101 protein-coding genes, 3 tRNA genes, 3 pseudogenes and 1 riboswitch (2 of these 108 only partly in view) are annotated in these 112,298 nt (G+C 70.6%); of the genes and pseudogenes, 57 read left to right on the top strand and 50 right to left on the bottom strand.

What is annotated here, in order from left to right:
- Together ACWZEH_RS12545 and ACWZEH_RS12540 are read left to right on the top strand one after the other, a co-directional pair.
- A protein-coding gene (locus tag ACWZEH_RS12545; RefSeq protein WP_384009743.1) for an IclR family transcriptional regulator crosses the window boundary here: on the top strand, positions 1–200 show its 3' end. Its footprint begins 442 nt before the window's first position; the window shows 200 of its 642 coding nt (coding positions 443–642); its start codon lies beyond the left edge, outside the window; its stop codon occupies positions 198–200.
- A 275-nt stretch (positions 201–475) separates the two neighbouring features.
- The gene (locus ACWZEH_RS12540) at positions 476–1,267 is read left to right on the top strand and encodes a S16 family serine protease (RefSeq protein WP_456198151.1); all 792 of its coding nucleotides are present in this window, start codon (positions 476–478) and stop codon (positions 1,265–1,267) included.
- A 25-nt stretch (positions 1,268–1,292) separates the two neighbouring features.
- Here the strand turns inward: ACWZEH_RS12540 and ACWZEH_RS12535 are convergent, their stop codons facing one another.
- The 5 genes from ACWZEH_RS12535 to ACWZEH_RS12515 are packed head-to-tail and all read right to left on the bottom strand — an operon-like array spanning position 1,293 to position 5,660.
- Positions 1,293–2,261: a glycine betaine ABC transporter substrate-binding protein gene (locus ACWZEH_RS12535; RefSeq protein WP_456198150.1), complete on the bottom strand. Its 969-nt coding sequence runs from the start codon at positions 2,259–2,261 to the stop codon at positions 1,293–1,295.
- Entirely contained in the window at positions 2,258–3,190 is a 933-nt protein-coding gene (locus tag ACWZEH_RS12530; protein ID WP_456198149.1) for an ABC transporter permease, read from the bottom strand. Before ACWZEH_RS12530 ends, ACWZEH_RS12535 begins: the two co-directional genes overlap by 4 nt.
- Entirely contained in the window at positions 3,187–4,485 is a 1,299-nt protein-coding gene (locus ACWZEH_RS12525; protein WP_456198148.1) for an ABC transporter ATP-binding protein, read from the bottom strand. Before ACWZEH_RS12525 ends, ACWZEH_RS12530 begins: the two co-directional genes overlap by 4 nt.
- Positions 4,478–5,125: an ABC transporter permease gene (locus ACWZEH_RS12520; protein ID WP_456198147.1), complete on the bottom strand. Its 648-nt coding sequence runs from the start codon at positions 5,123–5,125 to the stop codon at positions 4,478–4,480. Before ACWZEH_RS12520 ends, ACWZEH_RS12525 begins: the two co-directional genes overlap by 8 nt.
- Positions 5,126–5,159: 34 nt before the next feature.
- Positions 5,160–5,660 carry an Lrp/AsnC family transcriptional regulator gene (locus ACWZEH_RS12515; RefSeq protein WP_383811095.1) on the bottom strand — a complete coding sequence of 167 codons (501 nt, stop codon included), beginning with the start codon at positions 5,658–5,660 and terminating at the stop codon, positions 5,160–5,162.
- Positions 5,661–5,831: 171 nt separating this feature from the next.
- Between ACWZEH_RS12515 and hppD the strand changes: the two genes are divergently transcribed.
- The gene (gene hppD / locus ACWZEH_RS12510; RefSeq protein WP_456198146.1) at positions 5,832–6,980 is read left to right on the top strand and encodes a 4-hydroxyphenylpyruvate dioxygenase; all 1,149 of its coding nucleotides are present in this window, start codon (positions 5,832–5,834) and stop codon (positions 6,978–6,980) included.
- A 166-nt stretch (positions 6,981–7,146) separates the two neighbouring features.
- On the opposite strand, the gene ACWZEH_RS12505 is transcribed toward hppD, so the two are convergent.
- A complete protein-coding gene (locus tag ACWZEH_RS12505) occupies positions 7,147–8,610 on the bottom strand; it encodes a tetratricopeptide repeat protein (protein ID WP_456198145.1) in 1,464 nt (487 codons plus the stop codon).
- Positions 8,611–8,726: 116 nt separating this feature from the next.
- Here ACWZEH_RS12505 and ACWZEH_RS12500 point away from each other — a divergent pair, with 116 nt between their 5' ends.
- Entirely contained in the window at positions 8,727–10,142 is a 1,416-nt protein-coding gene (locus tag ACWZEH_RS12500) for an FAD-binding oxidoreductase (RefSeq protein WP_456198144.1), read from the top strand.
- Positions 10,143–10,263: 121 nt separating this feature from the next.
- Here the strand turns inward: ACWZEH_RS12500 and ACWZEH_RS12495 are convergent, their stop codons facing one another.
- Complete coding sequence (locus ACWZEH_RS12495; RefSeq protein WP_456198143.1) at positions 10,264–10,674, bottom strand: SsgA family sporulation/cell division regulator; 411 nt, start codon at positions 10,672–10,674, stop codon at positions 10,264–10,266.
- Positions 10,675–10,902: 228 nt separating this feature from the next.
- Between ACWZEH_RS12495 and ACWZEH_RS12490 the strand changes: the two genes are divergently transcribed.
- Positions 10,903–12,459, top strand: coding sequence for an RDD family protein (locus ACWZEH_RS12490; protein WP_456198142.1), 1,557 nt, complete (start codon positions 10,903–10,905; stop codon positions 12,457–12,459).
- 133 nt (positions 12,460–12,592) lie between these two features.
- Positions 12,593–13,312, top strand: a complete 720-nt coding sequence (locus ACWZEH_RS12485; RefSeq protein WP_456198141.1) for an RDD family protein — start codon at positions 12,593–12,595, stop codon at positions 13,310–13,312.
- A 31-nt stretch (positions 13,313–13,343) separates the two neighbouring features.
- On the opposite strand, the gene ACWZEH_RS12480 is transcribed toward ACWZEH_RS12485, so the two are convergent.
- Complete coding sequence (locus tag ACWZEH_RS12480; RefSeq protein WP_456198140.1) at positions 13,344–13,634, bottom strand: hypothetical protein; 291 nt, start codon at positions 13,632–13,634, stop codon at positions 13,344–13,346.
- Between the two features lie 379 nt (positions 13,635–14,013).
- Between ACWZEH_RS12480 and ACWZEH_RS12475 the strand changes: the two genes are divergently transcribed.
- Both ACWZEH_RS12475 and ACWZEH_RS12470 read left to right on the top strand, forming a co-directional pair.
- Entirely contained in the window at positions 14,014–16,386 is a 2,373-nt protein-coding gene (locus tag ACWZEH_RS12475; protein WP_456198139.1) for an immune inhibitor A domain-containing protein, read from the top strand.
- 124 nt (positions 16,387–16,510) lie between these two features.
- Positions 16,511–16,906 carry a hypothetical protein gene (locus ACWZEH_RS12470; RefSeq protein WP_456198138.1) on the top strand — a complete coding sequence of 132 codons (396 nt, stop codon included), beginning with the start codon at positions 16,511–16,513 and terminating at the stop codon, positions 16,904–16,906.
- A gap of 119 nt (positions 16,907–17,025) precedes the next feature.
- On the opposite strand, the gene ACWZEH_RS12465 is transcribed toward ACWZEH_RS12470, so the two are convergent.
- Together ACWZEH_RS12465 and ACWZEH_RS12460 are read right to left on the bottom strand one after the other, a co-directional pair.
- Complete coding sequence (locus tag ACWZEH_RS12465) at positions 17,026–17,613, bottom strand: nicotinamidase (protein ID WP_456198137.1); 588 nt, start codon at positions 17,611–17,613, stop codon at positions 17,026–17,028.
- Positions 17,614–17,693: 80 nt separating this feature from the next.
- A complete protein-coding gene (locus ACWZEH_RS12460) occupies positions 17,694–19,046 on the bottom strand; it encodes a nicotinate phosphoribosyltransferase (protein WP_456198136.1) in 1,353 nt (450 codons plus the stop codon).
- A 120-nt stretch (positions 19,047–19,166) separates the two neighbouring features.
- On the opposite strand from ACWZEH_RS12460, the gene clpS reads away from it, so the two are divergent.
- From clpS to ACWZEH_RS12425, 7 genes are all read left to right on the top strand, one after another.
- Positions 19,167–19,484 carry an ATP-dependent Clp protease adapter ClpS gene (clpS, locus tag ACWZEH_RS12455; protein ID WP_456198135.1) on the top strand — a complete coding sequence of 106 codons (318 nt, stop codon included), beginning with the start codon at positions 19,167–19,169 and terminating at the stop codon, positions 19,482–19,484.
- A gap of 98 nt (positions 19,485–19,582) precedes the next feature.
- The gene (locus ACWZEH_RS12450; RefSeq protein ID WP_456198134.1) at positions 19,583–20,185 is read left to right on the top strand and encodes a DUF2017 domain-containing protein; all 603 of its coding nucleotides are present in this window, start codon (positions 19,583–19,585) and stop codon (positions 20,183–20,185) included.
- Positions 20,186–20,549: 364 nt separating this feature from the next.
- On the top strand, positions 20,550–22,091 hold the full coding sequence (locus ACWZEH_RS12445; RefSeq protein WP_456198133.1) for an alanine/glycine:cation symporter family protein: 1,542 nt from the start codon (positions 20,550–20,552) through the stop codon (positions 22,089–22,091).
- A gap of 122 nt (positions 22,092–22,213) precedes the next feature.
- Positions 22,214–22,636 (top strand): M67 family metallopeptidase, encoded by a 423-nt coding sequence (locus ACWZEH_RS12440; protein WP_456198132.1) that lies wholly within the window; start codon positions 22,214–22,216, stop codon positions 22,634–22,636.
- 131 nt (positions 22,637–22,767) lie between these two features.
- Positions 22,768–22,863 carry a putative leader peptide gene (locus ACWZEH_RS12435; RefSeq protein WP_323056066.1) on the top strand — a complete coding sequence of 32 codons (96 nt, stop codon included), beginning with the start codon at positions 22,768–22,770 and terminating at the stop codon, positions 22,861–22,863.
- A gap of 130 nt (positions 22,864–22,993) precedes the next feature.
- On the top strand, positions 22,994–23,281 hold the full coding sequence (locus ACWZEH_RS12430) for a MoaD/ThiS family protein (protein ID WP_456198131.1): 288 nt from the start codon (positions 22,994–22,996) through the stop codon (positions 23,279–23,281).
- Between the two features lie 5 nt (positions 23,282–23,286).
- Complete coding sequence (locus tag ACWZEH_RS12425) at positions 23,287–24,237, top strand: PLP-dependent cysteine synthase family protein (RefSeq protein ID WP_456198130.1); 951 nt, start codon at positions 23,287–23,289, stop codon at positions 24,235–24,237.
- 100 nt (positions 24,238–24,337) lie between these two features.
- Here the strand turns inward: ACWZEH_RS12425 and ACWZEH_RS12420 are convergent, their stop codons facing one another.
- The gene (locus ACWZEH_RS12420) at positions 24,338–24,826 is read right to left on the bottom strand and encodes a type II toxin-antitoxin system PemK/MazF family toxin (RefSeq protein WP_456198129.1); all 489 of its coding nucleotides are present in this window, start codon (positions 24,824–24,826) and stop codon (positions 24,338–24,340) included.
- A 203-nt stretch (positions 24,827–25,029) separates the two neighbouring features.
- Here ACWZEH_RS12420 and ACWZEH_RS12415 point away from each other — a divergent pair, with 203 nt between their 5' ends.
- On the top strand, positions 25,030–25,782 hold the full coding sequence (locus tag ACWZEH_RS12415; RefSeq protein ID WP_456198128.1) for an MBL fold metallo-hydrolase: 753 nt from the start codon (positions 25,030–25,032) through the stop codon (positions 25,780–25,782).
- A 126-nt stretch (positions 25,783–25,908) separates the two neighbouring features.
- On the opposite strand, the gene ACWZEH_RS12410 is transcribed toward ACWZEH_RS12415, so the two are convergent.
- On the bottom strand, positions 25,909–27,159 hold the full coding sequence (locus ACWZEH_RS12410) for a PTS transporter subunit EIIC (protein ID WP_456198127.1): 1,251 nt from the start codon (positions 27,157–27,159) through the stop codon (positions 25,909–25,911).
- A gap of 222 nt (positions 27,160–27,381) precedes the next feature.
- Positions 27,382–28,689 carry a PTS transporter subunit EIIC gene (locus tag ACWZEH_RS12405; RefSeq protein WP_456198126.1) on the bottom strand — a complete coding sequence of 436 codons (1,308 nt, stop codon included), beginning with the start codon at positions 28,687–28,689 and terminating at the stop codon, positions 27,382–27,384.
- A gap of 143 nt (positions 28,690–28,832) precedes the next feature.
- Between ACWZEH_RS12405 and ACWZEH_RS12400 the strand changes: the two genes are divergently transcribed.
- The 4 genes from ACWZEH_RS12400 (at position 28,833) to rdgB (ending at position 31,198) form a co-directional block, all read left to right on the top strand.
- Positions 28,833–29,111, top strand: a complete 279-nt coding sequence (locus ACWZEH_RS12400; protein ID WP_456199572.1) for a PTS sugar transporter subunit IIB — start codon at positions 28,833–28,835, stop codon at positions 29,109–29,111.
- A 111-nt stretch (positions 29,112–29,222) separates the two neighbouring features.
- On the top strand, positions 29,223–29,960 hold the full coding sequence (gene rph / locus ACWZEH_RS12395; RefSeq protein ID WP_456198125.1) for a ribonuclease PH: 738 nt from the start codon (positions 29,223–29,225) through the stop codon (positions 29,958–29,960).
- A gap of 158 nt (positions 29,961–30,118) precedes the next feature.
- Positions 30,119–30,517: a hypothetical protein gene (locus tag ACWZEH_RS12390; protein ID WP_456198124.1), complete on the top strand. Its 399-nt coding sequence runs from the start codon at positions 30,119–30,121 to the stop codon at positions 30,515–30,517.
- Positions 30,518–30,595: 78 nt separating this feature from the next.
- A complete protein-coding gene (rdgB, locus tag ACWZEH_RS12385; protein WP_456198123.1) occupies positions 30,596–31,198 on the top strand; it encodes an RdgB/HAM1 family non-canonical purine NTP pyrophosphatase in 603 nt (200 codons plus the stop codon).
- 48 nt (positions 31,199–31,246) lie between these two features.
- On the opposite strand, the gene ACWZEH_RS12380 is transcribed toward rdgB, so the two are convergent.
- The 4 genes from ACWZEH_RS12380 to bcp all read right to left on the bottom strand — a co-directional run bounded on the left by ACWZEH_RS12380 (position 31,247) and on the right by bcp (position 33,242).
- A tRNA-Leu gene (locus ACWZEH_RS12380) sits at positions 31,247–31,319 on the bottom strand.
- Positions 31,320–31,334: 15 nt separating this feature from the next.
- Positions 31,335–32,000, bottom strand: a complete 666-nt coding sequence (locus ACWZEH_RS12375; RefSeq protein ID WP_456198122.1) for an HNH endonuclease — start codon at positions 31,998–32,000, stop codon at positions 31,335–31,337.
- The gene (locus tag ACWZEH_RS12370) at positions 31,997–32,641 is read right to left on the bottom strand and encodes an HNH endonuclease signature motif containing protein (protein WP_456198121.1); all 645 of its coding nucleotides are present in this window, start codon (positions 32,639–32,641) and stop codon (positions 31,997–31,999) included. The genes ACWZEH_RS12375 and ACWZEH_RS12370 overlap by 4 nt, the downstream gene beginning before the upstream one ends.
- A 133-nt stretch (positions 32,642–32,774) precedes the next feature.
- Positions 32,775–33,242, bottom strand: a complete 468-nt coding sequence (gene bcp / locus ACWZEH_RS12365; RefSeq protein ID WP_456198120.1) for a thioredoxin-dependent thiol peroxidase — start codon at positions 33,240–33,242, stop codon at positions 32,775–32,777.
- 153 nt (positions 33,243–33,395) lie between these two features.
- Here bcp and ACWZEH_RS12360 point away from each other — a divergent pair, with 153 nt between their 5' ends.
- From ACWZEH_RS12360 to ACWZEH_RS12350, 3 genes are all read left to right on the top strand, one after another.
- Entirely contained in the window at positions 33,396–33,725 is a 330-nt protein-coding gene (locus ACWZEH_RS12360) for a DUF3618 domain-containing protein (protein ID WP_456198119.1), read from the top strand.
- Positions 33,726–33,831: 106 nt separating this feature from the next.
- A complete protein-coding gene (locus ACWZEH_RS12355) occupies positions 33,832–34,134 on the top strand; it encodes a GroES family chaperonin (RefSeq protein ID WP_456199570.1) in 303 nt (100 codons plus the stop codon).
- A gap of 86 nt (positions 34,135–34,220) precedes the next feature.
- Positions 34,221–34,280: riboswitch (guanidine-III (ykkC-III) riboswitch) on the top strand.
- A 41-nt stretch (positions 34,281–34,321) separates the two neighbouring features.
- Positions 34,322–34,642, top strand: coding sequence for a DMT family transporter (locus ACWZEH_RS12350; protein WP_456198118.1), 321 nt, complete (start codon positions 34,322–34,324; stop codon positions 34,640–34,642).
- 100 nt (positions 34,643–34,742) lie between these two features.
- On the opposite strand, the gene ACWZEH_RS12345 is transcribed toward ACWZEH_RS12350, so the two are convergent.
- On the bottom strand, positions 34,743–37,109 hold the full coding sequence (locus ACWZEH_RS12345) for a transglycosylase domain-containing protein (protein ID WP_456198117.1): 2,367 nt from the start codon (positions 37,107–37,109) through the stop codon (positions 34,743–34,745).
- A 333-nt stretch (positions 37,110–37,442) separates the two neighbouring features.
- Here ACWZEH_RS12345 and ACWZEH_RS12340 point away from each other — a divergent pair, with 333 nt between their 5' ends.
- From ACWZEH_RS12340 to ACWZEH_RS12325, 4 genes are all read left to right on the top strand, one after another.
- Positions 37,443–38,249, top strand: a complete 807-nt coding sequence (locus tag ACWZEH_RS12340) for an ABC transporter permease (protein WP_456198116.1) — start codon at positions 37,443–37,445, stop codon at positions 38,247–38,249.
- 118 nt (positions 38,250–38,367) lie between these two features.
- Positions 38,368–39,132, top strand: a complete 765-nt coding sequence (locus ACWZEH_RS12335; protein ID WP_456199568.1) for an ABC transporter permease — start codon at positions 38,368–38,370, stop codon at positions 39,130–39,132.
- 132 nt (positions 39,133–39,264) lie between these two features.
- Complete coding sequence (locus ACWZEH_RS12330; protein ID WP_456199566.1) at positions 39,265–40,320, top strand: ABC transporter ATP-binding protein; 1,056 nt, start codon at positions 39,265–39,267, stop codon at positions 40,318–40,320.
- Positions 40,321–40,353: 33 nt separating this feature from the next.
- Positions 40,354–41,211 carry a DUF1707 SHOCT-like domain-containing protein gene (locus tag ACWZEH_RS12325; protein ID WP_456198115.1) on the top strand — a complete coding sequence of 286 codons (858 nt, stop codon included), beginning with the start codon at positions 40,354–40,356 and terminating at the stop codon, positions 41,209–41,211.
- A 61-nt stretch (positions 41,212–41,272) separates the two neighbouring features.
- Here ACWZEH_RS12325 and ACWZEH_RS12320 read toward each other — a convergent pair whose 3' ends face one another.
- Positions 41,273–42,658, bottom strand: a complete 1,386-nt coding sequence (locus ACWZEH_RS12320; RefSeq protein ID WP_456198114.1) for an SGNH/GDSL hydrolase family protein — start codon at positions 42,656–42,658, stop codon at positions 41,273–41,275.
- 291 nt (positions 42,659–42,949) lie between these two features.
- On the opposite strand from ACWZEH_RS12320, the gene ACWZEH_RS12315 reads away from it, so the two are divergent.
- Together ACWZEH_RS12315 and ACWZEH_RS12310 are read left to right on the top strand one after the other, a co-directional pair.
- Positions 42,950–44,464, top strand: a complete 1,515-nt coding sequence (locus ACWZEH_RS12315) for a DUF445 domain-containing protein (RefSeq protein ID WP_456198113.1) — start codon at positions 42,950–42,952, stop codon at positions 44,462–44,464.
- A gap of 193 nt (positions 44,465–44,657) precedes the next feature.
- On the top strand, positions 44,658–44,846 hold the full coding sequence (locus ACWZEH_RS12310; protein ID WP_456200048.1) for a hypothetical protein: 189 nt from the start codon (positions 44,658–44,660) through the stop codon (positions 44,844–44,846).
- Between the two features lie 137 nt (positions 44,847–44,983).
- Here the strand turns inward: ACWZEH_RS12310 and ACWZEH_RS12305 are convergent.
- From ACWZEH_RS12305 to ACWZEH_RS12295, 3 genes and pseudogenes are all read right to left on the bottom strand, one after another.
- Positions 44,984–45,433: pseudogene (locus ACWZEH_RS12305) on the bottom strand (ATP-dependent endonuclease); the annotation flags it as partial.
- A gap of 211 nt (positions 45,434–45,644) precedes the next feature.
- Positions 45,645–47,285, bottom strand: a complete 1,641-nt coding sequence (locus ACWZEH_RS12300) for a multicopper oxidase family protein (protein WP_456198112.1) — start codon at positions 47,283–47,285, stop codon at positions 45,645–45,647.
- A gap of 24 nt (positions 47,286–47,309) precedes the next feature.
- Positions 47,310–47,804 carry a transposase gene (locus tag ACWZEH_RS12295; protein WP_456199564.1) on the bottom strand — a complete coding sequence of 165 codons (495 nt, stop codon included), beginning with the start codon at positions 47,802–47,804 and terminating at the stop codon, positions 47,310–47,312.
- Positions 47,805–48,012: 208 nt separating this feature from the next.
- On the opposite strand from ACWZEH_RS12295, the gene ACWZEH_RS12290 reads away from it, so the two are divergent.
- Genes ACWZEH_RS12290 through uppS form a run of 3 tightly spaced genes read left to right on the top strand, consistent with a single transcriptional unit; the run spans position 48,013 to position 51,365 of the window.
- A complete protein-coding gene (locus tag ACWZEH_RS12290; RefSeq protein ID WP_456198111.1) occupies positions 48,013–48,618 on the top strand; it encodes an ABC transporter ATP-binding protein in 606 nt (201 codons plus the stop codon).
- A complete protein-coding gene (locus ACWZEH_RS12285) occupies positions 48,615–49,484 on the top strand; it encodes an ABC transporter permease (protein ID WP_456198110.1) in 870 nt (289 codons plus the stop codon). Before ACWZEH_RS12290 ends, ACWZEH_RS12285 begins: the two co-directional genes overlap by 4 nt.
- Positions 49,485–49,499: 15 nt before the next feature.
- Positions 49,500–51,365 carry a polyprenyl diphosphate synthase gene (gene uppS, locus ACWZEH_RS12280; RefSeq protein ID WP_456198109.1) on the top strand — a complete coding sequence of 622 codons (1,866 nt, stop codon included), beginning with the start codon at positions 49,500–49,502 and terminating at the stop codon, positions 51,363–51,365.
- Positions 51,366–51,404: 39 nt separating this feature from the next.
- Here the strand turns inward: uppS and ACWZEH_RS12275 are convergent, their stop codons facing one another.
- A complete protein-coding gene (locus ACWZEH_RS12275; protein ID WP_456198108.1) occupies positions 51,405–51,950 on the bottom strand; it encodes a DUF1761 domain-containing protein in 546 nt (181 codons plus the stop codon).
- Between the two features lie 397 nt (positions 51,951–52,347).
- Here ACWZEH_RS12275 and ACWZEH_RS12270 point away from each other — a divergent pair, with 397 nt between their 5' ends.
- Complete coding sequence (locus ACWZEH_RS12270; protein WP_456198107.1) at positions 52,348–53,238, top strand: TIGR03620 family F420-dependent LLM class oxidoreductase; 891 nt, start codon at positions 52,348–52,350, stop codon at positions 53,236–53,238.
- A 406-nt stretch (positions 53,239–53,644) separates the two neighbouring features.
- Here ACWZEH_RS12270 and ACWZEH_RS12265 read toward each other — a convergent pair whose 3' ends face one another.
- Both ACWZEH_RS12265 and ACWZEH_RS12260 read right to left on the bottom strand, forming a co-directional pair.
- Positions 53,645–53,875 (bottom strand): DUF397 domain-containing protein, encoded by a 231-nt coding sequence (locus ACWZEH_RS12265; protein ID WP_456198106.1) that lies wholly within the window; start codon positions 53,873–53,875, stop codon positions 53,645–53,647.
- Positions 53,872–54,720, bottom strand: a complete 849-nt coding sequence (locus ACWZEH_RS12260) for a helix-turn-helix domain-containing protein (RefSeq protein WP_456198105.1) — start codon at positions 54,718–54,720, stop codon at positions 53,872–53,874. Before ACWZEH_RS12260 ends, ACWZEH_RS12265 begins: the two co-directional genes overlap by 4 nt.
- A 203-nt stretch (positions 54,721–54,923) precedes the next feature.
- On the opposite strand from ACWZEH_RS12260, the gene ACWZEH_RS12255 reads away from it, so the two are divergent.
- Positions 54,924–55,628 (top strand): ATP-binding protein, encoded by a 705-nt coding sequence (locus ACWZEH_RS12255; RefSeq protein ID WP_456198104.1) that lies wholly within the window; start codon positions 54,924–54,926, stop codon positions 55,626–55,628.
- A gap of 309 nt (positions 55,629–55,937) precedes the next feature.
- Here the strand turns inward: ACWZEH_RS12255 and drmB are convergent, their stop codons facing one another.
- The 5 genes from drmB to ACWZEH_RS12230 all read right to left on the bottom strand — a co-directional run bounded on the left by drmB (position 55,938) and on the right by ACWZEH_RS12230 (position 68,084).
- Positions 55,938–57,800 carry a DrmB family protein gene (gene drmB, locus ACWZEH_RS12250; protein ID WP_456198103.1) on the bottom strand — a complete coding sequence of 621 codons (1,863 nt, stop codon included), beginning with the start codon at positions 57,798–57,800 and terminating at the stop codon, positions 55,938–55,940.
- Positions 57,797–61,048 (bottom strand): helicase-related protein, encoded by a 3,252-nt coding sequence (locus ACWZEH_RS12245; RefSeq protein ID WP_456198102.1) that lies wholly within the window; start codon positions 61,046–61,048, stop codon positions 57,797–57,799. The genes drmB and ACWZEH_RS12245 overlap by 4 nt, the downstream gene beginning before the upstream one ends.
- Positions 61,045–62,949 (bottom strand): UvrD-helicase domain-containing protein, encoded by a 1,905-nt coding sequence (locus ACWZEH_RS12240; protein WP_456198101.1) that lies wholly within the window; start codon positions 62,947–62,949, stop codon positions 61,045–61,047. The genes ACWZEH_RS12245 and ACWZEH_RS12240 overlap by 4 nt, the downstream gene beginning before the upstream one ends.
- Positions 62,946–67,694: a DEAD/DEAH box helicase gene (locus ACWZEH_RS12235; protein ID WP_456198100.1), complete on the bottom strand. Its 4,749-nt coding sequence runs from the start codon at positions 67,692–67,694 to the stop codon at positions 62,946–62,948. The genes ACWZEH_RS12240 and ACWZEH_RS12235 overlap by 4 nt, the downstream gene beginning before the upstream one ends.
- A gap of 222 nt (positions 67,695–67,916) precedes the next feature.
- Positions 67,917–68,084 (bottom strand): hypothetical protein, encoded by a 168-nt coding sequence (locus ACWZEH_RS12230; RefSeq protein WP_456198099.1) that lies wholly within the window; start codon positions 68,082–68,084, stop codon positions 67,917–67,919.
- Positions 68,085–68,485: 401 nt separating this feature from the next.
- Between ACWZEH_RS12230 and ACWZEH_RS12225 the strand changes: the two genes are divergently transcribed.
- Genes ACWZEH_RS12225 through ACWZEH_RS12215 form a run of 3 tightly spaced genes read left to right on the top strand, consistent with a single transcriptional unit; the run spans position 68,486 to position 72,501 of the window.
- Positions 68,486–70,627, top strand: coding sequence for a helix-turn-helix domain-containing protein (locus tag ACWZEH_RS12225; RefSeq protein WP_456198098.1), 2,142 nt, complete (start codon positions 68,486–68,488; stop codon positions 70,625–70,627).
- A 3-nt stretch (positions 70,628–70,630) separates the two neighbouring features.
- Positions 70,631–71,626: a hypothetical protein gene (locus ACWZEH_RS12220; protein ID WP_456198097.1), complete on the top strand. Its 996-nt coding sequence runs from the start codon at positions 70,631–70,633 to the stop codon at positions 71,624–71,626.
- The gene (locus ACWZEH_RS12215; RefSeq protein WP_456198096.1) at positions 71,623–72,501 is read left to right on the top strand and encodes a DUF6339 family protein; all 879 of its coding nucleotides are present in this window, start codon (positions 71,623–71,625) and stop codon (positions 72,499–72,501) included. Before ACWZEH_RS12220 ends, ACWZEH_RS12215 begins: the two co-directional genes overlap by 4 nt.
- A gap of 10 nt (positions 72,502–72,511) precedes the next feature.
- On the opposite strand, the gene ACWZEH_RS12210 is transcribed toward ACWZEH_RS12215, so the two are convergent.
- Genes ACWZEH_RS12210 through ACWZEH_RS12200 form a run of 3 tightly spaced genes read right to left on the bottom strand, consistent with a single transcriptional unit; the run spans position 72,512 to position 75,515 of the window.
- Positions 72,512–74,074 (bottom strand): DNA cytosine methyltransferase, encoded by a 1,563-nt coding sequence (locus ACWZEH_RS12210; protein WP_456198095.1) that lies wholly within the window; start codon positions 74,072–74,074, stop codon positions 72,512–72,514.
- Between the two features lie 48 nt (positions 74,075–74,122).
- Positions 74,123–75,109, bottom strand: coding sequence for a DNA cytosine methyltransferase (locus tag ACWZEH_RS12205; protein WP_456198094.1), 987 nt, complete (start codon positions 75,107–75,109; stop codon positions 74,123–74,125).
- Entirely contained in the window at positions 75,102–75,515 is a 414-nt protein-coding gene (locus tag ACWZEH_RS12200) for a very short patch repair endonuclease (protein WP_456198093.1), read from the bottom strand. Before ACWZEH_RS12200 ends, ACWZEH_RS12205 begins: the two co-directional genes overlap by 8 nt.
- 278 nt (positions 75,516–75,793) lie before the next feature.
- Between ACWZEH_RS12200 and ACWZEH_RS12195 the strand changes: the two genes are divergently transcribed.
- The 3 genes from ACWZEH_RS12195 to ACWZEH_RS12185 all read left to right on the top strand — a co-directional run bounded on the left by ACWZEH_RS12195 (position 75,794) and on the right by ACWZEH_RS12185 (position 78,476).
- Positions 75,794–76,240 (top strand): hypothetical protein, encoded by a 447-nt coding sequence (locus ACWZEH_RS12195; protein WP_456198092.1) that lies wholly within the window; start codon positions 75,794–75,796, stop codon positions 76,238–76,240.
- Positions 76,241–76,264: 24 nt separating this feature from the next.
- Complete coding sequence (locus ACWZEH_RS12190) at positions 76,265–77,104, top strand: HNH endonuclease signature motif containing protein (protein WP_456198091.1); 840 nt, start codon at positions 76,265–76,267, stop codon at positions 77,102–77,104.
- A gap of 538 nt (positions 77,105–77,642) precedes the next feature.
- Positions 77,643–78,476, top strand: a complete 834-nt coding sequence (locus ACWZEH_RS12185) for an alpha/beta fold hydrolase (RefSeq protein WP_456194931.1) — start codon at positions 77,643–77,645, stop codon at positions 78,474–78,476.
- Positions 78,477–78,581: 105 nt separating this feature from the next.
- Here the strand turns inward: ACWZEH_RS12185 and ACWZEH_RS12180 are convergent.
- The 3 genes and pseudogenes from ACWZEH_RS12180 to ACWZEH_RS12170 form a co-directional block, all read right to left on the bottom strand.
- Positions 78,582–79,070 (bottom strand): annotated as a pseudogene (locus tag ACWZEH_RS12180) (DUF4158 domain-containing protein); the annotation flags it as partial.
- Between the two features lie 168 nt (positions 79,071–79,238).
- Positions 79,239–81,158, bottom strand: a complete 1,920-nt coding sequence (htpG, locus tag ACWZEH_RS12175; protein ID WP_456198090.1) for a molecular chaperone HtpG — start codon at positions 81,156–81,158, stop codon at positions 79,239–79,241.
- Between the two features lie 129 nt (positions 81,159–81,287).
- Entirely contained in the window at positions 81,288–81,938 is a 651-nt protein-coding gene (locus tag ACWZEH_RS12170) for a type III effector protein (RefSeq protein WP_456198089.1), read from the bottom strand.
- Between the two features lie 127 nt (positions 81,939–82,065).
- Here ACWZEH_RS12170 and ACWZEH_RS12165 point away from each other — a divergent pair, with 127 nt between their 5' ends.
- The 6 genes and pseudogenes from ACWZEH_RS12165 (at position 82,066) to ACWZEH_RS12140 (ending at position 87,366) form a co-directional block, all read left to right on the top strand.
- A complete protein-coding gene (locus tag ACWZEH_RS12165) occupies positions 82,066–82,497 on the top strand; it encodes an Hsp20/alpha crystallin family protein (protein ID WP_456198088.1) in 432 nt (143 codons plus the stop codon).
- 248 nt (positions 82,498–82,745) lie between these two features.
- Entirely contained in the window at positions 82,746–83,279 is a 534-nt protein-coding gene (locus ACWZEH_RS12160; protein WP_456200046.1) for a hypothetical protein, read from the top strand.
- A 29-nt stretch (positions 83,280–83,308) separates the two neighbouring features.
- Positions 83,309–84,706 (top strand): annotated as a pseudogene (locus ACWZEH_RS12155) (RHS repeat-associated core domain-containing protein); the annotation flags it as partial.
- 790 nt (positions 84,707–85,496) lie between these two features.
- Positions 85,497–86,351, top strand: coding sequence for an IS5 family transposase (locus ACWZEH_RS12150; protein ID WP_456198087.1), 855 nt, complete (start codon positions 85,497–85,499; stop codon positions 86,349–86,351).
- A complete protein-coding gene (locus ACWZEH_RS12145; RefSeq protein ID WP_456198086.1) occupies positions 86,348–86,752 on the top strand; it encodes a hypothetical protein in 405 nt (134 codons plus the stop codon). Before ACWZEH_RS12150 ends, ACWZEH_RS12145 begins: the two co-directional genes overlap by 4 nt.
- Before the next feature lie 218 nt (positions 86,753–86,970).
- Entirely contained in the window at positions 86,971–87,366 is a 396-nt protein-coding gene (locus tag ACWZEH_RS12140) for a hypothetical protein (RefSeq protein ID WP_456198085.1), read from the top strand.
- Between the two features lie 431 nt (positions 87,367–87,797).
- Here the strand turns inward: ACWZEH_RS12140 and ACWZEH_RS12135 are convergent, their stop codons facing one another.
- Complete coding sequence (locus ACWZEH_RS12135; protein WP_456199562.1) at positions 87,798–88,442, bottom strand: CatB-related O-acetyltransferase; 645 nt, start codon at positions 88,440–88,442, stop codon at positions 87,798–87,800.
- Between the two features lie 626 nt (positions 88,443–89,068).
- Here ACWZEH_RS12135 and ACWZEH_RS12130 point away from each other — a divergent pair.
- On the top strand, positions 89,069–89,374 hold the full coding sequence (locus ACWZEH_RS12130) for a hypothetical protein (protein WP_456198084.1): 306 nt from the start codon (positions 89,069–89,071) through the stop codon (positions 89,372–89,374).
- A 135-nt stretch (positions 89,375–89,509) separates the two neighbouring features.
- Here the strand turns inward: ACWZEH_RS12130 and ACWZEH_RS12125 are convergent, their stop codons facing one another.
- From ACWZEH_RS12125 to ACWZEH_RS12110, 4 genes are all read right to left on the bottom strand, one after another.
- On the bottom strand, positions 89,510–90,043 hold the full coding sequence (locus ACWZEH_RS12125; RefSeq protein WP_456199560.1) for a TetR/AcrR family transcriptional regulator: 534 nt from the start codon (positions 90,041–90,043) through the stop codon (positions 89,510–89,512).
- Between the two features lie 22 nt (positions 90,044–90,065).
- Positions 90,066–90,902 (bottom strand): alpha/beta fold hydrolase, encoded by an 837-nt coding sequence (locus tag ACWZEH_RS12120; RefSeq protein WP_456198083.1) that lies wholly within the window; start codon positions 90,900–90,902, stop codon positions 90,066–90,068.
- Between the two features lie 119 nt (positions 90,903–91,021).
- Positions 91,022–92,041: an SEC-C domain-containing protein gene (locus ACWZEH_RS12115; protein ID WP_456198082.1), complete on the bottom strand. Its 1,020-nt coding sequence runs from the start codon at positions 92,039–92,041 to the stop codon at positions 91,022–91,024.
- A gap of 130 nt (positions 92,042–92,171) precedes the next feature.
- Positions 92,172–93,647, bottom strand: coding sequence for a glycoside hydrolase (locus ACWZEH_RS12110; protein WP_456199558.1), 1,476 nt, complete (start codon positions 93,645–93,647; stop codon positions 92,172–92,174).
- Between the two features lie 387 nt (positions 93,648–94,034).
- Between ACWZEH_RS12110 and ACWZEH_RS12105 the strand changes: the two genes are divergently transcribed.
- From ACWZEH_RS12105 to ACWZEH_RS12095, 3 genes are all read left to right on the top strand, one after another.
- Positions 94,035–94,430, top strand: coding sequence for a DUF6412 domain-containing protein (locus ACWZEH_RS12105; protein WP_456199557.1), 396 nt, complete (start codon positions 94,035–94,037; stop codon positions 94,428–94,430).
- A 127-nt stretch (positions 94,431–94,557) separates the two neighbouring features.
- Positions 94,558–95,304 (top strand): YidC/Oxa1 family membrane protein insertase, encoded by a 747-nt coding sequence (locus ACWZEH_RS12100; protein ID WP_456198081.1) that lies wholly within the window; start codon positions 94,558–94,560, stop codon positions 95,302–95,304.
- A 160-nt stretch (positions 95,305–95,464) separates the two neighbouring features.
- Positions 95,465–96,322, top strand: coding sequence for a fumarylacetoacetate hydrolase family protein (locus tag ACWZEH_RS12095; protein ID WP_456198080.1), 858 nt, complete (start codon positions 95,465–95,467; stop codon positions 96,320–96,322).
- A gap of 62 nt (positions 96,323–96,384) precedes the next feature.
- Here ACWZEH_RS12095 and ACWZEH_RS12090 read toward each other — a convergent pair whose 3' ends face one another.
- Together ACWZEH_RS12090 and ACWZEH_RS12085 are read right to left on the bottom strand one after the other, a co-directional pair.
- Positions 96,385–96,870, bottom strand: a complete 486-nt coding sequence (locus ACWZEH_RS12090) for a heme-degrading domain-containing protein (protein ID WP_456198079.1) — start codon at positions 96,868–96,870, stop codon at positions 96,385–96,387.
- Positions 96,867–97,946, bottom strand: a complete 1,080-nt coding sequence (locus tag ACWZEH_RS12085) for a Gfo/Idh/MocA family protein (RefSeq protein ID WP_456198078.1) — start codon at positions 97,944–97,946, stop codon at positions 96,867–96,869. Before ACWZEH_RS12085 ends, ACWZEH_RS12090 begins: the two co-directional genes overlap by 4 nt.
- A 55-nt stretch (positions 97,947–98,001) precedes the next feature.
- On the opposite strand from ACWZEH_RS12085, the gene ACWZEH_RS12080 reads away from it, so the two are divergent.
- Both ACWZEH_RS12080 and ACWZEH_RS12075 read left to right on the top strand, forming a co-directional pair.
- Positions 98,002–99,183 (top strand): ROK family transcriptional regulator, encoded by a 1,182-nt coding sequence (locus ACWZEH_RS12080; protein WP_456198077.1) that lies wholly within the window; start codon positions 98,002–98,004, stop codon positions 99,181–99,183.
- 155 nt (positions 99,184–99,338) lie between these two features.
- The gene (locus ACWZEH_RS12075; RefSeq protein WP_456198076.1) at positions 99,339–100,121 is read left to right on the top strand and encodes a hypothetical protein; all 783 of its coding nucleotides are present in this window, start codon (positions 99,339–99,341) and stop codon (positions 100,119–100,121) included.
- Positions 100,122–100,128: 7 nt separating this feature from the next.
- Here the strand turns inward: ACWZEH_RS12075 and ACWZEH_RS12070 are convergent, their stop codons facing one another.
- Entirely contained in the window at positions 100,129–100,908 is a 780-nt protein-coding gene (locus tag ACWZEH_RS12070) for an HAD-IIA family hydrolase (protein WP_456198075.1), read from the bottom strand.
- A gap of 174 nt (positions 100,909–101,082) precedes the next feature.
- Here ACWZEH_RS12070 and ACWZEH_RS12065 point away from each other — a divergent pair, with 174 nt between their 5' ends.
- From ACWZEH_RS12065 to ACWZEH_RS12055, 3 genes are all read left to right on the top strand, one after another.
- Positions 101,083–101,691 (top strand): hypothetical protein, encoded by a 609-nt coding sequence (locus ACWZEH_RS12065; protein ID WP_456198074.1) that lies wholly within the window; start codon positions 101,083–101,085, stop codon positions 101,689–101,691.
- Between the two features lie 11 nt (positions 101,692–101,702).
- Positions 101,703–102,383 carry a class F sortase gene (locus tag ACWZEH_RS12060; protein ID WP_456198073.1) on the top strand — a complete coding sequence of 227 codons (681 nt, stop codon included), beginning with the start codon at positions 101,703–101,705 and terminating at the stop codon, positions 102,381–102,383.
- A gap of 413 nt (positions 102,384–102,796) precedes the next feature.
- Positions 102,797–103,837 (top strand): glycoside hydrolase family 6 protein, encoded by a 1,041-nt coding sequence (locus ACWZEH_RS12055; protein WP_456198072.1) that lies wholly within the window; start codon positions 102,797–102,799, stop codon positions 103,835–103,837.
- Between the two features lie 96 nt (positions 103,838–103,933).
- Here ACWZEH_RS12055 and glxA read toward each other — a convergent pair whose 3' ends face one another.
- The 3 genes from glxA to ACWZEH_RS12040 form a co-directional block, all read right to left on the bottom strand.
- On the bottom strand, positions 103,934–105,874 hold the full coding sequence (gene glxA, locus ACWZEH_RS12050; RefSeq protein WP_456198071.1) for a radical copper oxidase GlxA: 1,941 nt from the start codon (positions 105,872–105,874) through the stop codon (positions 103,934–103,936).
- Positions 105,871–108,051: a glycosyltransferase family 2 protein gene (locus tag ACWZEH_RS12045; protein WP_456198070.1), complete on the bottom strand. Its 2,181-nt coding sequence runs from the start codon at positions 108,049–108,051 to the stop codon at positions 105,871–105,873. Before ACWZEH_RS12045 ends, glxA begins: the two co-directional genes overlap by 4 nt.
- Positions 108,052–108,518: 467 nt before the next feature.
- Positions 108,519–108,592, bottom strand: a tRNA-Lys gene (locus ACWZEH_RS12040).
- A 327-nt stretch (positions 108,593–108,919) separates the two neighbouring features.
- Between ACWZEH_RS12040 and ACWZEH_RS12035 the strand changes: the two genes are divergently transcribed.
- Complete coding sequence (locus ACWZEH_RS12035; RefSeq protein ID WP_456198069.1) at positions 108,920–110,149, top strand: SPFH domain-containing protein; 1,230 nt, start codon at positions 108,920–108,922, stop codon at positions 110,147–110,149.
- Positions 110,150–110,330: 181 nt separating this feature from the next.
- Positions 110,331–110,936: a lytic polysaccharide monooxygenase auxiliary activity family 9 protein gene (locus ACWZEH_RS12030; protein WP_456198068.1), complete on the top strand. Its 606-nt coding sequence runs from the start codon at positions 110,331–110,333 to the stop codon at positions 110,934–110,936.
- 55 nt (positions 110,937–110,991) lie between these two features.
- Here the strand turns inward: ACWZEH_RS12030 and ACWZEH_RS12025 are convergent.
- The 3 genes from ACWZEH_RS12025 to ehuA form a co-directional block, all read right to left on the bottom strand.
- A tRNA-Lys gene (locus ACWZEH_RS12025) sits at positions 110,992–111,065 on the bottom strand.
- Between the two features lie 109 nt (positions 111,066–111,174).
- Complete coding sequence (locus ACWZEH_RS12020) at positions 111,175–111,927, bottom strand: IclR family transcriptional regulator (RefSeq protein WP_456198067.1); 753 nt, start codon at positions 111,925–111,927, stop codon at positions 111,175–111,177.
- 330 nt (positions 111,928–112,257) lie between these two features.
- Positions 112,258–112,298: the final stretch of an ectoine/hydroxyectoine ABC transporter ATP-binding protein EhuA gene (gene ehuA / locus ACWZEH_RS12015; protein ID WP_456199555.1), read on the bottom strand. The gene runs 688 nt beyond the window's last position; the window shows 41 of its 729 coding nt (coding positions 689–729); the start codon falls outside the window, past its right edge; the stop codon is at positions 112,258–112,260.

The following is a 112,298-nucleotide window of genomic DNA, read 5'->3' as shown; positions in this document are numbered from 1 at the left end:
TGCAACGGCCCCACGACCCCGGATACACCCTCACCCACGGCGAGCTGGAGGCCGGCGCGTGCGGAGCGGCGGCGCCACTGCTCGGGGTCACCGGCGTCGAGGGCAGCGTCGGCGTGGTGATGCTGGCCGACGTGGTCCCCGAACGGGTCGGCCCGCGGGTCATGGACGCGGCCCGCGAGGTCGCGGAGGCCCTGCGCTGACGGCCGGAAGGCGCCGGGGCGGCGCTCGCCCCGGCAGCGAAGGCCACCCGCGCGGGCGTGCGGGCCCCGATGCCGTGCGTGGCGGGAACCGGGCACGGCCGCCGTGCCGGCCGGGAAGCGGGACGGCGCGCCCGGTCGCCGCCCGGCGCACCGGAAGAGGCCCGTGCCGGCCGGTGCGGAGGAGGCCGGGCCTCGCAGGCCGCCGGCCCGGGAGGCTCTTCGAGCGGGGAATCCCCCGGATCCGGCCGGGGGAGGACCCGCGTTAGATTGAACCCGTGCTCTCTCGCCTCACGCGCCCCCGGGCCCTCGCCGTCTGCGCCGTTCCCGTCGTCGCCCTGCTGGCCACGGCGGTGTTCGCGCCGCTGCCGTTCTCGTTGGCACAGCCGGGGCTGACGGCCGACGTGCTCGGCGAGAACCGGGGCACGCCGGTCATCACCGTCTCCGGCGCGCCGACCCGCGAGACCACCGGCCAGCTGCGGATGACGACGATCGAGGCCACCTCCCCCGACACCCGGGTGAGCCTCCCGGACGTCCTCGACGCCTGGTTCGGCACCGACCGGGCCGTCATGCCCCGCGACTCGGTCTACCCCAGCGGGGACGACGTCGAGGAGATCGAGCAGTACAACGAGGAGCAGATGCGCAAGTCCCAGGACGAGGCGACCCTGGCCGCGCTGGGTTACCTGGATCTGGACGGCAAGGACGTCGAGGTCGACCTGGAGCTCGCCGACGTCGGCGGCCCCAGCGCCGGCCTGCTCTTCTCCCTCGGCATCGTCGACAAGCTGAACGGTGACGACAGCGGAGGCGACCTCACCGGCGGCCGGACCATCGCCGGTACGGGGACGATCGACGCCGAGGGCAGGGTCGGCGCCGTGGGCGGCGTGCCGCTGAAGACGCAGGCCGCCCGGCGGGACGGCGCCACCGTCTTCCTGGTGCCCGAGGCCGAGTGCGCCGACGCGCAGGCCGAACTCCCCGACGGTCTGCGCCTGATCCCGGTCACCACCCTCGAGGCCACCGTCGACGCCCTCGTCGACCTGGAGAAGGACGCGGGCAAGGTCCCGAGCTGCTGACGCGGTCCGCCCGTCCGGCCGGCGTCTACCCCTCCTCGACGAACCCCTCGTCCACCATCCAGTCCAGCGCCACCTGGTGGGGGTCCTCGCCGTCCACGTCCACCCTGGCGTTCAGGGTCCGCGCCACCTCGTTGTCCAGCTTCGCCGTGACCGGGTCGAGGACCTCGGGGATCGCCGGCCACTCCTCGAGGGTGTCGGTGTTGACCGTCGGCGCCGCGTTGTAGTTGGGGAAGAACTTCCTGTCGTCCTCCATCACCTCCAGGTCCATGGACTTGATCCGTCCGTCGGTGGTGAAGACCTCGCCGTACGTACAGGTGCCCTCGGCCGTCTGGGTGTAGATGATCCCGGTGTCCATCTGGGTGACGTTCCCCGCGGCGATGTTCATGCCGTACGCCTTCTCCATGCCCGGCAGCCCGTCCGCCCGGTTGGCGAACTCGCCCTCCACGCACAGGGTCACCGCCGCCGGATCGGACTTCGCCAGCGCGGCCACGTCCGACAGCGTCCGCGTGCCGTACTTCCTGAAGTTGGCCTGGTTCATGGCCAGGGCGTAGGTGTTGTTCAGCTCCGACGGCTCCAGCCAGGTCACCCCGTTCCTCCGGTCGGCCTCGCGCACCGCCTCCCACTGCTCGCGCGGGTCGGGCAGGGGCCTGCTGTTGCCCTGGTACGTGATCCACGCCGTGCCGGTGTACTCGTACCCGGCGTCCGCGTCCCCGTTCACGACCGCCTCCCGGGAGCCGACCGAGCCCTGGATACCGGTGCGGTCGATGACCTCGGCGCCGGCCGCCTGGAAGGCGATGCCCATGATCGCGCCCAGGATCAGCTGCTCGGTGAACTCCTTGGACGTGACGGTGAGGGTCGCGCCCTCGAGCGGCTTCCCCCGCCCGATCGACCCCGGCTCCACGTCGTCGACCATGGGGGAACCGCTGGTCAGCCCGCAGGAGGAGACCCCCGCCAGCAGCACTGCGGCGAGCAGCAGGCACCCGCGCCGCCTCATCCGCCCGCCTCCAGCCCCCGTGGCCGCAGAAGCAGTTCGGCCAGTGAGGCCAGCCAGTCCACCAGCAGGGCCAGGGAGATGGTGAGGATCGAGCCCAGCATCAGCACCGGCATCCGCTGGCTGGTGATCCCGGTGGTGATCAGGACGCCCAGACCGCCGCCTCCGCCGAAGGTCGCCAGGGTGGCGGTGCCGACGTTCAGGACGAGGGCCGTACGCACCCCGGCGAGGATGAGCGGGACGGCCAGGGGAAGTTCCACGCGGCTCAGCACGCCCAGCGGGGACATGCCGATGCCGCGCGCCGCCTCCAGCAGCGTCGGATCGTTGGCCCGCAGACCCGCGATGGTGTTGGAGAGCACCGGCAGCACGGCGTAGGCGATGATGCCGATGAGGGCGGCCCGGCGGCCGATGCCCAGCCAGATCACCAGCAGCGCGAGCAGACCGATCGCGGGCGTCGCCTGGCCCGTGTTGGCGAACGCCATCGCGGCCGGGGCCGCCCTGCGCAGCGTCGGCCGGGTCAGCAGGATGCCCAGCGGAATCGCGATGACCAGCACGAAGAACGTCGAGATCACGGTCAGTCCGATGTGCTGCCGGAGCGCCTTGGTCACCTGCCCGCCGGACAGCGCGTTTTGGGACAGCGTGTCCAGGTCGGCCTGCGTGAACCACAGCCAGGTCGCGAACAGGACGACGACCAGCACCACGGGCAGGACCGTCAGCTTCTGCCACGTCACCGGGGAGGCGTCCGCCGCCGCGGGCCCGGCCGGCCGCCTCGTCGTCCCGCCTCCGTGCCCGCCGTCGTCCTCGTCCCGGCCTTCGTCGTCGACGTCTTCGTCGTTCCCGTTCCCCTTCCCGTCCCGGAGGGCGGGCCCTGCGGCCTCGTGCTCGTCCGGGGGCCGGCGCCCGCCGGGCGGCCGCCGCGATGAGGCGCTCACCCGTCCGCCTCCCCGCCGGCGCCCTCCTGCTCGGCGTGCGTCCTCACGGCCCGCTGCCCCTCCAGTTCGTGCTGGGCCTCCATCGCCTCCAGCCGGTCGGCCTCCAGCAGTTCGTGGACGGAGTTCATCAGCGTCTCCACGTCGACGACGCCCTCGTAGGCGCCGCGCCCACCGGTGACCGCCACCCGGCCGGAGCTGTCGGTCAGCACCGCCTCCAGCGCGTCCCGCAGGGTCGCGTCCCGGGTCACCGTGTCGTGCACCAGGGTGCCCGCGCGGGCCAGCGAGCCCTTGGCCCGCATCAGGTCGCCGCGCCGGAGCCACTTGTAGGGGCGCCGCCGCCGGTCGAGCAGCAGGATCTCGTTGGAGCCGCTGGAGCGGAGCAGGTTGAAGATCTCCTGGAGCGGGTCGTCGACGGTCACCGTCGGATAGTCGGTGATCTCCACGTCCCCCACACGGGTGAGGTTCAGCCGCTTCAGCGCGGCCCCGGCGCCGACGAAGCCGGACACGAAGTCGTCCGCCGGGTTGGTGAGGATCGCCTCCGGGGTGTCGAACTGGGCGATGTGCGAACGCTCCCGCAGCACCGCGATCCGGTCGCCCAGCTTGATCGCCTCGTCGAAGTCGTGGGTGACGAAGACGATCGTCTTGTGCAGCTCGTGCTGCAGCCGGATCAGCTCGTCCTGGAGGTGGTCGCGGGTGATGGGGTCCACCGCCCCGAACGGCTCGTCCATCAGCAGCACCGGCGGATCCGCCGCCAGTGCCCGCGCCACGCCCACCCGCTGCTGCTGCCCGCCGGAGAGGCTGCGCGGATAGCGGCCGTGGAACTCGCCGGGGTCCAGGCCGACCAGGTCCAGCATCTCCTCCACCCGCGCCCGTACCCGGGCCGCCGGCCAGCGCAGCATCTTCGGCACCAGTGCGATGTTCTGGGCCACCGTCATGTGCGGGAACAGCCCGCTGGACTGGATCGCGTATCCGACCTTGCGGCGCAGTCTCACCGGGTCCATGTCGGTGACGTCCTCGCCGCCGATGCGGATGCGGCCGCCGCTCGGCTCGATCAGCCGGTTGATCATCTTCAGCGCGGTCGACTTCCCGCAGCCGGACGGGCCGACGAGGATGACGGTCTCGCCCGCCCGGATCTCCATGCTGACGTTGTCGACGGCCGGCTGCGGGCTGCCCGGGTACCTCTTGGTGAGGGACTCCAGCTCGATGGTCGCGCCGGTGGTCCCGGTGGGTTCGCCGGCCCCGTCGCCGGATGCGTCGGGTGCGCCGGGCGCCTTCGGAGCCGGTGACTCAGGCACGGATCCCCCTGGAGATGGTCAGCCGCCCGATCAGGACGTACACGGCGTCGAACAGCAGCGCGAGAATGATGATCAGGAGGGTGCCCGCGAGCACCTGGTTGAGCGCGTTGCTGCTGCCCAGCGAGGCGATCCCGCGGAAGATCAGGTTGCCCAGGCCGGGACCGGAGGCGTACGCGGCGATGGCGGCGATGCCCATCAGCATCTGCGTGGAGACCCGGATGCCGGTGAGGATCGGCGGCCAGGCCAGCGGCAGCTCCACCCGCGCCAGCCGGGCCACGCGCGACATGCCGATGCCGGTGGCCGCGTCCACCAGCGCGGGGTCGACCCCGCGCAGCCCGACGATCGCGTTCCGCACGATCGGCAGCAGCCCGTACAGCGTCAGCGCGATCACCGTCGGCGGCACCCCGAGCCCCACGACCGGGATCAGCAGACCGATCATGGCCAGCGACGGGATGGTCAGCAGGGTCGAGGTGGCGGTCGTGGCCAGGTTCCCCGCCCAGTCGCTGCGGTACGTCGCCACCCCGATCAGCACCCCGATCACGGTCGCCGCCACCATGCACTGGAAGACCACGCTCGCGTGCTGGTACGTGTCGACGAGCAGCTGCTGGTGGCGGTTGCCCAGGTACTCCCAGAAGTCCACGTCCCCTCACTCCAGCTCGGCCATGCCCGTCCGGTCAGTCCGGTCCGTCCGGGTCCCCGCCCGGCGGTTCGAGGAGCGCGGCCTGCTCCACCAGCGGGATGATCCGCAGCGGAACGGGGTTCTCCATCACGATCGCCGTGGCGGCCCGGACGATGCCATCAAAACCGACCACACGGTCGATCACCCGTTGGAGATCGGCGTTGGAGCGGGCCACGAGCCGGCACAGCATGTCCCCGCTGCCGGTCGTGGTGTGCAGCTCCAGGACCTCCGGCACGGTCGCCAAGTGCGCCCGGACATCAGCCCCTTGGCCCTGGCGGATCTCCAGCGTCGCGAACGCCGTGACCGGGTAGCCGAGGGCCGCCGGATCCACCTGGGGACCGAATCCGCGGATGACTCCGTTCGACTGAAGCCGGTCCAGCCGCGCCTGCACCGTCCCCCGCGCCACCCCGAGCCGCCGGGACATCTCCAGCACTCCGATCCGCGGCTCCCGCGCGAGGAGCAGGATGATCCGGCCGTCCAGCCGATCGATCGCCACACCGGCCTCCCCTCCTGGTCACCAGGACGCCCGGCCGCCCGGTCGCCCGGCAGCTCGGTCACCTGGTCATCCTGTACAGACAGTCCGCCGATCGCGGCATCCCACTGGACAGAGTGCCCAGTGAAAACGCGAACTATTGCGCACCTTGCAGAGCTGGCCCACCCTGCACCTATGACGCAGACCACACACCACACTCCCGACACGACCGCCCGGCAGGCCGATCCCTTCCCGGTCAAGGGAATGGACGCGGTCGTCTTCGCCGTGGGCAACGCCAAGCAGGCGGCGCACTACTACTCCACCGCCTTCGGCATGACGCTGGTCGCCTACTCCGGACCGGAGAACGGCAGCCGCGAGACCGCGAGCTACGTCCTGGAGAGCGGCTCCGCCCGCTTCGTGTTCACCTCGGTGATCAAGCCGTCCACCGAGTGGGGCACCTTCCTCGCCGACCATGTGGCCGCGCACGGCGACGGCGTCGTCGACCTCGCCATCGAGGTCCCGGACGCGCGCGCCGCGTTCGCCTACGCCGTCGAGCACGGCGCCCGCCCGCTCGCCGAGCCGTACGAGCTGAAGGACGAGCACGGCACCGTCGTCCTCGCCGCGATCGCCACCTACGGCAGCACCCGGCACACCCTCGTCGAGCGCACCGGCTACGACGGGCCCTACCAGCCCGGCTTCGTCGCCGCCGGGCCGATCGTCGAACCGCCCGCCCGGCGCTCCTTCCAGGCCGTCGACCACTGTGTCGGCAACGTCGAACTCGGCCGGATGAACGAGTGGGTCGCCTTCTACAACAAGGTCATGGGCTTCACGAACATGAAGGAGTTCGTGGGCGACGACATCGCCACCGAGTACAGCGCGCTCATGTCGAAGGTGGTCGCCGACGGCACGCTCAAGGTCAAGTTCCCGATCAACGAGCCGGCCGTCGCCAAGAAGAAGTCCCAGATCGACGAGTACCTGGAGTTCTACGGCGGCGCCGGCGTCCAGCACATCGCGCTCAACACCAACGACATCGTGCACACGGTCCGCCAGATGCGCGCGGCCGGTGTGCGGTTCCTGGACACCCCGGACTCGTACTACGACACCCTCGGCGAGTGGGTCGGCGACACCCGGGTGCCGCTCGACACCCTGCGCGAGCTGAAGATCCTCGCCGACCGGGACGAGGACGGCTACCTGCTGCAGATCTTCACCAAGCCGGTCCAGGACCGGCCGACCGTGTTCTTCGAGATCATCGAGCGGCACGGCTCCATGGGCTTCGGCAAGGGCAACTTCAAGGCCCTCTTCGAGGCCATCGAGCGGGAGCAGGAACGCCGCGGCAACCTGTGACCGGGTGCCGGATGCCGGGTGCCGGGTGCCGGATGCTGGATGCCGGGTGCCGGGTGAGGGGTGCCGGCGGGACCGGCAACGGCGAGGGCCGGACACGGGCGGGCACCACCCCGTGTCCGGCCCTCGTCGGCCCTCGTCGGCCCTCGCCGGTCCTCGCCGGTTCTCCTCACGACCAGTCCGGCGGCCCGTCCCCGACCGGTGGCTCGCCCAGCCGTTCCAGTGCCGCCTTCGCCTCGGGCACCCGAAGCGGGGAGAAGTACGGGTTGATGGCCAGGGCTTCCCGCAGATGCCGCCGCGCGGCCCCGTACCGCTCCAGCTCGCGCTCGATCATGCCCCGGTGGAAGGCGTGCGGCGCGCTGCGCACCCCGCCGCCGTGCGTCCCCTCCGTCGCCCGCACCGCGAACTCCAGCGCCTCCTCGGACCGCCCCGACCGGTGCAGCGCCCAGCCCAGGGCGTCGGCCACCGCCGTCGACGGCTGCCGCTCCCACTCCGTGCGCAGCAGCCGCACCGCGGTCCGGGGGTCCCCGTGGTCCGCCTCGAACCGGCCGAGGACCAGATTCCCGTCGGCCCCGTGCGCGGCGGCCTGCCGTACCCGCGAGCGCAGCAGGTCGTAGTGGACCCGGGCGGCCTGCCGCAGCCCCAGGGACTCGTACAGCTCGCCCAGTTCCAGCGCGTACTCCGGCAGCGGCTGCCGGGCCAGCGCCGCCCGGTAGGCGCTCAGCGCCTGAGTGGTCCGGCCGAGCGCGGCCAGCGCCCTGCCCTGTCCCGCCTGCGCCGCCCGCTGGTCCGGGTCGATGCGCACCGCCTCCCGGAAGTGCCGCAGGGCGTCCTCCCGGTCGCCGCGCTCCCAGGCCAGCTGCCCGGCCCGCTCCAGGTACGACGCCCGCTCGGCCGGTTCCCCGGCCGCCGCGGCGGCGTCGGCGAGCTGGGCCGCCGCGTCCTCCCGCCAGCCCTTGTCCCGGTACACGGCCGCCGCCCGAGCCATCACGGCCGGACCCGACCGCAACGCCTTCAGCCGGTCCAGCATCCTGTCCGCCGCCCCGCCGTCGCCGAGCCCCGCGTACGCCTCGATCAGCGGGGGATACGTCGTCCACCGCTCCGGCTCCAGCTTCAGCGCCCGCCTGCCCCACTCGAGCGCGGCGGGATGGTCGCCGCGCGCGTTCGCCAGCACCGCCAGCCCGCGCAGCGCCTCGGCGTTGCCCCGCGGCCGCACCTTCAGCGAGGTGCGCAACGCCCGCTCGGCCCGCGAGTACCGCGCGGGGTCCGCCAGCCGCCGCCCCTGCTCCACCCGGGCCGCCCCGAGCAGCGCCCAGGACCGCGCGTCCTTCGGACGCTCCCTCAGCAGCCGCTCCCGCTCCTCGACCAGCACCTCCAGATCGGACAGCGACGCCGGCACCCCGCCGGCCACCGCCGCCCGCGCCCGCGCCCCGGGGGCCGGCTCCGGCGGCCCCTCCGCCCTCTGCCCCCACGGCAGCAGCACCAGCACCCCGCCGAGCACGGCGCACCCGGCGGCCGCCGAACCGAACCGCGCCCGGCGCCCGCGCCCCACCCGCCCGCGGGCCTCGCCCCCGCCCCCGCCCCCGGTCTCCTGCGGTCTTCCGCCCTCGGTCTTCTGTGGCTTGTCGTCCATGGCGCACACTGTGCGTCACATCATCCGCCGATACGACGAACCACACCCCGGCTCACCACGCCGTACGTCCGGGTGACGTACGCGGGGTTCACGCCGATGGCCCCGGCTGCCACGCTGTGAACGTGAGCCGTATCGAAGCGCGACGCGATGAAGACACGGTGGCGGCCGGCCCTCTCGTCGACCGGCTGCTCGACGGACTGCCTCCCGGGGCGGTCCTCACCGACCCCGGCGTCACGGCCTCCTACGCCAACGACATGGCGAGCTTCTGCCCGGCGGGCGCCCCGGCGGTGGTCGTCCTGCCCCGCACGGTCGAACAGGTGCAGCACGTCATGCGCACCGCCACCGCCCTGCGCGTCCCCGTGGTCCCGCAGGGTGCCCGCACCGGCCTGTCCGGCGCCGCCAACGCGACCGACGGATGCATCGTGCTCTCCCTGACCGGGATGGACGCCATCCTGGAGATCAACCCCGTCGACCGGGTCGCCGTCGTCGAACCCGGCGTCGTCAACGCCACCCTCTCCCGCGCCGTCGGCGAACACGGCCTCTGCTACCCGCCCGACCCCTCCAGCTGGGAGACGTGCACCATCGGGGGCAACATCGGCACCGCCTCCGGCGGACTGTGCTGCGTGAAGTACGGCGTCACCGCCGAGTACGTACTCGGCCTCGACGTGGTCCTCGCCGACGGCCGCCTGATGTCCACCGGCCGCCGCACCGCCAAGGGCGTCGCCGGATACGACCTGACCCGCCTGTTCGTCGGCTCCGAGGGCTCCCTCGGCGTCGTCGTGCGCGCGACCCTCGCCCTGCGGCCCAAACCGCCCGAGCAGCTGGTGCTGGCCGCCGAGTTCGCCTCCGGCGCCGCCGCCTGCGACGCCGTGTGCCGCATCATGGCCGGCGGGCACGTCCCCTCACTCCTCGAGCTCATGGACCGTACGACGGTCAGGGCCGTCAACGACATGACCCGGATGGGACTGCCGGAGAGCACCGAGGCCCTGCTGCTCGCCGCGTTCGACACCACCGACCCCGCCGCCGACCTCGCCGCCCTCGGCGCGCTGTGCGAGGCGGCCGGCGCCACCGAGGTCGTACCGGCCGAGGACGCCGCCGAGTCCGAACTGCTGCTCCACGCCCGGCGCCTGTCCCTGGTCGCCCTGGAGGCGGTCAAGGGCACCACGATGATCGACGACGTGTGCGTGCCCCGCTCCCGGCTCGGCGAACTCGTCGAGGGCGTCGAGCGGATCTCCGAGAAGTACCGGCTCACCATCGGCGTCGTCGCCCACGCGGGGGACGGCAACACCCACCCGACCGTCTGCTTCGACGCCCAGGACCCCGACGAGTCGCGCCGCGCCCGCGAGTCCTTCGACGAGATCATGGCCCTCGGCCTGGAACTCGGCGGCACGATCACCGGCGAACACGGCGTCGGCCTCCTGAAGAAGGAATGGCTGGCCCGCGAGATCGGCCCGGTGGGCGTGGAGATGCAGCGGGCCGTCAAACAGGTCTTCGACCCGCTGAACCTCCTGAACCCGGGCAAGCTCTTCTGACCGGCTGACCGGCTGACCGGCTGACCGGCTGACCGGCTGACCGGCTGACCGGCTGACCGGCTGACCGGCTGACCGGCTGACCGGCTGACCGGCTGACCGGCATCCCCCGCACCCCACACCGTCAAGGGGCGAGCAGCGCGGCCAGCTCGTCGTCGAGACCGGGCTGCTCGCCCTCGCTGCCCGGCGGCACCACCCGCAGCGTCCGCTCCAGCCACGACGACACCTGCGCCGCCGGTGCCTCCAGCAGGGCGTCCCCCTCGGGCGAGCTCAGCGCCACCAGGACGACGCCGCGCCCCTCCGCCCTCGACGGCCACACCCGCACGTCGCCGTGCCCGCACGGCCGGAACACGCCCTCGATCAGCAGTTCGCGGGCGAACATCCAGTGCACCGGCCGCCCGGAGCCGATGTGGAAGGTGATGTGCACGGCATAGGGGTCGTCGGTGCGGTAGCCGAGCCGGGCCGGCACCGGGACGTCCCGCTCCGGCGACAGGACGAGCCGCAGTTCCACTTCGCGCTCCACCACGATGTTCATGGCGCAGGTCCTCTCTCTCGTGAACTCCCGTACGTGTGCCCGCGAGGGGCCGACAGGAGAGAGAGGGGGAGGGGCCGGGAGCATTACGCGGGTGCGCGAAAGTTTTTTCGCGGTAGCACATCGGTGCCCGAAAGGGGTGGGTCCGGCCGGACGGGCCCTGATGCTCGCACCCGTCTGATAAATGTGGTTCCCCCCGACCCACCCGCGAGCAGATACGGGACGACGGACATGAGCGCCCCAACCCCGGCCCCCGGCGACGACACGCCGCGCGAAGGCTTCTACCCGGACCCGTCCGTTCCCGGATATGTCCGGTACTGGAACGGTGCCTCCTGGGTACCGGGCACCAGCCGTCCGGCCCCGGAGGGCGGCGGCGCACCGCTCGCACCGTCGGCGTCCGCCGGTGGCGCCCCCTCCGGTGGCGCCCCGGCGGTGCCCACCGTCGAGGAGACCGGCCCGCACTTCTTCGACGAGGACCCGGTCGACGAACCGTCGCCGTCATCACCAGCAGCGTCTTCCTCGCCTTCGGCTTCACTCTCCCCGTCTCCGTCCTCTCCCTTCTCCCCGTCCCCCTCGTCGGCCGACTCGCAGCACGGCAGCCGGCCCGAGCCCGCCTCGGCGTGGGGCGCCGACCGCTCCCGCCAGTCCGGCTTCGGCGGCGACCAGGGCCGCCGGATCTCCTGGGGCGCGGACCCGAGAGCGGCGCACATGTCCGGCCCGGCGGGCGGCGAGTCCACGGCCGCGGGCACGGGCGGTGCGGACGCCGGTGCGGCGCCCGCGGGCAACACGTTCGTGTTCCGCCCGCCGACGGCCGCGTCGCAGGGCGCGGACAGCGGTTCCGACGGAGCCTTTGCCCCGGCCGCGCCTTCCGACGACGCGGTCGCGGACGAGGGAACCATGACCTTCCGTGCCGTCGGCCCGCGCCGGGGCTCCGGCGCGGGCTCCTCCGGGCGCCCCGGGTTCGGGGCGGGGAAGGCCGCCGCCCGTGCCGCGCGCACCGCCTCCGGACCGGCGGAGAGCGGGAGCCCGGCCGCGGTACCGGCGTCCGGGCCGCAGCAGGCCTCCCCGGTCCCGGCCGTTCCGTCACAGGCCACCGCACCGGCACCGGCACCGGGACCCGTGACCGGGCCCGCCCCCACCACGACCCCCGCTGCCGTCTCCGGGCCCCTGTCGAGCGGTCACGGCGGCGGTCAGTCGTCCTGGGCGCAGCAGGCGCACCGGCTCGGGGGCGGGGAGGAGCCGCCGGTCGCGCCGTGGAAGCCGCCGGTCGAGGACGTCTTCCAGGCCGCCGCCAGACGTCAGGCCTCGGCCCGCCCCGCGGCGCTCGGCAAGCGGCTGATCGCGCGGCTGCTGGACACCGTGGTCCTCGGCGGCGTCACCGCCCTGGCCGCCGTACCGCTGGGCATCGCGGCGGCGGACCACATCGACGAGAAGATCGACGCGGCCAAGCTGTCCGGCGAGACCGTCACGGTGTGGCTGCTCGACGGCACCACATCGGTCTACCTGGGTGTCGTCCTCGCCGTCCTCCTCCTCGGCGGGGTCCTCTACGAGGTGCTGCCCACCGCCAAGTGGGGCCGCACCCTGGGGAAGAGGCTGCTGGGCCTGGAGGTGCGGGACATCGAGGGGCACGACGTGCCCGGGTTCGGGGCGGCCCTGCGCCGCTGGCTGGTCTACAGCGTCCCCGGACTGCTCGTCGTCGGTGTGGTGGGCGTCCTGTGGTGCCTGTTCGACAAGCCGTGGCGGCAGTGCTGGCACGACAAGGCCGCGCACACGTTCGTGGCGGGCTGACCGGGCCGAAACCTCCGGGGAAGCGCAAGGGAGCCCACACGGGGTGTCACCTCTGCGGACCGGCCGCGGCGCCGGTACTCCGGACGGCGGCTCGCCGGATGCGCGGCCGGGGGGTTCGCGGTCGACTCGGGCCATGAGTACCGAACCGCCCCCCGGCTCCGGTCAGCAGCCGCCGGACGACGATCCGTTCAAGAAGCACCCGCCACCCGGCAGCGGGCCCTCGCCGCAGCAAGGCGGCGGCCCGTACGGGAGCGGGGGTGGCGACCCCTACGGCGGTGGTGGCGGCCCGTACGGCGGTGGCGGCGGCGATCCCTACGGCGGCGGCCCCTACGGCGGTGGTGGCGGCCCCTACGGCGGTGGCGGTGGCGGCCCGTACGGCCCCGGCCCCGGCGACCCCCTCGCCGGGATGCCGCCGCTCGCCGACAGCGGCAGACGCACCCTCGCCCGCATCATCGACATGATCCTGGTGGGTCTCGTCGTCTGGCTGCTCACCTGGCCGTTCGGCGTGAGCGAGTACACCATGTCCGGCGACGAGGTCAACGTGGGCAAGTCCTTCACTCAGTCCCTCGTCGCCGCGGTCCTCTACATCGCCTACGACACCTTCATGACGTCCCGCTCCGGGCAGACCCTCGGCAAGAAGTGGCTGAAACTGCGGGTGGCCGACCTGTCCGACGGCTCGACGCCCTCCGTGCAGACGTCGCTGATCCGCGCCCTCGTGCTGTGGGTGCCGTTCGCGTTCTGCTGCGCCTGCGTGTGGACCGTGATCGCGGGCGGCTGGAGCTTCTTCGACAGGCCCTACAAGCAGGGCCTGCACGACAAGGCCGCCAAGACGGTCGTGGTCGGCGCCGGGTGACGCGGACCGGCCGGTGCCGGGAAACCACCCGCTAGCGGACGGACTGCCTCACGGCCTCCCGGGCCGCCGGCACGGTCGCCGGTGACGGCAGGGTCGCCCGGACCGGCTCCTGCGGCACCGGCCGCCGCGCCGGGACGGGGCGGGACCTCGGCTGAGGCGCCGTCATGGCCACCAGCAGTCCGAGGGTGAGCGCCGTGACGACGACGAGCGCGATGCCCACGCCCGAACTCGCCTGCGACAACAGCAGCAGGGCGAAGGTGGAGAAGACCACGGTGCACGAACCGTAGGCGAACTGAGCGACAGTCGGACGGGGCATGGCCATCGTGTCCTCGTGAGTCGGGGGCTGTCGTCCTGGCGTGCCACCGGCTCAACGGTGGGCCGCCAAGCGACTCTCACCGCGAGGGTGCCCGAGCGGAACGCACAGTAAGCGCGACCTGACCCACAGGGCCGGTGCACAGGGGGCGCACGGAGTCATCCCGACGGCGAAACGGGCCTCCCGTGTCCGGCGGCGGACCCTCCGTGTCCGAAAAGCGAACCCCGTCTCCGCATAATGCAGTTGAACTGTTCAAGTCAAGGTCTGTTTTTTCTGCTGAACCTTTAGTCAAATGTGGTCACTTGACTACACGCGTTGATCACGTGTGCGCGGCCATCCGTCACCCGGATTCCGCCTTCGCGCGCACGCACGCCAGAGGAGATCTCAAGTGACCAGTAGATCCTGGACGTTCAGAGCGGCCGCGACAGGCGTGGCACTCGCGGCGGTCACCGCCACCTGCTCTGCGTTCACCGTGGCCCAGGCCGACACGGCCGACGGGGCCGACCGGCCGGCCGGTGTGGACCGGCAGGACCCGGCGGAGCACCACCACGTCGAGCACGACCTCGAGGGCCCGCTCTCCAAGACGCAGGACGCCCAGCGCCAGGAGGCGCTGAAGCAGGTCATATCCGGCGACTCCTCGGTCAAGGACCGGGACGGTTCGAAGGTCGTCGAGCTCAAGGGCAAGGGCAAGGGCAAGAAGGGCACCGGCAAGTACGTCGAGCTCGGCCGCGAGAAGACCGACAAGATCTTCACGATCCTGGTCGAGTTCGGCGACGAGATCGACAGCCGCTACGGCGGCACCCCCGGCCCGCTGCACAACCGGATAGCCGAGCCGGACCGCAGCGTGGACAACTCCACCGCGTGGCAGGCGGACTACGACCAGAAGCACTTCGAGGACATGTACTTCGGCACCGGCAAGGGTGTCGAATCGGTCAAGACGTACTTCGAGAAGCAGTCCTCGGGCCGCTACTCGGTCGAGGGCCAGGTCTCCGACTGGGTCAAGGTTCCCTACAACGAGGCCCGTTACGGCAACAACGCCTGCGGCGCCAGCACCTGCTCGAGCGTGTGGAACGTCGTCAGCGACGGTCTGAACGCATGGGTCGCCGACCAGAGGGCGGCCGGCGCCACCGACGCCGAGATCAAGACCGAGGTCGCCGAGTTCGACGAGTGGGACCGCTACGACTTCGACGGCGACGGCGACTTCAACGAGCCCGACGGCTACATCGACCACTTCCAGGTCGTGCACGCCGGTGAGGACGAGTCCGCCGGCGGCGGCGCCCAGGGCGAGGACGCGATCTGGGCGCACCGCTGGTACGCCTTCGGCACCGACGCCGGCGCCACCGGCCCCGACCGGAACAAGCTCGGCGGCGCCCCCGTCGGCGACACCGGTATCTGGGTCGGCGACTACACCATCCAGCCGGAGAACGGCGGACTCGGCGTCTACGCCCACGAGTACGGCCACGACCTCGGCCTGCCGGACCACTACGACACCGCCGGCGGCGAGAACTCCACCGGCTTCTGGACCCTGATGTCCTCCGGTTCCTGGCTCGGCCGGGGCGAGGGCGAGATCGGCGACCTGCCCGGCGACATGACCGCCTGGGACAAGCTCCAGCTGGGCTGGCTGGACTACGACACGGCCAAGGCCGCGACGAAGTCCAAGCACAAGCTGGGCTACGCCGAGTACAACACCAAGGACAAGCAGGCCCTCGTGGTCGAACTGCCCGAGAAGGCGGTCACCACCGAGGTCGTCGTCCCCGCCGAGGGCGAGACGCAGTGGTGGAGCGGCAGCGGTGACGACCTGCGGAACACGCTGACCCGTTCCGTGGACCTCACCGGCGCCTCGAGCGCCGAGCTGACCCTCGACGGCTGGTACGAGATCGAGGCCAACTACGACTACCTGTACGCCGAGGTCTCCACCGACGGCGGCGCCAACTGGACCGTCCTGGACGGCACGGTGGACGGGCAGCCGATCCCGCGCGACGGCAGCGACAAGCCGGCCCTGCACGGCACGGTCGACGGCTACAAGCCGCTCGCGTACCCGCTGGACGCCTACGCCGGCCGGCAGATCGACCTGCGCTTCCGCTACCAGACCGACGGCGGTCTGGCGATGAAGGGCTTCGCGGCCGACCGGATCTCGGTCACCGCGGACGGCACCCCGCTGTTCACGGACAACGCCGAGACCGCGGACGACGCGTGGACGGCGAACGGCTTCTCCCGCATCGGCGCCTCGTTCACCAACGACTACGCGCAGTACTACATCGCCGAGAACCGTCAGTACGTGTCGTACGACACGACCCTCAAGACCGGCCCGTACAACTTCGGCTTCGCGAGCAGCCGTCCGGACTGGGTGGAGCACTTCCCGTACCAGAACGGCCTGTTGATCTGGAAGTGGGACACCTCCCAGGCGGACAACAACACCAGCGAGCACCCGGGCACCGGCCTGGTCCTGCCGGTCGACTCGCACCCGACCGCGCTGAAGTGGGACGACGGCACGCTGATGCGCAACCGCATCCAGACGTACGACTCGACCTTCAGCAAGTACCGCACCGACGGCCTCACGCTCCACAAGAACGACGTCACGACCAGGATCCGCTCGTCGAAGGGCGTGTCGGTCTTCAACGACCGCGCCCACACCTACTACGACGAGACGAACCCGGCCGGCGGCGTCAAGATCACTGACACCAACACGAAGATCAAGATCGTCAAGGAGGCCAGGGACGGCTCCACGATCCACCTCGAGGTAAGCCCCGCAAGGCGGTAAACCGCCTCTTACCAGGTCAAACCGTGATCGGCGGCAACCCCACTGGCGGGTTGCCGCCGATCCGTGTTTAGGTGCGTCCTGTGACGTCCTTATTGACACCTGGTCCGACGGGGGTATGAATTCCATGGCCGCAGGAGGCTTCAGCAAGCTGCCGAACGGCACCGTGGTGGTGGCACTGAACCTGCCCAGCCCCGCCGCCGGATCCGCCGGATCCGCCGGATCCGCCGGCTCCGTGCGCGTCCTCGTGCACGCGGGCAACAGGGCGCGCGCCCTGACCAGGCTGCGCAACCTGGGCCTGCGGGCCGTCTACCTGCGAGGCAACGCGGCCCCGCCGAGCCCCGACGAGATCACCGCGGTGCTGCACCACCCCGACGGCCTCATATGGCGCACGGCCCCCGACGGCCCGGCCCCCGGCGGCACGGTCCTGCCCGGTCCCGGCCTGTCCGGTCGCGACGACCTGGTGGTCGAGCTGTGGCACCCGATCCGCGCCCTGCTCAGGCGCCCCGCAGCCCCCGCCTGACAGTCCCCCGCCTGACAGCCCCCCGCCCGGCCGTCCCCCGCCCGGCCGCCGCGAGCCTGACCGTCCCCCGCCCGTCGTGCGCACGCCGGACCGCCGTGCGCACGACGGGCGGGGCTCGCTCACTGCACGACCGGCTTCCCCGCGAGCTCCACGCCCGCCCCGCGCAGCTCCTCGAGCGCCCGCTCGGTGGTCCGGGCCGCCACGCCCGCGGTGAGGTCCAGCAGGACCTGGGTGCGGAAGCCCTCGCGGGCCGCGTCCAGGGCGGTCGCCCGGACACAGTGGTCGGTGGCGATGCCCACCACGTCCACCTCGTCGATCTCCCGGGCGCGCAGCCAGTCGGCCAGCGGCACCCCGTTCTCCTCGGCCCCCTCGAAGCCGCTGTACGCCGCCGAGTAGGCCCCCTTGTCGAAGACGGCGTCGACCGCGCCGGAGGCGACCGCGGGGGCGAAGTTCGGGTGGAAGCCGACGCCCTCCGTCCCGGCGACGCAGTGCGCGGGCCAGGAGCGGACGAAGTCGGGGTTGTCGGCGAAGTGGCCGCCGGGGGCGATGTGGTGGTCGCGGGTGGCCACCACGTGCTGGTACCCGGCCGGCACCCGGGCGATCAGCTCGGTGATGGCGGCGGCCACATCCGCACCGCCGGACACGGCGAGGCTGCCCCCCTCGCAGAAGTCGTTCTGCACGTCGACGACGATCAGGGCGCGGCGCATGGTCGGATTCCTTCGGCTGGGGGTCGGACGGGGGAGCGGACGGGGGGCGGGGGGACAGGGGGCGGGTTCCCGGACAGCTGTCAGCTACCCGAGTCCAGGTGCAGGTACTCCGTCGGAATGACGGGTTCCCCGCGGGACAGCTGGGTCGCGGACAGCGGCAGGCCGGCGCGGGCCGCCGCGTGCCGTGCGCGGAGCCGGTCCAGCGGCTCGCGCGCGGTCGCGGTCACCTCGCCGCCCTTGACCAGCTCCACCAGCAGCTGCCGGTCGGCCAGCTCCTGGGGTATCCGCCCGGTACCGACCACCTCGGCCTCGGCGACGCCGTGCTCGTCCAGCCGGCGCGCGGCCCACTTGCGGCCGCCGATGGACGTCTTGCCGCCGGAGGACCGTTTCGCCACGGGGGCCAGAGGCGCCCCGGCGTCGGCGGACCGGGCGCGGGCGACCAGCTTGTAGACCATGGAGGCCGTCGGGTGCCCGGAGCCGGTCACCAGCTGGGTGCCGACGCCGTACGCGTCCACCGGCGCGGCGGCCAGCGAGGCGATGGCGTACTCGTCGAGGTCCGAGGTCACGGTGATCTTCGTACCGGTGGCGCCCAGCTCGTCCAGCTGCTGGCGCACCCGGTGCGCGACCAGCAGCAGGTCGCCGGAGTCGATCCGGACCGAGCCCAGGGACGGGCCGGCGACCTCGACGGCCATGCGGACGGCCTCGGTCACGTCGTAGGTGTCCACCAGGAGCGTCGTACCGGCGCCCAGGGAGTCCACCTGCGCGCGGAAGGCGTCCCGCTCGCTGTCGTGCACCAGGGTGAAGGCGTGGGCGGAGGTGCCCACGGTCGGGATGTTGTAGCGGAACCCGGCCGCCAGGTCGGAGGTGGAGGTGAAGCCGCCCACGTAGGCGGCCCGGGAGGCGGCCACCGCGGCCAGCTCGTGGGTGCGCCGGGCGCCCATCTCGATCAGCGGCCGGTCCCCGGCGGCCGACGACATCCGGGAGGCCGCCGCGGCGATCGCCGAGTCGTGGTTGAGGATCGACAGGATCACCGTCTCCAGCAGCACGCACTCCGCGAAGCTGCCCTCGACCCGCATGATCGGCGAGCCCGGGAAGTACACCTCGCCCTCCGGGTAACCCCAGACGTCCCCGGAGAAGCGGTAGTCCGCCAGCCAGTCGAGGGTCGGCCCGTCGACGACGTTCTTCTCGCGCAGGAAGTCGAGGACGGGGCCCTCGAAACGGAAGTTCTCCACCGCGTCCAGGACCCGCCCGGTGCCGGCCACGACGCCGTAGCGGCGGCCCTCCGGCAGGCGCCGGGTGAAGACCTCGAAGACGCTGCGCCGTTCGGCGGTGCCACCGCTCAGGGCGGCCTGCAGCATCGTCAGCTCGTAGTGGTCGGTGAAGAGCGCCGTCGACGGCACCGTCACCGGCAGCCCAAGGTCCACTGTGTTCATACGACGGATGCTACCCCCTTTTCGTCGTTCTGACGATTTCAGTTCCGGTCTCCGGTCCGCGGGGCTCCGCAGGGGGCCCGCGCGGGCCGGTTTGTACTCCCGACCCCTTCCGGTGGCAGCATGGGCAGTGTGACGTCACCCGCACCCCTGGAGATCGAACGCACCGAGCCGGCGGAGGAGACCTTCGCCGTGCCCGAGCCCGACGTCCCCTGGATCACCCTCGTCCACAACGACCCGGTCAACCTCATGAGCTACGTGACGTACGTCTTCCAGACGTACTTCGGCTACTCCAAGGAGAAGGCCACCAAGCTCATGCTCGATGTCCACCACAAGGGCCGGGCCGTCGTCTCCAGCGGCTCCCGCGAGGAAATGGAACGCGACGTCCAGGCCATGCACGGCTACGGCCTGTGGGCCACGCTCCAGCAGGACCGGAAGTAGCCCGCCGCCCGGGCCGGGAGCGACCCGCCGCCCGGACCGCAAGCAGCCCGCCCGTGACCCGACCCCGCCCGCAGGACCGGAAGTAGCGAATCGCCTCCATGCCAGGACACTTCGAACCGCTCCCCGGCGGCGGCGCGGCCGTCGCCCTCGACGACGTCGAGATCTCCATCATCCGGTCCCTCGCCGTGCAGCTCATGGAGCTGATCGGCCCCGGCCCGGCCGCACAGGCCCCCGACGACCCGCTCGCCGAACTCTTCGCCGAGGGCCCGAGCGAACCGCCCGCCGACCCCGTGCTGCGCCGCCTCCTCCCGGACGCCTACGGCGACCCCGACGAGTCCGCCCCGGCCGGGGACGCCGAGGAACGGCGGGCGCACTCCGCGGAGTTCCGCCGCTTCACCGAGAACGACCTGCGGGCCGGCAAGCGTGAGAACGCCCTCGCGGTGATCCGCTCCCTGGACGGGCTCGCCGCGGCCGGCGGGGGAGGAGCGGTGCTCGAGCTCTCCGCCGAGGAGTCCCGGCAGTGGCTCGGCACGCTGAACGACCTGCGTCTGGCGATCGGTTCCCGGCTGCAGATCGACGACGAGGACGACACCGACCTCCTCTTCCACCTCCCGGACGAGGACCCGCGCAAGCCCATGGTGATGGCCTACCTGTGGCTCGGCGGACTCCAGGAAACCCTGGTATCGACCCTCATGCCGTAAACCCGCGGTCATGCCGTAGTGCCACGCCGAATGTCCGGACAAGTCCGCTGACGCGTTCGCTCAGAGGATCCTCAAATCCGGATAACGATCCTGTCACCAACCCTTCTGTTTACTGCGTTCGGGCGACTTCGTGTGACGTGCGTCACCCAACCATGTGTAAACGGCGTGGTAAAACCTGGCAACTCGCTTGCGGCGCCGAGCTCGCCGTGACCGGGGGAAGCCGCTGTGATCGGGAAAGCCGGTTGCTGCCGGTGCTCCGTCGCCGAACGGACGACGACGTCCGTCCATGTCGCAGGTCATGTGCCGGACGTCGTACCGCTCTGCTGCGCCACGTCAGCACGTCCCCACCCCTTGAGGTAGTTCGATGTCACTCGACTCCATCACCACATCAATCGACGACGCAGTCAGCGATTTCTTCGATCCCGTCGCGACCGCGGTCGGCGACATCGTCTTCTACACCGTCCCCGTCGGCGGCACCGACCTTCCGCTCATCGTCGCCTGGCTGGTGATCGCGGGCCTGGTCTTCACCTCCTGGTTCGGTCTGCTCCAGGTGCGCAAGTTCAAGCTCGCCATCGACGTCGTGCGCGGCAAGTACGACGAGGACGGCTCACCCGGTGAGGTCAACCACTTCCAGGCGCTGACCGCCGCCGTCTCCGGCACCGTCGGCCTCGGCAACATCGCCGGTGTCGCCGTCGCCGTCTCCATCGGCGGCCCCGGAGCCACCTTCTGGATGATCCTCTGCGGTCTGCTCGGCATGGCGACCAAGTTCGTCGAGGTCACCCTCGGAGTGAAGTACCGCGAGCAGCACGCGGACGGCACCGTCTCCGGCGGGCCCATGCACTACCTGCCCAAGGGCCTCGCCGAGCGCTTCGGCAGCGGCGGCGCCAAGCTCGGCAAGGTCCTCGCCGTGCTGGCCTCGATCATGATCCTCTTCTTCGGCCTCTTCGGTGGCAACCTGTTCCAGACCAACCAGAGCTACGTCCAGATCTCCTCGACCTTCGGCGGCGAGGACGGCTTCCTGGCCTCCTCCGCGGGCGCCGTGCTGTTCGGCCTGGTCGTCGCCGCCCTGGTGGGCCTCGTGCTGCTCGGCGGCATCCGCTCCATCGCCTCGGTCACCAGCCGGCTGGTCCCGGCGATGGCCATCATGTACATCGTCGCCTGCCTGGTCGTCATCCTGACGAACGTCACCGCCGTGCCCGACGCGATCGGGACCATCTTCCAGGGCGCCTTCGAGGCCGACGGCGTCGCGGGCGGTGTGATCGGCGCCCTGATCGTCGGCTTCCAGCGGGCCGCCTTCTCCAACGAGGCCGGTCTCGGCTCCGCCCCGATCGCCCACTCCGCGGTCAAGACCAGGCACCCCGCGAGCGAGGGCCTGGTCGCCCTCCTCGAGCCGTTCATCGACACGGTCGTCGTCTGCACCATGACCGCGCTCACCATCGTCATCGCCAACCCCGCCAGCTGGGGCGAGGCCCGCGAGGGCGAGAGCATCGGCGGCGTCACCATCACCTCCGACGCCTTCGAGACCGTCCTGCCCTGGTTCCCGAACCTGCTGACGGTCGCGGTGCTGCTGTTCGCCTTCTCCACGATCCTGACCTGGGGCTACTACGGCCTCAAGGCCTGGTCGTACCTCTTCGGCCGGAGCAAGGTCAGCGAGATCACCTTCAAGGCCGTGTGGAGCGTGTTCGTGGTCGCGGGCTCCCTGCTCTCCCTCGACTCCCTGATCAGCCTCGCCGACTCGGCGCTCTTCCTGCTCGCCGTGTTCAACATCATCGGCCTCTACCTGCTGGCCCCCGTGGTCAAGCGGGAGCTGAACTCCTTCCTGGAGTACGTCCGGGCCCGCAAGGCCGGCGAGGCCGCCGGCTCCGCGCCCGACGCGGACGAGACGGAGACCGCGAAGGCCCTCTGACCTCCAGGGCCACCGGCCGAAAACCTCCGGCCGTCCGGCCGGTGACCCACAGGTGTCCGGCATCCGGGCCGCTCCGTACCACCCCTCGGTACGGAGCGGCCCGTCTGCTTATCCTGAGCCCCATGCTGACCATCACCCAGGAGCTGTACGACCGGATCGTCGCCCACGCGCGCGAGGACCACCCCGACGAGGCGTGCGGCGTGGTGGCGGGCCCGGCGGGCTCCGGCCGCCCCGAGCGTTTCGTGCCCATGCTGAACGCGGCCCGCTCGCCCACGTTCTACGAGTTCGACTCGAAGGACCTGCTCAAGCTGTACCGCGAGATGGACGACAACGACGAGGAGCCGGTGATCGTCTACCACTCGCACACCGCGACCGAGGCCCACCCCTCCCGCACCGACGTCTCCCTCGCGAGCGAGCCCGGCGCCCACTACGTCCTGGTCTCCACCGCCGACACCGACGGCCTCGGCGACTTCCAGTTCCGCTCCTTTCGGATCGTGGACGGCGAGGTCACGGAGGAGGAGGTCGAGGTCGTCGAGGCGTACTGACCCGTGCCGGACCTCCGCGCGAGCGGCGCGAACCGGGCCCCGAACAGCCTCTTCCCACATGCCGGTCGCCCGTCTTCCGGAGTGTGAGACGGCACTCGGATCCGGTCGTCGGGAATCGATACGATGACCCCATGGTTCTCCATGACGTGAGCGACAAGACGCCGGGCAAGCTGCTCGTGGCGCGGCTGCACGTCGACCTGTGCCGACTCGCCAGCGCCATCTGTTGACATCGAGCCTCCCGCCGCAGGGCCCGTGAGCCCCGGCGGCACCACCGCGCACGCACGCACGCACACCCACGCACCGCCCGTGCCGCCGCGCGCCCACCGACAGACGACATCACCGAAGGAGCCCTCCGCCATGGCCATCGAGGTCCGGATCCCGACCATCCTCCGCCAGTACACCGACGGCCAGAAGGCGGTGGAGGGCACCGGGAACACCCTCACCGAGCTCTTCGCCGACCTCGAGACCCGGCACGCCGGCATCCGGGCCCGTCTCGTCGACGACGCCAACGGCGACCAGCTGCGCCGCTTCGTCAACGTGTACCTCAACGACGAGGACGTCCGCTTCCTCGACGGCATCAACACCAAGCTGACCGACGGCGACAGCGTCACGATCCTGCCGGCCGTGGCCGGCGGCACGGCCTGATCCGGATGCGTTACGACTCGCCGCTGGCCGCGGTCGGCAACACCCCGCTGGTGCGCCTGCCGCGGCTCTCGCCGTCGGCCGACGTCCGTGTCTGGGCGAAGCTCGAGGACCGCAACCCGACCGGTTCGATCAAGGACCGCCCGGCCATGTTCATGATCGAGCAGGCGGAGAAGGACGGCCGGCTCACCCCGGGCTGCACCATCCTGGAGCCGACGTCCGGCAACACCGGCATCTCCCTGGCCATGGCGGCCAAGCTCAAGGGCTACCGCATGGTGTGCGTGATGCCCGAGAACACCTCGCAGGAACGCCGGGACCTCCTGTCCATGTGGGGCGCGGAGATCATCTCCTCCCCGGCCGCCGGCGGCTCCAACACCGCCGTACGGGTCGCCAAGGAGATCGGCGCCGAGCACCCGGACTGGGTGATGCTCTACCAGTACGGCAACCCGGACAACGCGGGCGCCCACTACACGACCACCGGCCCGGAGATCCTCGCCGACCTGCCCTCGATCACGCACTTCGTGGCCGGTCTCGGCACCACCGGCACCCTCATGGGCGTCGGCCGCTACCTGCGCGAGCACAAGCCCGACGTGCGGATCGTCGCCGCCGAACCCCGCTACGACGACCTGGTCTACGGGCTGCGCAACCTCGACGAGGGCTTCGTCCCCGAGCTGTACGACGCCTCCGTCCTCACCACCCGCTTCTCCGTCGGCTCCGCCGACGCCGTCACCCGGACCCGTGAACTCCTCCAGCAGGAAGGCATCTTCGCCGGTGTCTCCACCGGGGCCGCCCTGCACGCCGCGCTCGGCGTCGCGAACAAGGCGCTCAAGGCGGGGGAGAGCGCCGACGTCGTCTTCGTCGTCGCCGACGGCGGCTGGAAGTACCTGTCGACCGGCGTCTACACCGCCGCCACGACGGAGGAAGCCATCGAAACGCTCCAGGGCCAGCTCTGGGCGTGACACGAGAGCGGTAGGCGCACCGGACGCGGTACGAAGGGGCCGGAGATCCACTCCGGCCCCTTCGCCGTTCCTCCGGCGCCTCCCGCGTTCGCCGCCGCGCTCACTTCGCCAGATGCCGGACCCGGTCCCACACCGCCGGGTCCACGGCCCCCACCCGGCGCCGGAACTCCCGTACCGGGACCTCGCGCAGCTCGTCCGTCTCCAGGAAACTCGCCCGCCCCCGGGCGTCCCCGACGGACCCCTCGGGCAGCGGGATCACTCCGGCACGGCCCTCCCGGAAGCGGGTCGTGATCTTCGCGACGGTCGCCCGTTCCCCGCGCACCGCCAGCACCAGACACGGCCGGTCCTTCGACGTCCCGTCCCCCGAGGGCGTCCCGTTCCCCGCCCGCGGCACGTCCTCGTAGGGCACGTCGGCCCACCAGATCTCGGCGGGCCGCGGCCGGCCGCCCCCCTCGTCCGTCACCGTCCCCGGCCCGGCCGGCGCGCTGTGGACGCGGGGCCGGTGACCCCGGCCCCATCCGTCCACGAGCGCGGCGACCAGTGCGAGCAGTACCACCGCGACCAGTGCGAGCCACCACGACGTGTTCATGGCCCGACGGTACCGGCGCGGGCCGCACCCGTGCGCCCTCCCGCACGCCCCACGTGACCCGCTTCCAGCCGAACCGGTGACAGCGCAGGTGAGTTCCCCCACAACCGCCCCTGGCGGAGGAGCGATCAAAGGTTTTGCGTCTTACGCTCGACGAACCGCACGACCCCCGTTTTCACTACCCCGCCAGCGGAGGTTTCTGCTTCATGAAGCTCACCGTCGTCGGCTGCTCGGGGTCGTTCCCGTCCGCGGAATCGGCCTGCTCGAGCTACCTCGTAGAGGCCGACGGCTTCCGGCTGCTCCTCGACATGGGCAACGGCGCCCTGGGCGAGTTGCAGCGCCACTGCGGTCTCTACGACCTGGACGCGATCTTCCTCAGCCATCTGCACGCCGACCACTGCATCGACATGTGCGCGTACTTCGTGGCGCGCTACTACCGGCACGACGGAGGCCGCTGCGACCCGATCCCGGTCCACGGACCCGAGGGCACCGAGCACCGGCTGACCACCGCCTACGCCGACACCCCCTCGGCCTCCTCCATGAGCGAGGTCTTCGACTTCCACACGGTCAAGCCGTCCACCTTCGAGCTCGGCCCGTTCGTCGTGCACACCGAACGCGTCGCGCACCCGGTGGAGGCGTACGCCATCCGTCTCGAGCACGGAGGGAAGTCGCTGACGTACTCCGGCGACACCGGAGTGAGCACGGCGCTCGACGAACTCGCCCACGACACCGACCTGTTCCTGTGCGAGGCCGCGTTCACCGACGGCAAGGAGAACATCCCCGACCTGCACCTCAACGGCCGCGAGGCGGGCGAGTCGGCGGCCCGCGCCCGTGCCCGTCGGCTGGTCCTCACCCACATCGCCCCGTGGACCGACCCGCAGGTCAACCTCGCCGACGCCCGCACGGCCTACGACGGTCCGGTGGAACTAGCGGCGCCCGGCGCGACGTACGTGATCTGAACCTCCGTACCCCGCCCGCCCGCGCCCGCGCCCGCACAGCGAACGCACCGGGGCCCCGCAGCCGTCGTCCTCGACGGCTGCGGGGCCCCGGTCATGCCGCTGTCGCCGCGGGGCGACGAGGACCGCTCACGCCTTGGTGGTGTCCTCGACCTCCTCCTCGGGCTCGCGGCCCGGGGTCGGCAGGTCGAACTTGACGATGGCGAAGCGGAAGACCGCGTAGTAGACCGCCGCGAACACCAGACCGATCGGGATGATCAGCCACGGCCTGGTCGCCAGGTTCCAGTTGAGCCCGTAGTCGATGGCGCCCGCCGAGAAGGTGAAGCCCGCGTGCACCCCGAGCGCCCAGGTGATCGCCATGGACAGGGCGGTGAGCACCGCGTGGATCACGTACAGCGCCGGGGCGATGAACATGAACGCGAACTCGATCGGCTCGGTCACACCGGTCACGAAGGAGGTCAGCGCGAGGGAGACCATCATGCCCATCACGGCCTTGCGGCGCTCCGGGCGGGCGGCGTGCGCGATGGCGATCGCGGCGGCCGGCAGACCGAACATCATGATCGGGAAGAAGCCCGACATGAACATACCGGCGTCCGGGTCACCCGCGAAGAAGCGGTTCAGGTCACCGTGCACGACCTCGCCCGCCGCGTTGGTGAAGTCACCGATCTGGAACCAGGAGACGGTGTTCACGAACTGGTGCATGCCGATCGGGATCAGCGCGCGGTTGATCAGGCCGAACAGACCCGCGCCGACCGCGCCGAGGCTGGTGATCCACTCACCGACCGCCGAGATGCCGTCACCGATCGGCTCCCAGACCAGACCGAAGAAGACACCCATCGCGGTGCCGACGAACGCCATGATGATCGGCACGAGCCGGCGGCCGTTGAAGAAGCCGAGCCAGTCCACGAGCTTCTTGCGGTGGTAGCGCTGCCACAGCACCGCCGCCAGCAGACCCATCAGGATGCCGCCGAGGACACCGGGGTTGTTGTAGGTCGCGGCTATGTCCTCGCCGGCCTGGACCTTCGCCTCGGTGACGGGGAACGCCTTCAGGACGTTGCTGTAGACGAGGAAGCCGACCAGGGCGGCGAGCGCCGTGGAACCGTCCGCCTTCTTGGCGAAGCCGATGGCCACACCGATGCAGAACAGCATCGGCAGGTTGTCGAAGATGGCGCCACCCGCTGTGGCGAACACAGCCGCGACCCTGTCCCAGCCGAGGCCGTCGGCGCCGAACACGTCGGGCTGGCCGAGCCGCAGCAGGATGCCCGCCGCCGGCAGTACGGCGATCGGGAGCTGCAGGCTGCGACCGACCTTTTGCAGGCCCTGGAACAGGCCGGATCCCCGCTTCTTCGCGGGAGCCGCCGAGGCGGTGGCGGAACTCATACTTCCTCCATCGTGGTGGTCTACACCACCCAGTGGTGTAGACCTGTTGTAGCACGATGAAGGCCGGATGAGGAACCCGCGAATCCCGCAACCGGAACGCTACGCCCCGTACCCGTTCCGAGGCCCTCCCCCTCCCCTCCGCCCCTCTCCCGCCGGGCACACGGAAAACCCCCGGACCCGTGATCCGAGGGTGTGCCCGAGGGCTCCGGCGACCGCTCCCCGTCAGGCCTTGGTGGTGTCCTCCACCTCCTCCTCCGGCTCCCGGCCCGGAGTCCTCAGGTCGAACCTCGTGATCGCGAACCGGAAGACCACGTAGTACACCACCGCGAAGCACAGCCCGATCGGAACGATCAGCCACGGCCTCGTCGCCAGGTTCCAGTTGATGACGTAGTCGATCAGCCCCGCCGAGAAGCTGAACCCGTCGCGCACCCCCAACCCCCACGTCACCGCCATCGACACCCCCGTCAACACCGCGTGCACCGCGTACAGCGCCGGCGCGATGAACAGGAACGAGTACTCGATCGGCTCCGTGATGCCCGTGACGAACGACGTCAACGCCACCGACAGCATCAGACCGCCGACCTCCTTGCGCCGGGCCGGCCTCGCACAGTGCGTGATCGCCAGCGCCGCCGCCGGCAACGCGAACATCATGATCGGGAAGAAACCGGAGAGGAACTGCCCGGCGTCCGGGTCACCCGCCAGGAACATGTTGATGTCACCGTGCACCACCGAACCGTCCGGCCTGGTGTAACTGCCGAACTGGAACCACACCGGCACGTTCAGGAACTGGTGCAGCCCCACCACCAGCAGCGCCCGGTTCGCCACACCGAACACACCCGCACCCCACGCACCCAGCCCCACCATCCAGTCACTGAAACCCTCCAGCGCGCCACCGACCGGCGGCCACACCCACAGACACAGCGCGGCGAACACGATCGCCGCGAACGCCATGATGATCGGCACGAGCCGCCGGCCGTTGAAGAAGCCCAGCCAGTCCACCAGCCTCGTCCGGTGGAACCGCTGCCAGAAGTACGCCGCCATCAGCCCGATGACGATGCCGCCGAACACCCCGGGATTCTGGTACTCGAACGCCGTCACCGTCCCGTCCGTCACCCGACACCCGACATTCACGACCGCCTCGGAGCCCCCCGGGCAGTCCTGCGGGAACTGGCGCAACACGTTGTAGTAGACGAGGAACCCCGCCACCGCCGCCAGCGCCGTCGACCCGTCCGCCTTCTTCGCCATGCCGATGGCCACACCCACGCAGAACAACAGCGGCAGCCCCAGCGAACCGTCGAGGAGCGCGCCGCCCGCCCCCACCATCACCCTGGAAACGTCCGTCCAGCCGAGCCCGTCCTCCCCGAACACGTCCGGCTGACCCAGCCGGTTGAGGATGCCCGCCGCCGGCAGCACCGCGATCGGCAGCTGCAGACTGCGGCCCATCTTCTGCAGACCTTGAAAGAAGCGCTGCCGACGCTCCCGCAGGAGACCGACCGAAGGCCCGGCACCGGCGGAACTCCGCGCACTCATCCGGCCCCCCTCCACTGGCAGACGTCCGCGACGGGGTTTGGCGACGGTCCCCCCGGTGGTGTAGACCAGTTGGAGGCGGTCCCGCCGTCGTGACGCCATCCTCCGGCACCGACGGCACGACCGCTCGCGAAGATGGGCCAACTGTGGGTTACTGCGACCAAAGCGGTTCGGATCAGGGAGAAGCGAACATGGCCACCAAGGCTGAGAAGATCGTCGCCGGACTCGGCGGCATCGACAACATCGAAGAAATCGAAGGCTGCATCACCCGCCTCCGCACCGAAGTCATCGACCCCGCCAAAGTCGACGACGCCGCACTGAAGTCCGCCGGCGCCCACGGCGTCGTCAAAATGGGCACCGCCATCCAGGTCGTCATCGGCACCGACGCCGACCCCATCGCAGGCGAAATCGAAGACATGATGTGACAACCACAGACCTGGAGAACCGGGAACTCCCGGACCCCCGGAGCCCCTTCCCGACGGCGGACCCACCGCACGGGGAAGGGGCCCCACCCCCGTGCGACTAGGCTCGACACCATGTCTCGAAACGACGGCCGCACCCCCGAACAACTCCGCCCGGTCACCATCGAACGCGGCTGGAGCAAGCACGCCGAAGGCTCCGTCCTCGTCTCCTTCGGCGACACCAAGGTCCTCTGCACCGCCTCCGTCACCGAAGGCGTCCCCCGCTGGCGCAAAGGCACCGGCGAGGGCTGGGTGACCGCCGAGTACTCAATGCTCCCCCGCGCCACCCACACACGCGGCGACCGGGAAGCCGTCCGCGGCCGCATCGGCGGACGCACCCACGAGATCAGCCGCCTCATCGGCCGGTCCCTGCGCGCCGTCATCGACTACAAACAACTCGGCGAGAACACCGTCGTCCTCGACTGCGACGTCCTCCAAGCCGACGGCGGCACCCGCACCGCGGCCATCACCGGCGCCTACGTCGCCCTCGCCGACGCCATCAACTGGTCCAGGGACAACAAACTCATCCGCGCCAGCCGCCAGCCCCTCACCGGCACCGTCAGCGCCGTCTCCGTCGGCATCGTCGACGGCACCCCCCTCCTCGACCTCTGCTACGAGGAGGACGTCCGCGCCGACACCGACATGAACGTCGTCTGCACCGGCGACGGCCGCTTCGTCGAAGTCCAGGGCACCGCCGAGGCCCAGCCCTTCGACCGCACCGAACTGAACGCACTCCTCGACCTCGCCGTCACCGGCTGCGCCGAACTGACCACCGCACAGCGCACCGCACTCGACAGCGTCCTCGAAAGGTAAAAGACGCACCAAGAGAGTGGCCGACACGGGCAACCGCGCCGGCCACCCCCGCGTCTACAGGAGCACGGACACACGGATCGACTCGGCCCCGCCCGACTCGACCCCGGACGCCCGGTCAGCGAGGAGGGCCGTCCCGGCCCACAAGGGAAGGACCGTCCATGGCCGCGAGCCGACGCCGCCGCACCACCACCGTCGCCACCACACTGGCGGCCGTCGCACTCACCGCCGGACTCACCACCGGCTGCAGCGCCGTCGACAAAGCACTCGACTGCGTCCGCACCGCCGACGCCATCGCCGACAGCGTCACCGAACTCCAGCAAGCCGTCGACAACGCCTCCAACGACGCCACCCAGCTCGAGGAGTCCCTCGACTCCATCGACCAGAACCTCGGCGAAATAGGCGACCAGACCGACAACGCCGACGTCGGCAAAGCCGTCGACGACCTCGACAAGGCAGTCGGCAACGTCCGCACCTCCATCGAGAACGGCGACCCCACCCCCGACATCAGCCCAATCACCGACGCGGCCGGCGAACTGACCAAGGTCTGCACACCGTAGAACCCGGCGGGAAACAGCCGACAGGAACGAGACGGGAACGAGACGAGAACGGTCACGGGGCCCGGAATACTGGACCCCATGACCCGCCTGATCCTCGCCACCCGCAACACCGGAAAGATCACCGAACTCCGGTCGATCCTCGCCGAAGCCGGACTGCCCCACGAACTCGTCGGCGCCGACACCTACCCCGACATCCCCGACGTCAAGGAAACCGGCACCACCTTCGCCGAAAACGCCCTCCTCAAGGCCCACGCCCTCGCCCGCGCCACCGGCCACCCCGCCGTCGCCGACGACTCCGGCCTCTGCGTCGACGTCCTCGGCGGCACCCCCGGCATCTTCTCCGCCCGCTGGGCCGGCCGCCACGGCGACGACCGGGCCAACCTCGACCTGCTCCTGGCCCAGCTCTCCGACATCACCGACACCCACCGCGGCGCCCACTTCGCCTGCGCCGCCGCCCTCGCCCTCCCCGACGGCACGCAACGCGTCGTCGAAGGCCAACTGAGGGGCACCCTGCGCCACACCCCGGCCGGCACGAACGGCTTCGGCTACGACCCGATCCTCCAGCCGGACGGCGAGACCAGGACGTGCGCGGAACTCTCCCCCGCCGAGAAGAACGCCATCAGCCACCGGGGCAAGGCCTTCCGGGCGTTGGTACCGGTGGTGCGGGAGCTGTTGGGCTGATTCGGGGTGGCCCTGCGCCTCTGGCGAGGTTCAGGGCCACTCCGTCTGTACGCCCGGTCGGATTCGAACCGACAGACACGACCACCTAAAGATCGCCGCTCAGCCGTTGGCGTACGGGCGCCAGTTCCGCTCCACCTTACTGGGCGGAAGTATGCCGTCGCTGGCCACCTCGACACCAGGTACTGGTGATCGCATGACAGTTCGGGCACAACAACCGCAGATTCTCGCGCCGGTCGTCCCGCCAGTCACCGTTGATGTGATCGACCTCCAAGGTCATGGGCTTGCCCAGCCACTCGGAGCCCGTACCGCACTCGGCGCACTCATTGGGCACGCCGACTTCGCAGAGCGCCCGACGCAGGAGAGCGGTCTTCGTCCGACGTTTGCCATCGTGCTTGACCAGGATGTCGTCAGACCGCCTGAGCGGGGTCGCCGCGCTGGGTTTGCCGCGCCGATGGGCCTGTCCCAGGAAGTGCGTCATCGAGACGTTTTCCTCAGCGACCCACTGATGCAGGAGGGTGCGCTGCGTACCACTGTCAGGACGCCCCAGCCGACGAAGTACCGCAGCGATCGAAATGGATTCGGCGACTGCCGTACGCAGCTCCTCGGTGGCGGGCCGGGGAAACCCGCCGGAAGGACTGAAATGCGAGGTATCGATCCCGAAGTGAGCAAACCGCTTCGTGAGGTATTTGTGGAGATGGCCGTACGGCTGAGTCCCGAAGAAGACGATTACTTCGTCGAGGTCGGTGCACTGTGCGGCAGCCTCTGTCAGTCGATCGCGGGTGTACCGCACGCCACTGCTCATCGGTTCACACGTCCCTTGGCGCGGCCCCGGTAATTGTCTGTTGTCGAATGGCAGTTGGGGCAGAGGAACCGCAGGTTCTCGATGCGGTTGTTCCGCCAGATGCCGTCCACGTGATCGATTTCCAAGGTGAGGGGGCGTCCCCGCCAGACGGTTCCGGTACTGCAGAGGGCGCACTGTTCCGGTACGCCCAGCGTGGTCATCGCCCACTTGAGCCGGTCACTCGGGATGCGTCGGGCATGGGCGGGTGGCTGCTCGATGAGCAGGCTCTCCGGCGTCCGTGGGCGCCAGGGTTTGCCCCTCCGGGTCGGGATCCGGAAGTGCGAGATGTCGAGGTCGTACGACTTGATCCGACGGCTGATGTGCGTGTGGTGTCCACCAACCACCTCCAATCCGAGATGCCGCAGCACCTCGCACATGTTCGTCGAGGCCGAGACCGCCTCCTGGAGGACGTCCCGGGTCCACTTCACCCCCTCACGCTGGAAGTGCGATGTGTCGACCCCGAACTTCTTCATGCGCCCCAGCACGTACCGCCGCGTCGAACTCCTCGGATCCACCCCCAACCGCACCAACGCCTCCGACAACGTCCGTGCCCCCCGAGCCGCCTCATCCAGGCGCTCCTTGGTGTACGCGCTTGCCCCCATCGGGCCCCTCCGTTCCCGGCCACCCGTTCGTGGTCTCGTACGGAGTAACGAACCGTTTATCGGACGGTCACGCACGACATACGGAACGGCCCGTGCCGGGGTGTCGGTACGGGCCGTTCGTGAGGGCTGCGTCTCAGACGCCCAGGTCTCTGATGATCTTGGCCACGTGGCCCGTCGCCTTGACGTTGTAGAGGGCGCGTTCGACCTTGCCCTCCTCGTCGACGACGACCGTGGAGCGGATCACGCCGACGACCGTCTTGCCGTACAGCTTCTTCTCGCCGAAGGCGCCGTACGCCTCCAGGACCCGCTTGTCGGGGTCGGCGAGGAGGGTGACCTTCAGGGACTCCTGCTCGCGGAACCTGGCGAGCTTCTCGGGCTTGTCGGGGGAGATGCCGACGACGTCGTAGCCCGCGCCGGTCAGCAGGTCCAGGTTGTCGGTGAAGTCGCAGGCCTGCTTGGTGCAGCCGGGGGTGAGCGCCGCCGGGTAGAAGTAGACGATGACCTTGCGGCCCTTGTGGTCGGCCAGGGACACCTCGGTGCCGTCCGCGTCGGGCAGGGTGAAGGCGGGGGCCACGTCTCCGGGCTCGAGGCGTTCGCTCATCGGTCGGGTCTCCTCTTACGTGCACGCTGGGTGGATCGGATGCCGGGATCGAGGGTATCCGGGTGCCCTGACCGTGCGGTGCGGCGCGAAGCTGACAGACTGTCCGGCACAGGTACGGCTTTTATGGTTTCAGCGGATTTCGGAGGCGACACGGTGGCGGACACGGCGGACACCAGGACCCCGGCGCAGATCGAGGCGGACATCAGTCGCCGCCGCGCGGTGCTGGCCGAGACCCTGGACGAGATCGGTGCGCGGGTGCATCCGAAGACGATCGTCGGGGACGCGAAGGCGAGGGTCGCGTCCAACGTCGATCACACGCTCGGCAGGGCGTACGTCGGTGTCAATCGTGTGGTGAGCGACGTCAAGGCGCAGTTCGTGGACGTGGACGGGTCGCCGCGGCTCGAGCGGGTCGTGCCGGCCGCGGTGCTGGTGGTGGGCGTGGTGGGGCTGCTGGTCCTGGGGTCGCGTCGGCGCGGGCGCTGACCCGGACCCGATCGCGTACGTCCGTGGTGAAGGCGGGTAGGTTTCAGGTGTGAGCGCCAAGAAGAACGAGCACGATTCCCGGCACGACGACAAGCTGCCCATCCGGATGCTGCACGACCGCGTACTCGTGCGGCAGGACGCGAGCGAGGGCGAGCGGCGGTCCGGGGGTGGCATCCTGATTCCCGCGACGGCGGCGGTCGGCCGTCGGCTGGCCTGGGCCGAGGTCGTCGCGGTGGGCCAGAACGTCCGGACGGTGGAGCCGGGTGACCGGGTGCTGTACGACCCGGAGGACCGCGCGGAGGTCGAGGTGCGGGGTACCGCGTACGTGCTCATGCGCGAGCGTGATCTGCACGCCGTGGCCGCGGACCGGTTCGAGGGGTCGGAGGACTCGACGGGCCTGTACCTGTAGGCCGGTGGGCCGGTGGGGCTGTGCGGAGGGGCTGGTGACCATGGTCACCAGCCCCTCCGGCTGTCCCGGCCGGGGTTCTAGGGTGGGGGGACCCACTGGGCCCCGACGAGACGCGCCGTACCGGGGTGAGGCAAAGACGACGCACTCCCGTTTCGACGTGTCGAGTGGTGTTCTGGAGGTGCCTGTCGTGGCGTGGGTCCTGTTGGTCGTGGCCGGTCTGCTCGAGGTGGGCTGGGCGGTCGGGATGAAGTACACCGAGGGGTTCACCCGGCCGGTGCCCAGTCTGCTCACCGGCGCCGGCATCGTGGCGAGCATGGTGCTGCTGTCGTACGCGGCGAAGACGCTGCCGATCGGTACGGCGTACGGCGTGTGGGTGGGGATCGGTGCCGCCGGGGCGGCGGTGCTGGGCATGGCGGTGCTGGGGGAGCCGGTGACCGCCGCCCGGATCTTCTTCGTGTGTCTGCTGGTGGTCGCGGTGGTGGGGTTGAAGGCGACGTCGGGGCACTGAGGGGTCCTTGCGCCATGAGCGCCCGATGAGGTCGCGTGGTCCGGGTGGGCGTGGTGCGAGGACCTCTGAGTCCCCTCGGCGCGGGAGCCGCGCGGTGTGGTCAGTCGTCGCGGTGGCGTGGGATGAATCCGGTGAGGCCGCCGCGGCCGCCCGTGCCGGTGTCCTCGCCGGTTCCGCCCGTCCCGCCGGTTTCCCCGGGGCCGCCGCCGGCCGCGTCGCCCGTGGTGCCGCCGGTCGGCCCGTCCGTGGTCCCGCCGGTCTCCCCGGTGCCGGCGTCCGTGCCGCCGCCGGCCGTGGTGTCGCCGTTGGTGCCGTCGTTCGTCCCGTCTCCGGTGCCCTCGTTCTCGCCGGTGCTGTCGCCCGGGCGCGGGCTGCGGTTCGTGCTTGCGTCCTGTCCGGGGGTCCTGGACGTGTCGTCGCCCGGGGCGGTGGCGGACGGGCCGGAGTCGGCGGTGGGCGGTGCGGTCCGTTCGGCGCCGGGCTGCAGGTCGAGGTCGAAGTCGCTGACGGGTTCGCCCTCCAGCGCGTCCCGGGTGAACTGGGCCCAGATCTCGGCGGGTGCCCCGCCGCCGTTGACGCGGGGCATGCCCATCGCGCCGTAGAGCTTCTCCTGGGCGGCGGTGTCCGGGTTCTGGCCCATGACCGCCACGACGGTGGCGAGTTCGGGGGTGTAGCCGGCGAACCAGGCGGCCTTGTCCTCCTCCGCGGTGCCGGTCTTGCCGGCGGCGGGGCGGCCCGCGCCGAGGGCGGCGGCCGCGGTGCCGTTCTGGACGACGCCGCGCAGGACGGCGGTGGTGGTGTCGGCGGCTTCGCGGCTGACGGCCCGGCGGGTCTTCCGTTCGGGCAGCGGCACCGTCTCCTCCCCGTCCTTGGTGATCTTCTCGATCAGGACGGGGTCGCCGTGCACGCCGTGGTTGGCGAGGGTCGCGTACGCCTCGGCCATGTCCAGGGTGCTGGCGGTGGCGACGCCGAGGGCGATGGACGGGGAGGGGGTCAGTTCGGGTGTGGTGGAGGGGATGCCGAGGCCGATGGCGGTCTGCTGGACCTTGTCGGGGCCGACGTCGACCGCCATCTGGGCGTAGACGGTGTTGACGGACTTGTCGGTGGCTTCGCGGACGGTGATGTCGCCGTACGACCGGTCGTCCTCGTTGGCCGGGTCGTAGCGGTCGCCGGGCCAGCCCTCGACGGGCCGCTTGTTGGTGCCGTCGTAGACGGTGTTCGGGGTGATGGGGCGGCCGTCCTGGGTGCGGGAGCCGTTCTCGACGGCCGAGGCGAACACGAACGGTTTGAAGATGGAGCCGACCTGGTAGTCCCTGCGGGTGGCGTTGGGGGTGTACTGCTTGACGTAGTCGATGCCGTTGTACATCGCGCGGACCTTGCCGGTCTTCGGTTCGACGGCGGTGCCGCCGGCGCGGACGTACGTGTCGACCTCGCGTTCCTCCTGGTCGAGCCGGTCCGTCAGGTTGTCGTTGACGGAGTCGACGAAGGCGTCCTGCTTGTCCTTGTGCAGGGTCGTGGTGATGCGGTAGCCGCCCGCGTCGAGTTCCTCCTCGTCCACGATCCTGTTCTCGGTCAGGTGGTCCTTCATGATCTGCACGATGTAGCCGCGCTGGCCGGACATGCCGGTGGAGTTGGTGTTCCCCTTGGGGGTGGGGAACGTCAGTCCGGCCCGCTCGGCGGCGCTCAGCCAGCCCTTCTCGACCATGCCGTCCAGGACGTAGTTCCAGCGGGACTCGGCGGCCGGGCGGTTCTCCGGGTGGGTGACGACGTCGTACTGGCTGGGGGCGTTGACCAGGGCGGCGAGGTAGGCGGCGCGGCCGGCGTCGAGGTCCTTGGCGTCCACGCCGTAGTAGGCGTGGGCGGCGGCCTGGATGCCGTAGGCGTTGCGGCCGAAGTAGCTGGTGTTGAGGTAGCCCTCGAGGATCTTTTCCTTGCTCTGCTCGCGGTCCAGTTTGATGGAGATGAAGAACTCCTTCACCTTGCGGGTGACGGTCTGCTCCTGCCGCAGGTAGTAGTTCTTCACGTACTGCTGGGTGATGGTGGAGCCGGACTGCTTGCCCTTGCCGGTGGCGGTGTTCCAGGCGGCGCGGATCATGGCCTGGGGGTCGATGGCGGACTCGGTGTAGAAGTTGCGGTCCTCGGCGGCGAGGATGGCGTGCTGCGCGTCCTTCGAGATCCGGCCGAGGCCGACGTTCTCCCGGTTGATCTCGCCGTCCCGGGCGATGACGGAGCCGTCGGCGTAGAGGTAGACGTTGGCCTGCTTGATCGCGAGGGCGTTGGCGGGCGGGATCTGCACGAGGGTGTAGCCGAGGAGGAAGACGCCGAGGAGCAGGAGTGCGGTGAGGAGGAAGGCGCTGAGCGTCGTCCGCCAGGTGGGGACGATCCGGCGCCATCCGGTGCGCCCGCGCCTCGGCTCTCGGGGGCCCCAGCCCTGGCCGGGCTGCTGTGGCTGCGGCTCGTCGCTCATGTCGTGCACGGACTCCTGTTTCGCCTTGTTCCTGCGGGTGTGGCCGGTACGGCCGTTACGGCTGCTACGGCGGTGACGGGCGGTACGCGTGATGTGTGCGTGTACGCGTTGTGCGTCCCCTTATAGAAGACTGTCGCATCCGGTGAACCGTTCCTGTCGGCGGCGCGTGTCGGTCCGCCGTCCGGCATCTCACACGTATGGCCCCGGAGGGCCGGAAAATGCCTGGCAGGGCGTGGGTCGTCGGTACTAGGTTCGTGCGCTTGGGCGTCTTCGGGGACGTCGGACGAATACGCCGGGCGGGTGCGCGGGGCGGGGCGGGGACCGGAGGCGGTTGTGGGGTCAGGCACGGCCCGGTTGTACGCGGCGGTCGCGGTGGGCGGCTTCCGGCGGTACGCGACCTACCGGGCGGCGACGGCGGCCGGGGTGTTCACCAACACCGTCTTCGGTCTGATCCTCGTGTACACGTACCTGGCGTTGTGGAGCGAGCGGCCGGACCTGGGGGGATACGGGCAGGCGCAGGCGGTCACGTACGTGTGGCTGGGGCAGGCGCTCTACGCGACGCTGGCCATTCAGGGCGGCGGCTTCGAGATCGAGCTGATGGAGCGGATCCGTACGGGTGCCGTCGCGATCGACCTGTACCGGCCGGCCGACCTGCAGGGGTGGTGGCTGGCGCAGGACCTGGGCCGCTCGGTGTTCCAGCTCCTGGGACGGGGCGTGGTCCCCTTCCTGTTCGGGGTGGCGGTCTTCCCCGTGGCGCTGCCGGACGATGCGCTGACCTGGTCCGCCTTCCTGACGACGGTGGTGCTGGCGATGGTGGTCAGTTTCGCGATCCGCTATCTGGTGGCACTGAGCGCGTTCTGGCTGCTGGACGGCACGGGGATGATGCAGATGCTGATGATCGTGGGGATGTTCTGCTCGGGCCTGGTGCTGCCGCTGAACGTCTTCCCGGGCGTGTTCGGCGAGGTCGTGCGGATGCTGCCCTGGGCGGCGCTGCTCCAGGGCCCGGCCGACGTCCTGATGGGGGAGACGGGCGCGCTGCGGGTCTTCGCGCTGCAGGGCGCGTGGGCGGTGGCGCTGCTGGCGGTGGGGCGGCTGCTGCAGACGGCGGCGACCCGGCGGGTGGTGGTCCAGGGTGGCTGAGGGCGGCGGACGGATCGGAGGGTTCGATTCCGGTTCTGGTTCTGGTTCTGGTTCCGGGCGGCTCGGCAGGTGGTCCGGGGTGGTGCGGGGGGTGCGCGCGTACGGGCTGATCGCGGGGATGTGGATCCGCTCGACCCTGGTGTACCGGACGTCGTTCGTACTGACGACCATCGGCGGTGTCGCGGTGACCGGCCTTGACTTCGTCGGTATCGCGCTGATGTTCTCGCACGTCGACGTGCTGGCCGGCCATGTCCTGGCCGAGGTGGCCTTCCTGTACGGCCTGTCCATGGTGTCGTTCGGCATCGCGGATCTGGCGCTGGGCTCGATGGACCGGCTGGGGCGCCGGGTGCGGGACGGCACGCTCGACACGCTGCTGGTGCGGCCGGTGCCGGTGCTCGCGCAGGTCGCCGCGGACCGCTTCGCCCCGCGCCGCGTGGGGCGCCTGGTACAGGGGCTGGTGGTCCTCGGCTGGGCCGTCGCCGCGCTCGACGTCGACTGGACGGTCGTGAAGCTGGTGCTGGTGCCGGTGACGGTGGTCAGCGGCGCGGCGATCTTCTGCGCGGTGTTCGTGGGGGGCGCGGCCTTCCAGTTCGTGGCGCAGGACGCGTCCGAGGTGCAGAACGCGTTCACCTACGGCGGTCAGACGATGCTGCAGTATCCGCCGGTGCTGTTCGCGCAGGAACTGGTGCGCGGGGTGACGTTCGTGCTGCCGCTCGCCTTCGTCAACTGGGTTCCCGCGTCCTACGTGCTGGGGCGGCCGTATCCGCTGGACCTGCCCGGGTGGGCGGCGTTCGCGGCGCCGGCCGTGGCCGCGGTGTGCTGCGCGGCGGCCGGGTGGGCGTGGCGGGCGGGACTGCGTTCGTATCGGAGTACAGGGAGTTAGTGGGCCGTGGGCAACGACAGCGCGTACGAGGAGTGCGAAGGCGGCGACGACAGGGGCCGCGGCAGCGGTGGCGGAGGCCGCGGGGACGGAGGCCGCGGTGACGGTGACGGGAGCCGCGAGGACCGGGAGTTCATCCTTCTCGACCGGGTGGAGAAGGTCTTCGACGTGCGGAGGAGGACCGGGTTCATGAAGCGGGAGCGGCGGCGGGTGCGGGCCGTGGACTCGCTCTCGTTCTCCGTGGCCCGTGGTGAGATGGTCGGCTACATCGGGCCGAACGGCGCGGGCAAGTCGACCACGATCAAGATGCTGACCGGGATCCTCACCCCGAGCGGCGGCCGGCTGCGGGTGGCCGGCATCGACCCCACCCGGGAACGGATGCGGCTGGCGCACCGCATAGGGGTGGTGTTCGGGCAGCGGACGACGCTGTGGTGGGATCTGCCGCTGCTCGACTCGTACCGGCTGATGCACCGCATGTACCGGATTCCCGACGCCCGTTATCGCGCGAACCTGGACCGGCTCGTCGAACTCCTCGACCTGGGCGACCTGTTGGACACCCCGGTACGGCAGCTCTCCCTGGGGCAGCGGATGCGCGGTGACATCGCGGCGGCGCTGCTGCACGACCCGGAGGTGCTGTACCTGGACGAGCCGACGATCGGTCTGGACGTCATCTCCAAGAGCAGGGTGCGGGACTTCCTGCGGGAGCTGAACGCCGAACGGGCCACGACGGTGCTGCTGACCACGCACGACCTCCAGGACATCGAGCAGTTGTGCTCGCGGGTGATGGTCATCGACCACGGCCGCCTGATGTACGACGGTGCGCTCGCCGGCCTGCACCGGGCGGGGGAGAGCGAACGGACGCTGGTGGTGGACCTGGAACGGGAGGTGCCGCCGATCGACGTGCCGGCCCCCGCGCGGGTGGTGCGGGTGGAGGGGCCGAGGCAGTGGCTGGCGTTCCCGGCGGCGCAGTCGGCGGCCCCGCTGGTGGCGCGGATCGCGGCGGAGTACCCGCTGGTGGACCTTTCGGTGCGGGAGCCGGACATCGAGGCCGTGATCGCGAAGATGTACGCGGAGCGGGCGGAGCAGGGGGGCCGGGCGGGCCAGGGGGATCGGGCGGATCGGGTGGAGGAGGCCGCCGAAGGCACCTCGCCCGACGCCCGGGGCGAGGGCGCCGGACGGGTGGTCTCGTAGCCCTCGGCCGGGGGACCTCGTAGGCTGCTGTGTATGACCGACGACGCAGTCCCGGACCTCCGCGCCTCCGATGCCGACCGCGAGCGGGTCGCCGCCGTCCTGCGGGACGCCGTCGCCGAGGGGCGTCTGGACATGGAGGAGTTCGAGGAGCGGCTGGACGCGACGTACAAGGCGCGGACCTACCGGGAACTCGAGCCGATCACCCGCGACCTGCCCGCCCCCGGGGTGTCCGCCCCCGTCGTCGACCTGACCAAGTCCCCCGAGCCGGGCGGCGACTGGGCGAGCCGGGTGGGCGTCGGCGGTGACACACCGTCGACGTGGGCCGTCGCCGTGATGTCGGGGTTCCAGCGCAAGGGCCGGTGGACGGCGCCGCGGAGGTTCAACTGCTTCGCCTTCTGGGGCGGCGGCGAGATCGATCTGCGCGAGGCGGACTTCGCCGGCCGCGAGATCGTGATCAACGCGGTCGCGATCATGGGCGGGGTCGACATCATCGTCCCGCCGGGCGTCGAGGTCGTCGTCCGCGGCGTCGGCATCATGGGCGGTTTCGACCACCCCGAGGAGAACGTGCGGAGCGACCCGGGCGCCCCGCGTGTGATCGTCTCGGGTCTGGCCTTCTGGGGTGGTGTCGGCGTCAGGCGCAAGCTGCCCCGGGCGCAGAAGCAGCAACTCCGCGAGGAGCGCCGCCGCGAGAAGCTGGAGCGCAGGGCGAACCGTCGCAACGGAGTGCGGGGCGGTGACGCGGACCGCCGCGAACCGGACGCCTCCTCGTCCGGCCGGGCCTCCCTGGGCTTCGGCCACGGCGGCCTGGGCCACGGTTCCCTCGGCTTCGACTCCCTGCACGGCCGCCGCGCCGAGGAGCAGGGCGAGCGCCGCCGCGACCGGGACCGCTGACCCGACCGGGCGGGGCGGAGCCGGGGCCCGGAGGTGGTGGCCCGGGTCGGCCGGCCGCCCCCTACAGCTTCGCCGGCGCCCCGCCCGACAGGTCGTCCAGGTCGAAGGCCTCGGCCATCCGGGTGTATCCCCGGTCGCTCGGGTGCAGATGGTCGCCCGAGTCGTAGACGGAGCGCAGCCGGCGCGGGTCGTACGGGTCGCGCAGGGCCCGGTCGAAGTCGACGACGGCGTCGAAGACGTGTCCCGCGCGGATCTCCGCGTTGATCTCCTGCCGTACGCCCTCGCGCGCGTCGGTGTAGCCGCGGTGGCCGCCGAACGGCATCAGGGTCGAGCCGACGACCTTCAGCCCGCGGGCGTGGGCGCGGTCGACGAGCGTGCCGAGCCCGCCGACGATCGCGTCCGGGTCGGCGAGGTCCGGGTCGCGCAGGATGTCGTTGACGCCGAGGAGGACGACGACGACCCTGACGTTCGGACGGCCGAGGACGTCGCGGTCGAAGCGGTTCAGGGCGCTGGTGTTCTCCGCGGGGCGGCCGAGGCCGTCGGAGAGGACCCGGTTGCCGCTGATGCCCCCGTTGACGACGCTGTAGCGCGGTACGTCCCGGCCGGCCGCGGCCGCTTCGCGCAGCCGGTCGGACAGGATGTCCGGCCAGCGGTTGTTGGCTCCGGTGGTGGAGGTGCTGCCGTCGGTGAGCGAGTCGCCCAGGGCGACGACGGTGCCCTGCGCGTCCTTGCTCAGCACGTCCAGCGCGGTCAGGTAGCGCCAGTAGGCGCTCTCCTGCGTGTACACGGCGCCGGCCGTGTCCCGGGTGTGCTCGCCGACGGCGGCGTACGAGGTCTGGCGCGAGTACGTGTGGCGGGTGACCGGCCCGGAGCCGGTGGGGGAGTACGTGGTGACCAGCACGTCCCCGTCGTGCGGGACGGCGATGCGTACGGCGTCGCTCACCACCCGGCCGCCGGGCGGGACGACGACGGCGGTGTGGCCGCGGAAGGTGACCTGCCGCATGGTGTCGGCGAGTGCCGCCGCGCCGCCCCGGCCCGCGGAGAGGGCGATCGAGGCGTGGCTGATGGTGAGCGGGGACTGTCCGTAGAGGTTGGACAGGGTGATCCGGGCGGCGGTGCCGCCGACGCCGGTGTGCACGACGTTGCGCAGCGAGCGGTTTGCGAGGCCGGTCGTCTCGGTGCCGGGCTCGCCGCCGACCGGGGAGGCCGCCCAGGAGGAGACCCAGGTGCCGGCAAAGGCCGGTGCGGCCGGGTTCTGGCGCCCGTCGCGGCCGCCGGCGAGGGTCTCACGGTCCCTCGTGCCGTCGCCGTACAGGCCGGACGGCAGCCCGGACACCCCGACGTATATGGCGGCGGACACTGCCACGATCGCGGCGATCACCGCGGCGAGCAGGGCGCGGTACTTCGTGGAAGGCGCTTCCGCGCCCCCGTCACGTCCCCCGGTCATGCTGTTTCTGTTCTCCTCGGACGATCGGAGCACGAGGCTCCGTACGGATGAGCCCATGATGCGTCATGGGCGGGTGGCGGTCCGACAGGACTCCACCAGGACCCCCGTCAGGGCGTCGCCGGGACTCCACCGGCACCCCGCCGGAGTGCTCTCGGCGTGCTCCCGGGTGACGGTCGGGCCGCCCGTGGAACAGACGCCGGGAACTCCTGTTCCGTTCCGGGAGTCGGTCGGGAAGGGACAATGTGTGAGGGATCACCGGACAGGTGCAACGGACGGAGCGGGGCGGAGCAGATGGAACCGATCGAGCGGACCGGGCGGACCGGGCGGACGGGAGAGGCGGGCACGGCCGGCACCCCGGGCAGCACGGACGACCCGGGTGCCACGGACACCCCGCGCGCCGGGGACGCCCGGGCCGGCGAGGGCGGACGGGCCGGCGAGGGCGGACGGGCCGGCGGGGACGGACGGGCCGGCGAGGACCCCCGGGCCGGCGAGGGCGGACGGACGCAGGCCCGCTCCCGCCCCGGGGCCGTCCCGCACCGCGCGATGACGACGTTCAGTCCGGCGGACGAGGAGAAGCGGCGCGGAGTGCGCCGGATGAAGCTCATCGCCACCGGGCTGCTGCTGTTCGTCGCCGTGGTGTACGTCCTGGCCGAGTGGGCGTCCCACGCGGGCGCCGGCGCCTGGGCGGGCTACGTCGCCGCGGCGGCGGAGGCGGGCATGGTCGGCGCGCTCGCCGACTGGTTCGCCGTGACCGCCCTGTTCCGCCACCCCCTGGGCCTGCGCATCCCGCACACCGCGATCATCCCCACCAAGAAGGACCAGCTCGGCGTCTCCCTGGGCGACTTCGTCGGCGAGAACTTCCTCTCCGAGGACGTCGTCCGCGGACGGCTGCGCTCCGTCGGCATCGGCAGCCGGCTCGGCGCCTGGCTGGCGGTGCCCGAACACGCCGACCGGGTCACCGCCGAGCTGTCGGCCGCCCTGCGCGGCGCGCTGACCGTCCTGCGCGACTCCGACGTCCAGGCGGTGGTCGGAGAGGCGATCACGCGCCGCGCGGACGCCCAGGAGATCGCGCCCGGCATGGGCAAGATGCTGGAGAAGGTCGTCGCCGACGGCGGCCACAAGAAGGCCGTCGACGTCGTCGTCGCCCGCGCCCACGACTGGCTCGTGCTGCACGGCGACTCCGTGATGAACGCCGTGCAGGGCGGCGCTCCCGGCTGGACCCCGAAATTCGTGGACCGCAAGGTCGGCGACCGCGTCTACAAGGAACTGCTGCGCTTCATCACCGAGATGCGCGACATGCCCGCCCACCCCGCGCGCGGCGCCCTCGACCGCTTCCTCACCGACTTCGCCTCCGACCTCCAGTCCGACACCGAGACCCGCGCCCGGATCGAACGGCTCAAGGGCGAGATCCTCGACCGCGACGAGGTCCAGGACCTGATCGCCTCCACGTGGACCGCCGTACGATCCATGATCGTCTCCGCGGCGGAGGACGAGCGCAGCGAACTGCGGCTGCGCGTCCGCGCCTCGCTGCTGTCGCTGGGCGCGCGCATGTCGGCCGACACCAGGCTGCAGGGCAAGGTCGACGGCTGGCTGGAGAGCGCCGCGGTGTACGTCGTCACCACCTACCGGGGGGAGATCACCTCCCTGATCACGGACACCGTGGCGGGCTGGGACGCCGAGCACACGACGAAGAAGATCGAGGCCAACATCGGCCGCGACCTCCAGTTCATCCGCATCAACGGCACGGTCGTCGGCTCCCTGGCCGGCCTGACGATCTACACGGTGTCGCAGGCGATCGGGGGGTAGGGCGGCCGGCGGCGGCGGGCGCGGGGCGTGGAAACGAGGCCCGGGGGAAACCGGTGTCGGTTCGCCCCGCCGAGGAATGAGTCCGTGGCCGCAGCACAGCCCGGGTCCCTGAGCACGATCACCACCGCCATCCCCGCCCGCCCGCCTCCCCCGGTCGCGTCGGCACTGGTCGATCGTCATCGGCCTCGGCACCGTGTGGATCCTTGACGGCCTTGACGGCCTTGACGGCCTTGACGGCCTTGACGGCCTTGACGGCCTTGACGGCCTTGACGCCGTCCTCGCCTTCCGGATCGGCGCCGGACCGATGTGCGCAGCGGGCCCGGTCGCCGTCTTCCTCGCGGTCGACGCGGAACGCCGCGCCTTGGAGGACATCGCCCCCTGACGGCGACCGACCCGAAGGCGGCGGCCCCGGGGGAGGGGACGGCACGGGACAAGAGTCGGGCCGGCGGTGAGAGTGCCTCACCCGTGCCCGTGGTCCACCCGTGCCCGTCGGCATTACGGGCAGGGGCGGAGGCGGTCTCAGAGGCCGGCGAACAGACCGTCGAGCGGGGCGGGTACGCGGTCGGGTTCGAGGGCCTCGACGAGGACGCGCCCGTAGCGGATCTTGCGCCCCTTCTTCGTGCCGAGGAAGCGCCGCAACTGCTGTTGCGGGGTGCGGCCCTGCTGTGCGGGCTGGCGCAGGAACGTCTGCAGGGCGCGCAGGTCCCCCTCGGCCCGGACGAGTTCCTCCACCCGGGCCACACCCAGCGCGCGGATCAACTCGTCCTCCAGATCCGCCGCGCAGACGAAGAACCGCTGCGGCCGTGCCGTACCGGCCACTTCGGCCGCCCCGTCCAGAGCGCGGGCGTAGAAAGGCCGTTCCCTCTCGTCGCACAGCCCCGTCAGGCGCAGGCCCAGGCCGGGCGGTGGCCCGAGGAGCCGGGCGAAGCGCCCGACGCTCATCGCCCCGCCCATCGGCAGGACGCACACCGTTCGCTCTGGCTGCGGTCAGGCAGACCGCGACGGGCCCCGCGTCATGGCGGCGGGCACCGGCGAGTCCGCGCACCGGACCGTGCCTCGAAAGCCGTTCACCGGAGCGCTCCGACGAGGGGAACGGCCCGGTGAGCCCGGGATCGCGCCGGCAGACCGCGCCGGCCCCGAGTACCCGCGGCCGGCGGGGAAGCCGATGCCGCCGCCGTCCTCACCTCTGGTAACCGAGGATGGTCATCATGCCGGATTCGGAGTGGTACTGGTTGTGGCAGTGCAGCATCCACAGGCCCGGGTTGTCGGCGTTGAAGTCGACGACGAGTCTGCGGTGCGGCAGTACCAGGGCGGTGTCCTTGCGGGCCCCGCCCGCGTTGGCGCCGGTGAAGGCGAAGGTGTGGCCGTGCAGATGCATGGGGTGCCACATGTCGGTGGCGTTGGTGAAGGTCAGGCGGACCCGTTCTCCTTCCCGGACGGGGTGGCGTTGTTCGATGGAGTAGGGCCGGCCGTCGAGGCTCCAGTCGAACTGCCTCATGCTGCCGGTCAGTCTGAAGTGCAGCTCGCGGTCCGGGGCGCGGTCGCAGAGGGCCACGGATTCGTCCGGCACCAGCCGTGCGGCCGGCACGAGCCGGCCGTCGAGCTCGTCCGGATGCGCGGAGCATCCGGGGAAGCTGCCGCTGCCGGTACGCAGGACCGCCAGGGCCCTCGCGTTCTTGCCTTCGGCGAGCGCGACCAGCGGGAACACCCCGTCCTTGGCGGTGACGAGCACGTCGTAGCGTTCGGCCATGCCCAGCAGCAGTGCGTCCGTCCGCGTGTGCTCGACCGGGTAGCCGTCCGTGTGCGTCACGGTCATCTCGTGGCCGCCGAGTGCGACCCGGAAGGCCGTGTCGCCCCCGGCGTTGATGATCCGCAACCGGATCCGGTCCCCGGGGCAGGCCCGGAAAACCGAAGCGGCTTTCGGGAGACGGCCGTTGATCAGGTAGTGGGGGTAGTCGACATGACCGCCCGCGCTGTCCAGCACGCGGCTGTGCCCCTTGTGCAGGACGCGGGAGGGGCCGGCGGGCTTGTCGGGGGCGGGCATCGAGTCATGTGCGGCCTCCTCGCCCATGTCCATCGGGACACTCCTGCCGTTGTGCAACTGCGTGAGCACGCCGTCCGGAGTGGAGCCGTCCACGCCGTCCACCCAGTCGTCCAGGACGACGACCCACTCCTTGTCGTAGCACAGCGGTTCCCTGGGGTCCTCGACGATCAGCGGGGCGTACAGGCCGCGGTCGAGCTGCATTCCCGAGTGCGAGTGCAGCCAGTGCGTGCCCGGATGCGAGACGGCGAAGCGGTAGGTGAAGTCCTTGCCGGGCTCGATGGAGCGCTGGGTCAGGCCCGGTACGCCGTCCATGTCGCAGCGCAGACGGATACCGTGCGAGTGCAGCGTCGTAGCCACGGGCAGGTAGTTGACGAGCGTGAGATTGAGGATGTCACCCGCGGTGGCCCGGATCTCCCTGCCGGGCAGCACGTCACCGTACGCCCATGACCTGACGACCTGCCCGCCCAGGTCGAGGGACGTCTCGGTGGCGGTCAGCACGACCGTGCGCAGGGGGCCGGACCCGCGTTCCCTCTCGGCGGCGAGGACCTCGGGATCGGACGGGTTCACGTACCCCTGGGGCCCCCTGGGTACGAAACCACCGACGTGGCGGCCGGGGGCCCCGGCCACCGGGCGGGCGCCGGTCCCGGAGGGCGGACCGGACGCAGGGCGGGGGCCGGGCCCGGAGTGCGAGCCGGGTCCGGAGCAGGCGGCCAGGGCTCCCGCGCCGATGGCCGTGATCGAGGCACCCAGCAAGGTGCGCCGCGTAGGTGAGTGCATAACTGAATAACACATGTCTTATAGTCATATTTGCGGCAATTGGATCGGCGCGTCCCACGATTCGCCTGTACCGCCCAACGGGACCCCCCCGGGACTCCGTGAGAAGGCGACCGGCAGGGGGGCGGGCGGTGTGCTCCACCGCCGGTGCCGGTGGCCGCGCACACCGACCGCGCCCCGGCCGGTGGCCCGCTCGCCCGGCACACCGCGGCACTGCCGGACCACCCCGGCCGACGTGGTGCCGCACCGGGGAAACGGCCCGTCGTCGACCACCCGCACCTCGGGCCGGCCCGCCTCGCCCGCCTCGCCCGACCGCCGGGCGATCCGCTGCCGCGCCGGCGTCCACTCCCGCGGCGACTGGTTCACGAACTGCCGCAGGGCCTGCGTGGTGCCGCCCGGCAGACGCCCGGCAGACGCCCGGCCATCGGCTGGATCCACCTGCGCCGGCCGTCCGGCATCAGGCACTGCGGGCAACGCTCGCCCCGCCGTCGCCGACCCCGCCGGGCAGCCACCCGGGCGCATCGGCCGCGAACCGCGAACTTTGACCACTCGCCCCGGAGCCGTTCCGCTTCCCCCGGCCTCACGCCAGGAGGATGCCCACCAGCAGGGATAATCACCTGACGTGACATAACATCAACAGTACGTAGTCACGGTGTGTCCGTGTCGTTCCGGCCCCGCGATCGTTGTGGCTGGCATACGGGGTCGGTTCCGGTGCGGGGGGAATGCGGGCATGAAGGTCGAGGGTGTACACCACGCCTACGGTCGGCGTGTGGTCCTGCGTGGCGTTGACATGCGGCTCGGGGCAGGGACGCTGTGTGGGATCGTCGGGGAGAACGGCGCCGGCAAATCAACTCTGCTGAAGATCCTTTCCGGCGAGTTGCGGCCCTCGCGCGGCACGGTCCGTCATGGCGGCCGGTTCGGCTACTGCCCGCAGCACGTGGTCCTCAACGACGCGCTGACCGTCCGGCAGCACTTGCGGTTCTTCCAGAGGGCCTACCGCCTGACCGATCTGCGGTATGCCGAGCAGGTCATGGACGTGCTGGGGTTCGCCGGATACGCCGATGAGCGGGCGGGGATCCTCAGCGGCGGGACGAGGCAGAAGCTGAACGTGACGCTGGCGCTGATGCACGATCCCCAGGTGCTGTTGCTGGACGAGCCCTACCAGGGGTTCGACTGGGACACCTACCAGCGGTTCTGGGATCTCGCGGTGCGGCTGCGTGATGCGGGACGTTCGGTCCTGGTCGTCTCCCACCTGGCGTACGACACCGAGCGCCTGGACGAGTTGTGGCGTCTGGACGGCGGGGTCCTCCGCCCGGACCAGGCGGTGGCCGCGTGAGGTTTCACCTGACCCGGTTCGCACTCGCCACCGGATTCGCACTGACCGAGCACGGCCGCAACCGGTTCGCCATGGTCCTGGTGACCCTGTTCGTCCCCCTCTGGACGACCCTCGCCTACCTGGCGATGCCCGACACCCCGGCACCCATGCGGCTGCGCGCCACCGGGGAGACGCTGGCGCCCCGAGGCAACGAACTGACCGAGATCAGCGGCGCGCTCAACGCGGTCACCCTGATCACCGGCTTCATGATGTTCGCCGCCACCTTCTCCGGCAACCGCTTCGACCGCCGACTCGCGACGGCCGGCTACCCCCGTACCCACCTCGTCCTGGCCAAGGTCACCGCGCTGGCTCTCATCTCGGCGGCGGTCGCCGCCTACGCCACCGCGGTCACCTGCCTGGCGTGGACGCCCCGGCAGCCTCTGCTGCTCGCCGCCGCGCTGTTCAGCGCCGGCCTCACCTACGGCGCCCTCGGCGTCGGCTTCGGCTCCGTGCTGCGCCGGGAGGTCGAGGGCATGTTCGCCATCGTGATGACCAGCATCATCGACCTCGCACTGCAGAACCCGGTCACGAGTTCCGGGGCCGACACCCCGCTCATGCGCTACCTGCCCTCCTACGGAGCCATGCAGGCCGGCACGGCGGCGGGATTCTCCACCAACCCGGTGCCGCGCCATCTGGCCATCCAGTTCACCTGGTTCGCGGGAGCGGCCCTGATCGCCCTGACGGGATTCTGCCGCAGCACCCGCAGCACCCTGCCCGTCAACGCACAGCCCCCTGAGCCCGCGCCGGGAAACGGCGGCTTCTCCCTTCCCACGCCGCACCGAGCCGCCACGCCATCGGCTTCGGCATCCGACACGGAAGCACCCTGAGGTCCACGTCCCGAGATGCGTACGAAACCGCAGCCCACCCCCACACCCCTCGACACGGCCGCACACGCGTGGCGCGGCCGGGCCACCGCCCGTGCACTGATGGGCCAGGACCCCGCTCTGCGGGCGGCGTACCGGCTGTGCCGCCGCACCACACGGCAGCACGATCCCGGAATCCACGCCCTCATCCAGCTGATGCCGGCCGTTCTGCGCCCGGCATGCTGGGCACTCTGGGCGGCCGCCAGCATCCTTGACGACCTGGCGGACCGACCGGACGTGGAGCCGGCCCGGCGCGCGGCCCGCGTCGAGGCGTGGACCAGGGCACTGAAGCACGACACGAGGGCGGGCACGAGCACCGATCCGATCCGGTACGCCTTGGTGGACACGGCAGGACGGTGGCATCTGGACCTGACCGGCCTGCAGGGCGCGATGGCCAGGACACGGGACGACGCCCACGGTCCGCGCTTCCCCGACTGGGCCGCGTGGCGGGCCGGGTGCACCGAGGGAGTCGTGCCCTGGGTCGACCAGGTACGGCACCTGTTCGAGCAGGCCGGCGCGCCGATGACGCTACGGCTGGACCGGCAGGCCGACTACGAGGAATTCGTCGACGGCGCCCAGCTCACCGACATCCTCACCGACCTGAGCACCGACCTCGCCCAGGGCCACCTGCTCCTGCCACAGGAGGCACTGGAACCCTTCCCCGGCGCAGAGGCGGATCTGGTCGAGGGACGCTGGAGTCCAGCCGTGGCGGCCCTGATCGCCGAACTGACAGCCCTGGCGCGCCGACGGGTGACCAAGCCCGCCGTGACGAGGGGAATGCACCCGGGCCCCGCCACCGTGCTCGACACGGCGGCCGACCTGATGCGCGCCCAACTCGACGCCATCGACGCGGCCGGCCCCACCCTGCTGAAGCGCCCCCCACGCCCCTCCGCCGTGGCGCGCGCCCGCGTACTGGCCCCCGCCCGCCTCCGCTCGGCCCTGGCCTGGAGCCTGACCCCCCTGACCGTGCCGGGCCCCCGGCCTCCCGTGACGGACGCGGGCAATCCGGGCCCGGCAGCCGTCGACAGCGGGCTCCGGCCCCCGCCACCGCACCCCGACGGCATCCGGCCCCCGCGGATCGCCGCCCACCACATGCCCTCCCACGTGGCGGTCATCATGGACGGCAACGGCCGCTGGGCCGAACAGCGCGGCCTGCCCCGCCACGAAGGCCACCTCGCGGGCACCGCCGCCGTCCGCGAGGTCGTCTACGGCGCCCTGGAGATCGGCCTGCGCCACCTGACCCTCTACGCGTTCTCCACCGAGAACTGGAAACGCGACGTGCAGGAGATCACCACGATCCTGGAGACGGTCCGCCGCGAGATCGACGAAGGCCCCCTCCGTGACCTGGACGTGCGCCAGCGCTGGTCCGGCCGTCCCGACAGACTGCCCGAGGACCTCGTCCGCGCCCTCAGGCGCGAACAGCACCACACCCGCACCCGCACCGGACTGACCCTCACCATGTGCATCGACTACGGCGGCCGCGACGAGATCACCCGGACCGCCGCAGCGCTCGCCCGGGCAGCCCGGGAAGGGGAAGTGGACCCCCACCTCCTCGACGAGGACGACTTCGCCCGCCATCTGCCCCACCCCGACATGCCGGACGTCGACCTGCTGTGGCGCACCGGCAACGAGCAGCGCGTATCCAACTTCCTTCCCTGGCACGCCACCTACGCGGAGCTGTACTTCACCCCCGGCTACTGGCCCGACACCGACCGACGCGACCTGTGGCAGGCCATCACCGAGTACAGCCGGCGCCAACGCCGCCACGGCGCCGTCCCCGCCCCCCTCACCTCCCCCGAGAACCACCGTCCGTCCCCTCACGCCCCACCCGACCCCCGCCACTGACGCGTTCCAGATCAGAGGCCCCGTTGTTCCGTCCCGGAATCAGCGGCTGGTGTGTCTCTGCCGGATCGCGCCAGGGCATGGCGCTCTCGCGGGCGAGGGGGGACCTTCCCGGGCAGCCGTCACACCCACAACGCTCCCGGTGCGGGTGTGACACGTCGGCGGCGGCTCCCAGCGCATCGCGACCAGGACGACGCTGTTGAGCACACTCGTGATCACGAAGAACGGCGCGTTGAGGACGCCGTAGTAGAGCGGGCGCGGAAAGTTCGGGTTGATGGCGATCTGGAAGGTCATCGCGCCGAGATAACCGACGCCGACGAGGAGCCCGAACAGCACGGCGTCACCGATGCCCGTGATGCCGAGCGCCTCGACGAGTACGGCGCTGGTCAGGACGGTGGCGAGGAGGCACACCAGTGGACCCGCCGTGGTGACCGCCGACGGTGCGGGCGCCGGCGCGCCCTCGCGGCCGAGGGCGACGGCGTACGGCTTGGCGATCACGGCCGCGCACCACACGCCGGCGAGCAGGAACGATGCCACGGCCGCGATGGCGACGGCCGGCCGGTTGACGTCGGCGAGAACGGAGAACACGCACAGACCCCTTGCGAACGAGCGGCCCCTGTGACCGCCGAGGGCAAGAGTCTCTGTGGCGCACAGGACAGGTGGTGTCCGCTTCTCCGGGGGCGGAGGCGGGTCGTGCCCACGGTGCGTCGGCAGGGCCGATTCAACGTCGTGGTGATCGCGCCGCGACGCTGGTCGGCCGATGCCCGGGAGCTCGAGCGGGCGGGTGGAACTCGGCACGGCCCCGGCACTCGGAACAGGGGCAAGGAAGGGACGAGGCCCTGGGCCGAGGTCCGTTCTCATCCAGCACCCCGGTGCGGGGTGCGGGGTGCGGCGGTGCGGCGGCAGGCCCGCCACCGGATTGCGGTGAACGGGTGAACGCCCGCCCAGCCGGGAATAGAGGTCACGGGCCGCTGTTGACCACACCATGACTTCTGGGACGCGCGAGGCATTCGGACGGGTCGGCATCTGGAGCAGTGCCCTGCACGGTTCGCGGGCGGACGACGCGGGCAAAGAGGCAATCGCGGATGCGGTCGCCGAGCTCGAAGAGCTGGGGTACGGCACTCTCTGGATCGGGGGCAGCCCCTCACCCGACGACGCCGCGGCCGTCGTCGCCGCCACCCGCACGGTCACCGTGGCCACCGGCATCCTCAGCATCTGGGACCACACCGCCGAGGAGGCGGCGGCCCGAATCGCAGCAATCGACGCGAGCGCGCGCGGGCGATTCGTCCTCGGCCTGGGTGTCAGCCATGGCCCGATGGTGCCGCAGTACGCGAAGCCGTACAGCGCGATGGTGGCCTACCTCGACGCACTCGACGCCGCCACCCCGCCTGTGGACTCCGGACATCGGGTCCTCGCGGCGCTCGGCCCGAAGATGCTGAAGCTCGCGACCGACCGGACGCTGGGCGCACACCCCTATCTCGTCACCATCGAGCACACGGCGGAGGCACGCGAGACGCTCGGCCCCGACGCGCTGCTCGCCCCGGAGCTGTCGGTAGTGCTCGACACCGACCTCGACCGGGCCCGCACCACTGCGCGGGACATGCTGAGGATGTACCTTCAGCTGCCCAACTACACCGACAACCTGCTGCGCCTGGGGTTCGCGGAGAGCGACTTCGAGGGCGGCGGCAGCGTCCGTCTCCTCGACGCCCTCTTCGCCCTGGGCGACGCCGAGCGCGTGAGGGCCCGGACCCGTGAGTACCTCGACGCCGGCGCCGACCACGTCGCGCTCCAGGTGCTCACCGCCGACGAGGGCGGCGCCGGCCTGCCGCGGGCCGAATGGCGTCAGCTGGCCGAGGCGTTCGCCGACGAGCTGTAAACGACTCCTCGGCCTCTCGAAGCTCTCGCCGGCGTGGATGTCGACCTGGGAAACGATGAACGCGCCGCGTACCCGGCCCAGGGACAGGCTGATGAATTCCAAGGCCCCTTCGGGCGCCTCGGTGACATCGCCCGAGTGCTCGCGGACCGACAGCACGACCCGGCCGCAGACCTCGGGAGCGACCCGCACCGCGGCGGCCACCACCGCGTCCCGTTCTTCCTGGCCGGCGGCGATGCGCAGCAGGAAGTCCAGGGCGCGGAACAGCTTGCCGGGAGCGGACCGCAGCAACCGCACCGCACCGAGGACGGCGAACATGTCGGCGGTGTGCGGCCGGCGCGGGTACTCGTGCGGGTGAAGGCGCTCGGCGCTCAGAGATTCCTGTGGGGCTCCAAGCCCCGTCGTGGGCTCACGACCCGAGTGGGTTGTCGAAGCGCTGCCCGCTCCGGACCGCCCGTACGAACGGCTGCCAGGCCTCGTTCCGCACCGAGACGGATCGGCCTCCCGCACTCTCCTTGGAGTCGCGAACGTGCGTCAGGTCGTCGGTGATCGCGCACTCCACACACTCCCCGCCCGCGCCGTTGCTGTAGGAGGACCTGAACCATGCCAGGGCGTGTCCGGTGCGGTCTGTGATGCTCATTTCGAGTACTCCTTCACTACTGACTTGATGAGCTGGACGGAACGCTGTGGGCTCAGAGCCGCAGCGCGCAGGCCGTCGAACGCTTTCGTGTACTCCCGGACATGAGGTTCGCCCTCCAGGTAGACAGCGTCGGTGATGCCGTCCCGGTACACCAGGTCCGGGTCCTCCGGGGCGGGGAAACCGAGCATGGTGAAGGAACCCGTGGCCGGGTATGTGCCCGAGTCGAAGGGGAGCACCTGCACCGTCACGTTCGGCAACGCGGTCGCGTCGAGGATCCGTTCCAGTTGTTCCCGCATCACGGCACGATCGCCGATGACGTTGCGTACGGCACCCTCGTTCACCACGAACCACGCGTCGGGGGCGTCGGGGCGTGTCAACATCTCCTGGCGTTCCAGTCGCACCCGAACGGCCCGATCGATGTCCTCGGGCGAGAGATACGCACCGGTGGTGTGCAGTTCGCGGGCGTACGCGGCGATCTGCAGCAGGCCGGGCAACAACTCGCACTGGTACTGCCGGAACGTGGTGGCGTCCTGTTCCAGGCCGATGTAGATGTTGAACCACTCGGGCACCCCGGCGCCGTGCACCTGCCACCAGCCGCGCGTCTTCGCCTCGCGGGCCAGCGACTTGAGGAACTCGCGCAGTTCGTCGCTCGTGTCGTAGAACCGGCACAGCGCGTCGATGTCGGAGGGCTGGACCCTGCCGTTGCCCGTCTCCATGCGGTTGACCTTGGAGCCGCTCCAGTCCAGCGCCTGCCCGACCTGGGCACAGGTCAGCGTGCTCTTCTCCCGGAGTTTCTTCAGCTCGATCGACAGACGCCGACGGCGCGCCGTCGGTGAACCGGCCATCCCGTTCTCCTCAACCACGTGGTCCGTAACGACTGTTCAGTCTCGTGCCAAGAGGACTGCTTGCCAATCACTCGGAAGTGGGAATCCCGCTGTGCACATTGCATGAAGGGATGCGCTGGCGTCATTCTGAGTGACGGAACGACACACGGAGTGAGTGGTCGTGCCCCTCAGGCAGTGCATCGCGACGAGCAGAACGAACTCCGATGGGAGAGAGCCTCGTGATCCAGGAAACCCGTACGACGCGAGAACAATGGGATGTGGAGTTCACCGCCCACCCCGAAGAGGTGGCCGCGTTGCGCCGAGTCGTGGGGCTCCGCCTGGCGGCCTGGGGGCTGCACGACCTTGTCGACACGGCCCAACTCTGCGTCAGCGAGCTGGTGTCCAACGTCCTCACGCACGTCGGCATCGGTACCCAGGGCTCGCTCGTGGTCTCCACGAACGGCGCGCACCTGCGCATCGAGGTCCATGACCCGGACACGCGCGCCCTGCCCGCTGTCGTCGTCACGGAAGCCGACGCCGAGGGAGGCCGGGGCATGACGCTGGTCGACGCCCTCACGGACCGCTGGGGAGTCCAGCTGCACGACGACCACAAGGTGACGTGGTGCGAGTTGGCCACAGGGCCCGCGTCCCCCGGCAACTCCGTGCGGCATCCGTCGGTGACCCGCGCCGAGGCGCTGTTGGACGTGTACGCGACGTTGCGGCCGCCGAAGGGCCTCTACGAACCCGGGCCCGGGAGAGTGGGCCGGATGATGGCGGAGGAGTCCGTGGTCGACGTCATCACGGACTTCCTCCGTTGGCTTCGGGCCCACGGCTGCGATGTGGAGGACGCCCTGGATCGGGCCCAGACCCGCTACGACGCCGAACCGGACGGCGTAGGTGCCGGCCGATCTCGCACGTCCAGCGTCTGATGCAGGACCCCTGAGACAAATCCTCGTCCGTGCCCCCACCCGCGTGTGCGGCGAGCAGAAGTGCATCGTGCACGGCCACCCGGTACCCCTGCCCTGGGAGGGGCGGCCGTGCATCAGGGAGACAAGCCACTGCTCGCATCACCGCATCGGGCGCGAGTCCGCAAGGCCGAGCATCGAGGAGAACCGCTTGGACCGTGGAAGCAGAGGTGGTCGGCGCGGAACCAGCGACTGCGCACCGACCACCGCCCCGCTGGGGCACCGACCACCGCCCCGCCGGGGCACCGGCCGCCCACCCGCCGGTGCCGAACGTCAGTCGGCCAGCACCTCCGCGAAGAAGCCCACGCCCGGATCGTCCGGGGTGCCGACGAGCAGCGCGCGGTCGAGGAGGATGTTGTTGTGCTCGCAGCTCGTCTCCGGGAGCATCACGCAGGCGTGGCACGCGGCGAGGTTGGTACCGCCGGTGCCGGATGCCTCGGACTCGACACACAGAGGATCGGACGAGCACCAGGCGGCGCGGCGCACGGCCGAGCGGAGTGTCCGGGCCAGCTTGTCCGGCTCTCCCTGGGCGACCAGCCCGCCGAGGCTGCCCGCGGAGTCGCTCGTCGCGGTGTAGACGAGGACTCCGGCCATGTCGTTCTCGGCGTAGAGACGTTCGCGCAATGCGGCGGCGGGATAGCCGGCGTCGAGGCTCCATTCGTTGATGAGGACATGGGCCAGGGTGTGGAGAAGCACCATGCGGGGGGTGGCCGGCGAGAGCGGCACCCGGGTCGGGTCGGCGGCACGCTGTTCCATGACCCTCTGGTGTGCGGTGCGCATCCGCTCAGCGCGGGCCGCCACCGCGGTCATGCGTGACCACGCGTCGAGCCGGTCGGCGTCGAGACGCAGGAAGACACCCTCACCGCGGACCTCCATGGCGGGAAGCCAGGCCTGTTTCGATTCGGAGAGCGCGGCCTCGTTGCCCTCGGTGGTCGAATCGGGGTCCGCGAGCCGGGTGAACGCCTTGAGGGCACGGACCTCGCGAAGCTTCTTGACCAGCATCGGGCCGGTCACCCCGAGAGGGTGGAGGTCGGTCGGGTCGCCGAGTGGGGTCTCGCAGATGAACTGTTCTTCGCGGGAGTGCTCGCGTTCGTCGTTGCCGGTGCGGAGTCGTTCGTACTCCTTGTACCGCAGGGCGCGGTAGCGGTGGTCGAAGCTGGGCGCCTCGTCGCCGGTGGGGTCCTCCTCGCGTTCGGCGTCCAGGAGCGTCATCACTTCGTCGACGGGTACCGGAATCTCGCCTTTGAAAGCGAATTTGAGGCACATTTCGATCTCTTCGCGGCTGCTCAACTTGCGGAGCTCGTCCCAGTGCGCGGCGAGTGGATCGGCGCGTCCGTCGCTCCACGGCGGGATCGACAGCGCGGACTTCTGCACCGGTTGCCACACAGCGGAGGAACCGCGCTGGAGGGTACGGGCCGTCAGCCCGCAGGACTGGGCGGGAACGGAGGTGCCCAGCCACGGGCGGGTGCCACGGCACCGGAGCCCGAGATCCTTCAGGGCGCTCTTGCGGAACGAGCCCTCCATCGACACCTCCGGCACTCCACAGGTGCAGGAGACCACGATCGAGCGGAGGGAGGAACTGCGCCCGGAGGAACGCAGCTTGAGGGTCCCCCCGCACTGTCCCGCGGTGGTCGCACCCCCACCGGCCGCACGATGGACCCAGTGCCAGTACGGAAAGTCGTCGAGGTGTCCGGCCTCGCAGGCGATGACGAACCGGGAGGGGACCAGGTCGGCCTCGCACGTGCCGCAGATGCTCCTGCCGGGCGGCGGGGTGAAGTCGCGGTGCCGACGCAACTCGTCGCACTCGGGGCAGGAGTGCATGATCGGGAAGCGGCGGACCCGGACCCCGTCCTTGCTGGTGTCGCCGGACGCCGGAGGCAGTCGGAAGTACTGCACACCCAGGAGACGCGCGAGCCGCCGCTCGTGGATCCGAGGGGATTCGTCCGTATTCCAGTGCTCGTCGGCCCCGTCGAGGCCGGAGACGACGAAGGACTCCTGGTCGACGGCGATCAGCGATCCGACACCGTATGTGGTGATCGCCTGGGAACGGCGGACCGAACCCCGACGAAGCAGGTTGTGGGCGGGAGCCTGACCGTCCGTGCGGGCGCGACGGCGGCGAGCGGGGGGTGGGGTCATCGGGATGCCTCCATGAACAGGGCGGACTCGGCGTCGACGTCGCGCAGGCTCCACAGCGTGCGCCATGCCTCGGTGTCCTCGGACTCGTCGTCGTACGACTTCAGGAGAGACGGCGTGCGGTTGCCCCTCCTGGGCTCGAAGAGCAGACCGCCGTGTACGTCGGCCTCCTCGCACCACCAGTCGACGAACTCGTCGAAGGCGCGGGAGACGGCGTCGGCCTCCTCCGGGACGACAGCGCCGACACGCTTGAGGAGAACATCCTTGATCTCCTCGCGGAGCCGGTGCTCGTAGGACTCGACCCGGCCGGCGGCCTCGTTGGGGCGGGCCTGGGGAATCAGGATGCGGGCGAGGGCCACGACGACCGCGTGCAGGCCGCGTTCGCGCGCGCGGGCGGAGAAGGGAGTGACGGAGGTGGACTCCACCTCGCGGTACAGGGCGGAGTGGAAGTGCAGGAAGTTCTCGTAGTGCGAGCGGTCGCGGGAGCGGGCCGCGTTGAGCATGACGGCGACCAGACCCGGGTGGGCGCGGCCGACGCGGCTGGTGGCCTGGATGTACTCGGCGGTGGTCTGCGGCTGGCCCATCACGGCCATCAGGCCGAGCCTGTCCACGTCCACGCCGACCGCGATCATGTTGGTGGCGAGGAGGACGTCCACGGTGTCCTTGTCCGGCAGCCTGCGCTCAATGCCCTTGAGACGGTTCGGGATCTCGCTCGCGTCGATCCGGCTCGTCAACTCCGAGTAGTTGGCGGCGGAGCGGACCTCCACTCCCTCGCGCTCGGCGAGCAGTTCCAGATAGGCCACCACGTCGTCGTGGACCTGCAGTTCGGCGGCGGACAGGAGACGAAGGCTGTTGAAGTAACCGACGAGGCTCCAGTACGCGTCGCGCACCTCGTCGTCGGTCCGGGCCTGCTTCGCCCGGTGCAACAGGGTGGCGTACGTGCGGATGAGCAGGGTGGACTGACTGGTCCCGGGCGCGAACAGGCCGACGTAGCGACGACTCGCCTTCTCCTCGCGAGGGGTCTCGACGGCGAACCAGGAGTCCCGCGAGTCCAGACCGGCGGGCGGGAACTGGCTCACCGAGCGGTCGAAGAGACGGTGGCCCTGCTCGCCGGCGCGCCGGATGGTAGCCGTGGACGCGATCACCTTGGGGCGCCCGGCGAGCGCGTCCACGGCGGTCTCGTACAGGCCGGTCAGTGTCCCCAACGGGCCGGAGATCAGGTGCAGTTCGTCCTGGACGATCAACTCGGGCGGTGGGGTGCGGTCACCGGGGTCGTCGCGATTGAACAGCGCGGCCGTGGCGGGACGCCACGGCATCGAGGCGAACTTGTCGACCGTGGCGATTACCAGTGTCGGTCGGGCCGCGTACACCGCCTCGTCGATCAGGTGGACCGGAAGGCCGTCGGCGAAGTCGCAGCCGCTCCCCGAGCAGCGGACGTACATCCGCCGGGCGTCCTCGTCGACCTCGTAGTCACGGGCGTCGAGCCGGGTGCCACACCAGGGGCAGGCGCGCAACTGGACGGGGTTCTCGGTGGCCAGACGCTTGTCGAGGTCGCCACGCAGTTCGTTGAGCTTCTTGCCGGCCTCTTCGAGAGTGTTGGGGGTGGCCGAACGGCCGACCCACATGCCCAGCGAGAACTCCTCGGCGCCCAACGCCGAAGGATCGGCGCGGCGCATGTGCTCCATGGCGCAGAGCAGGATCGCCGCGCGCTCGAACTGCTGCAGAGTGAGGAGTCGCAGCGTGTAGCGCATGAGCACGGTGACACCGCCGCCGTTCGCACCCAACCGGATGCGGCGCAGGAACGCGGTGAACGCGATCAGGCCGAGGTACGCCTCGGTCTTGCCACCACCGGTGGGAAACCACAGCAGGTCGGAGACGTCGCGATCCGGATGCTCGGGGTCGTTGATGCCAGTCAGACAGAGCAACACGAAGGCGATCTGGAAGGGACGCCAGTGACCGGCCGCCGGGTCCGGGACGCCCTGCCGGCCGCCCTTCACCCAGGCGCTGCGCGCCCGCTGCTCGGCCATGGCCCGGTTGGCGAGCCGGAACGCCTGCATCACCTCGGGCTCGGAACCCAGCAGTTCGACGCCCGCGCGGATCCGGTCCAGCGCCTCTCGACAATCCTTGATGCGGTTTCGTGCGGACTCGCCGTGCGCAGGGTCGACCAGGGCCGACGCCTCGGTCTCCTTGCGCTCGATCCAACGTTCGTAGCCGTCAGCGAGTGCACCCAGGGTGGCGAGCACCTCGGAGTCGGAGCGCTCGGCCAGGTCCACCATGGACAGTTTGTCGATCTCCGGGTTGGAGTCGGTGAGCAGCACCTCCACGGACGGCACGAACGAGCTGCGCACCTCGGTGACGGCGCCCCGCACCGAGTCGGTCATGCCGATCGGCGGCGGCGACCAGTCCCACTCGGCGGCGCAACCGTGGCCCACTGCGAAGGTCGGGGCGTGGCGGTGGAGCAGTCGACTCGTGGCGACCTCGGGGTCGTGGGCGGAGCCCCGGGCCGGGCGCTCGATGAAGGCGCTGGATCCGTCTGCCGCGCGGACCCTGAGACCGCATTGGAAGAGGGAGAACGCGTCCTGGAGCTCCCGCTCGCCGATGCGGTGAGTGTTGACCAGGGTGACCGTGATCGTCACGGCGCCGGTAACCCGGTCGGGGCGGCGGACGTTCACGCGCAGCAGGACTCCGGAGGCGAGTTCGAATCTCAGATCGGGGTTCGGCGTGGTCACGTCGAACTCGGCCGGCGGCAGCGAAAGTTCTTTGCGGTGCCAGTGCTCCCGCTGGTCCGAAGTGGTGCGGGCCTCGGCACGGGTGGCGGGGACCGGGTTGCCGTCCGCATCGGTGGGTTCGTAGACGGCGGCCCGCGCCTCGATCACCAGCGTCTCACTTATGGTCGGGTCGACCGCGAAGGTCAGACCCATCGACGAGGGGCGGCGGTCCCCGGCGGCGCCGAGCTCCTGTGCGATGCCGGGCTCCTCGACGTCGCCGCGGTTGTTCTCGGGAGCGGCGTCCAGGCCGTCGTGCTGGGCCTGGTCCTCGCGGAACCGCTGCTCGGCGGCGGCATTCGCCGACCGTGGGTAGAGGACACCGGTCAGATAGCGGTCGATGGGTGCGTCCTGCGTGAGCACCTCGTCCCGGTCCTCCTGCGAGGCGCCGAGGGCGGGGCCGAGCAGCTCGCGACGCAACCCCGCCAGGAGTTCCTCGTCCCGGACCCGATAGTGCTCGGCGTGTCGGCCTGCCACGTGCGTCATGCGCGCTGCTCCTCGTTCTTGTCGGCCTTGCGGTACTTCCCGATGCCGGTGATGCGCGGCGCGACCCACACTCCCCGCTCGCCGAGCCCGGCGTTGGAGCCTGCGGCGACGCTTCCCGTCACGGTCTCCAGGGTGTCGATCCGCAGATCGTGGATCTCGTCGGGCCACCAGGGCACCCAGGTCCGGTTCACCTTCTGCACCTGGAACAGCTCTTCGCGGAACCGCTCCGACGCCTCGCCGATCTCCCGGCCGTTGTGCACCAGGGTGTACGGCGGACTCTGGTAATCACCCATCGGCAGGTCGTGGCGCCTGCGCAACACCACCTCCTGCCCGGGCCCGACCTGCTCCAAGAGATAGGCCTGGGTCGCCACGGCGTCGGTGCCGTGGCCGGGTGGATCGTTCCGGCAGACGTCGCCCGCCTCGGCGACGATTCCGTACCGGTCGTACGACCTCCACCCGCCGACGTACCGGCGACCGTTCTTCCGGCCGGCCGCCCGCTTGAGGATCGGCAGGTCCGGGCTCGGCGCGTGGTACAGGTCCTGTCGGGCCCGGGTCATCGCGACGTACAGGGCACGGGCCTCTGCCGGAAGGTCCAGGTCGCCCTTGTGCTGCTTGTGCAGTTCGCCCACGGTGGGTGGGGTCAGGACGATCACTCGGTCGAACTCCAGGCCCTTCGCCCGATGCACGGTGGACACCACGACGCGGGCCGTCTCCGGATCGGCCAACTCGTCGGGGAAACGGCCGTCGGCGACCAGCCGCCGGAGCCGGTCCAGGTCTACGACGGCACGACCCGAGCCGCGTGCGGCCCGCCGCAGCACTGGCCACAGGACTTCGGGATCCGCTTCGTACGGCAGCCGGACGGAGGAGAGCAGGGACCGGAAACGCTCCTCGGTGAGGGTGGTGGCCTCGGTCCCGCGCAGCACCTCGGCCACCCAGTACGGGACCGGGCGCTCCTCCAGCGGTCGGCGCAGGTGATGCTCGACCCCGTGCTCGTGCAGGAGCCGGGAGACGACCAGGGCCTGCCGGTTGTCACGGGTGAGGATCGCGCATGTGTCGGGTGACGTGCGCAGTCCGTCCAGGACGAACGGCTCGTCCAGGGCACCCAAGCCGTTGACCGGTTCGAGCAGCAGGTCGCGCAACTCGTCGTAGAGCGTCGACGCCTCGTCGGCGTCGGTGACCTGCTGGAGACGCGGGCCGTGGGGGAGCGCGACCCGGGCCTCCGGGGTGGCGGCACGGAAGTTCTCCGTGAGATGAAGCTCGACCAGGTCATCGGAGAACGAGACGCGGAGCCAGTCGAAGAACTGGTTCGTCTCGTCGGCGCGCTCGGCCGGATCCTCGATCTGGAAGCCATAGACGAACTGCGCAGCGTCGCCGACCACGGTGAAGCCGCAGCTCTCCTGGTAGCGGTCGAGCAGCGTCTCCACCAGGCGACGGCGGTCGCCCACCAGGTCCTGCACCTCGTCGATCACCACATGCGCGGGAGGAACCGCGTCGCCGGACTCCAGGGCGCCCTTGGCGACCGCCTCCTCAGCGGCCCGGATCCGATCGTCGAAGCCGGTCGCCGCCCAGTCGTGATCCGGGTACGCCTGGACCAGGACACCGTAGGCCCACGCGTCGAAGGTCTGTGCCCGGACCCTGCGGGCCCGCTCCCCGTGCCGGGCGATCCGCTCACGCAACTCGCGGGCGGCGGCACGGGAGAAGGTGAGCACCAGGATCTCAGTGGCCTCCAGTGCCTCCTCCGGGTCCTCGTGCCCGCACAGCGCGTCGAGCCGACGCACCAAAGTGTGCGTCTTGCCCGCCCCCGCCCCGGCGGTGACCAGGACACGGGCGCCCCAGGGCTGCTCGACCACAGCCCGCTGCTCGTCGGTGGGCGGAGGACTGTCGAGGTAGGCGTCGGTCACTTACGGCTCCAGAGGTGCTCGAACTGGGTGAAGGCCAGCCGGGTGTCAAAGTTCGCGATGTTGTCGCTGACGTTGAGGATCAGGCAGGTGTCCTTGCCGCCGTTGCGTGGACCACGCAGACCACGACCGATCATCTGCTGGTAGACGTTGGTGCTGTACACGGGCCGCGCCACGACCACGGCGCGTGTGGCGGGAGCATCGAACCCCTGCGTGAGAACTCCGTAGTTGGTGAGGACGCGGAGCCGTCCCGTACGGAACTCCTCGATCCGCCGGCGCCGGTCCGTCGCGCTGGTCGTCGCGTCCACGGCGGCGGCTCGGACACCGCGGTCGTTGAGCAGGGCCGCCAGGTACTTGGCGTGGTCCACGGACGTGGCGAAGACCAGGGTCGGCCAGTCATCGGGAAGCGAGGTGACCTCGTCGACGATGCGCCGGCTGCGCGCGTGGTCGTCTGCGAGTCGCTGCTCGGCCGAGCGGGAGAGCATCGCCATGCGGTCGGCATGCGCCTTCTCGTCCCGGGTCAGCTCGATGCGACCACCCTCCAACTGGCGGTGCTCGACCTGCGCGAGCATGCCCCATGCCTGGAGATCCCGATACGGATCACCGGACGGAAAGACTCCCTCGTCGAGCCGCCGACCCCCGAAGCGGCTGGCCAGACGGCGCGTCTCCTCCTCGTTGGTGTTGCGGTACGGGGTGGCGGTGAGACCGATCAGATGACGTTCCGTCCGGTACTGGGTGAGACCCAACTGCTCCAGAATCGAGGTGTATCGCTTGGGAATGGCGACGTGTGCCTCGTCCACGATCACCAGCGCGGCCTGACGCAACCAGGTGTACTGCTCGGTGTCGAGGCACCGTTCCAGTTTGGCGTCGGTCGCCACCACCAGGTGCGGTTGACCGATGACTTCTCCCACCTCGTTGGTACTCCACAACCGGCTGATGGTGAGCGGGCGCTCGGCGCCGACCTTGCTCCAGACGAACTTCCAGCTCTGCACCGCCTGCTCGCACAGTTCCTCGGTCTGCGCGATCCACAGGATCGGCCCCTTCAGATCACCGACCCTCTTGACCCAACGGATGACGGCTTCGGAGGTGACCCGGGTCTTGCCCGCGCCGGTCGGGAGTGACAGCATGCCGCGCTGCGGAACCAGACGATCAAGCAGGCCCGAGATGTTGCGAACCAACTCTTCCTGGTAATCATGAAGATGTGGGAAGTCCCGAGGACCGTCGATGGTCTCGAACGCGGGCGGAGCCGGCGTGCTGGCCCCGGCGAAGCTCATCGGGAGCCGGAGGTCGCCCACGAAGGCGACGGCATTGGACGAACCGCGGTAACCAACAGGTGCGTTGGGGAAACGGGCTTGGATGTCCCGAACGTGCTGCTGGAGCACTCCGTCCCCGTGCGCGTTGAACGCCATCTGCGCGATCCGATGTCCGGACGGCTCGGCACCATCGGTCTCCTGCAGCTCGGCGTCCATGAGCCCGTCGGGCAGTCCGGACCGCAGCGCCTCCGCACCGATCAGCAGCTCGATCTTGTCGACCACGTCCTCGGCATCGCGCACCGCCTTCAGCGCGGCCTTCGTCGCACTGTCCCGCGCCATGCGCTCCTGGTGCTCCAGCACAGCCCGGCAGCCGGCCGCTCCGAGCCCGAGCTCCAGTTCGCGGTCGATCAGACGCAGCATCGACTCGGGCTCCAGAGGGACGCGGACCTTGACCGTGCTGCCCTGACGCACGGCGTCCAGAGGGGTGGACTGAGCGCCGGACGGGGTGCGGGTCACCTCGTCGAGCTCGGTGCACCGCTGCACCATGCTGTTCCGGTCGGTACTGGTCAGCCGCTGGCGCAGCGCGGGGTACAACTCCACCAGGGGGACAGGGTCGCCGTCGGGGACCTCGCGGGTCTCCAGGCTGATCACATCCGAGTAGCGGAGCATGCCCCACTTGTCAGCCATCAGCTCTGCGTCCTGCGGAGTCGCCACGAGCAGCGCGGGAAGCTGTTCGGTACGCAATACCCGGTACTCGGCGGCACCGACCGCGACGGTGATCTCGCCGTCGGGACGGGTCCCCCAGGTGTCGCCGATCCGGCAACGGGTCAGCGAGTCCTCGGGGAAGTCCGCACCGAACCGGGTCAGCATCACGTAGGTGGCGCCGACAAAGGTGTCGTCCTCGCTCCGGGACACCTCGGCGAGAAGGGTGTCCCAGCGGTCCGCCGGAACCTCGTCGACCGTGGTCGGTAGACGCAATTTGCGTGCCTTCTCAGGGGAGATGTCGGCGACCGGCAGCACGTCGCGGTAGGCGGACAGCTGAGGCCCGACGGCCTCCCGCAGCGGCTTGATCCCCTGGGAGGTCGCGACGCTCCCGTAGTTCCTGAGCATCCATCGGATCGGCGAGGTCACGGCCTGCCGGGTGCCCGTCTGTGCACCGACCTGCCGCGTCCAGTTGTCCACTACCGCGTCGTCCGGCAGCGCCTTCAGGAAGGCCGCGCGGGACTCCTCCGACAGGGATCGGAAAAGGTGCAGCGGGCCACCGATCGCGGAGCCCTCCATCTTCATGCGGCTGAGGGACGGACGAGGCGCACGCTCGTCCAGGCTCCGCAGATAGGCGGAGTGGACCGCTTCGCGGTACTCCTCGAACCAGGCCTCGCCCTCCGGCCTCGCAGCCGCCGAGGGGCGCTCCCGCAGACCGATCTCAGGGAAGAAGGAGAGGTCGTCGGAGTGGAATCGTTTGTCGACGGCGATGCTCGGGTCACGACGCTCGTCGACCACCACGCCCGGCAGCATGCAGTCACGTACCGGTCGGAACTTTCCGTCGGCGGTCCTGACGTGCAGCGTCTCGCGCGGAGCAGGCACCCGCTCCAACACCTTGTGCGACAGTCGACGCCCGCCGGCCTGACGGAACAGTTCCCAGAACCGCTCCCACTCGGCGGCCCGGTAGCCCTCGAAACCCTGGTCGAGGACGCTGACGAACCGACCCTCGACATCTGCCTCCCGGATGCCGAGGACATTCAACGCGTGGGCGAGGAAAGGGTCCTGTGCGATCTCGCCGACCACATACACCAGGGACTCGCGCAGTCCGCCCTCGTCGGCACGACGGAACACCCCGCCGTGCACGGGGGCGACGAGGCCGTGCTCCTCGGTGAGTACGACCCGAGCCCTGCGGGCCTCCTCGGCGTGCGGGGAGCGCGTCTCGACCATGTCCGCGAGAATGCGGATCGCGGCTGCAGACGCCTCGGAGGTGCCGCACTCGACGAGCGCCTCCAACCATTCGCGGACATCGGCCCGCCCGTGTCCGGCCGCACCCAGGATGTGCTCGACCTTGCCGGAGCGCAGGGAGTCGGTCTCGACGCTGGGGTGCAGCCAGTTCGCGGGGCGGCCGGGACACTCGTGCCACATCCGCAGCCAACCGGACAGACGCTTGGGATCCTTGTCGAGGCGGGGATGAATCCGTAGGTCGGAGGGGACCCGGAGCACACCGTCCTGATCGGGGAGGGACGGGGAGGCAGCGGCACGCGCCCAGATCTCACGGATCAGGAAGTCGTCCGCCCAACTGATCGACTCCTTGGTGCGGCCCGGCAGCAGGCGAAGGTACGCAGCCGGGTCCTCGGCGGGAGCGAGCTGGGGGAGGGAGTCGACCACCAGCGCCGCTGACACCTTGATCATTTCCTGGTTGAAGGGGGACGAGTCGAGGAGGTTCTGGCGGTCCTCGTTCGTCTTCCATGCGCCGTTGAGAATGCCGCTCAGCGACATCTCGTACTTGGTGGGGAAGAAGGACCAGAAACGTCCGCGACCGCGCAGCCGCTGACTGCCGTACAGACCGCTCGTCGGGTCCTTCTCCAGGGCCGGAACGGCCCAGGAGACATCGAGGGTGACGCGGTCGTGCAGTTCACCGGCATCCGCACGGGCGGCCGGCCCGGGTGTGTGCGTGACCGTGAAGACCCGCCACTGCTCCGAGGCTGCCGTCTTTCCGGTCCGCTCCTCGAACACGGTGCGAACCTCCCCGATCTGTCGTGTCGTCAGTGTGCGACGGACCGACGGGCGCGGTCGACGGTCCTCCAGGACGACCTCGGCGACATGGGGGGAGAAGAGCTGGAACCCGGGCGGGAACTCCTCGCGATCCGAGGAACCACCTCCGTGCATGTCCTTGCCCAGTCGAGCGTCCGCTCCCTTGAGCAGCGGGAGCCGCACGACGGTCGTCGCCCAGCCCAGCAACTCGTCGAGGACCGGGTCCGCCGCGCGCTCCGTCGTGTCGTCCAGCGGACGGGCTGTTCGTAGTACCGGCGCGTCGAAGGTCGGACCGTACCGGTCGGTCACTCCGGGGACGGCCTTGATCTGCTCGTAGGACCACGCCCGATCGAAACCGAAGCTTCCGGTTGTGCTGAAGAACTCCGGGGCATCGGTCACCACGAGAACCGATTTCACGCCCACGCCGAAGCGCCCGATTTGCCCACCACGCTTCTTGGACATGCTCATTCGTAGAATTGTCTCCGCGCCGTCCGCAGTCACCGGACTTCCCTCGTTGGCGCAGTAGAGGTGGTTTTCTGTGAGGACAACCTGAATTTTCCCGCCCGGCTGTGAGGCGATTTCGTCTGCCGCGTTCTGGACAAGTTCGAAAAGCTGTCGGTCGCCGTATCCGCCTTGAGTGATACGGCGCTCGCCGTTGGCGTGCTCGGCGACGAGGCCTGGATCCACGGCGTAGGTCTGCAGCACTCGGGAGGACTGGTCGAGGACGGTACGGACGACCGGGGAGACGGACTGCGGCATGACTTCGGACTCCTGGGTGAACGAGGTGGGACGAAAGGCGCGTTCGGCGGTGCTCCCACCTCGGGGCCGACTGTTGGAACAGCCGGCCCCGAGGTGGGGGGGCAGCGCGAGGTGGGCCGTGACGTGATAGCGCGCCAAGGCGTGCTCGAGCGGCGTGGGGGGGAGGGCGGAGCGACTTGTTCCGTTATCGTGCCGGTCGGGCGACGGCGCGACGGGTCAAGTTCACGAGCGAGGGGGCGGACTGTCGCCGGAGGGGTCCTCGGCGGTGGTCCCGTGTCCGTGGGGGACGTCGTCCTGCGAGGCGGCGGGCATCGCCACCCGCCGGTTCAGGAAGTCGGCACTCAACTCGCGCATCGACTTCAGGTCGTGATTGCTCCAGTCCTCTATCACGCTCTCCGTTCACGGGGGAGGAAAACGATTGAAGCTGCCTCCGGGCGCACTTCTCCCGTTGCCGCCCGGTGTTCCCATCGAAACTGTCCGAGCGGGGCAGAAGGACTGCCGCTGCAGACCGTATCGGTAGAGGGCTCACCCCTGTCAACCCTCGTTTCTCCGCCGCCTCTTCGAAAACACTTGCCCCTACATGAATGGAGTCGGCAACTCCGAATACGGAAGGCGCGAAACGGGGGATGAAGGCTGATACCTGTCAAGTCGGACAGATTGGGTGAGTCGATGGAGTCGGGTGGTCGATCGATCAGGGTCAACTTCTGGTTGACGTCTACTGGCGCGTCAAATTAGCTTGTCCTTGTCAGACACGCAAGAGACTCGCGAAACACGGGAAGCGCAGGGTGCACGTGGAAGCAGGCGAGGATTTCGGACCTTGGCTGGCCCGCCAGCTCAAGCTCACGGGGAAGACGCAGGCGGAGCTCGCCGAGGAACTGAATTTGACCCGGGCCGCGGTCTCCGCGTGGATCACCGGGCGCTCGGTGCCTCGCCCCACCGTCATGGGGGAGATCGCCGAGGCGCTCGGTACGGACGTCGGCACGGTGCACACGCGCACCACCGACACCCAGGTCGGTCTCCCCCTCACTTGGTACCACCGGCCCGGCTACTCCGACGGCGGACGTGACGGCGGCAACGCCGCGGCCTTCGCCTTCGACGCGGACGTCCAAGTACTCGCTCGGGAGACCTGCCAGAACAGTCTCGACGAGCGGCTCGCGGAGAACGGGCGCCCGGTCCGCGTGCGTTACACCCTCCACGAGCTCACCGGCGAGGCGTTGGACGCCTTCCGTAAGGCCATTCTCTGGGACGAGCTCCATCCCCACTATGCGGCGGTTTCACGGGCTGCCTCTCACCAGAAGGTCGGACGGGTCGTGGATGCCGGCGTCCGTGACATGTTCGAGAAGGGGCGACTGGTCCTTCTGCGGATCGACGACTACAACGCCTCCGGTCTCACCGGTGACGACTATGACGACGGCAAATTTGCCGCCGTCGTCCGACGTCAACTGGAGAGCCTCAAATCGGGCCGAGGAGCAGGCGGTTCCTACGGTCTGGGCAAGGCGACGCTGTGGGCGACCAGTGCGCTGGGCATGGTTCTGATCAACTCCACGCTCTCCGTCCCTCACGAGGGTCGAACCGAACGCCGGGTCATCGGACGACTGGAACTGCCATGGCGTTCCGTCGACGGCAATCCGTACGCGGGTCCCGCCTGGCTCGGGCGGCCGGACCCGGACACCCCGCGTGCGGAGGTGGTTCGTTCCTGGTGGGCGGACGAGGAGACGGTCAAGAGCCTCCACCTCACCCGCGACAGCGACGAGCCGGGCACCTCCTTCCTCATCGTCGGAGCCCACGACGTGGCAAGCCTCGACCAGGGCACGCCCGAGCGCGATGTCGACGACGAGGGCGGCAGCGACGACGGGACCCGCAACATCGAAGCCATGCACCGACGGCTGGTCGACGCGCTCGGGCGGAACTTCTGGGCGGCGATGACCGGGGGTGGAAGCCGACTCCCCCTCCTGGAGACCTCGGTCCGGACTCTGCGCAACAACAAGGTCGTGGTGGAGGAGGAGAAGGTCGACCCCACCGTCGACCAGCCCTCTCGAACCCGGGCGCTGCGTGCCTTCTACGAAGGGACAACCGTGGACCGGCTCACCGAGGCCGGTCAGGTTGCTCTCCGTACGGTTCCTCTTCGGTTGCCTCTCTCCGGCGGGCAGAGCGGCACGCTCGGCACGCATCCGGCGGTGCTACTGGTCACAGAGGCCGAGGATGCGGACGGCGTCCCGAACCAGGTCCACTCGCTGCGAGGCAACCGGATGACCATCAAGAAGTCCGGTGTCGCCGCCTTGCCCCTGGGCGTCAACGCCTTCCAGGCCGTACTCCTGGCGGGACACGCGGCCGGGGAGTCGGTCCCCTTTGCCGGGGAGGCCGAGGAGTTCCTTCGCGCGGCAGAGCCCCCCGAGCACGACCGCTGGGGCCAGACCGAAGAGTTGACGCTCCGTTGGTCGCACACCGCGCACCATCGCATTTCTCGCTTGACCACCGAGGTCAACGCCGCAGTGAAGGAACTGGTGGCTCGCCCGAAGCGTTCCGCCGGCCAGGGAGGCGTGAAGCTGCGGAAGGCGCTCACCGTTCCGCGTAAGCCCGCCGTCGCGCCCAGGCGTGGCGGGACGGCCCTTCCGGAGCTGGACGGGCTCGATGCGGAGATCGGCGAGGGCGGGGAGTGGCGGATCACCGCCGAGGTGAAGCTGCCTCGTGCCGACGAGCTGCCCACCATGACACCTGTGGTCCTGCTCGACGTACGGTCGGGCAGTCGCCCCAGGCTCGAGTGGGCGGAACTCGTCGCCGTGGACGGCTGCGAGGTCGAGGACGGAGTCCTGCGCTTCACACCCCGCGCCCGGCGAGCCATCTTCCGGGGCGCCACCGATGTCGCCAGCCATCCGGTTCGGACCGCACTCACGCGGCTCGTTCTCGAACTCCGTGCCGGCAAGGGGGAATGAGGCATGAAGTTCTACCCGTACAAGCGACTCAACCGCCCGATCGTACTTCGGGTGACCTCGGCTTCCCTCAAGCTGCCCGACGGTTCCCGGGACCAGCTCGATACCTCGGCCTACTCCACGCAGCAACGGACCGTGGCTCTGGGAGTGGCGCAGCACGAGGACTGGGTGTCGGCGAGGATCGGCCTTTCCGCCACTCTGCCCCCCGGTGCGACAGCACCCGATGCTCCGTGGAACGACCTGCGTGTCCTCGCGGTGCTCACCGACGGTGAGACCAACGTGCGCACCACCGTCGACCTTCGACAGGATGCCGAGGGGAGCAAGGAGTGGTCCGGCCACATCGAGGTGTCGCGCGACGACCATGTGGGCCGTGCCGTTCTCACCGCCTATGCCGTCGCCACGGTCGAGGACGTGCCCGGCCGTGCGATCGCCGAGACCGACGACGACTGGACCATCGACGTGACGGCGGAGGAGCCGCTCGGAGGTCTGCGCCTCGATGTGAAGCAGACGAGCTTCTCCAAGAGTGCACGCGAGTGGTTGCGCACCTACTCCGACGCGCCCTGGATCGTGGACGCCTCGGGCCGCCTGCCCACGGTGCAGGTCAACACCGACATCGAATTGTTCTCCGATCTTCTCGGCGGAGAGAGCGGAGGCCTCGAAAGCAAGATCCACGAGCTGCTCGTCTCCCAGATGGCCACCGACGTGTGGACCGCGGTATTCCACAGTTCGGTGGGCGACCTGGAGGTCGAGCCCGACGGCTCTCCGATCTTCCCCGCTGACTGGCAGGGCGAAGTGTTGCGGGAGATGCTCCCCGACGTGATCCCGGGCGTTCATGTGGAGGAGGCGCTCCGTCGGGTCCACCGACGACGCACCGGTGAGGCGGGGTGGGTGGAGCTCCAGACCCGCATCCACTATGCGGCCGTGCGTCGCGCCGGGGCGAGCAAGGCACTTGCCAACGCCCTGCGCGGGCTGCAGCAGATCAACCGAGGGGACAAAGCATGATCGAGAAGCCGCACCAGATTCCCCAGCGGCTCGGCCTGCTCACGGCGGCTGCGGCCGACCCCTTCCTCACTGAGGACCTCCTCAAAGGGACCCAGGGACACGGAGGCGTCGATCTCGCCAAGGTCGTCGAACCGTTGCCCGACGAGGACCCCCGGTGGGAGGTCGAACCGCTCAGGGAACTGGTGGAGGACGCGATGCACGAGTTCCGGGAGAACCGGACCCGTGCGGACGGCTGGCTGGCGCCCCGACTGCACGCAGCGCTCCGCATCACCCGACGGGAGGCGGCGGATCGAAGGCTCTGGACCCACCTCGCATTGGCCGTTGCTCCGGACTACGTGGCGTGGCGGCATCCTCCGGCGCCCGCACCGGGGCGGAAAGAGCCGCGTATCAACCCGGCCCGATTCAAGGGCGCGCCGGACCGGCAGTGCTTCTCACGTCTGTGGTGGGCGGCGGAGCTGTTCCGCAACGGCAAGGACTACTCCCCGGTGGTTTCGGCCTGCGCCAACCAGGACCTGATCCATAACTCTCTGCGGCGGGACCTGGTCGATCATCGGCCCACTGCCCAGGCCCTGGTACGCATCCTGGAGCGTGGGGTTGCGAGCACCGGTCGGGACATAGAAGGGCTCATGACGGCGATCAATGCTGCCGGCGCGACCTTGGTCTACGACGCGCTGGCCTCGGACGAGCCGCGTGATCCTGCGGTGCTGCGCCAGTGGGTTGCGGAGGCCGAGTCCGTGCCCCCGGTGCCGCGGCACTCCCTGCCGGACGGGCCCGACGAGGAGCCCGTTCCGGAGAAGTCGGTGGTCGCACTCACCGACTACTTCACCGATCTCTTCGAGACCGCCCCGGTCAGAGGTCGGAAACCCAAGGACTGAGCGGGAAGGGTCACCTGCCCGTGAGCGGGTGGCCCTCCCAGTCGCCGTGCTGGCGGATCTCCACTGGCTTGCCTGGCCGCTCCCAGGCTTCCAGGTCAGCAGTGGCCTGCTTCAGCCTGGTCCGGGCTTCCTCGTCGCCCAGTTCGGGTTCGAGTACATGCCGCAGCACGTGCAGGGCAAGCCTGGGCGGTACGGCGTTGCCGATCTGCTGCGAGATGTCTTTACCCCTCCACGGGTACGCGACAGGGAACGTCTGGAGCACTCCTGCCTCGGCAAAGGAGAAGCGGTCGAGGTTCGTCCCGGTGTCCTTCAGGACCACGCGATTCCGTGACACCTTCCCGGTGATCGTGGCGGAAGGAGCGTCGTGATCGCGTCGGCCGCGCGCCTCGGGGACACCGCCGGTCCCATAGTTCGAGATGACAGTGAAAGCCGGACGGTCGGGCAGCTCCGGCTTGATCTGCCTCGCTCTCTTGAGGGCCTCCTCCATGGAGACCCAGGGCGCCTTCTGACTTTCCAGGAACGGCTTGGGAGAATCCATGGGGAGGGTCTCCGCAGGCGTTGCCTTCGACCGGGGGACAGGACGTCCCTTGGGCTGGTAGCGCTCGTGCGTCTCGGAGATCGTCGGGAGGTCGACGGGGCGGAGCCGAACCCCGCCGAGGAGGGCGGCCCGATCGAGTCGGGCCATCAGCACCGCACGCCGACGTGTCTGAGGAACGCCAAAGGCCTCGGTGTGCATCAGCTGAGTCCGTGTCCGATACCCGAGGGAGGCAAGCACCTCCGCGTACTCCTTCCATACCGGAAGCACCGCGGGAACCTGCTCAAGGACGACGGCCTCGTAGGGCTCCGAACCGGGGCGCCTGCACCGCTCGATCACCCACCACAAGGGCTGTAGGACCAGGCCCGTCCGCTCATCGCCCAATTCCTCGAGCCGGCTCTTCAACGCGGCGTGCTCCTCGTTCAGGTCGCTGAACTCCTTGAGCAGACCATCGAGCTCGTCGTCCGGAAGGTCGGGATTCCGCGGAACGTCCTTGAAACTCTTCATGAGTCCCTTGACCTCGTCCGCGGAGTTCCCCAGCCGCTCGAGCCTGAGTTTCAACGCTTTGCTTTTTGCGGCCCTGAGCTCCTCGACCTGATGCTTGCGGGCCTTGACGTCCTGGGCCTTGAGTTCTTTCCGGCGAAGTTCCTCGGAGATGCCACGCCAGGTGCGGAAGATCTCCTTCCACTCCTGATCCCCGGCGCGCACGGCCTTGTGCAGGCGCCTGATGTACTCCATCACCTGGTCCAGCGACCTGCGGCCCGCACCGTGACCGGCGACGGTGAACGTCTGGCACGGAGGCCCACCGGTCAACACCTGGGCGTACGGGAAGAAAGCGGCACGGTACCGCCGGACATCACCTTGGAAGGTGTCCATCCCCGCCTCCCGGCGGGTGGCGCACGCTTGTGCGTCCCATTCGATGCCGGTGACCTGGTGCCCCAGAACATCAGCTGCCACATCCAGCCCACCCGGACCCGCAAACAGGTCCAGGATGCGGAAACCCGCAGGTGGGGAGTCTTCCATGTTGATGTGGCTCATGGGCGTGAAGTGTAGCCGGCGCTGCGAGGTGCTAATGGCACGTCTCCCCTATGCGTGAGGTGAGGAACGCAGAGCGGTCGCGATGGCGGCACCGAGCTCCCTGGCCACCGGCGGGGGAGTGGCGTGACCGATCTGTCGGTACCGTGCCGTCTTCCGCCCCGTGATGCGCCACTCCGGGGGAAACGACTGCAGGAGGGCTGCCTGATCCACAGTGATTTTCAGCATCTGGGCCGGGTCGTCCGAGCGTGGCCACTCGTAGTCCGCACCTGGGACCTCGTCGGCCAGCGCGCCCGCGTTCACTCCCATCCGCGCCCAGGCCCGTTTCGTGCCGGACGGACCGAGATCCGCGCCGCCACGATTGTCCGAGCCCCCGACCAGCGTGGGCGCCACAGCCAGAGCCTGCGCCGCCCAGACGTCGGCGTCGTGCCAGCCCCGGGCCCGCATCGATCGGTGCAAGGCCTGACCGACCGGGACATGCTCGTCCACCGTCGGCGCGGGTGGGGCGAACGCGTGGAACCACGGCTCCTTGAGCGCCACGAGAATGCCCTGCCGGCGTTCCTGCGGCACACCGAAGTCCGCCGCGTTCAGTACGAACCAGCGGAACCGGTAACCGAGATGAGCCAGTTCGGCCTGGACGAAGTCGCGGATGCCTGCGTATGTCGGTGATTCGGCGAGAGCGGGCAGGTTCTCCAACAAAAGAGCCCGCGGTTGGATCGAGTGGATCAGATAGATCGTGGCGGTGAGAAGTCTCAGTTCCTGGTCGCTGTCCGAGCGCCCCACCGCAGCCGAGGACTTCACTCGCGGCAGACCGGCCGACAAAAGATCGACGTCGAGGGTCTCTGGATGCTCCTCCGGAAGAAATTCGATCAGGTCCTCGCAGACCACGTTCCAGTGCGGCCGATTGGCCAGGAGCGTCTCGCATGCCTGGTGTTTGTTGTCGAGCAGGAGCACCGGCGAGAATTCCGCACTCTCCAACCCCGACGCCAATCCGCCCGCACCGGAACAGACGTCCACGAACCTCAGTCGATCAACCATCGGCTCCCCCTTGGCTCGGCCGTCCCCGATCCCGCTTCTCGCGGTCCACCGCCGCACGTACCGTCGCCGCGATCTCTTCCGCCGGTATGTGCTCCCAGAACCTCAACACTGTCCATCCGGCCGCCCGTAGGTGCTCGGACGTCTCCTGGTCCCGCGCCATGTTTTTGTCGAGCTTCGCCCGCCACCACTCGGCATTCGACTTCGGGCTCGTCGCGTGCTGTGGGCAGCCGTGCCAGAAGCAGCCGTCGAGGAATACCGCGATCCTGGCCCTGGGGAAGACGATGTCGATGGTGCGACGGGGCATTCCGATCACCGGTGCGTTCACGCGGTAGCGCAGGCCCTCGGCATGCAGCAGTTTTCGGACCGCCACCTCCGGTGCCGTGTCGCGGGAGCCCTGGCGGCTCATGCGGGCGGATACGGCGGGAGAGGAGGGGGGTGCTTGTGCCACATGAGTATTTTGCCGGCGTGTTCCCCTTCTTGGGGGCTGGGTGGGTTTTCTGTCCGGCCGGGGTGTGCGGGGAGGCGGGTGGGTGCAGTCCCTGAGTTCTCGGTGCGAGGGTTCACCTTATCGAGTGCGGTCGTTGACCTGTTGCTATCACTCTGAGTGAGCAAGGATTGGGTGTGGGGGTGAGTGGCATGTCCGTCGGTGATCTGGTGAGGGAGACCTCTGCTCCTCGGGGAGGGATGATTCTCCAGGGGCCGTTGGACGGCTGGGTGGCTGAGTTGCGGGAGCGAGGGCCTGCGGCCGAGAGTGCGGGGCGGCTCGGTGGGCTCGAGGTGGCGCAACTGTCGGCGCGTGGGCGGATCGACGCGCTTGTGGTGCTGGAGCAGCATCTGTCGTGGTTGCAGGCCAAGCAGGTCGAGGTGCTGGCGGCCATCGCCGAGCACAGCGATGTTCCCGAGGCGGTCGTCATCGAGGCCGGCGGCAAGCTGGACGACGTCTTCGCCGCCACCTGGGACGGGGCCGTGGAGGAGGTGGCGTGTGCTTTGCGACTGTCCCATCTGACGGCCGGGCAGCGTCTGAGGGCGGCCACTTTGCCGGCGACCCGCCACGAGGTGACCACGGGACTGCTGGCCGACAGGCGGATCTCCTACATGCAGGCACAGGCGGTCGCCGAGCAGTTGGAGTGACTCGACGACGAGGTGACACGCCGCGTGGAGTCGGTTCTGGCGGCGAGGATGCCGACCCGGACGGTGGGGCGGACCAAGGCCGCGCTGCGCCGCGAGGTCCTCCGCGCCGATCCGGCGGGCGCGGAGCGGCGCCACCAGGAGCGGGTGAAGGCGCGGCACGTCGTGCGGTATCCGCAGGACGACGGCATGGCGCTGTTCGGCGCCGTGGTGCCCGCGCAGCAGGCCGCGCTGATGGAGCAGGCGGTCGATGCGCGTGCGGTTGGTTACGGAGACGATGGGCGGACGCTGGACCAGAAGCGGGCGGACGCGCTGTTCGACCTTGTCGTCAACCAGGCCGGGGCCGCGGGCGGTGGCGGAGGGCGGGCGGCGGCCACGGTGCAGGTGACGGTGCCGTTCGACATCCTGCCGGGTTCGGAGGACGGGCCGGCGGGGCTGAAGGGCCATGGGCCGGTCGCGGCCGGTCAGGTCCGCGAGATCGCCTTCGCGCCGGGCGCGGTCTGGCGGCGGTTGCTGACGCATCCGAAGTCCGGGCTCCTCGTCAGGACCGACCCGACGACCTACCGGCCGACGGCCGAGACCGAACGGCACGTGATCGTCAGGGACCAGTACTGCGCCTTTCCCGGCTGCCGGACGCCCGCTCACCGGTGCGACCTCGACCACGTTCGGCCGTTCGGCCACCGGCATCCCGAGCAGGGCGGGCAGACGGTGCCGGACAGCCTCCAGCCGTTGTGCCGTCGGCATCATCGGCTGAAGACGCATCACCCCGGGTGGAGCGTCACGCGTGATCCGCACTCCGGGGCCAGTACCTGGACGGCGCCCACAGGGCACGCCTACACCAACACCCCTCCCGTCCATCGGCGGTGAACCCGCCGGCAGACGTCGTGCGGGCCGGCGGCTCAGGTCCGCGGCACCGGCTGTACCAGCCCCGTGTCGTACGCCGGGATCACCGCCCGGGCGCTCCGCTCCGCTGCATGTCGTGGGCCGACGGGACGATGGAGCAGTCGAGCGGGGTGAACCTGCGATATAGGAGTGGCTCCTGCGTGCGTGGGATGTCGGGGGGTCTGTCTCCCTCGCTCGGCCGAGTGGTGATCTCGGTCCGGCGGCTGACGCGACGGCGGGTGCCGGGGGATGGAATGAGAACTGCGGCCGGAAGGGGGACCGGCGGGGTGGGGCAGGACGAGGCCGGGTGAGTCCCTCGGCGTCGTCGCGTCCGCTTGCGCGTTCGCCCTGCCCACCCCCTCCGTCGCTTGTCCCGCGTCCCGTCCGTCTGCTCCATCCGGCGGAAGGGCACCCTCCATTTCAGTTGTGTGCAACTTAGTTGTGCGCAATTTAATGGTGCGCTATGTTTTCGGGGCGCGACCGCAAGGCTTGATCACACCGAACACGAAAGGCGGCGACCACCATGCCGTTCATCACCGTCGGCCAGGAGAACTCCACCTCCATCGACCTCTACTACGAGGACCACGGCACCGGGCAGCCGGTCGTGCTGATCCACGGCTACCCGCTCGACGGCCACTCCTGGGAGAAGCAGTCCGCCGCCCTGCTGTCGGCCGGCTACCGCGTCATCACCTACGACCGGCGCGGCTTCGGCCGCTCCAGCCAGCCCACCACCGGCTACGACTACGACACCTTCGCCGCCGACCTGAACACCGTCCTGGAGAGCCTCGACCTCAACGACGCCGTCCTGGTCGGCTTCTCCATGGGCACCGGCGAGGTCGGCCGCTACCTGGGCACCCACGGCTCCGCCCGGATCGCCAAGGCCGCCTTCCTCGCCTCCCTGGAACCGTTCCTGCTCAAGACCGACGACAACCCGGGCGGCGTCGACGGCGCCGTCTTCGAGGGCATCGGGCAGGCCGTCACCGCCGACCGCTACGCCTACTTCAGCGCGTTCTTCAACGACTTCTACAACCTGGACGAGAACCTCAACACCCGGATCAGCGAGGAGGCCGTCCGCAACAGCTGGAACGTCGCCGCCGGCGCCTCCTGGCACGCCTCGCTGGCCTGCGTGTCGACCTGGACCACCGACTTCCGCGCCGACATCGCCAAGATCGACGTCCCGTCGCTGATCCTGCACGGCACCGCCGACCGCATCCTGCCGATCGAGGCCACCGGGGAACTCTTCCACCGGGCCCTCCCGCAGGCCGAGTACGTCGTCATCGACGGCGCCCCGCACGGACTGCTGTGGACCCACGCCCAGGAGGTCACCGACGCCCTGCTCGCCTTCCTGGCCAAGTAGGACCAGAAGCGGCCGGACTCCACCGCCCCCGCACCCCCCGCACCACCCTGTGCGCCCCCCGCCCCGACCGGCGAGGGGCGCACAGCCCGGTTCGGGCCCACGGCCGCTCCAGGCCCGCCGGCAGAGCCGGCGGGCAAGCGCGAACCACTGGTCGAACTCGAACTCGGTGTACCCGTAGCCGGCGCGGATCTGCTCCCGGTGGTCCCAGCGGGCCTCGCTGCTGCCGTACCCGGCGAAGGCCGCCGGCTCCAGGCCGAGCTGCTCGGCGACGTGGGCGACCACCACGGCGGGCACCTCTTCGGGGTTGTTCAGGAAGGTGCCCGGGTAGCGGATGGTGCCGAGCCGGACGGCCCGACCGATCCGGTTCCGCGCGCCACGGGCGGCCATCGCCCCGCGGCGCGCGGTCCGGTCCAGCAGGAAGGACCCGGCGAGCTGTCCCTCGTCCGCCTCGTCCGGGTCCTCGGTGAAGTGGCCGAAGCGCCTGCGCTGTTCCTCGCTCAGAAAGCCGGTGGGCAACGCCCGCTCCCTGATCGTCGGCGTGATTCGCGCGCGACGGTGCCAGGTGACCTGGCGGAACGTGAGGCGATCTCCCATTTCGGCCCAGGACATCACCCCGTGTGGTGGATGGGCAGCCTGAACGCGCCCGCCTGCCCCGGCACCCCGTACGGGGTGCCGGGGCAGGCGGGTTCATGGGGGTGTGAGGGTGGCGAGGCCGGGGTGGGTGCGGCCGGGCGCCTCGGCCGTGCCGGGCCGCACCCGTGGTTACAGAGTGCGGGTCAGGCGGTCGGTGAGCAGCCGGGTGAAGCGGGTCGGGTCGGGCAGGTCGCCCCCTTCGGCGAGCAGCGCGCCGCCGTATACCAGTTCGGCGATCTCCGCCAGTGCGGGGTCGTCGGCGCCCGCGTCGTGTGCTGTGCGCAGGGCGGTGATCAGCGGGTGCGCGGGGTTGAGTTCCAGGATCCGCTTGACCGGGGGTATCTGCTGTCCCATCGCCCGGTACATCCTCTCCAGGGTCGGCGTCACGTCGTGGGCGTCGCCGACGATGCAGGCCGCCGAGGTCGTCAGGCGTGACGACAGGCGGACCTGCTTGACCTGCTCGGACAGGGTGGTGGTCAGCCACGCCAGCAGGGCTGCGAAGTCCTGCTCGCGCCGGGCCTTCTCGTCGTCGGTCTCCTGGTCGCCGTCGGCGGACTCGTCGAGATCGACCTGGCCCTTGGCGATGGACTGCAGACGGTGGCCGTCGAAGGCCGGGATCCGGTCCACCCACACCTCGTCGACGGGGTCGGTGAGGATCAGAACCTCGTACCCCTTGGCGGCGAAGGCCTCCATGTGCGGGGAGTTCTCCACCATCGCGCGGTTCTCGCCGGTCAGGTAGTAGATGGTGTCCTGGCCGTCCTTCATGCGCTCGACGTACTCGCGCAGCGTGGTGGTCTTCTCCGGGTCGTGCGTGGAGGCGGCCGACACCAGCTCCAGCAGGGCCTCGGTGTTGTCCGTGTCCTCGACCAGGCCTTCCTTCAGTGCCCGGCCGAACTGCGCCCACACCTTCGCGTAGCGCTCGGCGTCCTTGGACTGCATGTCCTTGATGGCGCCGAGGACCTTCTTGACCAGGCGCCGGCGTACGCCGCGGATCTGTCGGTCGTGCTGGAGGATCTCGCGGGAGACGTTCAGCGACAGGTCGTGGGCGTCCACGACACCCTTGACGAAGCGCAGGTAGCCGGGCATGAGCGCTTCGCAGTCGTCCATGATGAACACCCGCTTGACGTACAGCTGCACGCCGGGCCTGGTCTCGCGGGAGAACAGGTCGAAGGGTGCCTGCGAGGGGATGAACAGCAGCGCCTCGTACTCGAAGGTGCCTTCGGCGCGCATGTGGATCGTCTCGGCCGGGGGCAGCCAGTCGTGGCTGATCTGCTGGTAGAACTCGTTGTACTCGTCCTCGGTCACCTCGCTGCGTGGCCGGGCCCACAGCGCCTTCATCGAGTTGAGCGTGTCGATCTCGTGGGTGGTGTCGCCCTCGGCGTCGGTGCGCTCGGTGGCCATCCGGATCGGCCAGCGGATGAAGTCCGAGTACTGCTTGACGATCTGACGGATCTTCGACTCGGACAGGTAGTCGGCGAGCCCGTCCTCGCTGTCGGCGGGCTTGAGGTGCAGGGTGACCGAGGTGCCCACGGGCAGGTCGTCGACGGCCTGGAGGTCGTAGGTGCCCTCGCCGTCGGACTCCCACCGGGTGCCGGAGTCGGTGCCGGCCCGCCGGGTGCGCAGGGTGACCTTGTCGGCGACCATGAACGCCGAGTAGAAGCCGACGCCGAACTGCCCGATCAGGTTCTCGGCGGTGGCGGCGTCCTTGGACTCCTTGATCTTCTCCAGCAGGCCGGCGGTGCCGGACTTGGCGATCGTGCCGATCAGCTCCACGAGATCGTCCCGGGTCATGCCGATCCCGTTGTCACGGACGGTCAGTGTGCGGGCGTCCTTGTCGACCTCCAGCCGGATGTGCAGGTCGGTGGCGTCGATCTCGGCGAGACCGGAGTCGGTCAGTGATTCCAGCCGCAGCTTGTCCAGGGCGTCGGAGGCGTTCGAGATCAGCTCGCGCAGGAAGATGTCCTTGTTCGAGTAGATCGAGTGAATCACCAGTCGGAGCAACTGGCGGGTCTCGGCCTGAAATTCCAGTGTCTCGACACTGCTGCCCATGTGGGTCTCTTTCCGTGGGAACGTCATGAACGGACTTGGACTCGGGCCGGGACGGGCCGTTGCCCGCCGTCGGCGTGGTTCGGGGCGGCCCGGACCATACCCGCATGATGCGACTCCGCGTGGCGGGAGTCAGTCATCGTCAGCGGCTGTCGTCGTGCGCCGGCCTTCGAGGGCGTCCAGGGATTCGACGAGGCCGGTGTGGCGGGCATCGAGGTAGGGACGCATGCCGGCCAGGGGCGCGACGAGCTCGGCGGCGTCGGCGGCGCCGAGAGCGGCATGCAGGGCGGCCTGGGCTGAGCGCGCTTCGGGCCCGAGGTGGGCGAGCGCGGTGATCTGTCCGGCGAGGCGGCGCAGGTCGGCGGCGTGGGCACGGGCCCAGGTGACGGTGGCGCGTTCGGCGGCCCTGGCCTGGCGGGTGGCCGTCACGCGCTGCTCGCCGGTGGTGCCGACGGTGCCGGGGCGGCCGCGCAGGTAGCGGCGTTCGGCGGCCTGACGGCTGGCGACGCCGAGGGGGCCGGCGAGGTCGGCCCAGCTGGCGCCCGCGTCGCGGGCGGTTTCGATCAGGCCGGTCTCCCAGCCGGCGAGCTGCTCGCGCACCTGCCGCAGCAGCATCAGGGAGGCCAGCGCCTGCTCGGGACCGGGCCCGGCGGCGTCGGGGGTCTCGTGCTGGGCATCGCGCAGCGCGTCGTCTATGGCGGCGAGGGCCGTCGCGGCGGCGAGAAAGGACGCCGGACTGTGGGCGTCGGTACTGGTCGTGGACGGCTGGTCGGCTGCGGTCACGGACACCTCCCTCGGGCGGGTCATCAGGTGGACGACATCATGTTTGTCATCGGTTGGATGACATGTTACAACAGTGTCAGTGCAGCGCATTGGCAGCAATCGCTCGAACCCTGGAGGTGTTTTCACGATGTTGATGCGCACTGACCCCTTCCGTGAGCTGGACCGGCTGGCGCAGCAGCTGACGGGCCCGGGCACCTGGTCGAAGCCGTCGGTGATGCCGATGGACGCCTACCGCGAGGGCGACGAGTACGTGGTGGCCTTCGACCTCCCCGGCGTGACCGCGGACGCGATCGACATCGACGTCGAACGGAACATGCTGACCGTCAAGGCCGAGCGGCGGCCGGTGGCGAAGGCCGACGACGTGAAGGTGGAGCTGTCCGAGCGGCCGCTGGGCGTCTTCTCCCGCCAGATCGTGCTCGCCGACACCCTGGACACCGAGCGCATCCAGGCCGACTACGACGCCGGTGTGCTCACCCTGCGCATTCCGATCGCCGAGCGCGCCAAGCCCCGCAAGATCTCCATCGGCGTCGACTCCGGCCGCAAGGAGATCTCCGGCTGACACCGGCCGGACCGGTGCGGAGGACGGGCATCTGATCTCCCCCTCCCCGCCCTCCGCACCCCCGCGGACAGCCCGACGGTAAAAACGGCCTTGGGACTGGTAACCGTCGATAATCCTGAGTGCTGTGTTGGGTGGGTTCGACGAGACCACTCTTCACGCTGCGAGGGGATTGACACCTACGCTCTTGGTACCGAAGCAGGGTTAGCCGCCTGCGGTACGAAACCGGAACCAGCGAAGGAACTCCTCTCATGACGGCAGCCCGCCGATCCCTTGTCTGCTCCGTCATCGCCGCCGCGTGCGGCTCCGCGCTGTTGCTGCCCGTCACCGCTGCGTTCGCCAACAGCCCCGCGTCCCCGACCAACGCCCTGGCGCAGAAGCCCGCCGAGCGCTTGAAGGTCACAGACGAGAAGGCAGGCGAGTACGAGAGCACCTACACCCTCAGCTCCGGCGACAAGATCAGGCTCGCCCGAGACACCATGATCGGCCCCCGCGCCGAGATCACCGGCGACGGCGGCAAAGCACACCTCAACTCCGACCGCGGCTGGGAGCACCTTTCGCGGACCGGCGTGAAGTTCACCCTGGTGCGTCCCGACGGCAGCGGCATCCCGCCCGTGGTGATCGCGCAGAAAGGCGAGGACAGGATCACCCTGGACTACCCGGGCGGGATCCAGGACCCCGAGGGGGGCAACCCCCAGATCACCACCATGCTGCTGGCCGCCGGCGGAGCCGCGGCCGCCGCCGGCCTCGCCTTCACCGCCCTGCGCCGCCGCACCCACGCCTGATACTCGACCATAAGGGTGCGGGGGGGGAGGGGGGAACCTCAGTCCTGGCCTACACCCCGGCGGGCAACGTCGACACGTACAAGGACCCGGCGGGCCTGACCGACTACACCTGGAACAAGGTCAACAAGCTCCAAGAGCTGAAGGACCCCAAGGGCAAGATCACGAAGTACGAGTACAACGACAACGACGTCCGCACCAAGACCACCTACCCCGGCAACACGGTGCACACGGTCACCCCGGACAAGTCCGGCCGTCCGGAGAAGATCAAGGCCACCAGCCCCAAGGGCACCCTGGTCGACCTGGCCTACACCTACGGCTACGGAACCGGCGGCACAACCGACGGCAACAAGATCCGCACCACCACGGATGCCGTCGCCGGCACGAAAACGAGCTACGCGTACGACAGTGCAGGCCGCCTCTCGTACGCGGCGGAGACCAAGGGCAGCACCCTCAACTCCTCCTGGCAGTACTGCTACGACCTCGCCGGGAACCTCACCTCACAGGGCGTCGACAAGGGCTGCCCCCGCGGAACCACCTACACCATCAACGACGCCCAGCAGATCACCGCGAAGAACGGCTCCACCACGAACTGGTCCTACGACAAGATCGGCAACGAGACCGCCGGCGCCTCCACCCCCGAGGGCACCCGCACCGGGGTCACGTGGACCGACTACTCGCAGATGACGTCGATCACCATCGGCGGCAAGACCTACACCGGCCAGTACGGCTCGACCGACCAGTCCGAGCGCATCAAGCTCGGCGACACCTTCTTCCACAACGGGCCGCTGGGCCTCTCCGCCACCTCAACGGCAGGAGTGGACACGGGATTCAACCGCGAACCCGGGGGCACGCTGAACTCCATGACCCGCGGGGGGAAGAACCACTACTACCTGACCGACGCACTCGGCAGCGTCGTCGCCCTGGCCGACGAGACCGGCACCAAGGTCAACACGTACGCCTACAGTCCTCGCGGCGTCGAGCGGGCCACCACCACGGAGTCGGTCCCGCAGCCGTACCGCTTCGCCGGCGGCTACCAGGACCCCACCGGGCTCTACCACTTCGCGGCCCGCTACTACGACCCCAACATCGGCCGCTTCACCACCCCCGACCCCTCCGGCCAGGAAAAGAACCCCTACCTGTATGCCGCAGGCGACCCCGTCAACCGCATTGATCCGCAGGGCACACTGCCCGTCGCCTTCGCTCTTGTCGGTGCAGCTCTCAGCTCGGGAAGCATCGGTGCCGCTGCTTCTACCGGTGGTCAGGAAGCTGGTGAGGCAGCCACTGCAGGCGTGATAGCAGACATCGGTATTACCGGCCTCTGCATGGTGGATACTGCAGCAATCGGCACCCCGGCCTGCATGGCAATAGGGGTAGCAGCTGGCACGGCGGTCGCGGCCTCCTACAGCAATAACGCAACCACACGCTGAATCTGGCAAATATAGAGACAGCAACGCCGCCGGATGCCGCCTCCATCATACGGCATCCGGCGGCACCCCCCCCGTCGGCGAATCAGATTCCGTCCAATCATGTCAACAGGAGGTTTTCGTGGGGATACACGGAGGGGTTACGGACATGCAGTCCGCCCTGGTATTCATTGCTGTATTCGCGGTGATAATTGGAGGGCTTTTCTGTTACTTTAAGGTGAGGAAATGATAACTCACGAGACGAAGGCGCAGAAAGGGGATCGAAGTGGCTAAAGCTGGGCGTGGCAAAGCGCTGTTGATGACGTCGGCAATTGCCGGACTCGTGTTGATGCTGATGGGAGGGCAGGAGATTCTTTAGTGACCAGAGTGGAGGCGAGATCGCGGCAGTAGTAGGATTCTTCATCCTCGCCTGCTCACTCGCCTTGAGTTTGCGTAAGAAGACCAATTAACAGTGCGTAGACGTCTACTGAGGTTGAACTCGGGATGTCGTGCTGCCGATCAGAAGGAGCGCACCGACGAGCCGGTCGCGGCCGGCTCGTCGGTGCGCTCCAACAGGTTCGAGGCGGTATGGGAGCGGGGCATCTCGCACGAGTAGTACAGCGTCTAGTGTCCTGAGTCGGGAATTCCGTTCAGATGTGTAGGCCTGCTCTATGGCGCGGACGGGGCGGCCGAAGGCCGAGTTGACACTGTCGGACGAAGAACGGGCCGCACTCGAGGAGTGGGTGCCGCTCGATCGTGTGACTGGTGGCCACGCGGGACGGGTGCTGGGCATGAACATGCCGAAATGTGAGGCATGGGCAGAGAGCCGTATCCGAGTGACTTGTCGGACGAGCAGTGGGCCTTGATCGGGCCGATGATCACAGGCTGGAAGCAGGACCGGGTGGCACGGTCGGCGACCGGGGATCCGGGATCCTGTGACCTCCGGGAGGTCGTAAACGCGATCTTCTACCAGAACCGGACGGGTTGTCAGTGGCGTTATCTGCCGCACGATCTGCCGTCCTGGTCAGCGGTGTTCTACTACTTCACCCTGTGGCGCCAGGACGGCCTGGATCAGCGGATCCAGGAACTCCTGCGCTGCCAGGTGCGGGAGAAGGCCCGCCGATTAGAGGACCCGTCCCTGGTGATCATCGACACCCAGTCCGTGCGTGCGGCTGCTGGTGTCCCGAAGACCACGACGGGACTGGACGTAAACAAGAAGGTGTCGGGGCGCAAGCGCGGGCTGGTCGTGGATGTTCTGGGCCCGGTCATCGGCGTGGTCGTCCTGCCGGCCTCCGCCCACGACAACGGCGCCGGCATCGCCCTGCTCCACCAGGCCGCCGAACGCTGCGGGAACCGTCTGGAGAAGGCCCTGATGGACCAGGGCTTCAAGGACGAGGTCGTCATCCACGGTGTGCTGAATGACATCGACGTCGAGATCGTCCGCCGCAACCCGGGCGACAAGGGCAAGGGCTTCGTCCCGCAGCCCAAGCGGTGGATCGTGGAGCAGGTCAACGGGACCCTGCTGCTGCACCGGCGCCTGGCCCGTGAGTACGACCACCGGCCCGACACCTCCGCCTCGCGCGTCTACTGGGCCTCCACCGCGAACATGACCCGGCGCCTGACCACCCCGAGCCCCGCCTGGCGTGACGACCTCGGGCTCGCCGCGTGAACGTCGCCGAACTCCTCGCCGGCCTCCAGGCCCAGCACGAGGCGGCCACCGCCCGCGCCGGGGAACTCCAAGGCCGGATCGAACACCTCACCGCCGCTCTGGCCGAAACCGCGGCCCGACTCGCGGAGCTGGACATCGCCCGGAAAGTCATCGAGCAAACCGCACCGGCAGCAACCGAACCCGACCCGCCCCAGACCGAGACGAGCACCGCCTACCAAGCCATCGTGAACGCCTTCAACCAGCACCCCGGCCAGGCATTCCGAGCCCGCGAACTGCACGAACTCCTTGACATGCCCACCGACGAGGCATCCGTCAACATCATCCGAAGCCGCCTCGCACGCCTCCTCCGCCAAGACTTCCTCATCCAACCCGGACGAGGCCGCTACCAGAAACGGACTTAACGTCCACTCAGTCACGCTGAACTCACGGCCGACGTGCCGGTAAGAACCCTGTCACCAGCCGCAAGACCGGTGGGTGACCCCTTGCCGAGCGCGGGGCCTGGCCCGAATGGGCGCCCCGTCGTGGGTGAACTGCAACCGCTTCGGGATCTGGGAACGCGCGATGTGGGGATCTTTGTCCAAGTGCCCCGGGCGGTCCGGGGATGGAAGGCGGTTTCCTCATGAAGCGCACGTCACGGGCTCTGGCCGGTATGGCGGCTGTTGCCGTCCTCGCCGGCATTCCAGCGACAGCGCAGGCAGCGCCCGTCAGGGGCAAGGCGGCGGAGTGGACGCTCCACTTCGACGGGCTGGGCGGCACTCCCAGCCCGGCCGACGCGATCAGTTACTGGAGCGGTACGTGCCTTGTACCCGGCGAGATTTTCGACGTGGTCGTCCTGGGTGAGGCGCTGCGCGGTTACACGGAACATGTGCCGTGCACGTCACAGGGCACCTACCGGTTCGGCTTGATGCACTACGACTACTTCAAGGGGGACAAGCGCGTCGCGAAGGGCCAGAAGTACGAAGCGACGTTCATGTCCGAATCCAGTTACGGGACGGCGACGGCAGTCATCGAGTAGCGGCGGACACCAGGTCGATGCCCTCTCGGAATATCGCCCGCGAGGGCTGTCACTGTCACCGCCGTTCGCGGCTGGTGACAGGGTTCTTACCGGCGCCCCAGGAGGCCCGTGGGTTCAGCGAAACTGAAGCTTATTCAGCGGGAACTCGTGGGTCGGTCTGCGTGCATCAGCTCGGTGTGCTCGTGGGTTCGGTTGGAACGCAAGGGCGGGCCGCAAGGGCGGGCTGCGAGGCGTCGGACTCGGCAGTGACCTCGGCAACGATCTGCGTCGCTGTTCTGTCCCCGTATTCGAGGGTGTCGTACTCGCCTCGAGCTCGGAGAGCCGTTCGAGCAGGGGAACCCGTGTCCGTAGCGCTGGTGCATCCGGAGGGTGAACTCCCGAGCTGTCGGTTGGCCCGCTGCCCGAGGGACGGCGGGCCTGGCGGGCGGACACTACTTCCTGGGAGCCGCGGCTTCGAGGTCGTCGACGCTGCCGGACATGATCGTTCGAATGTGCTCGGTGATGTGCTGGGCGGGCCAAGTCCACCAGGCCATAGCCAGAAGGCGGGCGATGTCCGCATCGCTGTAGCGACGCCGGATAAGTCTGGCCGGGTTGCCGCCGGCAATGCCGTAGTCCGGAACATCATCGACGACCACGGAACCGGAAGCGATGACCGCTCCATGACCGATACGGACGCCGGGCATGATCATGGCCCGGTACCCGAACCAGACGTCGTTGCCGACAACGGTGTCGCCCCGGCCGGGCAGGCCGGTGATCAGATCGAAGTGCTCGGCCCACGAGGCTCCCATGATCGGGAAGGGGAACGTGGAGGGGCCGTCCATTCGGTGATTGGCGCCGTTCATGATGAACCGCACCCCCTCGCCCAGCGCGCAGAACTTACCGATGACCAACTTCTCCGGTCCGTAGTGATACAGCACGTTGCGGCTTTCGAACGCGGTCGGATCGTCCGGATCGTCGTAGTAGGAGAACTCCCCGACCTCGATCAGCGGCGAGGTGACCAGTGGCTTCAACAGCACCACACGAGGCTGGTCAGGTATCGGGTGCACCACAGTCGGGTCAGCAGGAATGACTGGCATCACGAATCAACTTCCTTACACGCTGCCGAGTGAAGCCACCATGATCGCGGCCTGCGCCTGTCCCAGTCGAACAGTTTTCACCTCGGGCAGTCGTGACGTTCTACCGGCGATGCGGCCCGATCCGGCGTGAGATCCATTCGGGAAGTCCCTCCGAAGTGCCTCGCACAACGTACGGGTTTCGAGAGGGCTTCCGCGAACGGCGACCTGCGCAAACGTGATCACTCCGGGGGGCTCTCGCGGAACTCTCACAGATGAACATTTACGAGCGGCATCGGAGTCTTGGTCCGAACGCCAGCCGCAAGCAGCGAGACGATCACGTGCTCGAGGCCGCGGCGGCCTGCTCGTTGTGTTTGCGGAGCACCCGCATGACGTCGGCGTGGCGGGTGAGGGGTCCAGCCGGGGTGAGGTCGAGGCCACAACCGCTGGCCGGTGCCGTAGCAACCTCATCGAGCCGGCGGCCCCGGGGCCCTTCCCCGGATCGTCCGGGCCCATGCACGCAGGCGGTCTTGCCGCTCTATCCGATGAGTCCTCACCAGTCTTCGAGTGCCCATGTTCCAGGGCCCGTAGCGTCTCGCCCGTTGGCTGAACGCAACGGCTGACGAGACAGCGAGCCGAAGGAGACTTTTATGGCTGGTGTTGCCGCCATCACCCCGTACGCGCAGGCTGCGGCTGTGGTGGACAAGGACGGCACGGTGGCGCGTTCGCATGGTGTGGTGAGGGTGGAGCGGACCGGAACCGGCCGCTACACCGTCACGGTCGACAGCGACATCGCGCTGGAGGCGTCGGTGCCGGTGGCCACGCTGCGCGGTGGCGGGGACTGGCACAGCGAGATCTACCTCACGGCCGGTGACGGCGGCATCAAGATCGTGACCGGAACCGGGGGTGCGCCGGCCGATCAGCCGTTGGGGTGGAGCCAGGTCATCTGTACGTGAGGACGTCGTTGCGTGGGCTGAGGGTGAAACGGTGGGGCGCCGCACGGCGCAGGGCCTACGGACTGCCGCGCTCGGGGCGGTCCGGCTACGGCCGCGGCGGTGACGGCGGCCGCGTTCTCACAGGGCGAGCGGTTCTCACAGGGCGCGCAGGCCGCGGTCGGTGAAGGTGATGAGCCACTCGAAGCTCTCGTCGATGTCGGTGCTCCACTGGAAGCCGTTGGCCACCTGCAGCGTGGCGAAGCCGTGGTAGAGGCTGCGGAGCAGGCGCAGGGCGTGGTTCACGTCGGCCTCCTCGATCTCGTAGCCGCGCAGGACCGCCGTGAACGCGTCCAGCAGCCGCCGGCCCGCGGTGGCGACCGGGTCGTCCGGGCCGGACGGTTCCACGCCGATCGTCGCGGCGTACCGGCCGGGGTGCTCCAGGACGAAGGCGCGGAAGGCGTGTGCCGCGGCCGCCAGGGCGTCGCGGCCCGCGTATCCCCGGATCGCGTCGCCGACGGCGTCGGCGGCCTCGACGTAGGCCAGGGCCGCGATGCGCCGGTTGAGGTCCTCCTGGCCGCCCACGTGTTTGTACAGGGACGGGGTGCGCACGCCCAGCCGCTCGGCGAGCAGGCCCATCGTCAGGTGGGCGAGGCCCACCTCGTCGGCGAGGGCGGCACCGGCCGCGACCACGGCCGCCGGGTCCAGGCCGGCCCTAGGCACGGGCGGCGTCCGAGCGGAGGAAGGCGAGCACGAGCGACACCACCCGGTCGGGGAACTGGTCGTGCGGGTAGTGCCCGGCGCCCTCGATCATCTCGAGGCGGCCGAGGCCGGACGGCAGGGCGTCGACGACCGCCGAACCCTCGGCGTGCGGGTCGGCCCAGTCGGGGTCGAGCGTGCCCATCACGACCAGGACCGGACAACGGACGTCGCCGAGCCGAGCGCCGGCGTCGGTCGGGGCGCTGCGGCCCATGCCCCGCAGGGCCTTCATCCGGCCCGGTTCGCGCAGCAGGGAGTCGACGCGGCCGAGCCGCTCGGCCCAGCCGGCCGGCTTCGCGCCGGGGTAGGCCACGTCGAGGTACGAGCGCCACAGCGGCACGCTGCCGAACACGCCCGCGCCGAACAGCCGCAGCATGCCCCGGCGGAAGCGCTTCACCCGCAGGTCGCCGAGGCGGAGCGACTGTCCCCGGGTGAACGGCGCCAGCTCGACCACCGCGGTGACCAGCGAGGGCTCCCGCGCGGCGGCGATGGTGGCGGCGCCGCCGGAGAACGAGTGGCCGACGAGCACGGCCGGCCCGCCCAGGTGGCGGATCACGGCGAGCAGGTCGCCGGCGACGGCGGTACGGCTCCAGGCCGGCCAGTCGACGCTCGACTCGCCGCAGCCGCGCAGATCGACCGCGGCGACCCGGTAACCCGCCGCCACCAGCTGCGGGACCACGGCACCGTACGCGGCGCGGCTGTCGCCCATGCCGTGCGCGAGGACGACCAGCGGGCCGGATCCCGCCACTTCGTATGCGATCGTGCCGCCGTCGACGGCAAGGTGTTCGGTCATGGCAGCCCCCAGGTTTGGCTAACGCGATTAACTAAAAGCTAATCCCATTAACCAAACCTGTCAATGCCGGAACCCTCCTGTCGCCGCGCCCCCGTCGCCGCGCCCCTGTCGCCGCCCCGTCACACCGCGGTCGTGCCGTGGCACTCCCCGTACGTGCGGTCCGAGCCGCACCAGCAGGCGGCCGACCGCTGCGGGGGCCACGGGAGGGCACGGCCCCGGGCCGCCAGCGTGGTGGCGTACTGGGGGAGGAGGTCGGCGTCGTCGGGGGCGGCGCCCTCGGAGGCGGCGAAGGCCTCGTACGAGGGGACGGTGCCCGTGACGATGCCCAGGTTGGGGGTGCCCGAGGCGGCCAGTTCGCGCAGGGCCGTCTCTATCGTGGCCAGGTGCTCCTCGTGCGACGGGTACTCGCCGGCGAGGGCGGGACACGCCTCCAGGAGCTCGGCCAGCTCGTCCGCCGGCCAGTGGAGGACCGCCACCGGGAAGGGGCGGGACAGGGCCGTCCGGTACGCGCCCAGCTCCGCCCGCAGACGGGTGATCTCCGCCGCCAGCTCCGCCGGGTTCTCCGAGCCCAGCGACCAGACGCGCTTCGGGTCGTGGAGTTCGTCCAGGGTGATCGACAGGGTGTGCACGGAGTCCGCCAGGGCGTCCCACTCGTCGTGCGCCGCGCCCAGCATCCTGCGCACGCGGTGGCGGCCGAAGAGGAGCGGGTGGGTGGCGGTCGAAGGCTCCGGCACGTCGGTGAGGAGGAGCTCCACCGCCTCCGTGAACGTCTCGTGCGCCTGTTCCAGCTCGTCATGGACCTCCAGGGACTCCGCGACGATCACCCAGGGAGCCGGGTCGCGCGGGGCCGCGGTGCGGATGCCGTCGATGATGGCGCGGGCCTCCGCCTCGTGGCCGTACTCCCAGAGGTTCGAGGCCTTCAGGGCGCGGACCAGGTACGGGTTCTCCAGCTCCGCGTCGGTGGCCAGCAGCCGGTCGTAGAGGGTGGCCGCGGCGGGGCGGTCACCGGAGAGTTCGAGATGGGCGGCGGCCCTCAGCAGCAGGGCTTCGATGTCCTGGGGATACAGGCCGGCGGTCCGCTCCAGGCGTGCCGCTTCGGCGGTGTGGTCGACGTTTTCGGCGGGCGTGTCGGGGCGCATGGAGGACACCGTACTGCCGACCGGTTACATGGGAGGAGACGGCCGCAGGCCGGAGGCTTCCCCGACGGCGAACCGGGGCCCGGGGACAAGGGGCGGGGGCGGGCCGCGGGGGCCGGCGGGTACGCGCCGGTCACACCGTCACCCCGTCGAGTTGCAGGGTCTGGACCGACTTCGGGGCGAAGGGCACGCTCACCGAGGTGCCGTTCAGGCGGGCGTCCGAGTGGGCCGTGTAGAGGTCGCCGCCGCCCGTCGTCACCGTGTTCCAGCGCGGGACCAGGCCGCCCGGGCCACCCGTCACGGAGGAGAAGCGGGAGAGGTCGAACGTCAGGGTCCGGGACGACACCGACGTGTTCGCCGCGACGACCACCAGGCGGCGGGCGGCGCGGTCCAGGGCGGCCACCGCGTAGCTCACCCCTGTGTCGAGGACGGTCATGCCGGGGCGGATGTGGCGGCTGAACTGGGCCATCACGTAGTACTTCGGCTGGATGGCGCCGGGCTGGAGCGTGTTCGGGTCGTACGCGATCATCGCCCAGCCCGGTGACGGGTCCATGACCTGCCAGTAGCACCAGGCCGTGGGGTGCAGCCAGCGGAAGTCGTACAGGAGGTTGCCGGCCATGGTCATGCCGGTGCCGTCGCTGTCACCGGTCTCCGAGTTCCAGAGGACCTTGCGGCCGTTGGTCACGACGTCCGTGTACAGCAGGTCGCGGCGGCCGCCCGAGCCCTGGTAGCCGTGCACGTTGACCTGGCCGACCAGCGCCCGGGTGGAGGAGCCGAAGGAGTTCCACGTCGTCCGCGCGAGGTCGTAGCCCGTCTCGTCCGAGGCCGAGAGGCGTATGCCGGTCAGGCCCCGTCGGTCCAGTTCGGTGCGCAGGTGTCCCAGGACGGACGCCTGCGTCGGTGCGTCGATGTGGCAGCCCTCCTGCGTGCCCGTCGCCGTCCACCAGCTGGAACTGGGCTCGTTGAAGGGGTCGACGGTCGCGAAGCCCACGCCCCAGTTGTTCCGGGCGTACAGGGCGACGGCGGCCAGGTGTGAGGCGTGCTGACGGTGGTTCCAGGACTGCAGGTTGTTGCCGCCGCCGGCCGCTCCGGACGGGTTGTGGTTGGCGCACATCCACCACATCGGGGAGTTGGCGAACAGTTCGGTGGTCGCGCCCCGCTGTACGGCCTTGAGCAGCATCGCGCGCTGGGTGGCGTCCGCCGTCCACTTCCAGGCGGAGGACGCCGGGTCCTCGTTGTTCCAGTCCTGCCAGTAGCCCTCGATCTGCTTGAAGCCGGGGATGTTGGGGGACTCCACCATCGTCTCGCCGCCGACGCTGTTCCAGCCGCACGCGCCGAGGTTGTAGCGGGCGATGTTCAGACCCAGGCCGGGGAGTGTCCGGCCGCCGTACGGGACGGACCGGGTGGTGAAGAAGAGGTCGGCGAAGTCGTCCCGGCCGCCGAAGACGTTCGCCCACCAGGCCAGCGAGGTGCCCCAGCCCTCCCAGGCGCCGAACGCCGCCGACGGGTCGACCGCGATGGTGGCGTCCGCGCGGGCGGTGCCGGTGGCCAGGGCGCTTCCGAGGACCGTCCCGCCGGCCGCGGCGAGCAGGCTTCTGCGTCGGATCATCCGGTTCATGGCGTCTCCAGGGCTCTGCGTCTTTGAGGCTTCGCTCCACTCGGCACCGGGCGGTGGAGCCGGTCATGGGCTGCTGTCGCGTGCATGCCATGCGTCGTCGGATGAAGCATCGGGGCGCCGGGCGGAGATGTCGAGAGTTGTCGCAGCCCTTTCCCGAACCCGTGTACGAAGGGGGTGGGGCCGCGTCTTCCGGGCGCGACCGCGGCGGATGGCGGAATGCCGCTCCTCCGGAGCCGTACGGCTCCGCATGGAGTCGCATGGAGTCGTGTGGAGTCGTGTGGAACTGTTGTGCCCGTCCCGGGCGTTAGGGTGAGGGACAGGGCCGGACCGTGCCCGGTTCGGCCGGGTGCGGGGCGACAGGGGGAGGGGGCGGCGGTGATCCGTACCGCGACGCGCGGTCGCGGCGACGTGCGCGGTGCCTTCGCCGCGGTCGCCGTGCTGCTCCCGCTGCTCCAGGTCCTCCTGCTCGTGCTGCCGGCCGCCGGCGGTCTCTCCGGGCTCTCCGGAACCGTCGCGCTCGCCGCGACCACGGCTGCCGCCGCCACGCTCACCGTGTGCGCCGTCGTCCTCGCGCGCTGCGCTCCCGCCGTGCCGCCCACCCGGGTGCGTACGGCGATACGCGACCGCGACCGGCGTACCGCCTTCCTGCCGCAACGCGACCCCGACGCCAGGGGCCGCACCCGGCCCAGAGCCCCCGGACACGCCCTCCCGGCGACCGCCGCACAAGGGCACACGCACCGGCCGGCTGCAGGGCGGCACATCGCCCGGCCGTGAGGACTCCCGTCCTTTCCACGGCTTTCAGCCCCCTCACCTCCACCGCGCGTGCCCGCGTGCGGGTCGTCATGCCGTCATCGCGTTCTTTCGTTCCGGCACGACGAGACCCCCGGAGGGCTCACCACCCATGTCCGTTTTCGCCAGCCTGGTCGGGCACCTGGCCGACCTGCTCCAGCCGTTGTTCGGCCTCTCCGCGGCCGCCGCCGCGATCGTCCTGTTCACCGCGCTCGTACGACTTCTCGTCCATCCCCTGTCCCGGGCCGCCGCGCGTGGGCAGAAGGCGAGGACCCGGCTCCAGCCGAAGATCGCCGAGTTGCGGCGCCGGTACGCCCGCAGCCCCGAGAAACTCCAGCGGGCCCTCCTCGAGCTGCACACCCGGGAGAAGGTGTCGCCGCTGGCCGGCATCCTGCCCAGCCTCTTCCAACTGCCCGCCTTCTTCCTGCTGTTCTACCTGTTCTCGAACACCACGATCGGCGGGCGGCCCAACGAGCTGCTCGGCCACGAGCTGTTCACCGCACCGCTGGGCGGCCGATGGGCCGACGCCCTGGGGGACGGAGGCCCGTTCGGCGGGGCGGGGCTCGTGTACGTCGGGCTGTTCGCGGTCGTGGTGGCGGTCGCCGCCTTCAGCTACCGGCTGACCAAGCGGTCCATGGCGGCGAACCCGGCATCGGCCGGCGCGGGAGCGAGTGCGGGCAGGGGCGCCGGTGCCGCGGAACCCGTCGCCGTGCCGGGGATGGGCGCGGTGGTCAGGGTGATGCCGTTCCTGTCGTTCTTCACGCTCGTCACCGTGGCCGTCGTGCCGCTGGCCGCCGCGCTGTACGTGGTCACCAGCATGGCGTGGGGCGTGGTGGAGCGGGCGGTGCTCTACCGGTGACGCGCGCCCCGGTCCCCACGCCCGGCCCGGTCCAGTACGTGAACGGGGCCTTGCGGACCGGACGTCCGCCTTGGAGGATCGACCAGTCCTCCGATGGCTGTGCCCGCCGCATCCGGGCCGTGTCCGTCGGGCGGGCCCGCTATCGAGGGAGAGACGTGTCATGAAGCTGCTGCGAGTCGGTACGGCGGGACAGGAGCGGCCCGCGCTGCTCGACGCCGGCGGGACCCTGCGGGACCTGTCGGGTCTCGTCGCCGACATCGACGGGGCGCTGCTCGCCGACGAGGCGGCACTCGACCGCGTCCGGGCCGCCGCCGACGCCGGTGGGCTGCCCGCGCTCGACGCGGCGGGGCTGCGGACCGGACCGCCGCTGGCGCGGATCGGCAAGATCGTCTGCATCGGACTGAACTACCACGACCACGCCCGCGAGACGGGGGCCGAGCCGCCCGCCGAACCGGTGATCTTCTTCAAGGCGGCGGACACCGTCGTCGGGCCGCACGACACCGTGCTCGTGCCGCGCGGGTCCACGAAGACCGACTGGGAGGTCGAGCTGGCGGTCGTGATCGGGCGTACGGCGCGCTACCTCGAGTCGGCGGAGGAAGGGCTCGCGCATGTCGCCGGGTACGCCGTCGCGCACGACGTCTCCGAGCGGGAGTTCCAGATCGAGCGGGGCGGCACCTGGGACAAGGGGAAGAACTGCGAGACGTTCAACCCGCTCGGGCCGTGGCTCGTCACCGCCGACGAGATCGCCGATCCGCAGGACCTCGCGCTGCGGCTGTGGGTCAACGGCGAGCTGAAGCAGGACGGGACGAGCGCCGAGCAGATCTTCCCGGTGGGCGAAGTCGTGCGGTACGTCAGCCGGTTCATGACGCTGTACCCGGGGGACGTCATCAACACCGGTACGCCGGCGGGGGTGGCGCTGGGCCGGCCGGAGCCGAAGCCGTTCCTGCGGGCCGGGGACGTGGTGGAGCTGGAGATCGACGGGCTGGGCAGGCAGCGGCAGGTGTTCGGCGCCGCGTAGCCGCACGACCGCGTGCTCCCCTCCCGCCCAGGGGCCGGAGGGGAGCGGGGCGGGCGCACGGGTCAGGCGGCGCCGCCGTCCAGGAAGCGGGTCAGGGCCTCCACCACCATGAGGTGGTCCTGGAGCTGGGGAAGACCGGAGACCGTCACCGCGCCGATCACGCCCGTGCCCTCGAGGGTGATCGGGAACGAACCGCCGTGCGCCGCGTACGTGTCGGGGTCGAGGCGCGACGACTCCTCGAACGTCGTGCCCTTGGCGCGGTACCGGGCGCCCACCAGGTAGGAGGCGCAGCCGTACCGCTCGACGACCCGCCGCTTGCGGGCGATCCAGGCGTCGTTGTCGGGGGTCGAACCGGGCAGTGCCGCGTGGAAGAGCTGCTGGCCGGCGCGGTGGATGTCGATGGCGACGGGGGCCTGCCGCTCCCGGGCCAGGCCGACGAGGAGCGAGCCCAGCGCCCAGGCGTCCTCGTGGCCGAACCGGCGGAAGACCAGACGGCGTTCCTGCTCCTGCAGTTCTTCGACGGTGGGGGTCGATCCGGGCTGCGTCACAGCGTCACCGTCACCTTCTCGTCGGCCGAGCGGCGGGCGGCCTCCAGGACGTCCAGCGCGGCGGCGGCCTCCTGCGCGGTCACCGGGTTGGGACCGCCCTCCAGGAGGGCCTTCGCCACGGCCGTGTAGTACGCGGGGTAGTCGCCGGGCAGGGTCGGCTCCACGCGGCCGCCGCCGGTCACCGGGGACTCCCCGGAACCGACGCGGCCCCACAGCTCCTCGGGCTCGGTGCCCCACCCGGCACCGGCGGCGGTGCCGGGGCGCAGGCCCTCGCGCAGGGCGGCCTCCTGGGGGTCGAGACCGTGCTTGACGTACCCGGCCCCGGAGCCCAGGACGCGGAAACGCGGGCCGAGCTGGGCCGTGGTCGCGGAGACGTAGAGGTGAGAGCGGACGCCGCTCGCGTGCGTGAGCGCGAGGAACGTGTCGTCGTCCGTCCGCGCGCCGTCGCGGCGGATGTCCGTCTCGGCGTACACGGAGGTCACCGGGCCGAAGAGGACCAGCGCCTGGTCGACGACGTGGCTGCCGAGGTCGTAGAGCAGACCTCCGATGTCTGTGGGGTCGCCGGACTCCCGCCAGCCGCCCTTGAGCTCCGGCCGCCAGCGCTCGAAGCGGGACTCGAACCGGTACACGTCACCCAGCGCGCCCTCGGACACCAGCTTGCGCAGGGTGAGGAAGTCGTTGTCCCAGCGGCGGTTCTGGAAGACGGAGAGGAGCAGGCCGCGCTCCTCGGCGAGCGCCGCCAGCTCGCGGGCCTCGGCGGCCGTACCGGCGACGGGCTTGTCGACGACGACCGGCAGGCCGGCCCTCAGGGCGGCGGTGGCGAGCGGCACGTGCGTCCTGTTCGGCGACGCGACGACGATCAGGTCCAGCTCGGCGGCGCGCTCGAAGAGCTCGTCCGGGGTGGCCACGACACGGACGTCCGGGAACTCGGCGCGGGCCTGCCGCTGCCGCTCGGGGTTCGAGGTGACCACCGTGTCGAGGGCGAGGCCCTCGGTCGCGGCGATCAGCGGGGCGTGGAACACGGAGCCCGCGAGGCCGTAGCCGACGAGGCCGACGCGGAGGGGGGTACCAGTCATGCCCCTACTTTCGCAACGCTGTTGCGAAAGTGCAAGCACGGGAGAGAATGGGCGGGTGAACAGGACGAACGGCGGACCGGACGGCAGGGGCGGGGCGGCCGGAGCGGGCACAGCGGGTGGGGCGGGCAGGACGGGCGGCGGGGTCAACCTGCTCGGCCTGCGCAGCCACAACACCGCGCTCGTGCTCGACCTGCTGCGGACCGCCGGGGCGGAGGGCATCAGCCGCCTCGAACTCGCCGAGCGGACCGGACTCACCCCGCAGGCGGTCAGCAAGATCACGGCCCGGCTGCGGGCGGACGGCCTCGCGGCGGACGCGGGACGCCGGGCGTCCACCGGAGGCAAGCCCCGGACGGTACTGCGCCTGGTGCCGGAGGCCGGGCACGCGGTGGGCGTGCACCTGGACCGGGACGAACTGAGGGCCGTCCTCGTCGACCTCGACGGGACGGTCGTGGGTGAGCGGAACACCCCCCTGGACCTGGGCGCGGGCGCGGAGGCGGTGCTGACCCGGGTGGCGGGAGTCGTCGGGGAACTGCGGGACGGGTCAGCCGTACGCGGACGCCGCCCCCTCTCCCTCCTCGGTGCCGGGATCGCCCTGCCGGGACCGCTGGACCACGCCCGGGGCGTGCTGCACCGGGTGACCGGGTTCCCCGAATGGGACGGGTATCCGCTGCGGGACGCGCTGTCGAAGCGGCTGGGGGTGCCGGTCGTCGTCGACAAGGACACCAACGCGGCGACGCTGGGCCTGGCCGTCGGCGGCGAGGGCGGCTCCTTCGCCTATCTGCACCTCGGCACGGGGCTCGGGGCGGGGCTGGTGATCGGCGGCAGCGTGCACCGGGGGCCACGGACCGGGGCGGGGGAGTTCGGCCACCAGGTCCTCCAGCTCGACGGGCCGCCCTGCGGCTGCGGTGACCGGGGCTGCGTCGAGGCCTTGTGCCTGGAGGCGGTGACCAGGGGCGACACGGACGAGGCCGCCCGGGTGCTGGGCGCCGGCGCGGCGAACCTGGTCGGCCTGCTGGACATCGACCGAGTCCTGCTCGGCGGCCGGATCGTCGAGGCGGCCCCGGAGACCTTCGTACGGGGCGTACGCGAGGTCCTGGAGGCCCGCGCCCGGCGCACCGGGGGCACCCCCGTCCCGGTACGGATCGCCTCGGGCGCCGGGCACGGCGGCGGGCGGCGGGTCGCCGAGGGGGCCGCCCAGTGCGTACTGGCCCCGGTGTTCGGACGGGGCGACGGATAGGGGCGGTTCGTACCGGACCGGGGCGGGCGGGCGCGGACCGGGGCGGGCCGGGGCGGCCGGCGGGCTCCGCCGAGCGGGGGGAACCGTGCCGCCGTGCGGGGGTGATCGGAGGCGCTGCCGTGGTGTTAGCCGGCCGAACGGCAAGGCCACATGGCATGCGACTCTGCACGCCCGCGTCCCTGTTCATGGCGGTGGTGGCCGCGGTCCTCCCCGGCGCGGCACCGGCCCACGCGCAAGCGCCGCCGCCCGCCTGCGCCACCGCGGACGAGCCCGACTTCCCGCTGACCACCCGTATCCACGGCGGCCCCGACTCCTACCGGGCCGGGGGCGGCTTCGGCACCTGGTACCTCGAGCTCACCAACACCACCGACCGTTCCTGCGCCGGCATCCACCCGGTCGTCGTGCTCGTCGACGAGGAACGGGAGCTGCGGGCCTCGCAGCCGGTGCTGGAGTTCTACACGGAGGGCCGGGAACTGCCGCACACCGTCCGCTTCGAGACCACCGACGAGGACGAACTCGTCGGGGCCCTCGCCGACGACGACGCGGGCTTCGGGGGGTTCACCGTCGGGGCCGGCCGGACGCTCACCGTGAAGCTGCGGCTCGCCCTCACGTCCGACGCCGTGGCGGGCGAGGTCGTCGCCACGGCCGCCGTCGTCCAGCGGCACGAGGACGACGGCGACTGGGTCGGCCAGTCGGACGAGTACCGGTTCCGCATCGGGACGGGCACCGCGGCGGAGCCCGCACCGGAAGCCGACGACCCCGGCGCGGACCCCGACGGCACGGACGCCGCCTCCCCCGCACCCCGTGACAGTGGCCTCCCCCTCGCCCGCGAACTCTCCGGCACCGGGCTCGGAAGGCTGGACACGGCCCTGGCGGCGACCGCGCTGCTGCTGGCCGCCGGGAGCGCGGCCGTACTGCTGGGACGGCGGCGCCGCTGACGTCGTCTCAGACGAGGTCCACCAGGTCCGCGATCGAGTCCACGATCCTGGTCGGCCGGTAGGGGTACTGGTCGATGTCGTCCTTCGCCGTGAGGCCCGTGAGGACGAGGAAGGTCGTCATCCCGGCTTCGAGTCCGGCCAGCACGTCCGTGTCCATCCGGTCACCGATCATGGCGCTGGTCTCGGAGTGCGCTCCGATGACGTTGAGGCCGGTGCGCATCATCAGGGGGTTCGGCTTGCCGACGAAGTACGGCTCCTTCCCGGTGGCCTTCGTGATCAGCGCGGCCACGGAACCCGTCGCGGGCAACGCGCCCTGGGGGGACGGTCCGGTGCTGTCCGGGTTGGTGGCGATGAACCGGGCCCCGTTGTCGATCAGGCGGATGGCCTTCGTCAGGGCCTCGAACGAGTACGTACGCGTCTCACCCAGGATCACGAAGTCGGGATCGGCGTCGGTCATGATGTAGCCCGCGTCGTGCAGGGCCGTCGTCAGACCGGCCTCGCCGATGACGTAGGCCGTACCACCGGGGTGCTGGGTGTCCAGGAACGTCGCCGTGGCCAGGGCGGAGGTCCAGATGTTCTCGACCGGCACGTCGAGCCCGATCCGGTTCAGGCGGGCGTGCAGGTCCCGGGCCGTGTAGATCGAGTTGTTGGTGAGGACGAGGAACGGCCGCCCCGAGTCGCGCAGCTTCCTGATGAAGGCGTCCGCGCCGGGGACCGGCACCCCCTCGTGCATCAGCACCCCGTCCATGTCGGTGAGCCACGATTCGATGGGCTTGCGCTCTGTCATGGAGGGGGACTCCTGCCGTTCGTGTACCGCGCGTGGGCCGTGGGCCGTGGGACGACCTCATGCTATGCACAGCGGACCCCACCTCCGATGTCACCCGTACGGAGCAGGCGCCGCACCCCCGGGTGTGCGGTGCACCGCCCGGCGGGGGAGGCTCCCGGTATCTGGAGGTTCACGATGGGTTCACTGCGAGTCGCTCTCTGTACCGGAGTCCTGGCCGTCACCGCGCTCACCCCGGCCGCGTACGCGGTGGACGGGGACACGGGTGTCTCGGTGACGCCGACGACCCCCGCCCCGGGCACCGACGTCACCCTCGAGGTGGCGGAGTGCGCCGAGCGGACGGCGGTCGCCGTGTCCTCGGCGTTCGTCTCCGAGGTCCGGCTCACCGTCGCCGACGGCGTACTCGTCGGCGAGAGCCGGGTCCGCTCCACGCTCACCGCCGGGACGTACCCGGTGCTGGTCGACTGCGGCGAGCGGGCCCGCCGGGGCACGATCACGGTCGCCCCCGCCTCCGCCCGCGACCGGCCCACCGGGGCCACCGGGGCCACCGAGCCGGCCGAACCGTCGAAGCCGGGGGCCGTCGAGCCGACCGCGCCCGCTTCGCCGGTGGCCCCCGTCGACGCGGGTGGTGGCGGCACCGCCCCGCTGGCCGCCGCCGACGCCGACGCCGACGAGGACGGGCCAGGCGGCGCGCAGGCGCTGGCCGGACTGCTCCTCGCGGCAGCCGCGGCGGGAGCCGTCGTACGCGGCCGCGTACGACGGGACCGCGAAGCGACGACCGGCTGAGGCGGCCGACGGTGTCCGGTCACGACGAGATACGCCCGGCCCCCCGGGTACGTCCCGGGCGGCTGCTCACCGGTGTGGTCTGGGCGGTGCTGCTGCTCGTGCTCTGGCTGTGCGGCCGGGAGGTGACCGGCCTGCGCCCCGGCGGGGCCGGGCCCTCCACCGGCGACATGGCGGCCGCCGGCCGGCCGCCCCAGGTCGACCTTCCGCCCGCGCACCGCCCGCTGGGCGAGGCGCAGCCGCGACGCCTCGACATCCCCGGCCTGGACGTCCGGGCGCCGGTGGTCCCCCGCGGCCTGGACGAGCGGGGCGCCCTCGACCCGCCGTCGTTCGACCGGCCGGACGTGGTCGGCTGGTACGCGGGCGGGGTGACACCCGGAGCATCCGGCACCGCGCTGCTCGTGGGGCACGTCGACACCGAGACCCGGCCCGCCGTGTTCTACAAGGTGAGCACCCTGCGGCCCGGCCAGAAGATCAGGGTGGTCCGCGAGGACGCCGGGGTCGCCGAGTTCACGGTCGAGGACATCCAGGTCATCGCCCGTGACGGGTTCGACGCCCGGCAGGCCTACGGCCCCCGCCGCTTCGGCCGGGCCGAACTGCGCGTCGTCACCTGCGGCGGCACCTTCGACGCGGCACGCGACCGCTACACGGCCAACGTGGTCGTCTACGCGTACCTGACCGGTACGGCGGCCTGACCGTTCCCCGCCGAGAGCCCCGCTCGCGCGGCCCGGCCGGTGCCCTGTTGCCCGGCGGCCGCCGGCCGGGCCGGCCCGTGCGCGCGCACGGGCTGCGGGAGTCGCCCGGAGAGCCGTGCGGGAGGCCGCGGCGGACCGGTGGGGCAGGGGCGGAGCCGGCGGAGGGCGTCGACGGTGGACACGGCGTCGGGGCCGGGCACACCCGTCCCGGAGCCCGTCCGCGGGATCAGGCGGCGGCCGGCCCCTCCCGGGGCGCGGGCGGCCGTCGCCCCGGGTGACCCACCACCGTACGACGGCTGTAACAGCTCGCGGACAAGAACGGCTCGGCCTCATGACCGCCGCGGGACGTATGTCAGGATTGGGACCCGGAACAGCTCGCAACACACGGAACAAGTGCACCCAAGGGGGGTTGGATGTACGGCAGCAGGGGGGTCGGGGCGTTCGCCGGGAGGCGGGCGTCGGCAGCGGTACTGGGGGCGGCGCTGCTGATGACGGCGTGTTCCTCCGGCGGCGACGACGAGGGGGACGGCGGCCCGGACAAGGCGGCCGGCGCGGAGATCACGCAGCAGCCCAAGGACGCCAACCCCTTCTGGGTCAACCCGGAGGGGACCGCCGCGCGGCAGATGGCCTCTCTGGAGGGGGACGGGAAGAAGGCGGAGGCCGAGCAGATCCGCAAGATAGCGGAGCAGCCCGTCGCCGAGTGGATCAGCCCGGAGAACCCGCAGGAGCAGACCCGCGGGTTCACCGAGGCCGCCGACGAGGCGGGGCGCACCGCGCTGCTCGTCCTCTACAACATCCCGCACCGCGACTGCGGCCAGTACTCGCAGGGCGGCGCCGCCGACGGCAACGCCTACCGCGCGTTCATCGACGAGGTGGCCAAGGGCATCGGGGACCGGGCGGCCACCGTGGTCCTGGAGCCCGACGCGGTGCTCCACCTGGTCGACGGCTGCACGCCGGAGCAGTTCCACGAGGAGCGCTACGACCTCCTCAGCGGTGCGGTCGCCGAGCTCAAGAGCCTGAAGAACACCACGGTGTACCTGGACGCGGGCAACGCCGGCTGGGGCGACCCCGACCGGATCCCCGAGCCGCTCGAGCGGGCCGGTATCGACCAGGCCGACGGCTTCTCGGTGAACGTCTCCAACTACTACTCCACCGAGGACTCCATCGCCTACGGCAAGCAGCTCTCCGCCAAGGTCGGCGACAAGCCCTTCGTCATCGACACCAGCCGCAACGGCAACGGCCCGTACACCGGGGGCGACGCGGCCGAGCGCTGGTGCAACCCGCCCGGCCGCGCCCTCGGCGAGGCGCCGACGACCAGGACCGCGGACCCGCTGGTGGACGCCTACCTGTGGGTGAAGCGGCCCGGCGAGTCGGACGGCGAGTGCAAGGGCGGCCCGAAGGCCGGCGAGTGGTGGGAGGACTACGCGGTGGGCCTCGCCGAGGCCGGCGACTGAGCCCGCCCCACCCGCGCACGCCCGTACACACGCCGAGGGGCGCCCTCCGTCACGGAGGGCGCCCCTCGGCGTGTGTACGGGCGGACCGGCCGGCCGTTACGGCACCCGCACCCACTGTGCCCTGCTCGGTGTCCCGTCCGCGGTGGTGGCGAACATCATGTACCAGCCCGCCTGGACCAGGTTCCGGCTCTTGGGCACGGTCACCGTCAGCCGGTCGCCGTCGGCCTCGAAGTCCAGGGCGACGGAGCGCTGGTCCACGTCGGTGACGTGGGTCGAGGCGCTCGGCCGGATCAGCCGCACCTTCTCGATCGACGCGGCGTCCTTCGAGGTGAAGGTGCCGGACTCGCCGTGCTCGATGGTCTGCGGGCCGCCCGACAGGTCGGGCTGCTCGTTCTCGCCGTAGAGGTACGGCGGCGTGTAGATCTCGATGCGCTGCTCGAACTCGCCCGGCTTGGTGTTGGCCTTGTCGCCGTAGAGGGAGTCCGAGCCGAAGAACATCACGCGGCCGTCGGGCAGCAGGATCGAGCCGGAGTGGTAGTTGCGGCCCACCAGCGGGTCGGCGACGCGCCTGAGCTCGTTCTCGGCCGTGTCGTAGAGCCGCGCCTCGAGGATGTCGGAGTCGCCGCGCCCGCGGTAGTCCTGTGAGCCGCCCGCGATCAGCACGCTGTCGTCGGGCAGGACCGAGGCCTGCGGGTAGCGGGTGCCCTTGTCCATGGAGGGGCCGTCCTTGAAGCGCGGGTCGTCGGCCTTGAGGTCGACGATCCGGGTCTTCTCACTGGACAGCCGGGACTCGCCGACCCCGCCGCCGCCGATCACCATGTACTTCTCGTCCTGCGCCGGGGGCAGGAGCACGGTGTTCGCCGTCTCCAGCATGTCGGCGTCGCTCAGGCCGGGGACCTTGGTGAACTTGTTGGTCTCCACGTCCCAGACGCCCGGATCGCGGCCCACGTCGTCGGGGCCGTAGCCGGCGTTCGCGCCCGAGTAGAAGATCTTGCCGTTCTGCATGAGGAACAGCGCTGGGTAGGTCGGGAACTGGCGGACCTCCTCGGTGTAGGTCCACTCCTTGGTCTTCGGGTCGTAGACCTCGTTCTTGCCCGGGACGAGCTGGCCGATGTCGTCGAGGCCGGAGACGCTGAGGATCCTTCCGTCGCTCAGGGTGGTGAGCGTCGGGTACCAGCGGGCCTCCTTCATCGGGTCGACCTTGATGTACTTCTCCGCCACCGGGTCGAACTCGAAGGCGTCCCGGATGCCCTGGAAGTCCTTCTTGTCCAGGGCGAGCTTCTCGGCGATGCCGTACGTGTTCTTGGCGTCGGCGCCGGTCAGACCCGCCACCGTGTAGTTGTCCTGCGTGCCGGTCTCGTACTTGGCGCCTTCCTTCTGCGCCTCGACGTAGATCCGGCCGACGCCCGGGGTGTTGCCCAGGAACTCGCCGGTCGCCGGGTCGAAGTTCTTCTCCGCGCGGGGGACGAGCACCGGGTCCTTCGAGACGAAGGTCTTGCCGTTCTCCTTGCCGGTGAACCTGGTTCCCGCGGGCAGGGTGATCGGCTTGTCCGGGTTCTCGTTGTTGACGATCATCAGGCCGCCGGCCTTCTTCACGTCACCCTTGAGCTTCTCGTACCGCTTGGTGCCGCCGGCGATCAGGAGATTGCCGTTGGCGAGCTGGGTGTGGCCGGTGCAGAACAGGTCGGTCGGCGTCGGCACCTTCTTGATGGTGCCCTTGACCGGGTCCCAGACGCGGGTGTCGTACCGCTTGGCGTCGAAGTTGTCCTGGTCGTTGCCGGAACCCGCGACGAGCAGCACCTTGCCGGTGCGCAGCAGCGCCGCGTGAATGGTGTTCTGGCGGTACTCCTTTGGGAACTCGACGATCTCCCAGCGGCCGTTCTCCGCCTTGTACTCCGGCTGATTGATCTTGTACTGGTGGTATTTCTCGGACCCCTCGCGGTACAGCCAGGGCCCGTTCATGCCGGCCAGCGCGAGTACCACCGCCGTGCCTATCGCGATCCGACGGGCGCGACGGCGGCCTGCACGGTCGTTCATTCCTTACGTCCCCCAAGTCCACCCAGGGCGATCTGCATCGTCTGGTCGTCGCCGGAACTGTTCCCGGCACCTGTCGCTCCACCCGGGCCACCCGCTCCACCCGCTCCACCCGGTTCTTCCGGGCCCGCGGCCGCGGAGGCCTGCGGCTCTCCCGGCCCCGCCGGTCCGCCGTGGGAGGCGGCCCAGCTGGGCCGGTCCGGCCGGCCGTGCGCGGCGTGCTGCTGCCCGTACTGCTGACCCCGCGGCTGCGCGTGTGCCTGCTGCTGGACGCGCGGCAGCACCTGCAGCTGCTGTGTCGCCGGTTCGTGGGCGAAGTCCTTCGGCGGGTCCGCCGCCGGCCGGTCGTCCGGGTGCCGGCCCGCCGCATGGGCGCCGGGCGGCTTCTTCCTGTCCTGGCGCATACCGTGCCGCCAGACGAACATGGGCGCGGCCGTGATCATCAGGGCGAACGTCGCCCAGATGACCATCGCCGGGTGCGAGTGCCCGTAGACGAAGCCGGCGGCGATGGAGCCACCGAAGATCAGGATGAAGTACCAGTGGTACCGGAAGGTGCCGAACCAGGTGTCCGGGCTGGCCGAGTCGCCCTTGGGCGTGACGACGAACTTGCTCTTGCGGCGCAGGACGGAGTCGATCAGCGCCTTCGCGTAGAGCGGCGCCGACAGCGCGGACATGACCATACCGGCCACACCGCCGGAGCCCTCCGGCTCGTGCGGGGAGACGTTGTGACGGCGGTTCCAGACGTAGAGGCCGATCTGGAGCGCGGAGGCGTTGCCGTAGAGCATCAGCCAGACCGCGGGATCGATGTTCACACCCGAGGCGCCCAGGCCCAGGAACAGCGCACAGCTCAGTGCCGCCAGGATCCAGTTGAGGGCCGACATCGGGTAGAAGATGATCATCATGGTGTAGTTGAAGAGCTTGCTCGGCGGCAGCGAGTACCAGCCCTTCCAGTACTGCTTGAGGATCGTCTCGTACGTCCCCCGGGACCAGCGCATCTGCTGGGTGAAGAAGTCCGTCCAGGCGTTGGGGCCCTCGCCGACCGCGAGCACGTCCGGGGTGTAGACCGAGCGCCACTTCCTGCCCGTCACCGGGTTCTTGGCGCGGTGCATCTCGAAGCCGGTCGCCATGTCCTCGGTGATCGAGTCGTACAGGCCGCCGATCTGCTTGAGCGCCTTGATGCGCACGGCGTTGGACGTGCCGACGAACATGGGGGAGCCGTAGCGGTTGCCGGCCCGCTGGATGAGCGCGTGGAAGAGGAACTGCTGCGACTCGGCGGCCTTGGTGACGAAGTTGTCGTAGTTCCCGTAGACCTGCGGGCCGATGACGAAGCCGACGTTCGGGTCGCGGAAGAAGCCGAGCATCCGCTCCAGGTAGTTCGGCAGCGGGATGTGGTCGGTGTCCACCGAGGCGAAGAACTCGTAGTCGTCGCCGTGCGCGTCGAGCCAGGCGTTGTAGTTGCCGTGCTTGGTCTTGGCACGGTGCGGGCCCTTGGCCTGGTTCCACTTCGCGACGCCCTTGCGGGAGAAGTGGTGCACGCCGAGGCGCGCGCAGACCTCCTTCACCTCGGGGTCGTCGCCCTCGTCGAGCAGCCAGACGTGCATGGTGCCCCGGTGGCGGATCTTGACCGCGGCCTCCAGGGTCTTCGTCACCATCTCCAGCGGCTCCTTGCCGGGCACGAAGGAGGTGAGGAAGGCGACCCGGGTGCCGGTCTCGGGCACGACGGGGACCGGGTCGCGGGCGACCAGCGTGGCGTGCGCGTTGGACAGCACGTTCAGGCAGCGGAAGAGCTCGATCAGACCGATCGAGACGAGCATCACGACGTCGAGGGTGGGCAGCCAGTCGAACGCCGGGTGGTCGCGCTCCGTCCAGTGCGAGGGCTGGAGCAGCCACACCAGCAGCACCACCGACAGCAGCGGGGCCGCGGCCAGCATCAGCGCGATGCGGATGCGGTGCGGCTCCTGCGAGATCAGGGAGCGGTACTGCACCTGGTACGGCCTGCCCGGATCGGGCTGGGTGAGGGGGCCCGAGAGCCGGCTGTAGTGCTCGTAGTCGTATCTCGGCAGCGTCTTCTTGATCCGGCGGAAGGCGCCCGTGTTCCCGGTCCGGTGCGCAGGCACCCTGAGCTGGGTGGTCTGGGACGGGTCGTCGTCCCTCTGGGCGCCCGACGGCGTCGACGTCATGAGTGTCATCCCCCCACATGCGGTCCAGCCGCGTGTTTCGTCGCTTTCTTCCGCCCGCCTTTGGTCCCCCTCGACCTTCACGGACGTGTCAGTGGTGGACCGCTGTCACCACGTCACCCACACCATATAGACACGGCACAGCGCTCCATTCGGTTGCACGGCGCACCCCCGTCGGCATGGTCCGGAGAGCGGGTTCCCCCGCCCCGCACCGTCCACGACCGGCCTTCGGCCCCCTACGACCGCGGGCCCGCCGCACCGTGAAGGGAACAGGCTGTACAGGTTTCACCATGATCGCAAGGTGCGACATCCGGTGCTCACCGGTCATACGATCCCATTGTGGTCGCCGGGAGGGTCACGTGGGGCCCGTGTTCCATACGAGCGGTGAGGAGGAAGCGTTCAGTGGAGACGAGGAGATTTCCGGCCAAAAAGCGACGGGCCCCTCGATCACGAGGAGCCCGTCCTGTCGGTGCGCCGCCAGGGACTCGAACCCCGGACCCGCTGATTAAGAGTCAGCTGCTCTAACCAACTGAGCTAGCGGCGCTCACTGACGACGCAACTCTACCGGACCCCGCGGGGTGCTTCCGACCGCCGCCCGGGAAGGGCTCCCGGTTTCCGCCCGCCCTCGTCTTCCGTGCCGGCGCGCTTACATCATTCGGACCGTCAGAGTGCGTGCCCCGTGGGTAGTTGAGAAGCTGGCATTTGTGTACAGATGTGAGGTATCCCACGGGGTATGTGATCGAACAGGTGGCCGGAACTGTGAGGGGATCCGCATGGGCCGCACGGAGTCTCCGGTGTCCGGGGAGGCCGGTCCCGCGAGCGGGCGCGAGTGCCCCGGCCGGGTGCGCCGACGCGGAGGCTGGAGGCACGCATGACCCTGACGACTCCCGGCGCCTCTCACGCCCCTGACGCCTCTGATTCCCACGTCCCCGATCCTCACGCCCCTGATTCCCGCGCCCCTGATTCCCGCGCTCCCGATTCCGGGCGTCCCGCCGCCGGGAGCGAGCGTTCGGCGGCGGGGCGGTCCGCTCGGGTGATCCACACCGAGGCCACCACCGAGATCCCCGTCCATCTGCTGTTCCGGGACGGCCCCGACCCGGCGCCGGGGCGGCCGCGGTCCGCGGTCGTCGGACGCCGGCAGGGCACGGGGGAGCAGCCGCGGCTGCGGCGTCCGGCCGCCGCACCGGCCCGGCCCTCCGTGCCGCGGGTCGACCCCGAGCTGGTGGAGCGGTCCGCCCGGGTGCTGCCCGGGGGCGCGGGGATGCTGGCCGGGTTGTGCGGGGCGGCCGGGTGCGTGGCCACGTCGTGGTGGGCGGGCGTCCTGCCGTCGTCGGCGGTCGCCGCGCTCGGGTTTCCGGCGCACGCGGGGGCCGCGGGAGCCGCCGGACTGGGGCCCGCGCAGTGGGCGGCGTACGCGGCGGCCGGGGCGCTCGGCCTGTTCGGGTTCGGCGGGTTGGCGCGCGGCCGGACCGGGCGGGCCTGGGTGCTCGGCCTGTTCGGCCGCTACCGCGGAACCGTCCGGCGCACCGGCCTGTTGTGGGTGAACCCGCTGCTGCTGCGCCGCCGGGTCGACGTACGGCTGCGGCACTGGCGCAGTGAGCCGATGCAGGCGGCCGACCGCGGCGGGGTGGCGCTGCGGGCGAGGGTCCTGGTCGTGTGGCGGGTGCGGGACACCGCGCGGGCCACGCTGGGCGTCGAGGACCACGAGGCGTATGTGCGCGAGTGCGTCGAGGCGGCGCTGCTCCGGGTCCCGGTGGAGGTGCCGGGCGAGACGGGCGGGGCGGCGGGCGCGGCGCAGGACGCGCTGACCCGGCTGGTCGCGGCGGACGCCGGGCCGGTGGGGATCGAGGTGTTCGCGGTGCGGCCGGTCCGGGTGGAGTACGCCCCCGAGGTGGCCGCCGCCATGCACCGGCGCCGGATCGCCGCGCTGGACGCCCGGCACCGGGCGAGCGTGCTCACCTCGGTCGTGGACTCGGTGGAGGACACGGTGACCCGGCTGACCCTGCGGGGCCTGGTGGAGCTGGACGACCACGAGCGCAAGGTGCTGGTGAGGGACCTGACGGTGGCGTTCTGCGCGGGGCGGGGGGAGGCGGGGCCGTAGGGCCCGCGGCTTGGACCGGGCCGGACCGGGGAGCGGGGCGGGCCGGGTGGGGAAAGGTGCCGAACGGGTTGCGCTATTGGTATGGACATGCTCAGTCGGTGGCCATAATCTGAGACTTGGTCTAGACCTAGCTGCATCAGCTCACTGAAACTCCCCCCCCACGTTCCCCAGGAGCGTCAGCATGCGCACACAGACCAAGCTGTACGCGGCCGCGGTGGGACTGGCCACGACCGGAGCGCTCGTGCTCTCCTCCGGCGGTGCCAGCGGCCACGGCTACACCGACCTGCCCGTCAGCAGGCAGAAGCTCTGCCAGAACGGCGGCGTGACCGACTGCGGCGCCATCCAGTGGGAGCCGCAGAGCGTCGAGGGCCCGAAGGGCTTCCCCGCATCGGGCCCCGCCGACGGCCGGCTCTGCTCGGCCGGCAACACGCCGTTCGCCCGGCTCGACAGTCCGAAGACGCCCTCGGGCGGCGCCTGGCCGGCCACCAGGGTGTCGGGCGGCCGGACCCACACCTTCCGGTGGCAGTTCACCGCCATGCACGCCACCAGCGACTTCTCGTACTACGTCACCAAGCCGGGCTGGAACCAGAACCACAACCTGGCCCGGTCCGACCTCAACCTCACCCCGTTCCTGAAGGTGCCCTACAACGGGCAGCGCCCGCCGCAGACGCTCTCGCACAGCGGCACGCTCCCGTCCGGGCTGAGCGGGCGCCACGTCATCCTCGCGGTGTGGTCGGTCGCCGACACGGGCAACGCGTTCTACGCCTGCTCGGACGTCACCTTCTGACGCCGCTTCCGGGCACGTCAAAGGGCCTCTCGCTCCCACGAGAGGCCCTTCAGTGTGCGCCGCCAGGGACTCGAACCCCGGACCCGCTGATTAAGAGTCAGCTGCTCTAACCAACTGAGCTAGCGGCGCATGACTCCCGCCGTCCGCTTCCGCGGTCGGCGACGCGGAAAATAATACCCGCTCGTAAGGGGTGCTTCCGACCGCGCACCGGCCCGGCGCCCCCCACGCCCGCCCGCGCCTAGATCGCCAGCGACAGCAGTACCGGAGCCGCGTTGCGGTTGAGGGTGTCGGCGGCCCGGCGCAGGCGGTGGGCGTGCTCGACGGGCAGGGACAGGGCCAGGCAGCCCACCGAGGAACCGGCGGTGATCGGGACGGCCGCGCAGACCGTGCCGATCGCGTACTCCTGGAGGTCGAGCACCGGCACCGTGGGCGGGTGGGCCGCCAGCCGGGAGAGCAGCACCTTGTCGCTGGTGACGGTGTGCGAGGTGAGCCGGACCGCGCGGTGCCGGGCGAGGTGGTCGCGCCGGCCGTCGTGGTCCAGCTGGGTCAGCAGGCTCTTGCCGACGGCGGTGGCGTGGGCCGTGTCGCGGAAGTCCACCCACTCGTTGACCTTCGGGGTGGCCGGCCCGTCGGCGTACTGGGTGACCTCCACCTCGCCGTCCACGTACCGGCTCACGTAGACCGCGGCGCCGACCCGGTCGCGGAGCAGGTCCAGGGTGCGCTGGAGCCTGCCCTGCAGCGCCGCTTCGCGTCCGTGGGCGGAGCCGAGGCGGGCGAAGGCCTCCCCGGCGACGTACGTGCCCTCGGCGCCCTGCTCCACGTAGGCCTCGCGGCGCAGCATCGACAGGAGCGCGGTCAGCCGCTCCGGGCCGAGGCCGGTCTCGCGGGCGAGCTGGGCGCCGGTGACTCCGGCGGTGTGCCGTGCCACCGTGTCCAGGACGCGCAGGGCGTCCTGGACCGAGTGGTACGGAGCGGTCGGCCTCACCCTCATGACGACTCACCTCGATGTGGTGTGCGGGGCATGAGCAGGGTCGGCCGTGGGTCCTGGGCGCGTCCCCCGGGAGAGCGAGGCAACGCCACGGTTTCCCCTGCGCTCGCTCGTGGGGCCGCGATCCGGCCGGCGAACCCTCTCCACGATAGCCGTCAAGCGGCCCTCTTGGAGGGGGTGTTGACGAGATCGCGGCCCTCCCAACTGCGGCGCGGGTCCACTGGCATATGCCAAAGGGATGTCCCGGCGTGCGGACCTCGGAAGTTGCCCGCACACCGCTCCGCACGCCGCCCGGGCATCACCCGGGGCGTCACCGCGGACACCACCCCGTGGTCACAGGACCGCGCTGAGGAACTCCCGGGTCCGGTCGTGCT

The organism is Streptomyces yamdrokensis, from assembly GCF_053890455.1.
Note: the sequence above shows the minus strand (reverse complement) of the source record. Positions and strands in the feature narration are given on the sequence as shown.

Bases quoted from the DNA above. Each gene is read 5' to 3' on its own strand.
- ACWZEH_RS12535 (WP_456198150.1), bottom strand. From the start codon at position 2,261: ATGAGGCGGCGCGGGTGCCTGCTGCTCGCCGCAGTGCTGCTGGCGGGG.
- hppD (WP_456198146.1), top strand. From the start codon at position 5,832: ATGACGCAGACCACACACCACACTCCCGACACGACCGCCCGGCAGGCC.
- ACWZEH_RS12505 (WP_456198145.1), bottom strand. From the start codon at position 8,610: ATGGACGACAAGCCACAGAAGACCGAGGGCGGAAGACCGCAGGAGACC.
- ACWZEH_RS12495 (WP_456198143.1), bottom strand. From the start codon at position 10,674: ATGAACATCGTGGTGGAGCGCGAAGTGGAACTGCGGCTCGTCCTGTCG.
- ACWZEH_RS12490 (WP_456198142.1), top strand. From the start codon at position 10,903: ATGAGCGCCCCAACCCCGGCCCCCGGCGACGACACGCCGCGCGAAGGC.
- ACWZEH_RS12485 (WP_456198141.1), top strand. From the start codon at position 12,593: ATGAGTACCGAACCGCCCCCCGGCTCCGGTCAGCAGCCGCCGGACGAC.
- ACWZEH_RS12480 (WP_456198140.1), bottom strand. From the start codon at position 13,634: ATGGCCATGCCCCGTCCGACTGTCGCTCAGTTCGCCTACGGTTCGTGC.
- ACWZEH_RS12470 (WP_456198138.1), top strand. From the start codon at position 16,511: ATGGCCGCAGGAGGCTTCAGCAAGCTGCCGAACGGCACCGTGGTGGTG.
- ACWZEH_RS12465 (WP_456198137.1), bottom strand. From the start codon at position 17,613: ATGCGCCGCGCCCTGATCGTCGTCGACGTGCAGAACGACTTCTGCGAG.
- ACWZEH_RS12460 (WP_456198136.1), bottom strand. From the start codon at position 19,046: ATGAACACAGTGGACCTTGGGCTGCCGGTGACGGTGCCGTCGACGGCG.
- clpS (WP_456198135.1), top strand. From the start codon at position 19,167: ATGGGCAGTGTGACGTCACCCGCACCCCTGGAGATCGAACGCACCGAG.
- ACWZEH_RS12450 (WP_456198134.1), top strand. From the start codon at position 19,583: ATGCCAGGACACTTCGAACCGCTCCCCGGCGGCGGCGCGGCCGTCGCC.
- ACWZEH_RS12445 (WP_456198133.1), top strand. From the start codon at position 20,550: ATGTCACTCGACTCCATCACCACATCAATCGACGACGCAGTCAGCGAT.
- ACWZEH_RS12440 (WP_456198132.1), top strand. From the start codon at position 22,214: ATGCTGACCATCACCCAGGAGCTGTACGACCGGATCGTCGCCCACGCG.
- ACWZEH_RS12435 (WP_323056066.1), top strand. From the start codon at position 22,768: ATGGTTCTCCATGACGTGAGCGACAAGACGCCGGGCAAGCTGCTCGTG.
- ACWZEH_RS12430 (WP_456198131.1), top strand. From the start codon at position 22,994: ATGGCCATCGAGGTCCGGATCCCGACCATCCTCCGCCAGTACACCGAC.
- ACWZEH_RS12425 (WP_456198130.1), top strand. From the start codon at position 23,287: ATGCGTTACGACTCGCCGCTGGCCGCGGTCGGCAACACCCCGCTGGTG.
- ACWZEH_RS12420 (WP_456198129.1), bottom strand. From the start codon at position 24,826: ATGAACACGTCGTGGTGGCTCGCACTGGTCGCGGTGGTACTGCTCGCA.
- ACWZEH_RS12415 (WP_456198128.1), top strand. From the start codon at position 25,030: ATGAAGCTCACCGTCGTCGGCTGCTCGGGGTCGTTCCCGTCCGCGGAA.
- ACWZEH_RS12410 (WP_456198127.1), bottom strand. From the start codon at position 27,159: ATGAGTTCCGCCACCGCCTCGGCGGCTCCCGCGAAGAAGCGGGGATCC.
- ACWZEH_RS12405 (WP_456198126.1), bottom strand. From the start codon at position 28,689: ATGAGTGCGCGGAGTTCCGCCGGTGCCGGGCCTTCGGTCGGTCTCCTG.
- rph (WP_456198125.1), top strand. From the start codon at position 29,223: ATGTCTCGAAACGACGGCCGCACCCCCGAACAACTCCGCCCGGTCACC.
- ACWZEH_RS12390 (WP_456198124.1), top strand. From the start codon at position 30,119: ATGGCCGCGAGCCGACGCCGCCGCACCACCACCGTCGCCACCACACTG.
- rdgB (WP_456198123.1), top strand. From the start codon at position 30,596: ATGACCCGCCTGATCCTCGCCACCCGCAACACCGGAAAGATCACCGAA.
- ACWZEH_RS12375 (WP_456198122.1), bottom strand. From the start codon at position 32,000: ATGAGCAGTGGCGTGCGGTACACCCGCGATCGACTGACAGAGGCTGCC.
- ACWZEH_RS12370 (WP_456198121.1), bottom strand. From the start codon at position 32,641: ATGGGGGCAAGCGCGTACACCAAGGAGCGCCTGGATGAGGCGGCTCGG.
- bcp (WP_456198120.1), bottom strand. From the start codon at position 33,242: ATGAGCGAACGCCTCGAGCCCGGAGACGTGGCCCCCGCCTTCACCCTG.
- ACWZEH_RS12355 (WP_456199570.1), top strand. From the start codon at position 33,832: ATGCTGCACGACCGCGTACTCGTGCGGCAGGACGCGAGCGAGGGCGAG.
- ACWZEH_RS12345 (WP_456198117.1), bottom strand. From the start codon at position 37,109: ATGAGCGACGAGCCGCAGCCACAGCAGCCCGGCCAGGGCTGGGGCCCC.
- ACWZEH_RS12335 (WP_456199568.1), top strand. From the start codon at position 38,368: ATGTGGATCCGCTCGACCCTGGTGTACCGGACGTCGTTCGTACTGACG.
- ACWZEH_RS12325 (WP_456198115.1), top strand. From the start codon at position 40,354: ATGACCGACGACGCAGTCCCGGACCTCCGCGCCTCCGATGCCGACCGC.
- ACWZEH_RS12320 (WP_456198114.1), bottom strand. From the start codon at position 42,658: ATGACCGGGGGACGTGACGGGGGCGCGGAAGCGCCTTCCACGAAGTAC.
- ACWZEH_RS12315 (WP_456198113.1), top strand. From the start codon at position 42,950: ATGGAACCGATCGAGCGGACCGGGCGGACCGGGCGGACGGGAGAGGCG.
- ACWZEH_RS12300 (WP_456198112.1), bottom strand. From the start codon at position 47,285: ATGCACTCACCTACGCGGCGCACCTTGCTGGGTGCCTCGATCACGGCC.
- ACWZEH_RS12295 (WP_456199564.1), bottom strand. From the start codon at position 47,804: ATGCGCCCGGGTGGCTGCCCGGCGGGGTCGGCGACGGCGGGGCGAGCG.
- ACWZEH_RS12290 (WP_456198111.1), top strand. From the start codon at position 48,013: ATGAAGGTCGAGGGTGTACACCACGCCTACGGTCGGCGTGTGGTCCTG.
- uppS (WP_456198109.1), top strand. From the start codon at position 49,500: ATGCGTACGAAACCGCAGCCCACCCCCACACCCCTCGACACGGCCGCA.
- ACWZEH_RS12270 (WP_456198107.1), top strand. From the start codon at position 52,348: ATGACTTCTGGGACGCGCGAGGCATTCGGACGGGTCGGCATCTGGAGC.
- ACWZEH_RS12265 (WP_456198106.1), bottom strand. From the start codon at position 53,875: ATGAGCATCACAGACCGCACCGGACACGCCCTGGCATGGTTCAGGTCC.
- ACWZEH_RS12260 (WP_456198105.1), bottom strand. From the start codon at position 54,720: ATGGCCGGTTCACCGACGGCGCGCCGTCGGCGTCTGTCGATCGAGCTG.
- ACWZEH_RS12255 (WP_456198104.1), top strand. From the start codon at position 54,924: ATGGGAGAGAGCCTCGTGATCCAGGAAACCCGTACGACGCGAGAACAA.
- drmB (WP_456198103.1), bottom strand. From the start codon at position 57,800: ATGACCCCACCCCCCGCTCGCCGCCGTCGCGCCCGCACGGACGGTCAG.
- ACWZEH_RS12245 (WP_456198102.1), bottom strand. From the start codon at position 61,048: ATGACGCACGTGGCAGGCCGACACGCCGAGCACTATCGGGTCCGGGAC.
- ACWZEH_RS12235 (WP_456198100.1), bottom strand. From the start codon at position 67,694: ATGCCGCAGTCCGTCTCCCCGGTCGTCCGTACCGTCCTCGACCAGTCC.
- ACWZEH_RS12220 (WP_456198097.1), top strand. From the start codon at position 70,631: ATGAAGTTCTACCCGTACAAGCGACTCAACCGCCCGATCGTACTTCGG.
- ACWZEH_RS12215 (WP_456198096.1), top strand. From the start codon at position 71,623: ATGATCGAGAAGCCGCACCAGATTCCCCAGCGGCTCGGCCTGCTCACG.
- ACWZEH_RS12210 (WP_456198095.1), bottom strand. From the start codon at position 74,074: ATGAGCCACATCAACATGGAAGACTCCCCACCTGCGGGTTTCCGCATC.
- ACWZEH_RS12205 (WP_456198094.1), bottom strand. From the start codon at position 75,109: ATGGTTGATCGACTGAGGTTCGTGGACGTCTGTTCCGGTGCGGGCGGA.
- ACWZEH_RS12200 (WP_456198093.1), bottom strand. From the start codon at position 75,515: ATGAGCCGCCAGGGCTCCCGCGACACGGCACCGGAGGTGGCGGTCCGA.
- ACWZEH_RS12195 (WP_456198092.1), top strand. From the start codon at position 75,794: ATGATTCTCCAGGGGCCGTTGGACGGCTGGGTGGCTGAGTTGCGGGAG.
- ACWZEH_RS12185 (WP_456194931.1), top strand. From the start codon at position 77,643: ATGCCGTTCATCACCGTCGGCCAGGAGAACTCCACCTCCATCGACCTC.
- htpG (WP_456198090.1), bottom strand. From the start codon at position 81,158: ATGGGCAGCAGTGTCGAGACACTGGAATTTCAGGCCGAGACCCGCCAG.
- ACWZEH_RS12165 (WP_456198088.1), top strand. From the start codon at position 82,066: ATGTTGATGCGCACTGACCCCTTCCGTGAGCTGGACCGGCTGGCGCAG.
- ACWZEH_RS12160 (WP_456200046.1), top strand. From the start codon at position 82,746: ATGACGGCAGCCCGCCGATCCCTTGTCTGCTCCGTCATCGCCGCCGCG.
- ACWZEH_RS12150 (WP_456198087.1), top strand. From the start codon at position 85,497: ATGGGCAGAGAGCCGTATCCGAGTGACTTGTCGGACGAGCAGTGGGCC.
- ACWZEH_RS12140 (WP_456198085.1), top strand. From the start codon at position 86,971: ATGAAGCGCACGTCACGGGCTCTGGCCGGTATGGCGGCTGTTGCCGTC.
- ACWZEH_RS12135 (WP_456199562.1), bottom strand. From the start codon at position 88,442: ATGCCAGTCATTCCTGCTGACCCGACTGTGGTGCACCCGATACCTGAC.
- ACWZEH_RS12130 (WP_456198084.1), top strand. From the start codon at position 89,069: ATGGCTGGTGTTGCCGCCATCACCCCGTACGCGCAGGCTGCGGCTGTG.
- ACWZEH_RS12120 (WP_456198083.1), bottom strand. From the start codon at position 90,902: ATGACCGAACACCTTGCCGTCGACGGCGGCACGATCGCATACGAAGTG.
- ACWZEH_RS12115 (WP_456198082.1), bottom strand. From the start codon at position 92,041: ATGCGCCCCGACACGCCCGCCGAAAACGTCGACCACACCGCCGAAGCG.
- ACWZEH_RS12110 (WP_456199558.1), bottom strand. From the start codon at position 93,647: ATGATCCGACGCAGAAGCCTGCTCGCCGCGGCCGGCGGGACGGTCCTC.
- ACWZEH_RS12100 (WP_456198081.1), top strand. From the start codon at position 94,558: ATGTCCGTTTTCGCCAGCCTGGTCGGGCACCTGGCCGACCTGCTCCAG.
- ACWZEH_RS12095 (WP_456198080.1), top strand. From the start codon at position 95,465: ATGAAGCTGCTGCGAGTCGGTACGGCGGGACAGGAGCGGCCCGCGCTG.
- ACWZEH_RS12085 (WP_456198078.1), bottom strand. From the start codon at position 97,946: ATGACTGGTACCCCCCTCCGCGTCGGCCTCGTCGGCTACGGCCTCGCG.
- ACWZEH_RS12075 (WP_456198076.1), top strand. From the start codon at position 99,339: ATGCGACTCTGCACGCCCGCGTCCCTGTTCATGGCGGTGGTGGCCGCG.
- ACWZEH_RS12070 (WP_456198075.1), bottom strand. From the start codon at position 100,908: ATGACAGAGCGCAAGCCCATCGAATCGTGGCTCACCGACATGGACGGG.
- ACWZEH_RS12065 (WP_456198074.1), top strand. From the start codon at position 101,083: ATGGGTTCACTGCGAGTCGCTCTCTGTACCGGAGTCCTGGCCGTCACC.
- ACWZEH_RS12055 (WP_456198072.1), top strand. From the start codon at position 102,797: ATGTACGGCAGCAGGGGGGTCGGGGCGTTCGCCGGGAGGCGGGCGTCG.
- glxA (WP_456198071.1), bottom strand. From the start codon at position 105,874: ATGAACGACCGTGCAGGCCGCCGTCGCGCCCGTCGGATCGCGATAGGC.
- ACWZEH_RS12045 (WP_456198070.1), bottom strand. From the start codon at position 108,051: ATGACGTCGACGCCGTCGGGCGCCCAGAGGGACGACGACCCGTCCCAG.
- ACWZEH_RS12035 (WP_456198069.1), top strand. From the start codon at position 108,920: ATGACCCTGACGACTCCCGGCGCCTCTCACGCCCCTGACGCCTCTGAT.
- ACWZEH_RS12030 (WP_456198068.1), top strand. From the start codon at position 110,331: ATGCGCACACAGACCAAGCTGTACGCGGCCGCGGTGGGACTGGCCACG.
- ACWZEH_RS12020 (WP_456198067.1), bottom strand. From the start codon at position 111,927: ATGAGGGTGAGGCCGACCGCTCCGTACCACTCGGTCCAGGACGCCCTG.